The sequence below is a fragment of the Plantactinospora sp. GCM10030261 genome (assembly GCF_042666615.1).
In the GTDB taxonomy this organism is placed as follows: domain Bacteria; phylum Actinomycetota; class Actinomycetes; order Mycobacteriales; family Micromonosporaceae; genus KBS50.
On the sequence record NZ_JBHTDD010000015.1, the window covers coordinates 56,347 to 171,689 of the forward strand.

Annotated in this window: 99 protein-coding genes and 1 pseudogene (2 of these 100 only partly in view); 71 read left to right on the plus strand and 29 right to left on the minus strand. The window is 72.5% G+C overall.

Annotated elements, in window-relative coordinates; genetic code table 11:
- The 5 genes from ACFQUZ_RS18795 to ACFQUZ_RS18815 all read left to right on the plus strand — a co-directional run.
- A protein-coding gene (locus ACFQUZ_RS18795; protein ID WP_377443854.1) for an ROK family glucokinase crosses the window boundary here: on the plus strand, positions 1–134 show its 3' end. 811 nt of this gene lie to the left of the window's left edge; only the last 134 of its 945 coding nucleotides appear in the window; its start codon lies off the left edge, out of view; it ends in the stop codon at positions 132–134.
- Positions 135–457: 323 nt separating this feature from the next.
- Positions 458–3,406, plus strand: a complete 2,949-nt coding sequence (locus ACFQUZ_RS18800) for a BTAD domain-containing putative transcriptional regulator (RefSeq protein WP_377443856.1) — start codon at positions 458–460, stop codon at positions 3,404–3,406.
- Between the two features lie 133 nt (positions 3,407–3,539).
- The gene (locus ACFQUZ_RS18805) at positions 3,540–4,250 is read left to right on the plus strand and encodes an endonuclease/exonuclease/phosphatase family protein (RefSeq protein ID WP_377443857.1); all 711 of its coding nucleotides are present in this window, start codon (positions 3,540–3,542) and stop codon (positions 4,248–4,250) included.
- Positions 4,251–4,319: 69 nt separating this feature from the next.
- Positions 4,320–5,720, plus strand: a complete 1,401-nt coding sequence (locus ACFQUZ_RS18810; RefSeq protein ID WP_377443859.1) for a flavin-containing monooxygenase — start codon at positions 4,320–4,322, stop codon at positions 5,718–5,720.
- Positions 5,717–6,550: an alpha/beta hydrolase gene (locus ACFQUZ_RS18815; protein WP_377443861.1), complete on the plus strand. Its 834-nt coding sequence runs from the start codon at positions 5,717–5,719 to the stop codon at positions 6,548–6,550. The genes ACFQUZ_RS18810 and ACFQUZ_RS18815 overlap by 4 nt, the downstream gene beginning before the upstream one ends.
- A gap of 25 nt (positions 6,551–6,575) precedes the next feature.
- Here the strand turns inward: ACFQUZ_RS18815 and ACFQUZ_RS18820 are convergent, their stop codons facing one another.
- Both ACFQUZ_RS18820 and ACFQUZ_RS18825 read right to left on the minus strand, forming a co-directional pair.
- Entirely contained in the window at positions 6,576–7,988 is a 1,413-nt protein-coding gene (locus ACFQUZ_RS18820; protein ID WP_377443862.1) for a trehalose-6-phosphate synthase, read from the minus strand.
- 256 nt (positions 7,989–8,244) lie between these two features.
- Complete coding sequence (locus tag ACFQUZ_RS18825; RefSeq protein WP_377443864.1) at positions 8,245–9,168, minus strand: DUF308 domain-containing protein; 924 nt, start codon at positions 9,166–9,168, stop codon at positions 8,245–8,247.
- 238 nt (positions 9,169–9,406) lie between these two features.
- Here ACFQUZ_RS18825 and ACFQUZ_RS18830 point away from each other — a divergent pair, with 238 nt between their 5' ends.
- The gene (locus ACFQUZ_RS18830; RefSeq protein WP_377443866.1) at positions 9,407–10,132 is read left to right on the plus strand and encodes a lysophospholipid acyltransferase family protein; all 726 of its coding nucleotides are present in this window, start codon (positions 9,407–9,409) and stop codon (positions 10,130–10,132) included.
- 21 nt (positions 10,133–10,153) lie between these two features.
- Here the strand turns inward: ACFQUZ_RS18830 and ACFQUZ_RS18835 are convergent, their stop codons facing one another.
- Complete coding sequence (locus ACFQUZ_RS18835; protein ID WP_377443868.1) at positions 10,154–13,654, minus strand: adenylate/guanylate cyclase domain-containing protein; 3,501 nt, start codon at positions 13,652–13,654, stop codon at positions 10,154–10,156.
- A 179-nt stretch (positions 13,655–13,833) separates the two neighbouring features.
- Between ACFQUZ_RS18835 and ACFQUZ_RS18840 the strand changes: the two genes are divergently transcribed.
- Complete coding sequence (locus tag ACFQUZ_RS18840; protein WP_377443870.1) at positions 13,834–14,088, plus strand: hypothetical protein; 255 nt, start codon at positions 13,834–13,836, stop codon at positions 14,086–14,088.
- A 145-nt stretch (positions 14,089–14,233) separates the two neighbouring features.
- Here the strand turns inward: ACFQUZ_RS18840 and ACFQUZ_RS18845 are convergent, their stop codons facing one another.
- Positions 14,234–14,926, minus strand: coding sequence for a Crp/Fnr family transcriptional regulator (locus ACFQUZ_RS18845; RefSeq protein WP_377443872.1), 693 nt, complete (start codon positions 14,924–14,926; stop codon positions 14,234–14,236).
- Between the two features lie 542 nt (positions 14,927–15,468).
- Here ACFQUZ_RS18845 and ACFQUZ_RS18850 point away from each other — a divergent pair.
- The 4 genes from ACFQUZ_RS18850 to proC all read left to right on the plus strand — a co-directional run bounded on the left by ACFQUZ_RS18850 (position 15,469) and on the right by proC (position 19,079).
- Entirely contained in the window at positions 15,469–15,960 is a 492-nt protein-coding gene (locus ACFQUZ_RS18850) for a polyadenylate-specific 3'-exoribonuclease AS (RefSeq protein WP_377444038.1), read from the plus strand.
- Positions 15,961–16,324: 364 nt separating this feature from the next.
- Complete coding sequence (locus ACFQUZ_RS18855) at positions 16,325–16,828, plus strand: pyridoxamine 5'-phosphate oxidase family protein (RefSeq protein ID WP_377443874.1); 504 nt, start codon at positions 16,325–16,327, stop codon at positions 16,826–16,828.
- Between the two features lie 240 nt (positions 16,829–17,068).
- Positions 17,069–18,097, plus strand: a complete 1,029-nt coding sequence (locus ACFQUZ_RS18860; protein ID WP_377444040.1) for a 6-phosphofructokinase — start codon at positions 17,069–17,071, stop codon at positions 18,095–18,097.
- 163 nt (positions 18,098–18,260) lie between these two features.
- Entirely contained in the window at positions 18,261–19,079 is an 819-nt protein-coding gene (gene proC / locus ACFQUZ_RS18865; RefSeq protein ID WP_377443876.1) for a pyrroline-5-carboxylate reductase, read from the plus strand.
- Between the two features lie 92 nt (positions 19,080–19,171).
- On the opposite strand, the gene ACFQUZ_RS18870 is transcribed toward proC, so the two are convergent.
- Positions 19,172–19,855 (minus strand): class F sortase, encoded by a 684-nt coding sequence (locus ACFQUZ_RS18870; RefSeq protein WP_377443877.1) that lies wholly within the window; start codon positions 19,853–19,855, stop codon positions 19,172–19,174.
- The gene (locus ACFQUZ_RS18875) at positions 19,852–20,790 is read right to left on the minus strand and encodes a DUF4397 domain-containing protein (RefSeq protein ID WP_377443879.1); all 939 of its coding nucleotides are present in this window, start codon (positions 20,788–20,790) and stop codon (positions 19,852–19,854) included. Before ACFQUZ_RS18875 ends, ACFQUZ_RS18870 begins: the two co-directional genes overlap by 4 nt.
- Before the next feature lie 178 nt (positions 20,791–20,968).
- Here ACFQUZ_RS18875 and ACFQUZ_RS18880 point away from each other — a divergent pair, with 178 nt between their 5' ends.
- The 6 genes from ACFQUZ_RS18880 (at position 20,969) to ACFQUZ_RS18905 (ending at position 28,996) form a co-directional block, all read left to right on the plus strand.
- The gene (locus tag ACFQUZ_RS18880; RefSeq protein ID WP_377443881.1) at positions 20,969–21,523 is read left to right on the plus strand and encodes a flavoprotein; all 555 of its coding nucleotides are present in this window, start codon (positions 20,969–20,971) and stop codon (positions 21,521–21,523) included.
- 70 nt (positions 21,524–21,593) lie between these two features.
- On the plus strand, positions 21,594–23,903 hold the full coding sequence (locus ACFQUZ_RS18885) for a glycoside hydrolase family 44 protein (protein WP_377443883.1): 2,310 nt from the start codon (positions 21,594–21,596) through the stop codon (positions 23,901–23,903).
- 230 nt (positions 23,904–24,133) lie between these two features.
- Entirely contained in the window at positions 24,134–25,729 is a 1,596-nt protein-coding gene (locus ACFQUZ_RS18890; protein WP_377443885.1) for a glycosyl hydrolase family 18 protein, read from the plus strand.
- A gap of 146 nt (positions 25,730–25,875) precedes the next feature.
- Entirely contained in the window at positions 25,876–26,430 is a 555-nt protein-coding gene (locus tag ACFQUZ_RS18895) for a hypothetical protein (RefSeq protein ID WP_377443887.1), read from the plus strand.
- A 138-nt stretch (positions 26,431–26,568) separates the two neighbouring features.
- The gene (locus tag ACFQUZ_RS18900) at positions 26,569–27,975 is read left to right on the plus strand and encodes a class II 3-deoxy-7-phosphoheptulonate synthase (RefSeq protein WP_377443889.1); all 1,407 of its coding nucleotides are present in this window, start codon (positions 26,569–26,571) and stop codon (positions 27,973–27,975) included.
- Entirely contained in the window at positions 27,968–28,996 is a 1,029-nt protein-coding gene (locus ACFQUZ_RS18905) for a threonine aldolase family protein (RefSeq protein WP_377443891.1), read from the plus strand. The genes ACFQUZ_RS18900 and ACFQUZ_RS18905 overlap by 8 nt, the downstream gene beginning before the upstream one ends.
- A 132-nt stretch (positions 28,997–29,128) precedes the next feature.
- Here ACFQUZ_RS18905 and ACFQUZ_RS18910 read toward each other — a convergent pair.
- Both ACFQUZ_RS18910 and pknB read right to left on the minus strand, forming a co-directional pair.
- Positions 29,129–30,031, minus strand: a pseudogene (locus tag ACFQUZ_RS18910) (deoxyribonuclease IV); the annotation flags it as partial.
- Complete coding sequence (gene pknB, locus ACFQUZ_RS18915; protein WP_377443893.1) at positions 30,022–31,983, minus strand: Stk1 family PASTA domain-containing Ser/Thr kinase; 1,962 nt, start codon at positions 31,981–31,983, stop codon at positions 30,022–30,024. The gene pknB and the pseudogene ACFQUZ_RS18910, both read right to left, overlap by 10 nt.
- A gap of 253 nt (positions 31,984–32,236) precedes the next feature.
- Between pknB and ACFQUZ_RS18920 the strand changes: the two genes are divergently transcribed.
- Complete coding sequence (locus tag ACFQUZ_RS18920; RefSeq protein ID WP_377444041.1) at positions 32,237–32,551, plus strand: Rv2175c family DNA-binding protein; 315 nt, start codon at positions 32,237–32,239, stop codon at positions 32,549–32,551.
- Between the two features lie 163 nt (positions 32,552–32,714).
- On the opposite strand, the gene mptB is transcribed toward ACFQUZ_RS18920, so the two are convergent.
- From mptB to ACFQUZ_RS18935, 3 genes are read right to left on the minus strand one after another with little or no spacing between them, the layout of a single operon-like run.
- Positions 32,715–34,328: a polyprenol phosphomannose-dependent alpha 1,6 mannosyltransferase MptB gene (gene mptB / locus ACFQUZ_RS18925; RefSeq protein WP_377443895.1), complete on the minus strand. Its 1,614-nt coding sequence runs from the start codon at positions 34,326–34,328 to the stop codon at positions 32,715–32,717.
- Between the two features lie 2 nt (positions 34,329–34,330).
- Positions 34,331–35,413, minus strand: coding sequence for a polyprenyl synthetase family protein (locus tag ACFQUZ_RS18930; RefSeq protein WP_377443897.1), 1,083 nt, complete (start codon positions 35,411–35,413; stop codon positions 34,331–34,333).
- Positions 35,410–36,873 carry a transcriptional regulator gene (locus ACFQUZ_RS18935; RefSeq protein WP_377443899.1) on the minus strand — a complete coding sequence of 488 codons (1,464 nt, stop codon included), beginning with the start codon at positions 36,871–36,873 and terminating at the stop codon, positions 35,410–35,412. The genes ACFQUZ_RS18930 and ACFQUZ_RS18935 overlap by 4 nt, the downstream gene beginning before the upstream one ends.
- A gap of 354 nt (positions 36,874–37,227) precedes the next feature.
- Here ACFQUZ_RS18935 and metF point away from each other — a divergent pair, with 354 nt between their 5' ends.
- Both metF and ACFQUZ_RS18945 read left to right on the plus strand, forming a co-directional pair.
- A complete protein-coding gene (gene metF, locus ACFQUZ_RS18940; RefSeq protein WP_377443901.1) occupies positions 37,228–38,145 on the plus strand; it encodes a methylenetetrahydrofolate reductase [NAD(P)H] in 918 nt (305 codons plus the stop codon).
- A 134-nt stretch (positions 38,146–38,279) separates the two neighbouring features.
- Positions 38,280–38,945 (plus strand): CDP-alcohol phosphatidyltransferase family protein, encoded by a 666-nt coding sequence (locus ACFQUZ_RS18945; protein WP_377443903.1) that lies wholly within the window; start codon positions 38,280–38,282, stop codon positions 38,943–38,945.
- Between the two features lie 10 nt (positions 38,946–38,955).
- On the opposite strand, the gene ACFQUZ_RS18950 is transcribed toward ACFQUZ_RS18945, so the two are convergent.
- The 6 genes from ACFQUZ_RS18950 to ACFQUZ_RS18975 form a co-directional block, all read right to left on the minus strand.
- Complete coding sequence (locus ACFQUZ_RS18950) at positions 38,956–40,572, minus strand: phytoene desaturase family protein (RefSeq protein ID WP_377443905.1); 1,617 nt, start codon at positions 40,570–40,572, stop codon at positions 38,956–38,958.
- Positions 40,458–41,609, minus strand: a complete 1,152-nt coding sequence (locus ACFQUZ_RS18955; RefSeq protein ID WP_377443907.1) for a glycosyltransferase — start codon at positions 41,607–41,609, stop codon at positions 40,458–40,460. Before ACFQUZ_RS18955 ends, ACFQUZ_RS18950 begins: the two co-directional genes overlap by 115 nt.
- A complete protein-coding gene (locus ACFQUZ_RS18960; RefSeq protein WP_377443909.1) occupies positions 41,606–42,430 on the minus strand; it encodes a carotenoid biosynthesis protein in 825 nt (274 codons plus the stop codon). The genes ACFQUZ_RS18955 and ACFQUZ_RS18960 overlap by 4 nt, the downstream gene beginning before the upstream one ends.
- The gene (locus ACFQUZ_RS18965; protein WP_377443911.1) at positions 42,427–42,999 is read right to left on the minus strand and encodes a GNAT family N-acetyltransferase; all 573 of its coding nucleotides are present in this window, start codon (positions 42,997–42,999) and stop codon (positions 42,427–42,429) included. Before ACFQUZ_RS18965 ends, ACFQUZ_RS18960 begins: the two co-directional genes overlap by 4 nt.
- Positions 43,000–43,042: 43 nt before the next feature.
- Positions 43,043–43,774 (minus strand): monooxygenase, encoded by a 732-nt coding sequence (locus ACFQUZ_RS18970; protein WP_377443913.1) that lies wholly within the window; start codon positions 43,772–43,774, stop codon positions 43,043–43,045.
- Between the two features lie 91 nt (positions 43,775–43,865).
- The gene (locus tag ACFQUZ_RS18975) at positions 43,866–44,354 is read right to left on the minus strand and encodes a YbaK/EbsC family protein (protein WP_377443915.1); all 489 of its coding nucleotides are present in this window, start codon (positions 44,352–44,354) and stop codon (positions 43,866–43,868) included.
- Positions 44,355–44,915: 561 nt separating this feature from the next.
- Between ACFQUZ_RS18975 and ACFQUZ_RS18980 the strand changes: the two genes are divergently transcribed.
- The 4 genes from ACFQUZ_RS18980 (at position 44,916) to ACFQUZ_RS18995 (ending at position 51,576) form a co-directional block, all read left to right on the plus strand.
- Positions 44,916–45,368, plus strand: a complete 453-nt coding sequence (locus tag ACFQUZ_RS18980) for an SAV_6107 family HEPN domain-containing protein (RefSeq protein ID WP_377443916.1) — start codon at positions 44,916–44,918, stop codon at positions 45,366–45,368.
- 179 nt (positions 45,369–45,547) lie between these two features.
- The gene (locus ACFQUZ_RS18985; RefSeq protein WP_377443918.1) at positions 45,548–46,363 is read left to right on the plus strand and encodes a hypothetical protein; all 816 of its coding nucleotides are present in this window, start codon (positions 45,548–45,550) and stop codon (positions 46,361–46,363) included.
- Positions 46,360–47,928 carry a DNA polymerase Y family protein gene (locus ACFQUZ_RS18990; protein WP_377443920.1) on the plus strand — a complete coding sequence of 523 codons (1,569 nt, stop codon included), beginning with the start codon at positions 46,360–46,362 and terminating at the stop codon, positions 47,926–47,928. The genes ACFQUZ_RS18985 and ACFQUZ_RS18990 overlap by 4 nt, the downstream gene beginning before the upstream one ends.
- 291 nt (positions 47,929–48,219) lie before the next feature.
- On the plus strand, positions 48,220–51,576 hold the full coding sequence (locus tag ACFQUZ_RS18995) for an error-prone DNA polymerase (RefSeq protein WP_377444043.1): 3,357 nt from the start codon (positions 48,220–48,222) through the stop codon (positions 51,574–51,576).
- Positions 51,577–51,709: 133 nt separating this feature from the next.
- Here the strand turns inward: ACFQUZ_RS18995 and ACFQUZ_RS19000 are convergent, their stop codons facing one another.
- The 3 genes from ACFQUZ_RS19000 to ACFQUZ_RS19010 form a co-directional block, all read right to left on the minus strand.
- Positions 51,710–52,795, minus strand: coding sequence for a CU044_5270 family protein (locus ACFQUZ_RS19000; RefSeq protein ID WP_377443921.1), 1,086 nt, complete (start codon positions 52,793–52,795; stop codon positions 51,710–51,712).
- A gap of 2 nt (positions 52,796–52,797) precedes the next feature.
- Positions 52,798–53,400: an RNA polymerase sigma factor gene (locus tag ACFQUZ_RS19005; protein WP_377444045.1), complete on the minus strand. Its 603-nt coding sequence runs from the start codon at positions 53,398–53,400 to the stop codon at positions 52,798–52,800.
- 219 nt (positions 53,401–53,619) lie between these two features.
- Positions 53,620–54,342, minus strand: a complete 723-nt coding sequence (locus ACFQUZ_RS19010; protein WP_377443923.1) for a sulfite exporter TauE/SafE family protein — start codon at positions 54,340–54,342, stop codon at positions 53,620–53,622.
- 164 nt (positions 54,343–54,506) lie between these two features.
- Between ACFQUZ_RS19010 and ACFQUZ_RS19015 the strand changes: the two genes are divergently transcribed.
- The 4 genes from ACFQUZ_RS19015 (at position 54,507) to ACFQUZ_RS19030 (ending at position 58,420) form a co-directional block, all read left to right on the plus strand.
- Positions 54,507–55,253, plus strand: coding sequence for a methyltransferase domain-containing protein (locus ACFQUZ_RS19015; protein WP_377443925.1), 747 nt, complete (start codon positions 54,507–54,509; stop codon positions 55,251–55,253).
- An 8-nt stretch (positions 55,254–55,261) separates the two neighbouring features.
- On the plus strand, positions 55,262–56,515 hold the full coding sequence (locus ACFQUZ_RS19020) for an alkaline phosphatase family protein (RefSeq protein WP_377444047.1): 1,254 nt from the start codon (positions 55,262–55,264) through the stop codon (positions 56,513–56,515).
- A gap of 122 nt (positions 56,516–56,637) precedes the next feature.
- Positions 56,638–57,897, plus strand: a complete 1,260-nt coding sequence (locus ACFQUZ_RS19025) for a DNA polymerase IV (RefSeq protein ID WP_377443927.1) — start codon at positions 56,638–56,640, stop codon at positions 57,895–57,897.
- A 115-nt stretch (positions 57,898–58,012) separates the two neighbouring features.
- Positions 58,013–58,420, plus strand: coding sequence for a DUF3040 domain-containing protein (locus ACFQUZ_RS19030; RefSeq protein WP_377443929.1), 408 nt, complete (start codon positions 58,013–58,015; stop codon positions 58,418–58,420).
- Positions 58,421–58,693: 273 nt separating this feature from the next.
- On the opposite strand, the gene ACFQUZ_RS19035 is transcribed toward ACFQUZ_RS19030, so the two are convergent.
- The 3 genes from ACFQUZ_RS19035 to ACFQUZ_RS19045 are packed head-to-tail and all read right to left on the minus strand — an operon-like array spanning position 58,694 to position 63,547.
- Entirely contained in the window at positions 58,694–61,153 is a 2,460-nt protein-coding gene (locus tag ACFQUZ_RS19035) for a DUF3488 and DUF4129 domain-containing transglutaminase family protein (RefSeq protein WP_377443931.1), read from the minus strand.
- 40 nt (positions 61,154–61,193) lie between these two features.
- A complete protein-coding gene (locus ACFQUZ_RS19040) occupies positions 61,194–62,492 on the minus strand; it encodes a DUF58 domain-containing protein (RefSeq protein ID WP_377444049.1) in 1,299 nt (432 codons plus the stop codon).
- Between the two features lie 2 nt (positions 62,493–62,494).
- The gene (locus ACFQUZ_RS19045) at positions 62,495–63,547 is read right to left on the minus strand and encodes an AAA family ATPase (RefSeq protein ID WP_377443933.1); all 1,053 of its coding nucleotides are present in this window, start codon (positions 63,545–63,547) and stop codon (positions 62,495–62,497) included.
- Positions 63,548–63,959: 412 nt separating this feature from the next.
- Here ACFQUZ_RS19045 and leuS point away from each other — a divergent pair, with 412 nt between their 5' ends.
- The 4 genes from leuS to ACFQUZ_RS19065 all read left to right on the plus strand — a co-directional run bounded on the left by leuS (position 63,960) and on the right by ACFQUZ_RS19065 (position 70,152).
- The gene (leuS, locus tag ACFQUZ_RS19050) at positions 63,960–66,800 is read left to right on the plus strand and encodes a leucine--tRNA ligase (protein ID WP_377443935.1); all 2,841 of its coding nucleotides are present in this window, start codon (positions 63,960–63,962) and stop codon (positions 66,798–66,800) included.
- A gap of 194 nt (positions 66,801–66,994) precedes the next feature.
- Complete coding sequence (locus ACFQUZ_RS19055; RefSeq protein WP_377443937.1) at positions 66,995–68,173, plus strand: glycosyltransferase 87 family protein; 1,179 nt, start codon at positions 66,995–66,997, stop codon at positions 68,171–68,173.
- Between the two features lie 9 nt (positions 68,174–68,182).
- A complete protein-coding gene (locus ACFQUZ_RS19060) occupies positions 68,183–69,499 on the plus strand; it encodes a sensor histidine kinase (RefSeq protein WP_377443939.1) in 1,317 nt (438 codons plus the stop codon).
- Positions 69,496–70,152 (plus strand): response regulator, encoded by a 657-nt coding sequence (locus ACFQUZ_RS19065; protein ID WP_377443941.1) that lies wholly within the window; start codon positions 69,496–69,498, stop codon positions 70,150–70,152. The genes ACFQUZ_RS19060 and ACFQUZ_RS19065 overlap by 4 nt, the downstream gene beginning before the upstream one ends.
- Here ACFQUZ_RS19065 and ACFQUZ_RS19070 read toward each other — a convergent pair.
- From ACFQUZ_RS19070 to ACFQUZ_RS19080, 3 genes are all read right to left on the minus strand, one after another.
- Positions 70,119–70,832 (minus strand): TVP38/TMEM64 family protein, encoded by a 714-nt coding sequence (locus ACFQUZ_RS19070; RefSeq protein ID WP_377443943.1) that lies wholly within the window; start codon positions 70,830–70,832, stop codon positions 70,119–70,121. The genes ACFQUZ_RS19065 and ACFQUZ_RS19070 overlap by 34 nt on opposite strands.
- A 104-nt stretch (positions 70,833–70,936) precedes the next feature.
- Positions 70,937–71,659, minus strand: coding sequence for a type 1 glutamine amidotransferase (locus tag ACFQUZ_RS19075; RefSeq protein WP_377443945.1), 723 nt, complete (start codon positions 71,657–71,659; stop codon positions 70,937–70,939).
- Positions 71,649–72,890 (minus strand): MurT ligase domain-containing protein, encoded by a 1,242-nt coding sequence (locus ACFQUZ_RS19080; protein WP_377444051.1) that lies wholly within the window; start codon positions 72,888–72,890, stop codon positions 71,649–71,651. Before ACFQUZ_RS19080 ends, ACFQUZ_RS19075 begins: the two co-directional genes overlap by 11 nt.
- Before the next feature lie 177 nt (positions 72,891–73,067).
- Between ACFQUZ_RS19080 and ACFQUZ_RS19085 the strand changes: the two genes are divergently transcribed.
- The 25 genes from ACFQUZ_RS19085 to dnaE all read left to right on the plus strand — a co-directional run bounded on the left by ACFQUZ_RS19085 (position 73,068) and on the right by dnaE (position 104,004).
- Complete coding sequence (locus ACFQUZ_RS19085; protein WP_377443947.1) at positions 73,068–73,694, plus strand: SgcJ/EcaC family oxidoreductase; 627 nt, start codon at positions 73,068–73,070, stop codon at positions 73,692–73,694.
- A gap of 459 nt (positions 73,695–74,153) precedes the next feature.
- Complete coding sequence (gene mraZ / locus ACFQUZ_RS19090; RefSeq protein WP_377443949.1) at positions 74,154–74,585, plus strand: division/cell wall cluster transcriptional repressor MraZ; 432 nt, start codon at positions 74,154–74,156, stop codon at positions 74,583–74,585.
- Positions 74,586–74,775: 190 nt separating this feature from the next.
- Entirely contained in the window at positions 74,776–75,921 is a 1,146-nt protein-coding gene (gene rsmH / locus ACFQUZ_RS19095) for a 16S rRNA (cytosine(1402)-N(4))-methyltransferase RsmH (RefSeq protein ID WP_377443951.1), read from the plus strand.
- The gene (locus ACFQUZ_RS19100) at positions 75,921–76,667 is read left to right on the plus strand and encodes a hypothetical protein (RefSeq protein ID WP_377443953.1); all 747 of its coding nucleotides are present in this window, start codon (positions 75,921–75,923) and stop codon (positions 76,665–76,667) included. Before rsmH ends, ACFQUZ_RS19100 begins: the two co-directional genes overlap by 1 nt.
- Positions 76,668–76,671: 4 nt before the next feature.
- On the plus strand, positions 76,672–78,852 hold the full coding sequence (locus tag ACFQUZ_RS19105; protein ID WP_377443955.1) for a peptidoglycan D,D-transpeptidase FtsI family protein: 2,181 nt from the start codon (positions 76,672–76,674) through the stop codon (positions 78,850–78,852).
- 52 nt (positions 78,853–78,904) lie between these two features.
- Entirely contained in the window at positions 78,905–80,473 is a 1,569-nt protein-coding gene (locus ACFQUZ_RS19110) for a UDP-N-acetylmuramoyl-L-alanyl-D-glutamate--2,6-diaminopimelate ligase (RefSeq protein WP_377443957.1), read from the plus strand.
- Positions 80,470–81,885 carry a UDP-N-acetylmuramoyl-tripeptide--D-alanyl-D-alanine ligase gene (murF, locus tag ACFQUZ_RS19115; RefSeq protein WP_377443959.1) on the plus strand — a complete coding sequence of 472 codons (1,416 nt, stop codon included), beginning with the start codon at positions 80,470–80,472 and terminating at the stop codon, positions 81,883–81,885. Before ACFQUZ_RS19110 ends, murF begins: the two co-directional genes overlap by 4 nt.
- Positions 81,882–82,991, plus strand: coding sequence for a phospho-N-acetylmuramoyl-pentapeptide-transferase (mraY, locus tag ACFQUZ_RS19120; RefSeq protein WP_377443961.1), 1,110 nt, complete (start codon positions 81,882–81,884; stop codon positions 82,989–82,991). Before murF ends, mraY begins: the two co-directional genes overlap by 4 nt.
- A 131-nt stretch (positions 82,992–83,122) precedes the next feature.
- On the plus strand, positions 83,123–84,643 hold the full coding sequence (locus ACFQUZ_RS19125) for an FtsW/RodA/SpoVE family cell cycle protein (protein ID WP_377443963.1): 1,521 nt from the start codon (positions 83,123–83,125) through the stop codon (positions 84,641–84,643).
- The gene (gene murG, locus ACFQUZ_RS19130) at positions 84,643–85,749 is read left to right on the plus strand and encodes an undecaprenyldiphospho-muramoylpentapeptide beta-N-acetylglucosaminyltransferase (protein ID WP_377443965.1); all 1,107 of its coding nucleotides are present in this window, start codon (positions 84,643–84,645) and stop codon (positions 85,747–85,749) included. The genes ACFQUZ_RS19125 and murG overlap by 1 nt, the downstream gene beginning before the upstream one ends.
- Positions 85,746–87,227 carry a UDP-N-acetylmuramate--L-alanine ligase gene (murC, locus tag ACFQUZ_RS19135; RefSeq protein ID WP_377443967.1) on the plus strand — a complete coding sequence of 494 codons (1,482 nt, stop codon included), beginning with the start codon at positions 85,746–85,748 and terminating at the stop codon, positions 87,225–87,227. The genes murG and murC overlap by 4 nt, the downstream gene beginning before the upstream one ends.
- A gap of 227 nt (positions 87,228–87,454) precedes the next feature.
- Positions 87,455–88,222, plus strand: a complete 768-nt coding sequence (locus ACFQUZ_RS19140; protein ID WP_377444052.1) for a cell division protein FtsQ/DivIB — start codon at positions 87,455–87,457, stop codon at positions 88,220–88,222.
- A 199-nt stretch (positions 88,223–88,421) separates the two neighbouring features.
- Complete coding sequence (gene ftsZ, locus ACFQUZ_RS19145; RefSeq protein WP_377443969.1) at positions 88,422–89,537, plus strand: cell division protein FtsZ; 1,116 nt, start codon at positions 88,422–88,424, stop codon at positions 89,535–89,537.
- A complete protein-coding gene (locus ACFQUZ_RS19150) occupies positions 89,534–90,292 on the plus strand; it encodes a YggS family pyridoxal phosphate-dependent enzyme (RefSeq protein ID WP_377444054.1) in 759 nt (252 codons plus the stop codon). Before ftsZ ends, ACFQUZ_RS19150 begins: the two co-directional genes overlap by 4 nt.
- A gap of 177 nt (positions 90,293–90,469) precedes the next feature.
- Complete coding sequence (locus ACFQUZ_RS19155; protein ID WP_377443971.1) at positions 90,470–91,198, plus strand: cell division protein SepF; 729 nt, start codon at positions 90,470–90,472, stop codon at positions 91,196–91,198.
- A gap of 17 nt (positions 91,199–91,215) precedes the next feature.
- A complete protein-coding gene (locus tag ACFQUZ_RS19160; protein WP_377443972.1) occupies positions 91,216–91,521 on the plus strand; it encodes a YggT family protein in 306 nt (101 codons plus the stop codon).
- A 40-nt stretch (positions 91,522–91,561) separates the two neighbouring features.
- Entirely contained in the window at positions 91,562–92,365 is an 804-nt protein-coding gene (locus ACFQUZ_RS19165) for a DivIVA domain-containing protein (protein WP_377443974.1), read from the plus strand.
- Positions 92,366–92,408: 43 nt separating this feature from the next.
- Positions 92,409–93,050: a hypothetical protein gene (locus tag ACFQUZ_RS19170; protein ID WP_377443975.1), complete on the plus strand. Its 642-nt coding sequence runs from the start codon at positions 92,409–92,411 to the stop codon at positions 93,048–93,050.
- Positions 93,051–93,154: 104 nt separating this feature from the next.
- Positions 93,155–94,657 (plus strand): potassium/proton antiporter, encoded by a 1,503-nt coding sequence (locus ACFQUZ_RS19175; RefSeq protein ID WP_377443977.1) that lies wholly within the window; start codon positions 93,155–93,157, stop codon positions 94,655–94,657.
- A gap of 211 nt (positions 94,658–94,868) precedes the next feature.
- Positions 94,869–95,285 (plus strand): TraR/DksA family transcriptional regulator, encoded by a 417-nt coding sequence (locus ACFQUZ_RS19180; RefSeq protein ID WP_377443979.1) that lies wholly within the window; start codon positions 94,869–94,871, stop codon positions 95,283–95,285.
- Positions 95,286–95,347: 62 nt separating this feature from the next.
- A complete protein-coding gene (gene lspA / locus ACFQUZ_RS19185; protein WP_377443981.1) occupies positions 95,348–95,995 on the plus strand; it encodes a signal peptidase II in 648 nt (215 codons plus the stop codon).
- 71 nt (positions 95,996–96,066) lie between these two features.
- Positions 96,067–96,945, plus strand: coding sequence for an RluA family pseudouridine synthase (locus ACFQUZ_RS19190; RefSeq protein WP_377444056.1), 879 nt, complete (start codon positions 96,067–96,069; stop codon positions 96,943–96,945).
- Positions 96,920–98,140 (plus strand): hypothetical protein, encoded by a 1,221-nt coding sequence (locus tag ACFQUZ_RS19195; protein ID WP_377443983.1) that lies wholly within the window; start codon positions 96,920–96,922, stop codon positions 98,138–98,140. Before ACFQUZ_RS19190 ends, ACFQUZ_RS19195 begins: the two co-directional genes overlap by 26 nt.
- Before the next feature lie 680 nt (positions 98,141–98,820).
- Entirely contained in the window at positions 98,821–100,305 is a 1,485-nt protein-coding gene (locus ACFQUZ_RS19200) for an ATPase (RefSeq protein WP_377444058.1), read from the plus strand.
- Between the two features lie 162 nt (positions 100,306–100,467).
- Positions 100,468–104,004: a DNA polymerase III subunit alpha gene (gene dnaE / locus ACFQUZ_RS19205; protein ID WP_377443984.1), complete on the plus strand. Its 3,537-nt coding sequence runs from the start codon at positions 100,468–100,470 to the stop codon at positions 104,002–104,004.
- Positions 104,005–104,220: 216 nt separating this feature from the next.
- Here dnaE and ACFQUZ_RS19210 read toward each other — a convergent pair whose 3' ends face one another.
- Complete coding sequence (locus ACFQUZ_RS19210) at positions 104,221–104,757, minus strand: dihydrofolate reductase family protein (RefSeq protein ID WP_377443986.1); 537 nt, start codon at positions 104,755–104,757, stop codon at positions 104,221–104,223.
- The gene (locus ACFQUZ_RS19215; protein WP_377444060.1) at positions 104,754–105,728 is read right to left on the minus strand and encodes an RNA polymerase subunit sigma-70; all 975 of its coding nucleotides are present in this window, start codon (positions 105,726–105,728) and stop codon (positions 104,754–104,756) included. The genes ACFQUZ_RS19210 and ACFQUZ_RS19215 overlap by 4 nt, the downstream gene beginning before the upstream one ends.
- 132 nt (positions 105,729–105,860) lie before the next feature.
- Between ACFQUZ_RS19215 and ACFQUZ_RS19220 the strand changes: the two genes are divergently transcribed.
- The 3 genes from ACFQUZ_RS19220 (at position 105,861) to ACFQUZ_RS19230 (ending at position 107,220) form a co-directional block, all read left to right on the plus strand.
- Positions 105,861–106,103, plus strand: coding sequence for a hypothetical protein (locus ACFQUZ_RS19220; protein ID WP_377443988.1), 243 nt, complete (start codon positions 105,861–105,863; stop codon positions 106,101–106,103).
- Positions 106,100–106,411 carry a type II toxin-antitoxin system PemK/MazF family toxin gene (locus ACFQUZ_RS19225; RefSeq protein WP_377443989.1) on the plus strand — a complete coding sequence of 104 codons (312 nt, stop codon included), beginning with the start codon at positions 106,100–106,102 and terminating at the stop codon, positions 106,409–106,411. Before ACFQUZ_RS19220 ends, ACFQUZ_RS19225 begins: the two co-directional genes overlap by 4 nt.
- Before the next feature lie 125 nt (positions 106,412–106,536).
- The gene (locus tag ACFQUZ_RS19230) at positions 106,537–107,220 is read left to right on the plus strand and encodes a DUF2567 domain-containing protein (RefSeq protein ID WP_377443991.1); all 684 of its coding nucleotides are present in this window, start codon (positions 106,537–106,539) and stop codon (positions 107,218–107,220) included.
- A 79-nt stretch (positions 107,221–107,299) separates the two neighbouring features.
- On the opposite strand, the gene ACFQUZ_RS19235 is transcribed toward ACFQUZ_RS19230, so the two are convergent.
- Complete coding sequence (locus ACFQUZ_RS19235) at positions 107,300–108,022, minus strand: LON peptidase substrate-binding domain-containing protein (RefSeq protein WP_377443992.1); 723 nt, start codon at positions 108,020–108,022, stop codon at positions 107,300–107,302.
- An 82-nt stretch (positions 108,023–108,104) separates the two neighbouring features.
- On the opposite strand from ACFQUZ_RS19235, the gene hisD reads away from it, so the two are divergent.
- The 11 genes from hisD to hisF form a co-directional block, all read left to right on the plus strand.
- Positions 108,105–109,436: a histidinol dehydrogenase gene (hisD, locus tag ACFQUZ_RS19240; RefSeq protein ID WP_377443994.1), complete on the plus strand. Its 1,332-nt coding sequence runs from the start codon at positions 108,105–108,107 to the stop codon at positions 109,434–109,436.
- The gene (locus ACFQUZ_RS19245; RefSeq protein ID WP_377443996.1) at positions 109,433–110,509 is read left to right on the plus strand and encodes a histidinol-phosphate transaminase; all 1,077 of its coding nucleotides are present in this window, start codon (positions 109,433–109,435) and stop codon (positions 110,507–110,509) included. Before hisD ends, ACFQUZ_RS19245 begins: the two co-directional genes overlap by 4 nt.
- On the plus strand, positions 110,506–111,117 hold the full coding sequence (gene hisB / locus ACFQUZ_RS19250; protein WP_377443998.1) for an imidazoleglycerol-phosphate dehydratase HisB: 612 nt from the start codon (positions 110,506–110,508) through the stop codon (positions 111,115–111,117). The genes ACFQUZ_RS19245 and hisB overlap by 4 nt, the downstream gene beginning before the upstream one ends.
- A complete protein-coding gene (locus ACFQUZ_RS19255) occupies positions 111,114–111,284 on the plus strand; it encodes a hypothetical protein (RefSeq protein ID WP_377443999.1) in 171 nt (56 codons plus the stop codon). The genes hisB and ACFQUZ_RS19255 overlap by 4 nt, the downstream gene beginning before the upstream one ends.
- Complete coding sequence (hisH, locus tag ACFQUZ_RS19260) at positions 111,284–111,937, plus strand: imidazole glycerol phosphate synthase subunit HisH (protein ID WP_377444001.1); 654 nt, start codon at positions 111,284–111,286, stop codon at positions 111,935–111,937. The genes ACFQUZ_RS19255 and hisH overlap by 1 nt, the downstream gene beginning before the upstream one ends.
- A complete protein-coding gene (locus tag ACFQUZ_RS19265) occupies positions 111,934–112,257 on the plus strand; it encodes a hypothetical protein (RefSeq protein ID WP_377444003.1) in 324 nt (107 codons plus the stop codon). Before hisH ends, ACFQUZ_RS19265 begins: the two co-directional genes overlap by 4 nt.
- Positions 112,258–112,282: 25 nt before the next feature.
- Entirely contained in the window at positions 112,283–113,008 is a 726-nt protein-coding gene (gene priA, locus ACFQUZ_RS19270; RefSeq protein ID WP_377444005.1) for a bifunctional 1-(5-phosphoribosyl)-5-((5-phosphoribosylamino)methylideneamino)imidazole-4-carboxamide isomerase/phosphoribosylanthranilate isomerase PriA, read from the plus strand.
- A 24-nt stretch (positions 113,009–113,032) separates the two neighbouring features.
- Positions 113,033–113,167, plus strand: coding sequence for a hypothetical protein (locus tag ACFQUZ_RS19275; protein WP_377444007.1), 135 nt, complete (start codon positions 113,033–113,035; stop codon positions 113,165–113,167).
- Between the two features lie 5 nt (positions 113,168–113,172).
- Positions 113,173–113,598: an organic hydroperoxide resistance protein gene (locus ACFQUZ_RS19280; protein ID WP_377444009.1), complete on the plus strand. Its 426-nt coding sequence runs from the start codon at positions 113,173–113,175 to the stop codon at positions 113,596–113,598.
- The gene (locus ACFQUZ_RS19285; RefSeq protein ID WP_377444011.1) at positions 113,595–114,596 is read left to right on the plus strand and encodes an NADP-dependent oxidoreductase; all 1,002 of its coding nucleotides are present in this window, start codon (positions 113,595–113,597) and stop codon (positions 114,594–114,596) included. Before ACFQUZ_RS19280 ends, ACFQUZ_RS19285 begins: the two co-directional genes overlap by 4 nt.
- A gap of 91 nt (positions 114,597–114,687) precedes the next feature.
- Positions 114,688–115,343, plus strand: the 5' portion of a protein-coding gene (hisF, locus tag ACFQUZ_RS19290) for an imidazole glycerol phosphate synthase subunit HisF (RefSeq protein ID WP_377444013.1). Its footprint extends 109 nt past the window's final position; the window shows 656 of its 765 coding nt (coding positions 1–656); the start codon lies at positions 114,688–114,690; the stop codon falls past the right edge of the window.

Here is a 115,343-nt window from a genome sequence, read left to right on the forward strand (position 1 = left end):
TGCTCGGCCCCACCGACCGCTCCTACCGCGAGTCGCTGGCGCAGCGCGGTCGCCTGCCGGTCGCCGAGATCCGGCCGGCGGAACTGGGCAACGACGCGGGCGTGGTCGGGGCGGCCGACCTGGCCCGTCGGTAGCGGCCGACCTGGCCCGTCAGTAGGGGTCAGGTCGGAGCGTCCCGCCCGGTTCCGCCACCCGTCGGTGACCGCCCCGTGTCGGTCACCTCGCGGTGGCGAACCGGCGGCGTGGACCTGCCCGTGTCGATGACCGTAGCGCCGCCGGATACAACGGACATACAGCGGCGTGGGTCGATATGATCGGTTGGCCTGGTGTTCCTGGACGGTCCGGCTACCGCCGGCTCCGTCGTCCGCCGCCGGACCGTCCGCCGCCCACCGTCTAGGCTGACGATCCGGTCAGCGACGACCGTCGCCCCATCGGCCTTACCGTCGCGGAGGGTGTGGTGCTGCGGTTCGATCTGCTGGGTCCGCTCCGGGTGGTGCGCGACGATGACCTGGTCATCGTGCGTCCGTACAAACCTCGCACGATCCTGGCGTGCGTGCTGGCACGGGCGAACGAACGGGTCGACGTCGACGAACTCGTGGAGGAGGTCTGGGGCGGAGATCCGCCGCCGTCCTCCCGAGCCAACGTCCGGACCTACGTGAACACGATCAGGCGGCTGCTGGGCGCGCCCGGCAACGCCATCCTGAGCAGTGTCGACGGTGGCTACGTGATCCGCGCCGAACCGGAACAGCTCGATGTGCAGGCGTTCCGCCAACTGGTGGCGGCCGGTCGAAAGGCGCACCTCGACGGCGAGGTGGCCACCGCCCTGTCGTACCTCGATCGGGCGATGGCGTTGAGCCGGGGCCCGGCGCTCGCGGACGTTCCCACGGGGCCGCTGCTCAGCACCTACGCGGCCACCCTCGATGCCGAACTGACCGAGGCCGCCGAGGACCGGGCGATGGCTCTGCTGCAACTGGACCGTCCCGCGGACGCCCTGGCGCAGTTGCGCCGGCTCGTCACCGACCATCCCCTCCGCGAGCGCGTACACGCGCTGATGATCGCGGCGCTCTACCGCGCGGGCGACGCCGCCGCCGCGCTGGAGGCGTACCAGCGTGCCCGGGCCATCCTCCGCGAGCAGCTCGGCATCGATCCAGGTCCCGAGCTGCGCCAGGCGCAGCAGGCCGTGCTGCTGCGCGACGTCACGGTGGGCGGACCCGGTTTCCGGGAGTCCGTCGGCACACCGCGACGGCTGGTCGGCGCTGGTCCGCAGCCGCCACGGCAGCTACCGCCGGCCGCCGCGGTCCTCGTGGGGCGGGAACGTGAGATCGCGGCGCTGCACCGTGCTGCCGCCGCGTCCCGACCGCGGGCCCGGCCGACGGTGCTCGCCATCCACGGACCTGGCGGCGTGGGCAAATCGACACTCGCGGTCCAGGTGGCACACGATCTGATCGACCGGTTCCCCGACGGGCAGCTCTACCTCGACCTGCACGGCGCCACCCCGGCGGACCCCCCGCTGGCGACCGATGTGGCGCTGGCCCGGATGCTTACCGCGCTGGGGCTGCCCTCCTCGGGGATCAGCGGCGACGTCGCGGAGGCGGTCGGGCAGTTCCGCTCCCGGTTGGCCGGGCGGCGGGTGCTGATGCTGCTCGACAACGCCGCGGACTCGGCCCAGGTGGCCCCCCTGGTGCCCGCCGCGGAGGGCTGTCTCGTCCTGGTTACCAGCCGCGTCCTGCTGGCGTCCCTCGACGGGGCGGCGCACCTGCCGGTCGGGCCACTGACGGCGGAGGACTCGGTTCAGGTGCTCGTGAAGGTGCTCGGCGAACGCCGGGTCGCGGCCGAGCCGGCCGCGGCCGCGGCGATCGGCCGGCTCTGTGGGCATCTGCCCCTCTCGCTGCGGGTGGCGGCGGCCCGCCTGGTGGCACAACCGACACTGACCCTGGGCCGGTTCGCCGACCGGCTCGCCGACCAACGCGAGCGGCTGGACCTGCTGGAACTCCCCGAGCTGAGCGTGCGGGCGAGTCTGCGGACGAGCTACCTCCAGCTGCGGCAGTCGTCCTCCGCCGTCGACCTGGCGGCGGCCCGGGGGTTCCGGCTGCTGGCGGGTCTCGCCGTGCCGGAGTTCGGGATCGACGCGGTGTCGGCGCTGCTCGGCACCCCGCCGGCCCGGTCCGAGGCGGTCATCGACCGGCTCGTCGAGCTCCGCCTCGTGGATCCCCTCGGGTCGGACCGGTTCCGCATCCACGACCTGCTTCGCCTGGTCGGAGCCGAACTGGCGGCGGCCGACGAACCGGCCGCCGAACGGAGCGCGGCCACCCGCCGCACCATCGACCACTACGTGCATTCCGCGCAGCGAGCGATGTCGTTCATCCGCCCCGGTATCCCGCCCGGATCGGACGGACCAACCGTCGGCGAACCGTCCCCGGTGGCAACGATCGCCGACGCGTCCGCGGCGGCTGCCTGGTTGGAGACGGAACTTCCGGTCCTGCTGGCCATGGCCCGGCACCATCCGGCCGAGTCGGCGTTGGACCTGCGGCGGATACTGGCTCCGTACCTCTCGCCGCGGGCGCGCTGGGGGATGCTCGGTGAACTCGCCATGCTCGCCCGGGACGCCGCGGTCGAGTCGGGGGACCACGCGGCCGAGGCGCTCGCCCTGATCTCGCTCGGGCTGGTGAGCCAGCGGACAGGTGACAGTCACGCGGCCTTCGACCATCTCGGCGCGGCGTTGCGGATACAGCGACGGATCGGGGACCCGCAGGAAGGTGTCACGCTTCAGTACCTCGGCCTGTTCTGTTACGAAATGAACAACTGTGCGGAGGCGGCGGCGTACAACGTCTCGGCGTTGCGGAGGCTGCGGGACAGCGGCACCGCCATTCAACGGGCGATCGGCCTGCACAACCTCAGCGACGTGTACGCCGCCCTCGGCCGCACGCGCTCCGCCGAGCGGTTCCTGCGTCGTAGCCTGTCGCTTCGCACGGCGGAGGAGGACCGGTTCGGGCTGGCCCGGGGGTACGTCAACCTGGGGCGGATCCTGGCCGGCCACGGCGAGTTGGCCGATGCCACCCGCTGGCTGGACCTGGGCGTCGCCCAGGCGCGGGAAGTCGGATACGGCGAGGCGGAGTGGGAGGGCTACGTCGTACGGGCCGAACTCGCGGTGTGGCGGCGCGCGGGGCACGCCGCCCTCGACGAGCTGCGCCGGGCCGGACAGCTCACCGACGGGCTGGGCCGCCCCTACCTGCGCGGGATCGTGCTGTCGCAGCTCGCCCGGGCCTACCGGCTGCTGGGCGAGGAGACGATGGCGGAGAGCAGCGAATCGGCCGCCGCCGAAGTGCTGGCGAAGTGCAACACCGGCCGTGACCCCGCGCTGGAGGTGTTCCTCGCCCAGCGCGGTCCCGCGGTGCGGGATCGATGAGGTCGAGCGGCACCCTACCCTCCGCACGTCGACATCGGGCGGTCGCGCCGATCGCAAGTGGCGGCGACCGTGACCTAAGGTGGTGTCGCGAGCGACCTAAGGTGGGTGTCCGCGTGGATCGGAAGGACGCCAGATGACCGCCGGTAACCGGCTGCGGGTGATGTCGTACAACGTGCACAGCCAGCGGGACGACCTGGCGGCGCTGGCGGCGGCCGTCCGTGCTCTGGCCCCCGACGTGGTCCTGGTGCAGGAGGCTCCGCGCCGGTTCCGCTGGCGGCACGGCTGTGCCGCGCTCGCCGAACGGCTCGGCATGGTGGTGGCGGTCGGTGGCCTGCCGGCGCTCGGCAACCTGGTGTTGACCACGCTGCGGGTCCGGGTGCACCGGACGTGGACCACGCGGTTCCCGCTCACCCCCGGCCGACACCTGCGTGGGGCCGCGTTCGCGGAGTGTTCGGTCGGACCGGCGCCCGACGGTTCGACGGTGTCCCGGTTCGTCGTGGTCGGGTCGCACCTGTCGCTCGATCCGGTCGAGCGGTCGAGCCAGGCCGGCCTGCTCAGGGCGGAACTGGCGGACGTCGAACTGCCGGTGATAATCGGGGCGGACGTGAACGAGCGCCCGGACGGTGCCGCCTGGCGGACGATGGCGGACGGCCTGGTCGACACCGCGGTCGCGGCCGGCCGGGCGGACGTCCTCACGTTCCCCTGCCCGACAGCCGATCGACGGATCGACGCGATCTTCGTGGATCCACGCGTCCAGGTGGTCGACTGCCAGGTGCCGGACACCGAACAGATCCGGCGCGCCAGCGACCACTACCCGGTGTTGGCGGACCTGCTACTGGGTTGACAGGGGGCCTTGTTATACAACAAGCGGTAACAAGGGCCCTTCCTTACATCGATACGAGGGAGATCCGGGGTGTCCACCTCCACCGACCACACCGGCCCGGAGCCCGGCGCCGCCGCGCCCGCCGACGGCCGTCAGGTGTACGACCGGGGCGACACGGTGTGCGTCATCGGCGCGGGCGCCAGCGGGCTCGCCGCTGTCAAGAACCTCACCGAGTACGGGTTCGGGGTGGACTGCTACGAACGCGAGACCGGGATCGGCGGCATCTGGAACTGGCGGCACGACCGCAGCCCGGTGTACGCGAGCACCCACCTGATCTCGTCGAAGCCGTTCACCCAGTATCCGGACTTCCCGATGCCGGACACCTGGCCGGACTATCCGCACCACGCCCAGCTACTGTCCTATTTCGAGCGGTATGCCGACCACTTCGACCTGCGCCGGCACATCTGGTTCGGCACCGAGGTGATCCGGGTCGAGCCGGCGGGGGACGACCGGTGGTATGTCACCACCCGCAGCACCGGCGGGTACGGCGCCGAGCGCACCTCGCGGTACGCCGCCGTGGTGGTCGCCAACGGCCACAACTGGTCGCCCAAGATACCGGCGTACGACGGGTTGGACGGGTTCCGCGGTCAGGTACTGCACGCGTCGGCGTACAAGGATCCGGCGCAGCTGCGCGGCAAGCGGGTGCTCGTGGTGGGCGCCGGCAACACCGGTTGTGACATCGCCGTGGAGGCGGCGCAGCAGGCGGCCCGGTGCTGGCACTCCACCCGCCGCGGCTACTGGTACGCACCGAAGTACGTGTTGGGTCGCCCGGCCGACCAGGTGAACGACACGGCGCACCGGTACCGGCTGCCGCTGTGGCTGCGCCAGTGGTTGTTTCACCGACTGCTGAAGCTGACCGTCGGCGATCTCACCCGGTTCGGCCTGCCCCGGCCGGACCACAAGGTGTACGAGACGCACCCGATCGCGAACAGCCAGCTCGTCTACTACGTGGGCCACGGGGAGATCGCGCCGGTGCCGGAGGTGACCCGGTTCGACGGGGCCCAGGTGGTGCTCAGCGACGGTCGGCAGATCGAGCCGGATCTGGTCATCTTCGCGACCGGCTACCTACCCACGTTCGACTTCCTCGACCAGGGAATCCTCGGCGCCGACGAGTCCGGCCGGCCGGCGCTGTATCTGAACGCCTTCCCGCGCCGCCATCCGACCCTGGCCGTGGTGGGCCTGGTGCAGCCGGATTCCGGCATCTTCCCCCTGTCGCACTGGCAGAGCGTGTTGATCGCGCGATATCTGCGGCAGCGGGAGCGGGCCCCGGAGCGCGCCCGGGCGTTCGGCGGGCGGATCGACGCGGACGCGGACCGCCGCTGGCACGAGGCTCGGGTGAAGGACAGCACCCGGCACTGGTTCGAGGTCAGCCACGTGGAATACATGCGCGCGTTGCAGCGGGCGCTGGACGAGCTGGGGGTGCCGGCATGACGGGGAACCGACTTCAGATCATGCGGTCGCGGGACTGGGCCCGTCCGGTGCCGCCGGTGCGCCGTGAGGTGCGCAGCGCCCTACCCCGGCAGGACGAGGACCGCCCGCCAGTGCTGTTCGTGCCGGGTTTCGGGCACGGTGCCTGGGCGTTCGCCGCGCACTGGTTGGAGCACGCCGCGGGTCGCGGTTTCCCCGCGTACGCGCTGAGCCCGCGCGGGCACGGCGAGAGCGACCCGGCGCCGGACGCCACGCTGCGGGCGTATGCGCATGACGTGGTCCAGGTGGCGGCGGGCCTGCCGCGGCGCGCGGTGCTGGTGGGGCACGGCGCCGGCGCCCGGATCGTGGAGCACGCGCTGGCCCGGTATCCGGCGCGGGCGGCGGTGTTGGTGGCCCCGGTGCTCGGGGGCTGGGGCACGCTCGGCACGGCGCTGCGCCGCAATCCGGCCGGTACGGTGCCAGCGTTGTTCGGCGGCGGGCTGCGCCTGAACCGTCGCCAGCTGTTCAGCCGTGACCTGCCGGAGGCGACAGCGCGGGCCTACCTGGACCGGCTCGGTCGGGCCGGTTGGCGAGCCCAGTGGCAGTTGCTCGGCCGACCTACCGACGAACCCGCGGTCGGTGGTCCGCCGGTGCTGGTGCTCGGTAGCCCGGACGACCGGGTCGTGTCGCCCGCGGCGCTGTCCGCGGCGGCCGGCAGGCACGGCACGGCGCCGTTGCTGTTCCCCGGCATGGGACACGCAATGATGCTGGATGTCGGCTGGGCGGAGCCGATCGACGCGATCCTCGACTGGCTGGACAAGGAGGCGCCCACCACGGACCTCGTCCGGCGGTGAGGGCGCGTCGCCGGCCGGGCATCGCTCAGTCGGCGGTGAGCCGGGCGGCCAGTCCGCCGGTCTCGTCAAGTGCCGTCAGGTAAGCACGGGCCCACGCCCGGATGTCGTGGGTGCGTAGATGGCTCCGCATGGCCCGCATGCGGATGCGCAGTTCCGCCGGCGGGGTCTGGAGCGCGGTCAGCAGGGTGCGCTTCAACCCGTCCAGGTCGTGCGGGTTGACGAGGAACGCATGGGTCAACTCGACGGCGGCGCCAGCGAACTCGCTGAGCAGGAGGGCGCCGGTGTCGTCGACCCGGGCGGCGACGTACTCCTTGGCCACCAGGTTCATCCCGTCCCGAAGTGGGGTTGCCGCCAGCACGTCCGCCACCCGGTAGAGGGCCGCCAGTTCGGCCCGGTTGAACGGCTGGGTGAGGTAGTGGACGGCCGGCTCGCCGACCCGGCCGAACTCGCCGTTGATCCGGCCGACCTCCCGCTCCACCCGGTCACGGAGCACCTGGTAGTGCCCCACCCGCTCGCGGCTGGGCATGGCGACCTGGACGAGCGCCGTCTCGTGGACTTTGACGCGCCCGTCGGCGAGCAGTTCGCTGTACGCCTTGAGGCGCTGCTCGATGCCCTTGGTGTAGTCCATCCGGTCCACGCTCAGCACCACGTGCCTCGGGTGGCCGAGGTCGCCGCGCCAGCGTCGGGCCCGCTCGATCACCTCGGACTGGTTGGCCAGCGTGGCCATCTCCGCCATGTCGATGGAGACCGGGAAGGCGCCGGTGCGCACCGCCCGGTCGCCGACGGTGATCCGTTCGTCGGTCGCGGGCAGGTCGAACAGGCGGGCGGCGAGCTGGGCGAAGTTGTGGGTGGCCTGGGGGCGCTGGAAACCGATCAGGTCGGCGCCGAGCAGCCCGGTGAGCAGTGCGTCGCGGCGGGGAAGCTGCATGAACAGCTCGGGCGGCGGGAACGGCACGTGCAGGAAGAAGCCGATCCGCACGTCGGGCCGACGCTCGCGGAGCATCGCCGGGACGAGTTGCAGGTGGTAGTCCTGGACCCAGACCACAGCCTCCGGGTCGGCGACCTCCGCCGCCGCGTCGGCGAACCGTTGGTTGACCCGCCGGTAAGCCTCCCACCAGCGCCGGTGATAGGTCGGCTGCTCGACGGCGTCGTGGTAGAGCGGCCAGAGGGTGGCGTTGGCGAAGCCCTCGTAGTGGTCCCGGATGTCCTCATCGGACAGCGGGACCGTGACCATCCGGACGCCGTCGATGTCGGGCAGGCTGGGGGCGGGTCCGCTCCGACCGGCCCAGCCGACCCAGGTGGCCGGCTGCCGGCGCAGCAGCGGATGCAGGGCGCTTACCAGACCGCCCGGGCTTCGCCGCCACTCGCAGGCACCGTCCGGCACGCTGTCGTCGATCGGCAGGCGGTTGGCCACCACAACGAGCGAGCGTGGGCGCATCGATGGCACCTCGCGAGGGGTTCGGGGCGCCGGCAGGCCGGCGACGGAGGGGATGACAGCGGCTACCAACAGTATTTCTACCTACCGGACGTTACGCGATTATTACCGCACGGCGCGGAACCGGTGGTACCCCACCGGACTGAGTGCTCATTGCGCCGGTGGTCGGTGTCGCGACGTGCGTGTCACCGCACCGTCGAGGTCGATCCGCGGGCGTGGTCGTCGAGGCGGTGGTCGTCGCCATCCTGCCCGCCAACGGTCAGACGACGGCGCCGTCGTCCGGATCCGGGTCGTCGTCGCCCGGACGCAGCCGCCAGACGAGCGTGACGAAACCGGCCATGATGCCGCCGAAACCGAGCACCTGGGCGATCGTCGGGTCCACCGGCAGCGCCGTCGGAAACAGGAAGAGGGCGAAGCCGAGCACGATCGCCAGCACGCCGACCACGGTGTACCCGGACGGTCGCGGCAGCGGAGGCGGTGGCGGCGGGGTGTAACCGTCCTCCGGGCCGTCGGGCAGGTCGGCACCGAAGGTGTCGAGACCGTCAAGCAGGGACGGTCCGTCGACGGTGCGGCCGTCGTCGACCGAGATCCCCGAGACGTGGGTGGCCGAGGTGAGCCGCCGGCCACCGGGGGGCGGGGGAACGGTCGGCTTCGGCGGGTCGGTCGCCGAGGTGGCCGGTACGGGTGGTGGCTCGGTCCCGTCGCCCTGGGGACGCCGCCCGGCTGGTTCACCGGGACTCGGGGTTCCGACGGCCGCCTCGTTGGCCGGCCGCTCCTCGCCGGCCGACACGTCCTCCGCGTCCGGCCAGGGCCGCGCGGCACCGGCGTCCAGGTGATAACCCGCGATGATCTTCTCCCACTCGGCGTCCACGTCCGGATCGCCCCCGTCACCCCGGGGCGGCGGCGCGCCACCCTCGTCGGCGAGTTGGCTGAGGTAGTCGCGCGCGGTGGCCAGATGGACCCGGTCGACATAGAGCCGGTCGACCGGCCGGGCGGGCACCGTGGTGGTCCGGGTCACCGGGTTGAGATCCGCCGAGGGCTGCAGGTACGCGGCGATGCCACCCGCCGCCAGCACGTCGAGCAGGTGTTCCCCGACCCGCGGGTCCACGTCACCGGCGACCGCGTACTCGGACGCGTCGAGCCCGTTGTCGCGCCGGCCCCGCCGGGCCCCACCAGTTGACACCGACACCCCCTCCTCGCCGGCGCGTCCGCGCCCGTTCGTCCCCGCCCGCCGCGACCCGCGTCCACGCCGACCGCCGTGCCTTGAATCGTGACACGGCCACCACCGGTTCCGGGAGTGCGTTGTGGCGCGGCGTACCCGCTTCGTAGGCTCGACGGCGACGGTCCGCACCGCCATATGCGTCCCGCGTGTGGCGCCGGGCCGTCCTGCGGCGGTTGGCGGGAGCCTCGGAGGGACAACGGTGTTCTACTGGCTGATGAAGTACGTCATCCTTGGTCCCTGGCTCAGATTGATCTTCAGGCCGCGGGTCGAGGGACTGGAGTACGTGCCCGCCACCGGGCCGGCGATCCTCGCGAGCAACCACCTGTCCTTCTCCGACTCGATCTTCATGCCGCTGATGGTCAAGCGAAAAGTGACGTTCGTCGCCAAAGCCGAATATTTCCTCGGTAAAGGGCTCAAGGGCTGGCTCACGAAGATGTTCTTCGTAGGGGCCGGCACCATCCCGGTCGACCGGTCGGGTGGCCAGGCCGCCCGCGCGGCCCTGGACACCCAGTTGGCGGTGCTCCGCCGGGGCGGGCTGGCGGGCATCTACCCGGAGGGCACCCGCTCGCCGGACGGGCGGCTCTACCGGGGCAAGACCGGGGTGGCCCGGCTGGCACTGGAGAGCGGGGCCCCGGTGGTCCCGGTGGCGATGCTCAACCTGGACCAGATCCAACCGCCGGGCAAGCTGATCCCGCGCATCCAGCGGGTCCGGATCCGGTTCGGCGCGCCGCTGGACTTTTCCCGGTACGCGGGCGCGGCCGGCGACCGGTTCGTCGAGCGGGCGATCACCGACGAGATCATGTACGAGCTGATGGAGCTGTCCGGGCGCGAGTACGTCGACACGTACGCGCAGAAGGTGAAGGACCACCTCGCCCGGACAGCGACCGGCCCGGCGCGGGAGCCGACCGAGCCGATCCCCGCCTGAGCACCCGCGGGCCGACCTCCCTCAGGCCCGGGTCAGCCCGGCGAGCCGGAGCAGCCCGGGGGCGTGGTTGCGGCCGGCGAACTCGCGTACCAGGTCCGCCTTGTCCGCCGTCCCGGCCGCATCCGCCCGTACCAGGTCCGCCTTGTCCGCCGTCCTGGCCGCGTCCGCCCGGCCCCGCGCCGCCACCGAGAACGCCGTGGCCAGGAGTTCGTCCGTGCGGTCCGGCATCGCGGCATAGATCTCTGCGGCGCTGGCGTACGCGCGGCCGGCGGCTCGGTGCTCGCCCGCGGCGGTGGCCAGCGCCCCGTCCGTGGCGTACCGGGCGGCGCGCGCCCACGGGGTGGCGCGGGGAGCCCGATCCAGCATCTGCCGCAACAGCTCGGCGGCCGGGGGACCGAGGACCGCGGTGGCGTGCCCGGCCGCGGCCACCCACTCCATGAACGCGATCATCCTCGTCTGCCGCCAGTCCGCGGCCAGCTCGGCGAGCAGCTCCAGCGCGGAATCGGCGCGGCCCTGCACGGCCCGGCAAAGCGCGGCCTGGGCGAGCGTCGAGCAGACCACCCGGTGGAAGCCGCTGCGCCGGGCGGCGCTGAGCACCCGGTCGACCTCGTCGTCCACCCCGGCCGGCGGGGGGTCACCGCGCAGCACCCGCATCCAACCGGAGACCGCGACGATGTGCAGGTCCCACTCGGCGGTCGGCCGGCTGGTGAACTCCGCCACCGCCCGCATCGACGCCGCCCAGTCGCCCGCGTAGTAGGCGTGGGTGAACTGCTCGGCGAAGCCGATGGCCAGGCCATGCCCACCGCCCACGTCGATGGCGGATTGTTCCTGGATCAACCGGGTGGAACCGGCCAGGTCGCCCTCCTCCTGTAACGCCCAGGCCAGGTTGCCCAGGGCCCGGCGGCTGCTGCTCAGTTCGAGCGATCGGCAATGGTCGGTGATGTCGGTGAGTTCGTCGATCGCCTCCGCCGCACCGGCCATGTAACGCGCGGTGGCCAGGGTGATCCGAGCGTTCGCCGCCACCTCGGACAACTTCAGTTCGTTGGCGAGTTCCACGGCCGCCTGGGCGGTCGCGCAGGCCTGCTCGGTCTCGGCGTTGATCATGTGGGTCCGGGCGAGTTCGAGCATCGCCTCCGCCTTTTCCGCCGAGGCCGGCAGGTTCCGGTAGAGGGAGATCGCCCGATCCAGGCAGGCCAGCGTCTCGGTCCGGTCAGCCCGGCGCCAGGCGGCCGTGCCGAGCAGGGTCCAGGCCCGCGCCGCGCCCACCGGATCGGTGGCGGCCGCGAGCCGATCGGCCAACTCGCGGAGCCGCTTGCTGCCGTCGTCGCTGAGGAACGCGTCGCTGTCCTGGTAGAGGGCCACCTCCGCGGCGAAGAGATCGAGTCCGAGATTCGACGGCAGGTCCAGCCGTAGCGCCCGGTCCAGCAGGGTCTTGGCGGCGTCCAGGGCGTGCAGCGCGTACGCTCGCCGAGCCGCCCGCGTCAACGCGTCGCGCGCCGGTTGGGCGTACGGCGTCGGGTCGATGCCGATCGTCCGGGCGATCTCGTGCGCGGTCCACCGATGGTTGGCGAGCACCTCGGTGAGGTCGTTCTGCTGGCCTTCGGAAACCTGCTCCAGCCAGTCGGCGGCCCGGTGGTGCCGAGCCACCCGCTCGGTGCGGGGAAGCCGCTGATAGCAGATGTCCCGCACCAGCACGTGACGGAACCGGTACTCCGGTTGTGCGGCCATCGTCGAGGTCGGCTGCTCGTAAACCAGGTCACGCTGCTGGAGGCGGTCCAGGGACCGTTCCACCCACTCCGTCGAGCGACCCAGCGCGGCGGCGATCGCACCCGGCCAGAACTGGACCCCCACCACCGCGGCGGCCTGCAGCACCGTGCGATCGGCCGGCTCCAGCAGGTCCAGCCGGTTGGCGATCACCGCCTGCACGGTACGCGGCATCAACGAGCCCTCCACGTCGGCGAGGGCGCCCCCGGCATGCCGCAGCAGACCCTCGTCCACAAGCATCCGGGTGTACTCCTGGGCGTAGAGGGGGTTGCCGTCGGCGAACTCCACGAGCGGGCCGAGGGCGTCCTGCGGCAGCGTGGCCTGACCGAGCAGCAGGGCGTAGAGCCGCGCGATGTCGGAGTCGTGCATCGGTGGCACGGAGATGGAGATCGCGCCGCTGATCGCGCTGGTCCAGGCCGGCTGCTGCTCCCGCAACTCGGGGCGGGCGGTGGCGATCACCAGCAGCGGGGTCCGTCGGGCGACCGCCCCCAACTGCTCGATGAAGTGCAGCATCGGCTGGTCCGCCCAATGCATGTCCTCGAAGACCAGCACGGTCGGACCGGACGAGGCGAGGGCGAGCAGGAAGCGTCGCCAGGCGTACTCCGTCTCGCTGGGGCCCAGTCGTTCGCCCCGTACCCCGACGAGCGGGGCCAGCGCGTCGGCCAGGGATCCCAGGTGGCCCCCCGGGAGCCGGGACAGCCGGGTCCGCAGCCGGTGGGCCCGGGTCAGCTCGTCGTCGCTGTCCAGGATGCCAGCCCAGGCCTTGACGATGTCGGCCAGCGCGGAGTAGGTGACGTTCTCGCCGAACGGTGGGCAGTGCCCGACCCACCAGCCGACCGGCCGGCCGGGCAGGCTCGCGGCGTGCCGGGCCAGCTCGCGCAGCAGCCGGCTCTTGCCGACGCCGGCGGGCCCGAAAACCGTCACCAGCTGTGGTACGCCCTCGTGCACGGTCCGGTGCAGGGCGTTGACCAGGAGCCCTCGCTCGTGGTCGCGGTCCACCATCGGGGCGAGCTCGGTCGCGTACAGCTCGTCGCGCGGGCGGGCCCGGGTGGCCAGCCACACCCGGCTCACCGCGGAACGGCCACGCAACACCACCGGCTCCTGTTCGGCATACTCCATCTCGCGTTGCGTGGCGGCGTAGGTGGCCTCGTCGACGACCACCCCGCCGGTGGGGGCCAGGGCCTGCAACCGGGCTGCGCTGTTGACCACGTCGCCCGTGACGAACGCCTGCCCGCCGTCGCGTGCCGCGGCATGGTCGACAAGCGCCTCGCCCGTGGCCACGCCGACCCGGAAGCCGAGCGTGGGTTGCCCGGGAGCGGTCTGCCGGGGGAGTACGCGTTGCAGCTCCAGACCGGCCCGCACGCAGCGCAGCGCGTCGTTGTCGGTGGCGACCGGTGCTCCGAACAGGACCATCACGGCATCCCCGATGTACTTCTCGACGACTCCGCCGTACTGGCGGACGAGCCGCCGGACGGTCGAGAAGTATCCCTGTTGGAGGCTTCGGGCCTGTTCGGGATCGGTGCGTTCGGCGTAGGCGGTGAAGTCCGCGATGTCGATGAACAGCACGCTGACCTGGCGCCGGTCCTCCTGGGCCACCGGCCCGGCGTCCACCAGCGGCTGGCCGCACCGGGTGCAGAATCGGACGTCGAAGTCGTTCTGATGTCCACACTGGATGCACCGGGGAGCGAGGCTCTTGCCACAGCCGCCACAGAATCGGTCCTCCGGACCGGCGGCGCGTTCGCAGTCGGGGCATCTCACGCTGATGTCGTCGCTCCATGGCGCGTCGGGACGGTCACGTGTGTCTGGATGGTTCAGAGTATGTCGGGCTGGCTCAGCGTCGGGTAAGCGACCGGTCGCCAATCCGACCATCGCTTGGTCGGCGGGGCTCCGTCGCTAGCCTTTCCGCTTGAAGGAAGTTCACCTTGAGGAGCCCACCAATGTACGTTCGACTGGCGTCGGCCTGGACCGATCGGAGCGGTGCGGTGTACGCGGCCGGCGACATGGTCGACATTGACGCGGTCACCCTCGCGGAACTGGAGGAGCAGGGCGTGGTTGAAGAAGTGAAGAGCGGCGACGGCAAGACCGAGAAGAACGACCCGGAGCGGATCGGCCCCGGACCGACGGCGCCGCCCAAGGACGACAGCGAGATCCAGCGCATCGGTCCCGGACCGACCGCGCCGCCCAGGGACTAGGTTTCCGGATGCCGGCCGTTACCTCGCGGGGGCGGCCGGCATCGCCGTGCCGGTTGCGGCGTTGCCGGTCGGCGGGAGCGGTGTGCTCGGAGCGGTCCGGTTGCGCCGGCCGGTCGACGAGGTCCTGCCGGCTTGGCTCGGCGGGTTAGCGGTCCACCATCCCCGCCCGCCGGCGCAACGCCCCGACGTCGGTGACCACGATGCGACGCCCCTCGGTACGCAACCAGCCGCGGCTGGCGAACGATCCGATCGCCTGGTTCACGCTCTGCCGCGAGCCGCCCGCCATCTCGGCGAGCTGACTCTGGTTGAGTTCGATCGTGATCATGGGGGCCTGGCTCTCGCCGGCCAGCCGGACCAACGTCTTGGCGACCCGACCGGGCAGATCGAGGAAGACGTGGTCGGCGTTCTGCTCGGTGAGCCGCCGGATCAGGCCGCCGAGCGAGCGCATCACCGCGTCGAGAATGCGTGGGTTGGAATGCACCAGCTCCATGAAGGCGCCCCGACTCAGCGCCAGCGCGGCGGTGTCCTCGATGGCCTCGGCCGAGGTGGAGCGGGTCGAGGCGTCCAGCAGGGACACCTCACCCAGCACGTCCGGTGGACGCATCACGGTGAGGATCGCCCGCTCGCCGGTGGGTGCCGTGCGGAAGACGGCGACCGCCCCGCGCCGCAACACGATCAACGACTCGCCGGGGTCGTTCTCCACGAACAGCAACTGACCCTTGCGGTAGGTACGTGGCACCGCGGCGGCGATCACCCGCTGCCGTGCCTCCGGCTCCAAGCCGGCAAACATGTCGACACCGGCGAGCGCGTCGCCCGGCTCCGGTAGGCGTCCTTCCACGGCCCAACCCCTCCCCGGTACGGACCCGCAGCCGTTCCGGACCCCACACGTCGGTCACGGACTGCATTGATACCGGATTCCCGCCCGGCAGCGTTACCCATCAGATCATGACTGTCATGTCGCGTGCTGTACACCCCTCGAATCATTTCTGTGACAGTTAGAGAACTCCGCGAAGGGCACGATGATCTGCAGATTCGCACCGGGTCGGGGGGATCACGGGGGCCGGGGCGGATCAGGTCGCGGGGCGCCGCGGTCGGCCGGAGTGGGGGCGGGGGTGCTTCCTCCGGCCGACCGCGGCGGACCGAACTCGCGGGGGCGTCGGCGGAGCGTCGGCCACCGACGCCCCGCGTCGATCGCGCGTCGGCCTGGGGAGGCCGGGTGATCCGTCGCCGGAACGGCTCGGCGGGCCGGGGGACCCGCCGGCTGACCGGCTCGGACCGGTGGTCCGTTGCCGGGACGGGTCACCGCGCGGCCGGGCGGGTGGGCCACCGACGTGGCCCCCGCCCGGTGCCGGCCCCGAGGCGTGGTTCAGGATGGCGGTGATGGTGTACCGCTACTTCTATGACTGCGAGTTCGTCGAGGACGGCCGGATCATCGACCTCGTGTCGATCGGCGTCGTCGACGAGTTCGGGCGTGAGTTCTACGCCGTGTCCACCGAGTTCGACGATCGTCGGGCCATTCCCTGGGTACGCCGCAACGTGCTGGACAAGCTTCCCTCGCCGGCTGACCCGGCGTGGCGCTCCAGGGAGCGCATCCGGGACGACCTGTACGAGTTCCTGACCGAACCGCTGCGGGACCAGCCGGCGCAGAGGATAGAGCTGTGGGCCTGGTACGCCGCGTACGACCACGTGGCGCTCGCCCAGCTGTGGGGCGCCATGCCCGCGCTGCCCCGGGCGTTGCCCCGGTTCACGAAGGACCTGCGACAACTCTGGGACGACCGGGGCCGGCCGGCGCTGCCCGAAGCCGCCGCCGACCGGCATGATGCCCTGGTGGACGCCCGGCACAACCTGGCCCGCTGGCAGGTCATGGGCTGACGGAGGTCGCGGGCTGGCGGATGGCCTCGCGGGCTGGTGGGACCGTGCTGGTGGGAAGGCCGCGTGGGCTGGTGGCGGGATGGCCGTGCGGGATGGCCGTGCGAGCTTGCGGCGGGAAGGCCGCAGGGGCCCTGCCTGATCATGCCCGCAGCGGTCCGCAGCCCGCACCGCCGCCGCGAATGCCGTCCCCCGCGCCTGTTCCGCCCCGATCTTGGACAGGTTCCGTTCAGAAGACGGAACCTGTCCAAGATCTGCGCCCGGCCCGGCCTCGGTACCGAGGAGTCGGCCGTCCCGGATGACGGCAGACCGTTTGGCTGCCGATCCCGGGGGCATGGGTCGGGAGGACGCCATCGAGAGGGGACCCATGAGCCACGAACCGAAGACCGACGCCGAGGCCCGTGACACGGTGACCCGGCTGATCCGGGACGCGAAGATCTGCATGCTGACCACCACGACGGCCGACGGTCGACAGGTGAGCCGGCCGATGGGCCTGCAGGAGGCTGAGTTCGACGGAGAGCTGTGGTTCTTCGCCGACGCCGACTCCGCGAAGGTTCACCAGGTCGAGCGCAATCCGCAGGTCAACGTCGCGTTCGCCGACCAGAAGAACAACGCCTGGGTGTCCATCTCGGGAACCGCAGAGCAGGCGTACGACCGGGCCAAGGCCGAACAGTTGTGGAATCCGCTGCTCAAGGCCTGGTTTCCGGACGGGCTCGACACTCCGAGCCTGACCCTGCTGCGGGTGCGGGCAAGCTCGGCAGAGTACTGGAACTCACCCAACGGCAAGGTGATCACCCTGCTCGGCTACGCCAAGGCGGCAGTCACCGGTGATCGCCCGGAGGGCGGGGAGAACCGCGAGGTCAGCTTCTGACGTACGAGATCAGGAAGCCGGCCGCCCAGTGGGTGTCGGCCCGCCGGTGGGGGCTCTGGCCGGCCAGCCGGTAGAGTGCGCGGTGAGTGACGGCCCGCCGGTGGGGGCTCTGGCCGGCCAGCCGGTAGAGTGCGCGGTGAGTGACGGCCCGCCCCGGGCCGGCAACGACGCCGCGGTCTGACCTGACTACGACCCTGGGGCTCGATGGGCTACTTCGAGGCTCCAGGAGGCGAGCGGCTGATGCGTATCGGCGTGCTGACCGGCGGCGGGGACTGCCCCGGCCTGAACGCGGTGATTCGGGCGGTGGTCCGCAAGGGGGTATCCAACTACGGCCACGAGTTCGTGGGCTTCCAGGATGGCTGGCGCGGGCCCCTGGAGGGGGTGAGTCGCCCGCTCGGCATCGCCGAGGTCCGCGGCATCCTGCCCCGGGGCGGCACGATTCTCGGTTCCTCCCGGACCAATCCGTTCAAGATCGATGGCGGGGTTGAACGGATCAAGGACAACCTCGCCGGGCAGGGCGTGGACGCGCTGGTGGCGATCGGTGGCGAGGACACGCTGGGGGTGGCGACCAAGTTGCACGAGTTGGGCGTACGGGTGGTCGGCGTACCGAAGACCATCGACAACGACCTCAGCGCTACCGACTACACGTTCGGCTTCGACACCGCCGTGAACATCGCGATGGAGGCGATCGATCGGCTGCACACCACCGCCGAGAGCCACCACCGCACCCTGGTGGTGGAGGTGATGGGCCGGCACGCCGGCTGGATCGCGCTGCACGCCGGGCTGGCCGGTGGCGCCAACGTGATCCTGCTGCCCGAGCGGCAGTTCGATGTGGAGCAGGTGGCCGGCTACGTCGAGAAGCGGTTCCAGCACCAGTACGCCCCGATCGTGGTCGTCGCCGAGGGCGCCCATCCGCTCGAAGGTCAGATGGTGCTGCACAACCAGGAACTGGACGCGTTCGGTCACGTCCGGCTGGGTGGCATCGGGCAGTGGCTGGCCGGCGAGATCGAGCAGCGGACCGGCAAGGAGGCGCGGACCGTGGTGCTGGGGCACATCCAGCGCGGGGGGACCCCGACCGCCTTCGACCGGGTCCTCGCGACCCGGCTCGGTCTGCACGCGATCGACGCCGCCAATGACGGCGACTGGGGCAAGATGGTCGCCATGCAGGGCACCGACATCGTCCGGGTGCCGCTCGCCGAGGCGACCCGGGAGCTGAAGACGGTTCCGCTGGAGCGGTACACCGAGGCCGAGGTCTTCTTCGGCAGCTGACGCCGTCGCCCCTCCGGGCTATTCCGCGTTGATCTAGGGCAGATGGTTGCGATTGGAGATCAAAGAGCGGCCATCTGCCCTAGATCGCGGGGGAGGGCGTCGCGGGGGAGGGGCTGGCGGGGGAGGGGACGGCGCGGTGGGAGGGGTACTGGGAGGGGGAGCGATGGCGCCGGGGAAGCACACGGTCGCGGTGATCGGTGCTGGCAAGATCGGCGAGCTGGTCCTGTCCGGATTGCTGCGGGCGGGCTGGCCCGCGGGCAAGCTGCTGGCCACGGCCCGGCGGGCGGACCGGGCCGCCGAGCTGACCACCCGCTACGGCGTACGGATGGTCGACAACGTCACCGCGGTGCTGGACGCGGACGCGCTGGCCGTGGCGGTCAAGCCGCAGGACGCCGGCGCGTTGCTGGCCGAGATCGGCCCGAAGGTGCCGGCGGACAAGCTGGTGATCTCGCTGTGTGCCGGCCTGCCGACGAGCTTCTTCAACCGCCGGCTGCCGGAGGGGACTCCGGTGGTGCGCGTCATGACCAACACCCCGGCCCTGGTGGACCAGGCGATGACCGCGATCTCCGCCGGCCCGCACGCGACCGCGGAACACCTGGCGCTGGCCGAGGAGATGTTCACCCCGCTCGGTGCCACCATCCGGGTGCCCGAGTCGCAGCAGGACGCGGTCACCGCGCTCTCCGGTTCCGGACCGGCGTATTTCTACCTGCTGGTGGAGGCTATGACGGATGCCGGCATCCTGCTGGGACTGCCCCGGCAGGTGGCCCACGACCTGATCGTGCAGACCGCCATCGGCTCGGCGATCATGTTGCGCGATTCGGGCGAGCACCCGGTGAAGCTGCGGGAGGCGGTGACGTCGCCCGCCGGGACCACCATCTCCGCGGTGCGCGAGCTGGAGAACCACGGGGTACGGGCCGCGTTGCTGGCCGCCCTGGAGGCCGCCCGGGACCGGGCCCGGGAGTTGGCCGCCCAGAACGAGTGAGCCGGCTGGCAGAACCGGCGGCATCCCGCCCGCCGTCGACGCCCGGCGGGCGGAACCAGCCGACGAACGCGGGATCGGCGGGCGAACGCGGCTCAGCCAGCGGCGGAGGGCGGGAAGACCGGGGCCGCTGACTCGGCGACCGCGAACACCACCACGTTGTCCCGGTAGTGTCGGGTCCGCTCGTCGAAGGTGCCACCGCAGGTGACCAGACGCAGTTCGGGGCCGGGCGTCGGGCCGTACACCGCGTCGGTGCCGAAGGACTCCTTGGCGTACCGCTCGACGGCGGTGACCCGGAAGGAGATCGAGCCGGTCGCACCGTGAACCTCGATCACGTCGCCGCCGCGCAGCTCGTCGATTCGGGCGAACACGGCGGGCCCGGAAAGCGAGTCGAGGTGCCCCGCGATGATGGCCGGTCCGGTCGCGCCGGGGACCGGGCCGCCCGCGTACCAGCCGGCCTGGTCGTAGGCGGCGGGCGGGACCAGCCGGCCGGTCCCGTCCAGGCCGAGCGGCGCGAGCGGTGAGTCCACACCGAGCCGGGGGACGCGGACCCGCTGGGGCGGCCCGGCCCGGTGGCCACCGACACCGGTCGACTGGGCGATGCCCGGTTCGCACATCGCCACGCAGGCCGGCTGCCAGACCGCCGGGGGAGCGGCTTCTGGTACGCCGGCCACGCCGAGCCCGGTGCCGGTGGCCACGCAGAGGAGCAGGCCGGCCGCGCCGACCGCCAGGGAGACCGGTCGGATCCGGTCGGGCCGGGACCGGACCAACCCGCTCACCCGGACAGCCGTGCCCGGCGCCGGAGCCCGCCGCGCCGGAGTCCGACCACCGCGCCGAGCGCGAGCCCGACCACGAGCACTCCCACCGCACCCACCAGCAGCGGCGGGTACGGGTCGTCGGCCGCGGCCATGCCGCCGCCTCCGGTCTCCACCCCACCCGCCGGGACGACGCTGCCGCCTCGGGCGTCGACCCGCAGCTCGGTGGTCAGCCCGCCCTGCTTGGCGTCGAGCACGAGCAGCGAGTAGACGGTGCCGTCGGCGAGCGAGACGTCGGACATGGTGGCCTGGGCGCCGGGCGGAGCGAGGCGCAGCCGCCAGTTGCCCGGCCGCACCGCCGCGTACGAGGTGGTGGTGGCGAACTGGACACCGGTGGCGATGACGGGGCCGTCCTGGGTGGCGACGTCGAGCACCGGGGCCCGCACCGACGCCTGAACGACGCGGACCTTGGCCTGCCCGGCCGGTGGTCGGCTCAGGTCGTCGTCGAGGACCCGCAGTCCAAGATCTGCGTACCGGCCGACGCCGGCCACTGTGTACGCCTGTCCGGCGGTCACCGACACCTCGGTGGTGAGCACCGGGGGATCGCTGGCCGGGGCGCCCGCCTTGCGCATCGCGACCGCGTACCGGCCGGGCGACATCGGCTGGTAGTTCGACAGCTGGCCGTAGCCGACCGCCTCGAACTTCTGCTGTTTCGCGTCCTTGGCGGCGGCGCCCAGATAGACGTCGACGGCGGGGGTGTCCGGGGACAGGTGGGCCAGCCGGACGTACCCGACGGGAGCCGCCTGCCCGGCGGTGGCTGCCTGCCCGGCGGTGGCTGCCCGCGCGGGTCCGGGCAGGGCCAGGGTGCCACCGGCCGCGAGCAGCGCGGCGCCGAGAAGGGCCGCCAGCCGGCGCCGGTTCGTGGATCGGGAAAAGGACATGCCGCCTGCTGCCGTCATGCCGCCTCCTGCCGTCGACCTCGGCCGACGGGGCCATCGCCCCACCGGCAAATGCACAGAGTCCCGTTGATCGGACTGCCGCGCAAGCCGAGCGGAGCCGGTTGACCGATTCCCGACTCAGCCGTCACTGGATCGGGTGAGGGAGGTCGCGTTGGCGCGTGAAGTACCCTGCCGGGTCATGACGGAATCTGGCCGCCGGCCGGTCCTGCATCTCGTCGTCTGCGGGAGTCCCCGGGCCGCCCGGACCGCCGAACTGGTCGGTCTGGCCCGGGCAGCCGGATGGTCGGTGATTCCCATCGCCACTCCGTACGGGCTCCGGTTCCTCGACGTCCCGGCGGTCGAGGCGGCGACCGGGCAACCGGTCCGGCACGAGTTCCGGCGACCGGACGAGCCGAAGACGGTGCCCGACCCGGCTGGGGTGCTGGTCTGCCCGGCCACCTTCAACACGGTGAACAAACTCGCGGCCGGGATGGGTGACACGCTGGCGCTGGCGTTGGTGGCGGAGGGCATCGGCCGGGGAGTGCCGGTCGTGGTGGCGCCGGCGGTGAACACGGCCCTTGCCGCGCATCCCGCGTTCGTCCGCAGTCTCGGCGAGTTGGCCGCCGCCGGCGTGGGCGTGCTCTACGGGCCGGGCGTCTACCAACCGAACCCGCCGGGGGCCGGTGAGTCCGGCTATCCGCTGGAACTGGCGGTCCGGGCTCTCGGAGACCCGCCGGCGGTCCATGGACGTTGACGTACGACGATGTCTTGGGCATCCTGGCGGAAGCGCTCCCATGGCTCCCCGATCCCGAAGGGAAGCTGCTGTGCGCCATCGACGAACTGTCCTGACGATTCTCCTGGTCGGCGCGGCGGGCGCCGTCGTCCCGCCCGCGGCCGTGGCGGCCGGACCGGGTCCCGCCGCGGTGGTGGCCGACCCCGGTCCGGCACTGGCCGTCGACGTGACGGCCGGTCGGCACGCCATCAGCCCTGACATCTACGGCATGAACTTCGCCGGCGAGGAACTGGCTCGGGACCTGCGGCTGCCGGTGCACCGGTGGGGCGGCAACGCCACCACCCGGTTCAACTGGCGGACCGACACCAGCAACCGGGCCCACGACTGGTACTTCGAGAACATCCCCGCCGACACCCCCGACCCGTCGCAGTTGCCCGACGGTTCCGAGCCGGACCGGTTCGTCGACCAGAACGTCCGCACCGGCACGCAGACCATCCTGACCATGCCGCTGATCGGCTGGACGCCGAAGGAACGGGCCAAGGCGTGCGGCTTCAGCGTCGCCAAGTACGGCCCCCAGGAGTCCACCGACCCGTGGGCGCCCGACTGCGGCAACGGCAAGCGGCCGGACGGGACGCTGATCACCGGCAACGACCCGCACGACACCAGCGTCGAGATCGGCCCCGACTTCGTCACCGACTGGATCGCCCACCTCCAGGACCGGTACGGCACCGCGGCGAACGGCGGGGTGCGCTACTTCGCCCTGGACAACGAGCCCGACCTCTGGCACTCGACCCACCGCGACGTCCGACCGACCGGCCTGGGCTACGACGAACTGCGGGACCGGACGTACGAGTACGCCGCCGCGATCAAGCGGGCCGACCCGGAGGCCAAGACCCTCGGACCGGTCGGCTGGGGCCTGAACTCCATCATCTACTCCGGCCTCGACCAGGACGTCTGCGGCCGTACCGGATGCTGGAGCAACCCGCCCGACAAGGCCGCGCACGGCGGCGTCGACCTCGGCCCGTGGTACCTCGACCAGATGCGGGCGTACGAGCAGCAGCACGGCACCCGGATCCTGGACTACTTCGACATCCACATCTACCCGCAGCAGAGCGGGGTCCCGTTCGGCGACGCGGGGGACGCCGCCACCCAGGCGCTGCGACTGCGCTCCACCCGCCAGCTGTGGGATCCGACCTACGTCGACGAGAGCTGGATCAACTCGCCGGTCCGCATGATCCCGCGGATGCGGGACCTGGTGACACAGCACTACCCCGGTACGAAGACCGCGATCACCGAGTACAACTGGGGGGCGTACGACCACATCAACGGCGCCCTCGCGCAGGCCGACGTGCTCGGCATCTTCGGTCGTGAGGGACTGGACATGGCCGCGTTGTGGACCGCACCCGAGCCGGACCAGCCGGTGGCGCACGCGTTCCGGATCTACCGGAACTACGACGGCTCCGGCGGCGCGTTCGGTGAGACCGCCGTCCGGGCCACCAGTGCCGACCAGGAGAAACTGGCCGTGTACGCGGCCGAGCGGACGTCCGACAAGGCGCTCACCCTGGTCGTGGTGAACAAGTCCGGCACCGATCTGACCAGCCCGGTCTCGGTGGCCGGCCGGTCGACGCACCCGAGTGCCGCCCAGGTCTACCGGTACAGCCCCGCCGACCTGAGCGGGGTCGTCCGGCAGCCCGACCAGCCGGTGAGCCCCGGCGGTGGGTTCACCGCCACCTTCCCGGCCGACTCCATCACCCACCTGGTGCTGCCGGTCGGTCCCGTGAACGACGACGACACGCCACCGAGCGCCCCCGGTAGGCCGGTGGCCGGATCGGTCACCACCACCACGGTTCCGCTGTCCTGGCCGGCGGCCACCGACAACGTCGGTGTCACCGGCTATGACGTGCACCGCCGGGACGGCTCGTCAAGCGTCCGGGTGGGCACGGCGTCCGGCACGTCGTACACCGTCACCGGGTTGACCCCGAACACGCCGTACACCTTCTTCGTCACGGCCCGGGATGCCGCCGGGAACGTCTCGTCGCCGTCGGCTGACCTGGCCGTCCGCACGGCGGCGGCGCCGGGTGGTGGCTGCCGGGTGTCGTACGCGATGCCGGCGAGCTGGCCCGGCGGGTTCACCGGGTCGATCACCATCACCAATCCCGGACCGTCGGACATGCTCAGTTGGCGGCTGGAGTTCGACTTCCCGACCGTCGGCCAACGGATCGTCCAGGGCTGGTCGGCGACGTGGTCCCAGCAGGGCACCCGGGTCACCGCCGACAGTACGAGTTGGAACGGCCGACTGGCACCCGGGGAGTCCGTCACGATCGGCTTCAACGGGGTGTATACCGGGGGCGCCAACCCGGTCCCGACGATGTTCACCCTGAACGGCACCATCTGCACCTGACCTGCGGGGAAGGGGCCCTTGCCGCCGCTGATGGGCGGGGCATGGGCCCCTTGTCCACGAGTCCGGCCCGGCGCATCGCCGAGGGTCCGACCGGCGCGGCCGATCGCCGGACATCGCTCCCGGTCTGGCTGAAGCTGATCGACATATTTGCCATCTTGACGATGTGGTGAACTCGGCCGTACCGTCGCACCTACCTATTGGAAGGTTTCCTTACTATTAGGAGGTGGCCGATGCGAAGACTTCCGCATCGCGCCTGGTGGGCCGGGGCGCTGGCCGCCGTACTCGCCGTCGTCGCCGTACCGGTGACCGCCGTCGCCGCCGGCACCGTCATCGCCACCTTTGCCGCCGCCAGCGACTGGGGGACCGGACACGAGGTCCGGGTCACGGTGACAAACGGTTCGACAAGCCCGCTGGGCACCTGGCGGATCGAGTTCGACCTGCCGGCGGGCACCACGATCAGCAGTTCCTGGGACGCCGACGTGACCCGTAACGGGAACCGTTACGTCGCCGTACCGAAGAGCTGGGCCGGTCCACTCGGTCCCGGTGCCTCGGTGAGCTGGGGGTACATCGGCTCGGGAGGGTACCGGGCGCCGGTCACCTGCACGATCAACGGTGCGCCGTGCGGTACCGGAGCGCCGCCGACCGATCCACCGCCCACCGATCCACCGCCCACCGATCCGCCGCCCACTGATCCGCCCCCGACCGACCCGCCGGGCTCGCACCGGCTCGTGGGCTACTTCACCGAGTGGGGGGTCTACGGTCGCAATTACCACGTGAAGAACATCGCCACCAGCGGTTCGGCCGGGAAGCTCACCCACATCCTGTACGCCTTCGGCAACACCACCGGCGGGCGGTGCAGCGTGGGGGACAGCTATGCCGCGTACGACAAGGCGTACACCGCGGCGGACAGCGTGGACGGCGTCGCGGACACCTGGGACCAGCCGATCCGCGGCAACATCAACCAGCTCCGCAAGCTCAAGCGGATGTATCCACACATCAAGGTGCTCTGGTCGTTCGGCGGGTGGACCTGGTCCGCCGGCTTCACCCAGGCGGCGCAGAACCCGGCGGCCTTCGCCGAATCCTGCCACGCCGTGGTGGAGGACCCGCGGTGGGCGGACGTCTTCGACGGCATCGACCTCGACTGGGAATACCCGAACGCGTGCGGCCTCCAGTGCGACACGAGCGGGCCGAACGCCTTCAAGAACCTGATCGGGGCGGTACGCGCCCGGTTCGGCTCCGGGGCGTTGGTGACCGCGGCGATCACCGCCGACGGCAGCACCGGCGGCAAGATCGACGCCACCGACTACGCGGGTGCGGCGCGCGACCTGAACTGGCTGATGCCGATGACGTACGACTACTTCGGCGCGTTCAGCCCGCAGGGTCCCACGGCGCCGCACTCGCCGCTCACCTCGTATCCCGGAATTCCGCAACAGGGGTTCTGGGCGGACGCGGCGATCCAGAAGTTGAAAGCCAAGGGGGTCCCGGCGAACAAGTTGCTGCTGGGTGTGGGTTTCTACGGCCGGGGATGGACCGGCGTGACCCAGACGGCGCCCGGCGGGTCGGCCACCGGACCGGCGCCGGGCACCTACGAGGCGGGCGTCGACGACTACAAGGTGCTCAGGAACACCTGCCCGGCGACCGGCACCGTGGCCGGCACGGCGTACGCCAGGTGCGGTAGCAACTGGTGGAGCTACGACACCCCGGCGACGATCCGCGGCAAGATGTCGTACGCCGTGGGTCAGGGACTGGGCGGCGCCTTCTTCTGGGAGTTGTCCGGTGACACCGGCAACGGCGAGTTGATCAACGCGATGGCGGGCGGTCTCTGAGCCGCAATAGCGTGAGGAAGGGTCGCTTACCACCGCATAGCGGTAATAAGCGGCCCTTCCGTCGGCTTGGCGGCTGGCCGTTCAGGCGGATCGTGTGGCACACTCGCCCGCGATATCAGTCTGAACCGCCGAAGGGAGAGCCGACCGTGGCTGGTCTGTCCCGATCGGTTGCCCGCGCCGCCGCGCTCGTCCTCTCCACTGCCGTGCTGTCCGGTTGCGGCGTCGGCGGAGACGGTGGCGGCGCCGGCGGTGGCGCCCCCGGCGGAGCGGAACCGGCCGAGGACGGCGCGGCGGAGGCGCGGACCACGGTCCAGGCGTACCTCGACGCGATGCTGACCAAAGACCGGGCAGCCGGCCGAGCCCAGTTGTGCGCGCCGCTGCACGAGAGTTTCGACCAGTCGGCCCAGGGCCCCAACGGCGACTTCGCCGGGCACTTCAAGGTCGCTTCCGCGCAGATAACCGAGGTCGTCGCCGACGGCGGGCGGCAACGGGTGAGCACCGTCATCCGGGCCGACGTCGGCAGGCAGCAGTTCACCCGGGGCATCGCCTTCGTGGTGACCCCCGTCGACGGGGCCTGGTGCATCGCGGAGGAGACGGCGTCCGACGCGACCGCACCGCCGGACGCGGAGGCGTCGAGCCCCGGGCCGGCGGAGCCCGGCGGCGCAGCGAACCCGACCGGTGCGCCGTCGCCGTCGTCGTGACCCGGGCGGGCGTCCCACGCCGCGTCGCGGCCCGCGGAGCCCGGCATGTCCTCGGTGCCCCGACCTGCGGCCTCCCAACAGCCGGAACGGTCACCCTCGGTGCCAGCGGTCGGTACCCTTCGCCGTACGCTTTCTGTCATGCGCCATGAGTGGCATCAGCTGAGCTACCCGGCCGTCGGCAGCCCGGGACTGCGAACCACCCGCCCCACCGACACCTCCGCTGAGGACGAAGCCCTCGGCCTGGACCGGTGGCGGAGCCTGCCACGGGCGCAGACCCCGCCCTGGCCCGAGCAGCAGGCCGTCGACGAGGTGTGCAAGATCCTCGACAACGTGCCGTCGGTGGTCGCCCCCTACGAGGTGGACATGCTGCGCGAGCGGCTGGCCCTGGTCTGTGAGGGCAGGGCGTTCCTGTTGCAGGGCGGCGACTGCGCCGAGACGTTCACCGACAACACCGAGAGCCATCTGCTGGCCAATGCCCGCACCCTCCTCCAGATGGCGGTGGTGCTCACGTACGGAGCCTCGCTGCCGGTGGTCAAGGTGGCCCGCGTTGCCGGGCAGTACACCAAGCCGCGCTCACTGCCGACCGACGCCCGGGGTCTCCCGGCGTACCGCGGCGACATGATCAATTCCCTGGAGGCGACGCCGGAGGCCCGGGTCGCCGACCCGCAGCGCATGATCCGCGCGTACGCCAACTCGTCCTCGGCGATGAACATGCTGCGCGCCTACCTGGCCGGTGGCCTCGCCGACCTGCACGCGGTGCACGACTGGAACAAGGGCTTCGTCCGCAACTCGCCGGCCGGCGAGCGGTACGACGCGATCGCCCGGGAGATCGACCGGGCCCTGGCATTCATGCGGGCCTGCGGGATGAGCGACGACGAGGCGCTGCGCACCGTCACGCTGTACTGCTCGCACGAGGCGCTCGCCCTGGAGTACGACCGGGCGCTGACCCGGGTCTCCGGCGGCCGGGCGTACGGCCTGTCCGGGCACTTCCTCTGGGTTGGCGAACGGACCCGGCAGTTGGACGGCGCGCACATCGACTTCATCTCCCGGATCGCCAACCCGATCGGCGTCAAGTTGGGGCCGACCACCAGCCCGGACCAGGCGATCGAGTTGTGCGAGAAGCTCAACCCGGACAACGTGCCGGGTCGGCTCACGTTGATCAGCCGGATGGGCAACCACAAGGTGCGCGACGCGTTGCCACCGATCGTGGCCAAGGTGACCGCTGCCGGCGCCAAGGTCGTCTGGCAGTGCGACCCGATGCACGGCAACACCCACGAGTCCTCCAACGGCTACAAGACCCGGCATTTCGACCGGATCGTCGACGAGGTGCTCGGCTACTTCGAGGTGCACCGGAACCTGGAGACGCATCCGGGCGGCCTGCACGTGGAACTGACCGGTGAGGACGTCACCGAGTGTCTGGGTGGGGCGCAGGGCATCGAGGATCTCGATCTGCCGGACCGCTACGAGACCGCGTGTGACCCGCGGTTGAACACCCAGCAGTCGCTGGAGCTGGCTTTCCTCGTGGCGGAGATGCTCCGTGGCTGACCTCGTCGACCTCCGCTCCGACACGGTCACCCGGCCGACGCCGGCAATGCGGGCCGCCATCGCCGGGGCCGAGGTGGGCGATGACGTGTACGGCGAAGATCCCACCGTCCAGGCCCTGGAAGCCGAGGTCGCCGGGCTGTTCGGGCACGAGGCGGCGCTGTTCACGCCGAGCGGATCGATGGCGAACCAGATCGCCCTGCAACTGGTGGTGCCGCCGGCCCACGAACTGCTCAGCGACGCCGACGCGCACGTCGTGACGTACGAGGTGGGGGCCGCTGCCGCGTACGGCGGAATTTCCTCGCGGACCTGGCCGGCGACCGGTGCGGACCTGGACCCGGAACTGGTCGCCGGGATGCTCCGGCCGGACGGCTACCACGCGGTGCCGACCCGTGCGATCGCCGTCGAGCAGACCCACAACCGGGCCGGTGGAGCGGTGATTCCGCTGGCCACGCTGGTCGAGCTACGCGCGGTCGCCGACCGGGCCGGCGTGGCGCTGCACTGCGACGGCGCGCGGATCTGGCACGCCCACGTGGCCGATCGGGTCCCGCTGGCCCGTTACGGCGAACTCTTCGACACGCTGTCGGTATGCCTCTCCAAGGGGCTCGGCGCGCCGGTCGGATCACTGGTGATCGGTAGTGCCGACAAGATCGACCGGGCACGGTGGATCCGTAAGCGGCTGGGCGGGGGCATGCGCCAGGCGGGCATCCTGGCCGCCGCCGGTCGGTACGCGTTGCGCGAGCACCTGAGCCGGTTGGCCGACGACCACGCCCGCGCCGCCCGGCTGGCGGAGGCGGTGGCGCCGTTCGGTGTGGTGGCCGGCCCGGTGCGCACCAACATCGTCCCGCTGGATCTCACCAAGACGATGCTGGACGCGCCTCAACTGGCCGCCGCGGCGCGGGACGCCGGGGTGCTGATCTCGGTGCTCGGCCCGCGGACCGCGCGGCTGGTCACCCACCTCGACATCGACGACCCCGCCATCGACCGCGCGGTCGACGCCCTCACCACCATCCTCCGCCGCTGACCCCGCACCCCCTCCCCGCACCCCCTCCCCGTCGATCTAGGGCAGATGGTCGTGATTGGAGATCAACTCACGACCATCTGCCCTAGATCGACGGGGAGGGGCGGGGGGGAGGGGCGGCGGGGAGGGTTGGGGGCGGAGGCGTTTGAGGGTGGCGATATCGGCGGCATGTCCCTCGTTCCGTTCCCCGCTCGGCGTCTCCACCAGCACCGGCACGCCGGCGGTCGCCGGATGCCGCATCAGTTCGGCGAACGACGGCTCGCCGATGGTGCCCTTGCCGATGGACTCGTGCCGGTCGCGCGTCGATCCGCACAGGTCCCGGGAGTCGTTCGCGTGCACCAGACGCAGCCGGTCGGCGCCCACCGTGGCGACCAGCAGGTCGAGGGTGGCGGTCATCCCGCCCTCGGCGGCCAGGTCGTGCCCGGCCGACCAGGCATGGCAGGTGTCGAAGCAGACACCCAGCCACGGATGCCGGTCCACGGCGTCCAGGTAGGGGCCCAACTGTTCCACCCGGGCTGCCAGCGACCGCCCACCGCCCGCACTCGGCTCCACCAGCAACCGCGGGCTGCCCGCCGCCGCGGCGGCGTCCAGCAGCGGCAGCAGGACCTCGCGCACCTGGGCCAGAGCCACCGCCTCCCGTTCCACGTCGACCGCGCTGCCGGCATGGAAGACCACTCCGGTGGCGCCGATCGCCGCCCCGCGGCGCAGTCCGTGCGCCAGCGTCTCGGCCGACCGCTGGACCGTGGCCGCCGTCGGGGAACCGAGATTAACAAGCAACGAGGCGTGGATGTAGACGGGAACGTCCCGCTCGGCGCAGCCTTCGCGGAAGGCCGCGTCCTGGGCCGGATCGCCGGCCGGCATCGCCCAGCCGCGGGAGTTGCCCACGTACACCTGGACGACCTCGGAACCCACGGCGTCGACGTACGGGAGGGCCGACCGGGCCAACCCGCCCGCCGTCGGCGTGTGCGAGCCGACCCGCCGGCTCGGCGCGACCGGTGGAGCCGGCGTGCCGCCCGGCGTCGACGGCGTCACAGACATCCGAGGACGATCTGCGTACCCGGTGGCACCTGGGTGTTCTCGGCCGGCACCTGATAGCGCACCGTGCCGTTCGGGTTGATGTCCAGCCGGGCCGTGAGCTGCTGCCCCTGCAGTAGCTGTTGCGCCTGTTGGCAGGGCAGGTCGATCACGCGTGGGACGGTGATCGCCGGTGGCCCCTTGCTGACCTTGAGCTTGACCTCGGCGCCCTTCTCCACACCGGTGCCGTCCGGCGGGTTCTGCTCGATCACCTCGTCCTTGGGCTTCTCCGAGTCGACGTACTGCTCCACGGAGACCAGGCCGAGCTGGGAGAGCGAGGTCCGGGCCTCGGTGATGTTCTTACCGACCAGTCGTGGCACGGACAGCGGAGCCTTCCCCTTGCTGACCACGACCGTAATCTTGGTGCCCGGTTTGACCTCGGTGCCGACCTGCGGATTGAGACCGATCACCACGCCTGCCGGCAGGTTGTCGTTGAACTGGTCCGGCCCGCGCTCCACCACGAGCCCAGCCTTCTCGAGGTTGCCCTGCGCCAGGTCGAGGCTCTGCCCGGTCACGTCGGGCACCTGGAAGCGTTCGGGGCCGAGGCTGAGCACGAGGGTGACCGTGCCGCCCTTGACGATGCGGGCGCTGACCGGCGGATCCTGCTCGACGACGACGTCCTTGGCCGCTTGGGCGTCGTAGCGCGGGGTGCCGTACGCGATGGTCAGTCCGGCCTGGTTGGCCCGGGCCTCGGCCTGCGCGCGGGGCAGCGCGGTGAGTTCCGGCGCGACCGTGTAGCGGCCGAACCCGAACCACCAGCCGCCGAGGCTGAGTAGCAGCACCAGCACCACGCCGACGGCGACGACCGTCCGTCGGTTGGCCGGATCGGTGAACAGACCAACCATCCCACCGCGCGAGCGGTCCGGGGCACCGTCGAGGCGGCGCCGACCGCGTGCGGGCCGGTCCGGCTGCTGCTCGGGAAGTCGTGCCCAGGACGGTCGGGAGGCCGGCTGGACAGCGGAGATGGTCATCGTCGGCTGCTCGACCGGGCGGAGCACCGCGGTCTGCGCAGCGTTGACGCTGCCCAGATCCTCCCGCGCCACCTGGACCTCGGCCAGGAGGGCGCCCGCGTCGGTGGGCCGGGCGCCGGGATCCCGCCGGGTGGCACGGATGACCAGGTCGTCCAGCGCCGACGGCAGACCGGGTACGAGCGTCGACGGTGGCGGTACGTCCCGGTCGACGTGCTGCCAGGCGATGTCGACCGCCCGCTCGCCGTCGTACGGCACCCGACCGGTCAGCATCTCGAACAGCACGACGCCGGCCGAGTAGACGTCGGTACGCGGGTCGGCCCGCCCGTCGGTGACCAGCTCCGGCGCCACGTACGCGACGGTTGCCATCAACCTGCCGCCAGCGTCCTCGTCGGCGCTGGCCTCGACGGCCCTGGCCAGACCGAAGTCGGCGACCTTGACCACGCTGTCCACCAGGTTGCCGGCGCCGCCGCTCGGGGCCTCGGCCACCAGCACGTTCTCCGGCTTCACGTCCCGGTGTACCAGGCCGGCCCGGTGCGCCGCGGCGATGGCGGCGAGCATCTGCTCGAAGATGGCCAGCGCCTCGCCGGGATCCAGCCGCCGCCGGTCGGACAGGATGTCGCGCAGGGTGCGACCACGGACGTACTCCATGACCAGGTACGGCAGGCCGTGGTGGCTGCCCTGGTCGTAGACGGCGACCACGTTGGGGTGGGTCAGCCGGGCGATTGTCTTGGCCTCGTCCGTGAATCGGTCGACGAAGCCGGCGAGCCGGCCCGCCTCGCCCGGACCGGGCGTGGAATGAATGATCTTCAGGGCGACGGTTCGTTCGAGACGTTCGTCCGTGGCGGTGTAGACCGTCGCCATGCCGCCGCGGGCGACCCGGGCGCGGATCCGGTAGCGCCCGTCGACCAGCGAGCCCAGCAATGTGTCGGCGACCTGAATGTCCATCGGCAGGCAGTCTATGTCTTACGACGGGGACGGCAGAACAGGATGCCACAGTCGCCGGGCATCGATCTCATATCACCGCCGCCACCAAGTACCACGATGGCGTTGGCGCAGGCAGCCAGGGACGTGCGAGGGTGAACGGGTGAGTGAATTCGTATCCGCCGCCGACCGGGCCCGGCCGGGTCCGGCGTCCGCCGACCGGGCCAACTCGGGTTCGACCGGCGCCCAACCGACCGCGGGCCGGCCCACCGACTGGCTGACCCTGCCGGAGGTCGCCGATCGGCTGGAGGTGTCGATCAGCAAGGTCCACCAGATGATCCGGGAGGGTCAGGTGCTCGCGGTCCCGCGCGACGGCGTCCGCCGGATCCCGGCCGAACTGGTGGCCAACCGAACGGTGCTCAAGCACCTGCCCGGCATCCTCACGCTGCTCCGCGACGCCGGGTACGACGACGAGGAGGTGCTCGGTTGGCTGTACGAGTCCGACGACACGCTGCCCGGGACCCCGGCCGCGGCGCTCGGTGGTGACCGGGCCCGCGAGGTCAAGCGCCGGGCGCAGGCCCTCGGCTTCTGACCGGGTCGACCTGCGCCCGCACCGGCGCCCGCACCGGCGTGCTAATGCCGCTACTGGTTCGCCCGCGGGCTGGGAACGCCCCGGCCGGTCCCGGTGATCCGGCGGTACGCTCCGGGCGGCCAACACCTGGTGCGGCGATATACCGGAGAGGCATGGTCAATCGTCATACCTTTCCGGTATATCGCTCGCTGGCTTCTCGTCCAGCCGGCCCGGGTTCTCTCCGGCGTCGCCACGCCCACACCACCAGCCCGATCACGAGGGCGGTGTCCAGCAACGCCCCGGGCAGCTTGGTCAGGACGGCCAGACCGAGTCCGTCGGGCAGCACCAGGAAGCTGAGCCCCACCGCCGCCCCGGCCAGCCAACGGCCCGGACGGCGGTCCGCCACCCCGGCGGCGAGGACCGCGATCGCCGTCAGGGCGTACCACGGGTAGAAGACCGGAGACAGCACGGCGAGCGCGCCGAAGGTCGCACCGCAGGTCGCCACCACCCGACGCCGCGCCGCGCCGGCGCGGTAAGCGGTGTCCGGCGCCGACCCGGCCGGGCCCACAGCGGCGAGCCCGGCCCGGACCAGCAGCGCCACCGCGACGGCGACCAGGACCACCAGGCCGATCCCCCGCGCCACCGCCACCGCACCGGCCATGCCCTCCGGATGCCCGACGATCCGCAGCAGGTAGCCAGCCGTCATCCCCAGCCCGGTCGGCAGCGAGGTCCACTGCACCAGCCGGCCGGTGCCGGACAGGGCCGCCAGCCAACCCAGATCCAGCCCGGTGAGCAGGCTCAGTCCCGTGAACGCGAGGAGTCCGGCGGCCAGCACCGGCACCGCCGTCCGGGCGACCGCACCGGCGGACCGGCGGCCGACCGCACCGGCGGACCGGCGGCCGACCGCACCGAGCAGGACCACGAACGGCACCGCGACCAGTGCCGTCACCTTGACCGCCACGGCGAGGGCCAGCAGGACACCGGCCCCCGTGAGCGGGACGTCGACTCCCGTGAGCGGGCGTCCGGCTTCCGTGAGCGGGCGTCCGGCCGCCGCCGGACGGGTCACGACGCCGGCCGCGAGGGCCAGCGCGGCCAGCACCAGGCCGACCATCAGGCCGTCGTTGTGCGCACCCGCCACGAGGTGCACAGCCACCAGCGGGCTGAGCAGACCGAGCCAGGTCGCCACCGCTGGATCGACCCCGCCGACCCGGGCCAGTCGGGGAAGGCAACCGGCGACGAGCAGCCCACCACCGAGCGCCACCAGCCGGAACAGGCCGACGGCCACGACCAACTGACCGTCGACCGAGTCGGTGACGGCGCGAGCCAGGGCCACCACCAGCCCGGCGAGCGCCACCGCCAGCGGCCCGTACGGGGTTGGCGTCTCCCGCCACAACTCCGGCACCGCCGCCGCCCACGCGCAGCCGCCGGTCGCCACCCCCTGCGCGTACGGGTCGGCACCATCGAGCCACAGCGCACCCTGGCAGGCGTACGCGTACACGTCCCGGCTGGCCAGCGGCGGCGCCACGAGCAGCGGAGCCGCCCACAGCGCGCCGGTGACCAACAACCAGCGCACCGATCGCGTCACCGGCCGCAGTCGCCACCAGGCCACCGACAGCGTCACGAGGCCGACGACGCAGGCCAGCAGGCCCAGCCAGTACGCCGGACCGGCGGTTCCGTCGCGGGCGGCGCTGCCCTCCGCCCCGCCGGGTAGCGCTCCCGCGGCGTATCCGCCCGCGGCGATCAGGCAGGCTCCGACGAGCCCCGCCAACCGGACACCGAGCCCGGTCGAGGCCCGCACCCCTAGTCCGCCCGCCGGGTGGCCACAAACGCCAGGTCGACCAGCACCCGCCGAGCCTCGGCGTCCAGGTCCGCGCCGTCCAACGCGGTAAGCGCCGCGTCGGTCAACTCGCCGATCCGCCGCTCGGTCCGGGCCAACGCACCGCTGCCGTCGATGATCGCGCGAAGCCGGTCGACCATGGCGGGCTCCAGCGTCGGATCGCCGAGCCGGTCGGCCAGCAGGGTCTGGTCGGCCGGGTCAGCCATCTCCATCGCGGCGGCCACGAGATAGGTCCGCTTGCCCTCACGCAGGTCGTCTCCGGCCGGCTTGCCGGTCTGCTCCGGGTCACCGAACACCCCGAGCACGTCGTCGCGCAGCTGGAACGCCTCGCCCAGCGGCAGCCCGTACCCGGAGTAGGTCCGGCGCACCGGCTCGGGGGCGTCGGCGAGGGCGGCGCCCAGCAACAGCGGACGCTCGATCGTGTACTTGGCGGACTTGTAACAGGCCACCTTGCTCGCTCGGGTGACCGAGGTGTCGGCGCTGGCCTGCGTCAACACGTCCAGGTACTGGCCGACGGTGACCTCGGTGCGCATCTCGTCGAAGACCGGCCGGGCGCGAGCCACCGTCTCCGGGTCCAGGCCGCCACCGTGCAGCAGCTCGTCCGACCAGACCAGGCAGAGATCGCCGAGGAGGATGGCGGCCGCGGCGCCGAAGCCGTCCGGGTCACCGACCCAGCCGGCCGTCCGGTGCCGACCGGCGAATCGTCGGTGCACGGCGGGTCCACCCCGCCGGGTGTCCGACCGGTCGATCACGTCATCGTGGATCAACGCGCTGGCCTGGACGAACTCCAGCGCGGCCAGGGTCGTCACCACCTGGTCGGAGTCGAACCCACCGGCCCCCCGGTAGCCCCAGTAGGCGAACGCCGGGCGCAACCGCTTGCCGCCACCCAGCACGAACCCCTCCAACGTCTCGGCGACCGGGATCAATGCCTCGTCGACCCCCGTCATCCAGCGGCGTCGTTCGTTCAGAAACGCCGCGAGCGACTTGTCGATCCGTTGGCGAAGGCCGGCTCGGTCGACCGGCGACGTGGGGGCAGCGTGGGTCACCCCCTGACGCTATCCGCTCCGGCCGGCCCTCGCCCCCCGGCCCGCCACCGGGCTTCGCCGGCCGGCACGGGCCTACCGGTGGGCAGGAAAGCGGTCGCCGCCGTGGCCAGAAAGCGCCGCACCACGGGTTCGTTCCGGTATGCCGTCAGGCGTGCCCGCACGGCGGTCAACGCGGTGGTGGCCCGGACGGATCCAGAGCGGACGGCTTCCAGCAGCGTCTCGTCGGCCACCGCGCACGCCTGCTCGACCTCGCCCAGGTCGAGCAGCACCCCGGCCCACCAGGCGCCGTAGAGCGCCCGCGTCCGCGGCGACCCCGGCCGGCACGCCGCGGCGGCCAGCATTGGCTCGGCCCGCGACGGCCGGCCCAGGACGGCCAGACAGCGGCCGGTGAGTGCGGCCAGTACGGTGTCGTCCAGCCAGTAGAGCCAGGACGGGTTGCGATCCGGGAGGTGCGCCGCCGCGGCCCGATCGGCGGCGGCCAGAGCCGACCTGGCCAGCCGATGCCGACCGGCCAGGGCGGCCGTGACGGCCAACCGGTGCAGCTGGACCGCCCGCAGCCCGGCCGGGGCGCTTCGTAGGCCGGCGTACCCGATCCAGGCCAGTCGCATCGCCGTCGCCGGATCGCTTCCGGACAACAAATGGCTGCCGCAGCTCAGCACGTACCCGCCGAGGAGCCGGTCGCCCGCGGCGGCGGCGAGCGTCAGGGCCCGGCGGTAGTCGGCGAGGGCCCCGGATGCGTCCCCGGCGTCGGCGCTGAGCCAGCCGGTGAGCTGGGCCGCCTCGGCGGCGAGTCGCAACCGCCGACGCGTCGTCGACCCGGAACAGCGGCCGGCCCGGGGCCGCCCGCCGCCCGCTCCGGCGGTGTCAACCGGCGTAGCCCATGACCCGAGGCGGGCACCCGTCGGCCCGGACGGGCCCGACGTCGATGATCCACCCGGTGAGCCCAGTGAGGCCAGCCGGCGCCGCCCGAAGGGCGCCAGGTCGACGCCACCGACCAGGTCGTCCAGCCGGCGAAGCTCGGCCAGCTCGGCGATGGCGGCGTCCGGGTCGATGTCCACGATCGGCATCGGCACCGGGTCGAGGCACCCCGCGTCGGTCAACCACCGGTGGGCGAGGGCCACCAGGGCCCGCCGGGTCCCGGTGGCCGGCCCGCCGGCGGGCCGGTCGCCGCCGCGCGGGGTGGCCGACCGGCGGGCGACCGGTTCCCGGGCCGTCTCGGCCGCGGCGGCGACCAGGTGGTCGAGCGGTGTCTCCAGTACGAGGGCCAGCCAACCCAGCCAGAACTCACCTGGTACCCGGCGCTCGCGCTCCCACCGGCTCACCTCGTGCCGGGTGATCGTCGGCATGCCGGCCGCCGCGCAGAGCCGCTCCGCCAGGCCCAACTGGCTCCAGCCGCGGGCCGTCCGGAGCGCGGCCAGGAGGGGCCCGAGCGTCGCGGGCGCGCCACGCTCGTGATCCACGCGGCGACCACCGGGCGGCGGGCCGGCCGGGTCGGGTGGGCGCCCGGTCCCCGGGTCGGGACCGGCGGACGGAAAGGGAGCGGACGGGGTCATGGACGTCCTTGGTCGCAGGAATCGGTCGGACCCCCACCCGCACGACGCCTTGGGGAGAAGACACCGCGCGGACCCGCGACCACGCCGCAGCGCGGTCCGGCGGACGCCCCGGACCGGTCGGTCCGGGCCATCCACCGCGTCCGTTCCTACCGGGCCGGTACGACGTTTTGCCGGCGCCGCCGGCCGCCCGGCCGGACCCGGGAAACGACACACTGTGGGACTGAACTCCATCGGGCCGGCCGGAAACGGTACGGTCGTAGGGTGGCGCTCGGTCTACCTTCCGTCCTTCCCCCGTCGCAGCCGTCGATCGGGGAGCTGATCCGTGCCGCCGGCCCGACGTTCTCGTTCGAGTTCTTCCCACCGAAGACCGCGGACGGGGAGCGGCAGCTGTGGCGGGCGATCCGGGAGCTGGAGCCGCTGCTCCCGTCGTTCGTCTCGATCACCTATGGGGCGGGCGGGACCACCCGGGACACCACCGTGGCGGTGACCGAACGGGTCGCCACCGAGACCACCCTGCTGCCCATGGCGCACCTGACCGCCGTCAACCATTCGGTCGCCGAGCTGCGCAACGTCATCGGCCGGCTGGCCGCCGCCGGGGTCCGCAACGTGCTGGCGGTGCGCGGCGACCCGCCGGGTGACCCGAACGGGGAATGGGTCCGGCATCCGGACGGTGTGCTGTACGCCGAGGACCTGGTTCGGTTGGTCCGCGACTCCGGTGACTTCTCGGTCGGGGTGGCCTCTTTCCCGTACAAACACCCCCGGTCCCCGGACATCGAAACGGACACCCGGTATTTCGTCCAGAAGTGCCGCGCCGGTGCCGAGTTCGCGATCACCCAGATGTTCTTCGAGGCCGACGACTACCTGCGGCTTCGGGACCGGGTGGCGGCGGCCGGCTGCGACACCCCGATCCTGCCGGGTGTCATGCCGGTCACCCAGATGCGCACCATCGAGCGGTCCGAGCAGCTTTCCGGGGCGCCGTTCCCGCGCCGGCTCGCCGACCGGTTCGCCCGGGTGGCCGACGACCCCGAGGCCGTTCGCAAGCTGGGTATCGAGCAGGCCAGCGAGATGTGCCGCCGGCTGCTCGACGAGGGGGTGCCGGGGATCCACTTCATCACCCTCAATCGGTCCACCGCCACCCGCGAGGTCTGGCAGTTGCTGCGGGTGGGTGCCGCGGTGTGAGCCAGCCGGGGCTCCCCGTCCCGCCCGCGTCGGAACATCGGCGCGACCCCGCGTCCGGCTCTCCGTCGGTGGAGTCGGAGCAGCGGCGCGACTTGGCGTCCGATTCCCCGGTTGAATCCGGGGTGGGGAAACGGATGATCTGGGACGACTACGCCGTCCGGTGGTCACGGCTGCACGGCGGCTTCGATCCGCGCGCCGCCAGCACGGTGGTGCGCGGCTGGCTGCGCATGTCCTACCTGGTCGGGTACGCCCTGAGCCGGCTCCGGGTGTCGCCGACCGGGGTGACGCTGGCCGGCGCGGTTCTCTGCGTCGCCGTACCGGTGGCCGCCGCCGGCTCCGCCGTCGGGGTGATCGTCGCCGCCTGCCTGGTCCTGCTGGCGGCGGTGGCGGACAGCGTGGACGGTGCGGTCGCGGTGGTGACCGAACGCACCAGCCGGCTGGGGTACGTTTACGACTCGCTGGCCGACCGGTTCGGTGAGGCGTGCTGGCTGGCCGCCTTCTGGCTGGTCGGTGCGCCGGGGTGGCTGGTGGTGGCGGCCGGCTCGATCTCCTGGCTGCACGAGTATGTCCGGGCGCGGTCAGTGGCGGCCGGGATGAAGGAGATCGGCACGGTCACCGTCGGGGAACGGCCGAGCCGGGTCTCGATCGCGCTGGTCGGGCTACTGCTGGCCGGGACCGCCGGGTTGATCGACCCGGATCTGGCGCCCGGCACGATGACCGTGGTGACCGCCGGCTGGGTCCTGCTGGCCGGGTTCGGGCTCACCCAGTTGCTGGCCGCCGTCCGCCGCTCGCTGCGCTAGGGGGAGGACGTCAGCCCGGTCCGATCAGGTCGGCGACGATCTGCGCCGACAGGGTGACCATCGGCAGCCCCCCACCGGGATGCGTGGAGCCACCCACCAGGAACAATCCGTGTGCGGGTCCGCGGTTCGCCGGCCGGAGCAGCCCGCCGGCGGTGCCGTAGATGGTCCCGCCCGGTGCCCCGGTCGCACCCGCCAGGTCGGCCGGCGTACGGATCTCGGTGAACAGCAACCGGTCCCGCACCTCGGTCCCGCGCTCCGCGAGCACGTCCAGGACCCGGTCCGCGTACGCCTCGGCGAGCCCTGGCCGGCGCCAGTCCACCGCGCCCGTACCGAGCCCGTGCCGGGCGGCGTTGACAAGCACGAACCACGCCTCGTGGTGATCCGGGCGGACCACCGGGTCGGCGGCCACCGTGACGAACACCGTCGGGTCGGCGGCCGGGCGGGCCGGCACCCCCCGACCCGGGTCGCCGAACACCGCGTCGAACTCGGCGTCGTAGTCGGCGGGGAAGAACACGTTGTGGTGGGCCAGACCCGTCGTCTCGCCGCGGACGCCGAGCAGCAGCACGAACCCGGCCAGGCTCCGGTCGGCCAGCCCGGCCAACCGGGCGGGCGTGGGTAGCAGGTCCCGATAGACGGTGAGCGCGTCGACGTTCGCCACCACGACGTCGGCCGGCACCGGCCGGGCGGCACCGGCGAGGCGTACCCCGTGGACCCGACCGCCCGCGGCGTCGATCGCGGTCACCGCGGTGCCGGTCTGCACGACCACGCCGAGGTCCAGGCATCGCGACAGCAGCTCGTCGGCGAGCGTGCCCAACCCACCGCGCAGGTACCAGCCGCCGAAGGTCAGTTCGGCGTACGGAACGGCGGCGAGCGCCGCCGGCGCGCGCCGCGGATCGGCGCCCGTGTAGGTGGCGTACCGGTCCAGCAGCATCCGCAGCCGCGGATCGCGCAGGTGACCGCGACCCAGTCCGCGCAGGGTCCGGCCCGGCCCGATCGCCGCCAGGTCACCCAGCCGCCAGGCGAGCCGGGCCAGCGACAGCGGCGAGTCGACGCTGCCGCGCAGGATGTCCCGCCAGGAGGCGTCCCAGACCCGACCCGCGCGCCGCCACAGCCGCCGCCAGTCCGCGGCGGCGGTGTCGCCGAACGCGGCGGCGATCCGCTCCGCGAAGACCACCGGGTCGGCGCACGAGTCCAGCACGCTGCCGTCGGCGAAGGTGTGCCGGACGATCGGATCCACCGGCACCAGGTCGAGGTACTCGTCGAGCTTCGCCCCGGTCGCCTCGAACAACTCGGCGAAGACCTGCGGCAACGTGAGCAGGCTCGGCCCGGTGTCGAAGCGGAACTCGCCGGCCGGGGTTTCCCGGGTGTATCGGCCCAGCTTGCCGCCGACGACATCGGCCCGCTCGAAGACGGTCACCTCGTGCCCGGCCGCGGCCAACCGGGCCGCCGTGGCGAGCCCACCCACCCCGGCACCGATCACGACAACCCGGCTCATGTGCCGCCTCTCCCTCGCTACACAGGGCGTCCGCGCCAGGTCAGCCGCCGCGTCCTCCGCAGATGGTACGACCGCGCGGTGAGCCAGCCGAGCAACGCCACGGACACGGGATGCGCGAGGGCGTCCGGCCACCAGCGGCCGCCGGTGGCCCGGGCGGTGACCATCCGGCCGACGACGCCGAGCAGGTAGCCGGCCAGCGCCACCAGCGCCGTGCCGGACGCCCCGGCCAGCGCGGCTCCCAGCGCGACGAGCGGCGGCGCGGTGTAGAGCAGGAGCAACAGCGTCACCACCGTGGCCGCGGCGACCGGGGAGCCGAAGCTCGCCCACAGTGACTTGGTGTAGCCGTCCCGCAGTTCCGCCCAGGAGCCGTACATCCGGCAGGCCGCCAACGCCGAGCCGTCGGCCAGGGCGATCCGGCCGCCGGACCGCTTCACCGCCCGGGCCAGCTCCACGTCCTCCAGGATCCTGTCCCGTACCGCGCCGTGCCCACCGGCCCGCAGGTATCCGGGCCGGTCGACCACGAGCAGCTGACCACCGGCGGCGGCCAGCGACGGCCGCGCCGAGCGTTCCATCGCGCGCAGCGGCAAAAAGGTGAGCCACAACCATTGCAGCAGCGGCTGGACGAGGCGCTCACCCACCGACCCGACGACGATCCGGGGGTACGGCGACAGCAGGGTCACGCCCGACGTCCGTAGCTCGGCGACCGCTGCCGCCACCGCGTGCGGGGCGAGTATCACGTCCGCGTCCACGAAGACCAGCACCGTCGCCGTCGGGTCGGCGTGCCCGGCGAGCTGCTGGCAGGCGTACGGCTTGCCGAGCCAGCCGGCCGGCGGCGGCGCGCCGGTGACCAGGCGGACCCGCGGATCGGCCCCGACCACGGCGTGTACCACGTCGGCGGTGCCGTCGGTGGAGCCGTCGTCCAGCACCACGATCTCCAGGTCGGGCACGCCACGCTGGGCGAGCATGGCGCGCAGACAGGGGGTGACCCGGTCAGCCTCGTCGCGTAGCGGTAACAACACCGCCACCCGCTCCCCGGACGGGATCGGGGCGGGTGCCGGTCGGCGCAGCCAGCGGGTGGCGTTGACAAGCGTGTGCCCGGTGAGCGCGGCGAGGACCAGGGTGCCGGCGAGCACCAGGGCACCGAGCACCGGCGGGGCGGCGACCGTCATCGGGAGGCTCGGGGCCGGCGGCGGTCACGGAGCAGGGTGACGGCCAGCGGCACGGCGACCGTGGCCATCGCGAGCGCGCCCCAGGCGGCCGACGCCGGCAGGTCCAGGAAGACCGCGTGGGCCAGCACGCTCGAGGCGTACGTCCAGAGATAGAGCGCGTACATCGGGGCGTCGGTGCGGCGGGCGGCGCCCACCGCGGGTCCGGCGGCGGGGCGCAACAGGGCGGCCAGCAGTACGGCGAAGAGCAACCAACCGAGGTAGTTGCGCAGCGGGATGCCCGGTACCCCGGGCAGTGCCGGTGTCTGGTCCAGCCAGGTCCAGTAGCCCTCGGCCACCATCTGCGGGTCGAGGAAGACATCCCAGGTGGCGAGGCCGACCCCGGCGATCAGCACCCGGACCACGGGGTGCCGGCTGAGCCGCACGGCGGCCAACCAGGCGGGCCAGGCCATCCAGGTCCAGGCCAGCGGAATCACCAGCGGCACCCCGGCCAGCTCCGGCCCCAGCGCGCCCGGATAGTCGTACCGGCCGAACGGCACGCCGGTGGCCACCCCGAGCGCCTCCACGGCCAGCCCACCGCCGGTGGTGACCAGCACCAACGCCAGCGCGGCCCGAGTCCCCCGGGTGAGCAGGGCATGCCCCACCGACAACAGGTAGCCGAGCAGCACGGTGCCGACGGTGAGCCGGGCCCGGGTGGTGCCGTCCGTCAGCGGATAGCAGATCTGGGCGAGGATCAGCACACCCAGCAGCAGCCACGGCAACCGGCTCCGGAGCCCGGTGGTGTCGGTGGTGCCCGTCGTGCCGGTGGCGGTGTGGACCGTCATCGGCGGTCGGCGGCGTCGGCCCGGCGCAACGGCTCCAGCGGCAGCTCCCGACCCAGCACGGCGAACGCGCGCTCGTCGCCCGGGAAGTAGAAGTCCCGCAGCACGTCGACGAAGCCGAACCGCCGGTACAACCGCCAGGCCCGCGACGTCCGCTCGTCGGCCTCTGGGGTGGAGAGCAGGGTGGCGCCACCGTCGGCCATCCGCAGGAGCGCGGACAGCTGCCGGGCGCCCAGCCCGTGGCCTTGGGCGGCCGGCCGCACGTGCAGTTCCACCACCTCGAAGCAGTCGGTGAACCAGGACTTGCGCTGCTCGTCGGCGAGCGCCGCGTACACCTGGTCGTGCCACCACTGGCCGGGCGCCGAGAGGTACCCGTAGCCGAAGCCGGCCAACCGCCCGTCGGTGCCCAGGGTGGCCACCGCCCGGAAGCCCGGCCGGCGTAGGTGGGTGGCGATGTAACCCTTGCGGGCCTCCAGCAACTCGGCGCGGTAACCCATCGCCTCGCCGTACACGGCAACCACGTCGTCGAGCCGCCGGGACAGGTCGTCCGGCCGCCACGGCACCAGCCTCATCCTCGACCGCTCCTCGCTCCGGGCCGCACCGTGCCCACCACCCTCATACCCCCGGCGCCCAGCCGAGCACCCCCCGGTCGCCGGTGACGTCCAGCACGGCGAACCGGGCGAACAGTTCTTCCGCGTACCACCGTTCGACGGGGGTCCGGTCGATCGCGGCGCGGTGCTCGGGACGACGGTACGCGAAGTTGACCAGGTCGGCCGGCGTACGCCACACGCTGACCGTGCCCTGCCAGCCCAGCGGGGCCTCGCCGACGCCGAACCGGGCGAGCAGCCCCGGCGCGGTGGCCAGGTGGGCGGCCACCGGCGGGATGGCCCGCCAGAACGTCGCCGCCCGCGCGGGACGGAGCCGGGCCCGGGTGAGCGCCAGCACCGGCCCGTCGGTCCGCCCACCCGGTGGATCGCCGAACGGCTCGACGCCGGACCAGCGTCCGCGGCTGGTCAACGGCCGCAGGTCGACCCGGGCGGCGGCGCTGCCCAGCCGGGCCCAGGCGCGACCGACCGGGGTGGCGTCGAATGCGGCGGCGGCGGTCGGGTCGTCCCACACCACAAGCGCTGCCCACCGGGTCGGGTCGGCGTCGGTCGGCCCGAAGGTGGTCCCGGTCCCGGTGCCGAGCAACTTGCCGAACCGTACGCCCGGAGTGGCCCGCAACCGGCGCGGGTCCAGGGCCATCCGTAACAGCGCGCGCGGCAGCGCCGCCCGCGGCGTCCGCCAGACGTGCAGGGTCACCAGTTCGGGTACGGGTCGGCCGGTCCGGCGCTCGGCGGGGGTCACGCCGGTCGCCTTCGGCGTGGCCCCCGGGGCTTGCCCGCTCGCTGCTCGCTAACGGGCCACCGTCGGCGCGGACCGCGAGGGCCCAGCTCGCTCATGCCACCTCGGCGGGTTCGCCGCCGGTGATCCGGACCAGCTCGGCGTAGGTGGTGGGAAAGACCGCGCGGGGCACGCCGCCGGCCGCCCAGATCTCGTCGTACGCCTCGAGCGCGGTGTCCACAAGCGTGCGCACCGGGCTGGGATGGCCGAGCGGGGCGACCCCGCCGATCGGCTGGCCGGTGTGCTCCCGGACGAATTCGGGGGTGGCCCGCTGGAGGGTGGTGACGCCGATGCGGGCCGCCAGCCCGGCGGTGTCCACCCGGTGGGCGCCGCTGGTGAGGACCAGCAGCGGCGCGCCGTCGGCGTTGAAGACGAGCGAGTTGGCGATCTGGCCCACGGTGACGCCCAGCGCGTCCGCGGCGGCCTGCGCGGTGTGCACCGCGTCGGACAGCAGTCGAACCTGGCTCGGCGTCGCGGAACCGTCGCGGGCGTCCGCCTTGTCCAGCGCGTCCTGCACCGCCCGTACGTTCGGGTGTGGCTGCATCCTCCTATCTTCGCCGGTCACGGGCTGTGGTGGCCGGCGGGTGCCCGGACCCCGGCGGGGCGGCGAAAGGTCGGCTCGACATACGGCATGCGGGGGTGCCGAGGAGGCGGTGACCGCCCGGAATCCCGCATCTCGTGTCGATCACCCGTTGGCAGACCGATCCGGTGACCCGATCGGCGCGACGTTGCTTTTTTGTCGGAGGCAGGGTGTACTGTGAGCCGTAGTTAGAACGAGTGTTCGATTAGGTCGCACACTCGTTCTGACGGGGAGCGGTGTTCGCGGCACGGCTCTCCGGTGCGGTTTTCGCGGACCGCACGGGTCCGGGCAGTCGCGAGCCCGGCCCAACAAGGCAGGTCGTCGCCCGCCGCCCTCCGACCCCCGGGCGGCGGGTGACGAACCCGCCGGGCTCGACCGGTCGGGTGTGGTGTGGGGAAGCGTCCACATCCGACCGGTCAGCACCAACCGGTGCGTCTTCCTCCGCAGCGGCTGATTCGAACCCCGAGGGCGCGTCGCCGGGCCGACCCGGCGACGCGGGAGATGGTGACGCGGAGGAGACAGGCCATGCCGACCAGCCCGGCTCAGGCGCCGACCGTGCCGGCACACATGTTGCCGCATCGCACCCCGGCCCAGTTGCTGTTGCTCGCCCGTCGGGGACTGGCCGAGGCCGCCCAGACCAAGCCCGATGGCCTGCGCTACGCCGCGGCCCACCTCTCGGCGCTACGCGCCGCTGCCGCCGTGCTCGCCGCCCGGGCCCGACCCGCCCCCGCCCGCCGGCAGCGGGTCACCAGCGTCTGGGCGCTGCTCGTGGTGGTCGCCCCCGAGATGGGGGAGTGGGCCAGCTACTTCGCCACCGGTGCCACCAAGCGGGCCGCGGCCGAGGCCGGCATTCCCCGGGTGGTGAGCGCCCGTGAGGCCGACGACCTGTTCCGGGCGGCCGAGCAGTTCGTCACGGAGGTCGAGGAGACGCTCGGTGTGGCGCATCAGCCCGCGCTCGACGGACTGGCCGCCGCCTGAGGAACCCACCGACGCGGATGGACGCGCGGACGACGGTCGCCGCGGTCCGTGGCCCATCCGTCCGTGCGCCGGGTCGTCGCCCGGGGGGTCGACGACCCGGCGCACGGAGTTCCACGGGGGCGGGAGCACGGCCGCCTCACACGGGAGCACCATACGAACGACAGAACGGGGGCACGGCGATGGCGGGCCGGATGGTGGTCGGTTCCGCCGCGTTGGCGGGGCTGGTCAGGCCGGCCACCGAGGCGGCGCCGGACGGGTCCCGGGTGCTTCCGGTGCTGCCCGAGTTGACCAGCCTGCTGCCCGGTCGGGGACTGCGCCGGGGCAGCACCGTCGCGGTCGCCACCGGTCGCGGTGGCCCGGATCCGCGTACCCTCGCCGCCGGCCACCCGACGCCCGGCGGCGGCACCTCGCTGGTGTTGGCGCTGCTGGCCGAGGCGTCCCGCGCCGGGTCCTGGTGCGCGGTGGTCGGGGTGCCGACCCTCGGCGCCGTCGCCGCCGCTGACGTGGGCATCGCGCTGGACCGGTTGGCCCTCGTCCCGCACCCCGGCCCGGAGTGGGCCACCGTCGTGGCCGCCCTGATCGACGGGGTGGACGTGGTGGTCGTGGCGGCGCCGGGGGTGGTCAGCGCTTCGGTGGCCAGCCGGCTGGCCGCCCGAGCGCGGCAACGCGGCAGCGTGCTCGTTCCGTACGGGCGGTGGGACGGCGCCGACGTCACCCTGCAGGTGCTGCGCGGCGTCTGGGAAGGGCTCGGCCAGGGCCGGGGCCGGTTGCGCCGGCGGGAGGTCACGGTGCGGGCCCGGGGCAGAGGGGCCGCGGCCCGACCCAAGGAGGTCACCGTCTGGATGCCCGGTGACGGCTCGTCCCGACTCGCACCCGTCCGTCCCGTCACCGTCCGGCGCCCGGAGGCGGTGCGCCGGCGGACCTCGCTCACCATGGTCGAGGGGGAGGGCGGCGCGGTGGCGGGGGTCGGGTCCGCGCGATCGGGTGTCCGATGAGTGCCCGGACGCTGCTCGTATGGTGCCCCGACTGGCCGGTGATCGCGCTGGAGATCACCGAGGGGGTGCCAGCCTCGACACCGGTCGCGGTGCTGCACGCCAACCGGGTGATCGCCTGCTCCGAGTCGGCCCGGGCCGAGGGGATCCGCCGTGGGCTTCGCAAACGCGAGGCGCAGAGCCGGTGCGCGACGCTGACCGTGGCCGATCACGACCCGGGCCGGGACGCCCGGGCCTTCGAACCGGTGGTCGCCGCCGTCGAGGAGGTGGTGGCCGGGGTGGAGGTCGTCCGGCCGGGGGCCTGTGCGGTGGCCGCCCGCGGTCCGGCCCGCTACTTCGGCGGTGAGGAGCAGGCCGCCGAGCGGATCGTGGAGCAGGTGGCCCAGGTATGCGCCGTGGAGAGCCAGGTGGGGATCGCCGACGGGGTGTTCGCCGCCGGCCTGGCCGCCCGGGCCGGCCGGATCGTCCCGCCCGACAGGACCACCCAGTTCCTGGCCGGGTTGCCGATCGGCACGCTCAGCCGGCCGGCTCTGACCGACCTGCTGCGCCGGCTCGGTGTGCGTACCCTCGCTGACTTCGCGGCCCTGCCGGCCGGCGACGTGCTGGCCCGGTTCGGTTTCGACGCGGCGCTGGCACACCGGCTGGCCGCCGGGCGCGACCACCGTCCGCTCGCCGTCCGCCAACCGCCGGTCGACCTGGCGGTCACCGAGACGTACTCCGACGATCCGCTGGACCGGGTCGACGCCGCCGCTTTCGCCGCCCGGTCGCTGGCCGAACGCCTGCATGAGCGGCTCGCCGGGCACGGCCTGGCCTGCACCCGGCTGGGCATCGAGGCGATCACCGCACACGGTCAGGAACTGCACCGGGTATGGCGGCACGACGGGCTGCTGACCGCGGCGGCGATCGCCGACCGGGTGCGCTGGCAACTCGACGGCTGGCTCTCCGGCACCAACCGGCGCCCCGGCGTCGGCGGTGCCGCCCCGATGGCCCCGCCCACGGCCGGCATCGTCCGGCTGCGGCTGGTTCCCGAGGGAGTGTTGGCACACGTCGGCCTGCAGCCTGGGCTGTGGGGCGAGACGGGCGAGGAACGCGAACGGGCGCACCGGGCGCTCAACCGGGTGCAGGGCATCCTCGGGCCCGAGGCGGTGGTCACCGCGGTGCCCAGCGGCGGGCGATCGCCGGCCGACCAGATCCGGTTGGTGCCGTGGGGTGACGAACGGGTGCCCGCCCGGTCGACCGCCCCGCCGTGGCCGGGCCGGTTGCCGGCGCCGGCGCCGGCGGTGGTGCTGCCCGCGCCGCTGACCGCCGAGGTGCGGGACGGCACCGGCGCACCGGTCGGGGTCAGCGCCCGGCTCCAGGTGAGCGCCGCCCCGGCCCGGCTGGCGATCGGCGGCGGAACACCTGTGGAGATCGTCGGGTGGGCCGGCCCGTGGCCGATCGACGAGCGGTGGTGGGCGCCGGGGGAGGCCCGCCGCCGGGTCCGGTTCCAGGTCTGCCTGGCCGACGGTGCCGCGCTGCTGCTCTCGCTGGCCGGTGGCCAGTGGGCGGTGGAGGCGATCTATGACTAGCGAGCCCGGACTTGCGCCACGACTGGCAGCAGGCCCACCCGGCGAACTCGGCGAGCGCCACGGCGGTCGACGGTGAGCTACCACAATCCCGACATTCCCTGGTCGGAGCTGGAACGCCTGCTCTCCGGCCGGGCGGCCAGCGACGCGACCCGGGGCACGGGTGGTTCCGGTCGGGCGGCCAGCGACGCGACCCGCACCGGTGGCCCACGGACCGACGCGGCGGATGGACCCGACGGCGCACCGGGCGCGACGGCCGGCGGGCCGGCCGACGGCGACTCCGCCGACGAGCCGGTGAGCAACGCCTGGTTCGGCGGCCGTCGCCGGCACCTGCGGGTGGTCGATCCGCTGGCCGGCTCCGGCGACGACGGGACCGGATCCGGCGGTGACGGGACCGGCGGCGTTGGCGACGGCGGGGACTCGCCGGCGTGGTCGCGCCGGCGCGGCGGCTACGCGCCGCCGCCCGGGCTGGTGCCGGCGGACACCGCGGTGCCGTACGCCGAGCTGCACGCACACACCAACTTCAGCTTCCTGGACGGCGCCAGCCACCCCGAGGAACTGGCCGAGGAGGCGGCCGCCCTGGGGCTCACCGCGCTCGCGGTCACCGACCACGACGGGTTCTACGGCGTGGTCCGGTTCGCCGAGGCGGCCCGGGCCCTGCGGATGCCCACCATCTTCGGCGCCGAACTGTCGCTGGGCCTGCCCGGCCCGCAGAACGGTGAACCCGATCCACTCGGCCGGCACCTGCTGGTGCTGGCCCACGGCCCGGACGGGTACGCCCGGCTGGCCCGCACCATCGCCCGCGCTCAACTGCGCGGCGGGGAGAAGGGCCGGCCGGTCTACGGGGAGTTGGAGGAGGTGGCCGCCGAGCTGCGCGACCACGTACTGGTGCTCACCGGATGCCGCAAGGGCCACGTGCCCGCCGCGCTGCTCACCGACGGGGTGACCGCCGCGGCGCGGGAACTGGACCGGCTGACCGCCCTGTTCGGCGCGGAGACCGTGGCGGTGGAGTTGACCGATCACGGCGACCCGACCGACGGCGACCGCAACGACGCGCTGGCCGGGCTCGCGGCGTCGGCCGGCCTGCCCACGGTGGCCACCGCCAACGCGCACTACGCCAACCCGGCGCGCCGGCGGCTGGCCACCGCGCTGGCCGCCGTGCGGGCCCGGCGCAGCCTTGACGAGATCGACGGCTGGCTGCCCGCGGCGGCCACCGCCCACCTGCGCGGGGGTGCCGAGATGGCGGCCCGGTTCGCCGGCTACCCGGGGGCGGTGGCGCGAGCCGCCGAATTCGGTGCCGAACTCGCCTTCGACCTGCACCTGGTGGCCCCGGAACTGCCCGCCTACCCGGTGCCGGCCGGGCACACCGAGATGAGCTGGCTGCGCGAGCTGACCATGCGCGGGGCGCTGGAGCGGTACGGACCGCGGGCGGCCCATCTGCGGGCATACGAGCAGCTCGACCACGAGCTGACGATGATCGAGAACCTGGGCTTTCCCGGCTATTTCCTGGTGGTCTACGACATCGTCGCGTTCTGCCGGGAGCGGGACATCTACTGCCAGGGCCGGGGTTCGGCGGCCAACTCGGCGGTCTGCTACGCGCTGCGGATCACCAACGTGGACGCCGTCCGGCACAACCTGTTGTTCGAACGCTTCCTCGCTCCCGAGCGGGACGGCCCGCCGGACATCGACGTGGACATCGAGTCGGACCGCCGCGAGGAGGTCATCCAGTACCTCTACACGAAGTACGGCCGGGAGCACACCGCCCAGGTCGCCAACGTCATCACGTACCGGCCCCGCTCGGCGGTGCGGGACATCGCCAAGGCGTTCGGCTTCTCACCCGGTCAGCAGGACGCCTGGAGCAAACAGATCGACCGCTGGGGTTCGGTCGCCGCCGTCGATGTCGAGGAGATCCCCGAGCAGGTCGTCGCGTACGCCAACGAGTTGCAGAGTTTCCCCCGGCACCTGGGCATCCACTCCGGCGGCATGGTGATCTGCGACCGGCCGGTGATCGAGGTGTGTCCGGTGGAGTGGGGTCGGATGCCCGGCCGCACCGTGCTCCAGTGGGACAAGGACGACTGCGCCAGCGCCGGGCTGGTCAAGTTCGACCTGCTGGGGCTCGGCATGCTGTCCGCGCTGCACTACGCGTACGACATGATCCAGTCGACCCTGGATCTCGGCTCGATGTCGCTGGACGATCCCGAGGTCTACGACATGCTGTGCCGGGCCGACTCGGTCGGGGTGTTCCAGGTGGAGAGCCGGGCCCAGATGGCCACCCTGCCGCGGCTCAAACCCCGGGAGTTCTACGACCTGGTGGTGGAGGTGGCGCTGATCCGGCCCGGCCCGATCCAGGGCGGCTCGGTGCACCCGTACATCCGGCGCCGCAACGGCCTGGAACCGGTGACGTATCCGCACCCACTGATGCGCAACGCGCTGGAGAAGACGCTCGGCGTTCCACTGTTCCAGGAGCAGTTGATGCAGTTGGCGATCGACCTGGCCGGGTTCGACGCGGCCGGCGCCGACCAGTTGCGCCGGGCGATGGGCGCGAAGCGGTCCACCGAGCGGATGGCGCAGATCAGGGACCGGTTGTACGAGGGGATGGCGGCCCGGGGCATCACCGGAGAGTTGGCCGACGACGTGTACGTGAAGCTGTCCGCCTTCGCCAACTACGGCTTCCCGGAAAGCCACGCCATGAGCTTCGCCTACCTGGTGTACGCGAGCGCCTGGCTCAAGCGCTACCACCCGGCGGCCTTCCTCGCCGCGCTGCTCAACGCCCAGCCGATGGGTTTCTACTCGCCGCAGAGCCTGGTCGACGACGCCCGCCGGCACGGGGTGGAGGTCCGCCGGCCGGACATCAACGCCAGCGACGCGAAGGCGGTGCTGGAGGCCACCCCGGACACCCGGTGGGGGAGCGCCCCCGGCGAACCGCCGCACGAGTGGGGACTGGGCGGTCCGGTGGTCCGGCTCGGGCTGTCCGGCGTGCGTACGCTCGGCGACGGGGTGGCCGAGCGGATCGAGGCGGAGCGGGCGGCGCGCGGGCCGTACCGCGACATGCCGGACCTGGCTCGGCGGGTGGGGTTGACCGCGGCGCAGCTGGAGGCGCTGGCCACCGCGGACGCGTTCACCTGTTTCGGGCTGACCCGCCGGGAGGCGCTGTGGGCGGCCGGCGCGGCGGCCCAGGACCGACCGGGCCGGCTGCCCGGCACCATCGCCGGGGCGCGGGCGCCGGCGCTGCCCGGGATGGACGACGTGGACCGGCTGGTGGCCGACGTGTGGGCCACCGGGTTGTCGCCGGAGAGCCATCCCGCCCAGTTCGTCCGGCCGCGCCTCGACGCGCTCGGCGCGGTGCCGATCGCCCGGTTGGGTCGGGTCGAGCCGGGCCGGCGGGTGCGGGTGGGTGGCATCGTGACCCACCGGCAGCGGCCGGCGACCGCCGGCGGGGTCACCTTCCTCAACCTGGAGGACGAGACCGGGATGCTCAACGTCACCTGTTCGCCGGGGCTGTGGCAGCGCTACCGCAAGGTGGCCCGGACCAGTGCCGCTCTGGTGGTCCGGGGGCGGCTGGAGCGGTCCGAAGGGGTCGTCTCGCTGACCGCCGACCGGCTCGACGAGATCACGGCGCCGGTCAGCCCGGCCTCCCGCGACTTCCGCTGACCGGGTCCGCCGCCGGCTGACCGGGTCCGCCGCCGGCCCCCAGCCGGCACTGCGGCGCAGGGCCGCCATGGGCCTGCCGGCCGGGTGGTCCGCCGGGGCGCGCCGCCCCGGCGGACCACCCACCAGCCGCCGATCAGGGGAGCTGGCCAATCCGGTCGACGACCGCGACCCGTAGTTGCGCCGCCTCGCCGTCGACCGTTCCCTTCCGCATGGTGGCCGTGTCCGCCACGGCGACGGTCCGCGAGCCGAGGTAGTCGTGCGCGCCCACCGTGAAGATCAACTCGTTGCGAATCCCTCGATACTCCGCCCCGACCGAGACACCGTGCCGACCGGCGGCGTCGACCACGTCGTGCCGCACCGTGATATCCGGGATCGTCGCCACCGCCTGGAACAGCGCGGCCAGCGATGCGGGTGGCACGTACCTCTCCTGGATCAGCTCACCGGCCCGCTGGATCACCCGCCTGGCGCGCAGGACCTCCTCCTGGCCCGGGTCCGCCGCCGGGGTGGCGTCTTCCGGTTCTCGCTGGAGGTAGGTCAGCATGCCGTCCGCGTCCGTCGGCAGGTCGTCCCGGTAGGCGGGCTGCGGATGGCAGGCGGGTGAGGCTGCTGTGCCGTCCAACCCGACAGCCGGGCTGGACGGGCGGCACGTCTCAAGCGGCACCTCTTCGGTCCGGCCCGGCCCGGACCGTGGCCCTTCCCGCAGCAAGCCGTCCCGGGTGCCGTCCACCGCCAGCCAGATCTGGCGCAGGGTCCGCCGCTTGGGCCCACTGGTCGCGGTGCAGTCGGACTGGTCGGGTTTCCCATCGCAGTCGAACGTCTCCCCGGTGTGGTACTCGGCGACCGACTCGACGAACACGTACTGGTCCGGCCGGGCGGCCAGAAGCGGCTTGTGCCCGGCGGTCAAGGCGGCGTTCCGCAGGATGCGTTCGGCTTCCGAACCGTCCGTCGACGCGACGGCGTTCCCACCCCGGTCCGGATTGGTCCCACCCGGCCCGTCGACGGTCACCGCGACGACCAGGCCGGCGGCCAGGGCCAGCGTCAGCCCGGCCGGCACGGCGAACCGCCAACCGACAAACCTGGGCCGTCGAGCGGACCGGGCCGGCCGGGCCGGGGTGCCCCGCATCTCCCGTACCAGTTCGGACCGGGCACGGGACAGGTCCACCCGATCCGTCGACGCGAGGTTGCCCCGGAAGTCGCGCAGCAGGTCAATATCGTCCATGATCATTCCGTTTCCGAGCGGGCGATGGGATCGAGGTCTGGCATCGCGGCACGAAGCCGCTTGCGGGCGCTGTGCAACCGGGAACGGACCGTGCCGATCGGGATGTCGAGGGCCCGGGCGACTTCGGCGTAGCCCAGCTCTCCCCAGGCGACGAGCAGCAGCACATCTCGTTCACCCGTCGACAACCTGGCCAGGACCGCGGCCATCCGGCGGGTGTCCGACCGGGCGGCGACGCGGGCCACGACCTCGTCCTCGCCGGCATCGTCGACCGGGTCGATGCCGGTTCGGACCAGTGCCCGGTACTGGCGGATCTCGGTCCGGCGCTGGCGGTGCAGCAGGTTCGTGGCGATGCCGTAGAGCCAGGGCCGAGCATTCGCCTGGCTCACGTCGTAGCGTTCCCGTTGCCGGAAGGCCACCAGGAACGTCTCGGCGGTCAGGTCCTCCGCGACGGAGCGACCGACCCGCCGGGAAAGGTATTGGTGCACGGCCGCGGAGTGGCGGTCGAAGACGCCCGCGAACTCCTCGGGGTCGGTCCGGGAACGCTCGATCAGCGTGTTGTCGCCGACCGCCCGCTCGGTCCTGCCCTCGATCTCGGCCGAGACCATCACCGGCCGCACCCGGCCGAGCGGATGCGTCTGACGTCCGTCATGTGTGGTAGGTAGCCGGGTTCTCGCATCGGTCACCCCTCTTCGAGAGACAAACACTGTCGTCTGTCTTTGCCCGCAGGCCCCGAATGGGTTCGCCCCCGCACCTCCCCCGTTGATCTAGGGCAGATGGTCGTGAGTTGATCTCCAATCACGACCATCTGCCCTAGATCAACGGGGTTAGCCGGTAAGCGTCCGGGTGAGCGCCGTGGCGGCGCTCAGCACCAGCCCGAGCAGCACGATCCGGCGGAACCCGACCGGGTCCACCCGGGTGAAGATGCGGTTGCCCAGCCACCAGCCGAGCCCCACCGCGGGCAGGCCGGCCGCCGCGAGCGCGAGGGTGGTAGGCGTCACCTGCCCCGCCAGCATGAACCCGGCCAGCCCCAGCACCCCGCTGCCGGCGAAGGTGGCGGCCAGAGTGGCCCGGAAGGTGCGCGGGTCGTACCCCAGCGCCTGGAACGCCGCCACCAGCGGCGGACCGTTCGTCCCGGTGGAGGTCGCCAGCACGCCGGAAAACACGCCCACGGCGCCGACGACCGCCGGTCCGGTGCGGATCCGGACGTCGCGCCAGACCAGCACGGCGCAGCCCACCACCACGACCGCGATCAGGACGGTCAGCAACCGGTCCGGCGCCAGGGTCAGGACCAGCAGGCCGACCGGCATGCCGGCGACCGCGGCGGCGGTGAGCCATCCGGCGGTACGCCAGCGGGCGTGCGCGCGTTCCCGGGTGGCGACGGTCAGCGTCAAGCCGATGCCGGTAAGCGACGTCACCACCACCGCGGTGCGCGGATCGGTCGTGGCGGTGAGCAGCGGGACGGCGACCAGGGCGAAGCCGAAGCCGCTCACCGCCTGCGCGACGGCGGCGAGCAACACGATGACGAACGCGGTAAGCAGGGTGATCATCGATTGTCGAGCCTGCCAGCCCTACCGCGGTCGCGGCAATCGCCCGCCCGGAGACCCCGGCCACAGGCGGCGCCGCCGGTGGCCCCGCCGGCGTGTGTCGGCCGTTCAGGCGCCGGTCAGCGACCGGCTGGTGGCGTGCCCGGCCACCCCCTAGGCTCGGCCGGGTGGAGCGTTCACGGATCCGGCCGGGGCCGGCGACAAGCATCCGGACCGCGGTGGTCTGGGAGGTGCTGCGTCAGGAACTCGACAGGCATGCCGGACGGTCGCTGTCCGTACTCGACATCGGCGGCGGCACCGGCGGGTTCGCGGTGCCGTTGGCCGAGGCGGGCCACCGGGTCGCGGTGGTGGACGCCAGCCCGGACGCCCTCGCCGCGCTGACTCGCCGGGCCGCCGAGGCCGGGGTGGCCGACCGGGTACGTGCCGCCCAGGGTGACGCCGACGCGCTCGGCGACCTCGTCGAGCCGGCCAGTGTGGACCTGGTGCTCTGCCACTCCGTACTCGAGGTGGTCGACGACCCGGTCCCGGTGGCGGCCGCGCTGGCCGCCGCGTTGCGTTCCGGTGGCGCGGCGAGCGTGCTGGTCGCCGGCCGGGCCGCCGCCGTGCTGGCTCGGGCGACGAGCGGTCACCTGGCCGCCGCCGCGGCGGTGCTCACCGACCCCGACGGCCGCGCCGGTCCGCGGGATACGCTGCGCCGTCGCTTCGACGCCGACGGCGCGACCGCGTTGTTGCGCGCCGCCGGGCTGGCGGTCGAGCAGACCCACGGGGTACGTGTGTTGGCCGACCTGCTGCCGGCGGCGGCTGCCGACGGCGACCCGGGAACGCTTCTCGACCTGGAGTTGGCCGCCGCGGCTCGCCCGCCGTACCGGGACATCGCCGCCCAGCTGCACCTGCTCGCCCGCCGGACGCCGTGACCGACCGGGTGGGATCCGGGCCGGACAGACCCGGGCGGACAGCCGCCACAGGACCGGCAAGCGCGACCGGGCCGGGTACCGACAGCGGCCCGGGTGGCGGGACCGGGTCGGAGGCCGCCACCGGGCCGCTCGACGCGGTCCGGCCGCGTTATGGGATCGCCAGCCTCGCCGAGGTGCTGCCGGCGGCGTCGGCCGTCCTCGGGTTGCCCGGCGCGGACGACCCGATGGGCCTGGCGGCGGAGCTGGCCGGGGTACGCCGGATCGCCGTGCTGTTGGTGGACGGACTGGGCTGGCACCAGTTGCCGCTCGCCGCGCCGTACGCTCCGACCCTGCGCGACCTGGCCCGCGGCGGGCGGGAACTGACCTGCGGGTTCCCGTCGACGACTCCGACCAGCCTGGTCAGCCTCGGCACCGGGGCGCCGCCGGGTCGGCATGGCGTGCTGGGCTTCCGGGTCCGGGTACCGGGTACCGACGACGTGCTGACCCACGTCCAGTGGCGGGACGAGCCCGATCCGGACCGCTGGCAGCCGTTGCCCACGGCGCTGGAGCGGGCGGCGGCCGCCGGGGTGGCGGTCACCGTGGTCAGCCGGCCGGAGTTCGCCGGCTCCGGACTGACCCGGGCGGCCAATGCCGGCGGCCGGTTCGTGGGTGCCGCCGACCTCGGCTCGTTGACCGACGGGATGCTCGCCGCGCTGCGGGACGGTGCGGGCCCGGCTCTGGTCTACGGTTATCACCCGGATCTGGATCGACACGGCCACGTCACCGGGGTCGCCAGCACCCCGTGGCGGTTGGCGGTGGCCGAGCTGGACGTCGCGTTGGCCCGGCTGGTCGACGGGCTGCCGCCGGACGCCGCGCTGCTGATCACCGCCGATCACGGGCAGCTCAACGTGCCCGCCGGGAACCGGTTCGATCTGGACACCGAAACCGAGCTGCGGGCCGGGGTGGCACTGGTGGCCGGCGAGCCCCGGGTGCGTTACCTGCACGTCCGGCCGGGCGCCGCCGCGGACGTGCTGGCCACCTGGTCGGCGGTGCTGGGGGAGGCGGCCCTGGTGGCGAGCCGGGACGAGCTGGTCGCCGCCGGCTGGTTCGGACCGGTGCCCGGGGAACACCTGGCTCGCATCGGTGACGTCGTGGTGGCCTGCCGTGGAACGCACGCGGTGGTGGCCTCTCGGGAGCATCCGGTGGAGGCTCGCCTGGTGGGCTACCACGGCTCCTTCACCGCCGCCGAGATGGCAATCCCGCTGCTGGTCGCCCGCGCCTGACCACCTCACCCTGCACTTTGGGTCGTCGGAAGTTGGCTTCTCGCCACCTCTAATCCCGGCCGAGAATGCAAGATCGCGAGGAGCGGGGCGGGGTCGTCGTACCCGGGGGATAGCCTCCTGCCATGGGTCGTAGTCAGGCTGTCCCGCGCGGGGACGATCCGCGCTTCGGGCCGGACGCCGACGACTCCGGCTGCTCGATCCTGCACGTCGACATGGACGCGTTCTTCGCCTCGGTCGAGGTTCGCCGGCGGCCCGAGCTGCGGGGGCGGCCCGTCGTGGTGGGCGGTCTCGGGCCGCGCGGCGTGGTCAGCTCGGCCAGCTACGAGGCCCGGGTGTACGGCGTACGTAGCGCGATGCCGATGTCGCGGGCCAGGGCGCTCTGCCCCGGTGCGGTATTCCTGGCGCCCGACTTTCCGCAATACAGCGCGGCCTCGCGGGCTGTCATGCAGATCTTCCGCGACGTCACGCCCCTGGTGGAGCCCCTGTCCGCGGACGAGGCGTTCCTGGACGTGGCGGGGGCCCGTCGGTTGCTGGGTCGGCCGGCGGAGATCGCTCGGTTGATCCGGGCCCGGGTCGTCGAGCAGGAGCGGCTGACCTGTTCGGTGGGGGTGGCGCCGACCAAGTTCGTGGCCAAGCTCGGGTCCACCCGGGCCAAGCCCGACGGCCTGGTCGTGGTGCCGGTCGGCCAGGTGCTGGACTTCCTGCATCCGTTGCCGGTGTCCGCCCTGTGGGGGGTGGGGGAGCGGGCCGAGGAGGCGCTGCGCCGGCTCGGCCTGTCCAGCGTCGGTGACCTTGCTCAGGCGCCGGTCGGTATGCTGCGGGCCGCGCTCGGTGAGGCAGCCGCCCGGCACCTGCACGAGCTGTCCTGGGGGCGGGACCCCCGGCGGGTCACGCCTGAGCAGGTGGAGAAGTCGATCGGGGCGGAGACGACCTTCGACATCGACGTCGCCGACCCGGCGGAGATCCGCCGCGCGCTGCTGTCCCTCGCCGACAAGGTCGGGGTACGCCTGCGGCGGGCGGGACAGGCGGGACGGACCGTGTCGATCAAGGTGCGGTTCGCCGACTTCCGCACCATCGGCCGGTCCCGCACGCTCGCCTTTCCGACCGATGTGGCTCGGGAGGTGTTCGAGACGGCGTGGGCGTTGTTCGACGCACTCCGCCCCGGTGACCGGATCCGGCTGGTCGGTGTCCGGGTGGAGGGACTTGTGCCGGCCGGTTCCGCCACGCGGCAGCCGGTGTTGGGGGCTCCAGAGCACGGTTGGCGCGAGGCCGAGGCGGCGGCGGACGCGGTAGCTGCCCGATTCGGGCGTTCCGTGGTGGGTCCCGCCAGCCTTCTCAGCAGGGCCGACCCGCCGCCGGTGGAAAATCAACACGGACCATAGGTCGTCCCGCTTTCCGACCCGCGAGCCCCCTCGTAGACTGGCGGGTAAGCAGCTGGTTGGCTGCCACGGTCTGTCGGTCCGTGCGGACCGGCCAACGTGACCGGGGAGGAGTGCCGTGCCGCTCTCGGAGCACGAGCAGCGGCTGTTCGAGCAGATCGAGCGGTCGCTTGCCGAGGACCCCAAATTCGCCTCGGCTGTGCGCGCCAACGACCCACGCTTCCGCGTGCGGCGTCGGCTGCTCGTCGCCGCCGGCGTGATAATCGCCGGTCTCGCATTGGTCGTCTACGGCACGGTGAGCAAGTTGACGCCGCTCGGAGTCGCGGGCTTCGTCGTCATGCTCGGTGCCGCCGCGTTCGCCATGCAGTCGCACCGTCGCAGTCAGCAGCCTGACCTGCATGTGGTGGGCGGCACGACGGCCCGGCAGCCCCGTGGCCGGGGCCGAAGCCGGGGCCGAGGCCGTAAGTCGTCGATGCTTGACCGGCTCGAGGAGAGGTGGCGTCAGCGGCCCGAGGGCCATCGCTGACGAGACCATTCCGGGCGACGTTTCATCGGTTCGGGAGGCCCGGACCCGGTGAGTTGGCTGCTCGGCAGCCGGCCGGGCATCCGGCCAGGACGCGGCCGGCGGAGCCACCTCGTGACTCCGGCCGGCCTTCCGTGGTCGCGCGGACCGACCCTCACCCCGTGACTCCGGCCGGCCTTCGGTGGTCGCGGACCGACCCCGACCACCGCGCAGCCGGTCGTCCTTCGTGGTCGACCCGTGACCCCGGACGGATAGCGGGCCGTGGCCCCGGGCGGATCAGCGGGCCGCGGCCCTGCGGGTGATCAGCCGCCGGGGGCTGAACCGCAACAGTCCGGTCCGCACCCGACCAGCCCTGGCCACCCCGCCCGCATAGCCCTCCACCACCGCCGTCCGCCAGCGGAGCAGCACCGACGGTGGAAACACCGCGGCCACCAGGCGGACGCGCCGGCTCACGCCGGCAGCCAACCCCCGACGTACGGTGCGCAGAGCCGGCCCGAGCGCTCCCTCGTGCATCGGATCGCGGGCGTACCTGGCCCGTTCCTCAGCGCGGCCGAGCAGCCGGGCGGCGTCGGCGGCAGCCCCCTCGACACCGGCGGCCGTCAGCCGGCCGGCCGTCGTCCGGGGCGTCTCCGCCGGATCGACAGGTACCCGGAAATCGATCATCGTGTCCAGCAACTCGTCCCAGGCGGCGTGCGCGTCCGACCGCACCCGGTCGGCGGTGCCGGTGGTGACCTGCACGGATGGCGCCTCCGGTGTTCCTTCGCCGGCCGACGCCAGCACCGGCGGCACGGTCGCCACCCGGCGGGACCGTCGCCGACGCAGCAGGACCCGGCCCAACGCGGGCACCGCGAGCAGGAGCAGCACGGCCAGCACCCCGGCCACCATCCACCACGGCCGGGTCGAAGCCTGGGCCTGCGGGACCGCCTCGGCCACCGGCAGCCCGGACTCCGGGTCGATCTCCTCCCGCTCGCTGCCCGGGGCTGCCGGTCCCGCATCGGTGAGCGGGTCCTCCTCGGGGTTGGTCGTGGGACTGACGTCGTCCGGAGCATCGGTGTCCGGCGCCCAGTCGGACCGGATCGAGCCGGGGACGCTGGCCGCCGGCGTGGCGTCGAACGGCACCCACCCGACGCCGGAGAAGTACACCTCGGTCCAGGCGTGCAGGTTCTGGTTGGTCAGGATGATCGTGTCGCCGTCCCGCTCGTTGCCGGTGGTGAAACCGACCGCGACCCGGGCCGGGATCCCGGCGGCCCGGACCAGCCAGGCCAGCGCGGCGGCGTACTGCTGGCAGTAGCCCTGCTTGTTCTCCAGGAAGTCGACGATCTCGCTGCCGCTGGTGCCGCCTTCGGTGGAGAGGCTGTAGCGGAAGCCGTTCTCCTGGGAGAAGTGCCCGTACAGGGCGCGGACCTTGGCGTACGAGCTGCGCTTGCCCTTGGTCAGCCGGTTCACCAGGTCGGTCACCTGCTTGACCTCCGGTACCCGCGCGTACTGGGCGTTGGGGTCGCCCTCCCGCAGCGCCGGCGCTGCCGCAAGCGCCGCCTGGGAGTACTTCGACCGGACGTAGTCGAAGGTGTACGTCCGCCCACCCGCCCGGCTGCGGCCGGAGTGCAGGACCTCCAGGTCCGGGTCGAACGCCCACGACCGGTCCAGACCCTCCAGCTTGACCGGGTCCGGATAGATCGGCAGCAGCTGCATGTTGAGCGACCGGGTGGTCTCCACCCTGGCCCGGTGGGTCTCCCGGTTGATCCCGCTGCCGTCCTGCCGGTCCACCGGCGGCAGCCCCTTGTCGATCGTGTCACCGCCCGGCCGATGATCCCGGAAGCCGTCCCCGCGCACCTCGTCGAGGACACCGATGCGCAGGTAGTACGGATCCGGCTCGTCGGTGGTGAGCTTGACCAGTTCCCGGGTCTCGGCCTGGTTCAGCTCGCCGCTGAGCGCGGCGAACAGGCTGATCCGGCCGGGCGCGCCGGTCCCACCCGGGCCGGTGCCCTCGCCGGTGGTGCCGGCGAGGTTGCTGAGGACACCGCTGGTCATGCCGGGTACGGCCAACGGCAGTAGCACCGCCAACACGACGCCCACAGCGGCGAGCCGGCGACCGGCGGCGGACAGCGGCGAGGGCTCCCAGACGTCGACGTCGCGACCGTCGCCGGTGAACCGGCGGCCGAACCGCCGTACCCGGTCCACGTTGTCGGAGACGAGCAGCCAGAGGAAGCCGATCGCGCCGACGACGAACGGCAGCGGCGGCACGCTGTCGGCGTGCACGGCGACCGGGACCGAATAGATGGCCAACATCGGCAGGCCGGCCAGGGCGGGCCGGCGCAGCCCGACGGCGAGCAGGTCGACCACCGCGGCCACCCCACCCACGCCGAGCACGGTGACGAAGAGCAGCGGATCGGTGTCGGCCACCGGGATGGCCTGGGTGCGCATGTCCTCGGCGGAGGCGACAAGCAGGGCCTGGAAGTGGCGCAGCGTGTCCGGCGTGGGGATCAGCGCCAACCACTCCTCGCCGCTGGGGAACATCCAGGTCAGCGCGATCAGCAGGGCGAAGGCCGTGGCGGCGAACTGCCCCCAGAGAGGGAACCGCAGGACGCGGCCGAGCGTCGCGGCGCCGTAGATCGCCCCGACCGTGATCAGGGCCTGGATGAGCCAGGTCCACTGGTCGAAGATGGTCGACAGGGGAGCCGCGGCGAGCAGGGTGGCCGCCGCCGCCACGAACCCGAGGTAGCGGTTGCCGCGCATCAACGGACTCCCGTCCGGTGGCCGCTCGAAGGGGGCATAGTCATCGCATTCCTCCCGCTACCGTCTCGGCCATCGCCGCACGGCGCGCATAGCCCTGGGAACCTCGGGCGACCTGCGGCCACAGCGGCGGCAACGTGTTGCCGTGCTCCACCCCGACCACCTTCCAGCCGCCCTGCAACAGCGTCAGCGCCGCGGCGTCGTGTGCCTGGTCGGCCTCGGCTCTGGCCGGCGGGGGCAGATTGATCCAGGTCGTGCTGTCCACGAGGAATCCGACGCACGCCGAGCCGCTTTCCCGCAGCCCGCGCAGCAGCTCCGCCTCGGCGACCGTGCAGCCGCCGAGCAGGGTGATCACCAGCCCTCCGGTCGAGCGCTGACGGACCAGGTCCACCAGAGAACCGAGATCGTCCCGGGGGCTCATCCGAACATCGGCGAGCTGGTCGAGCAGCAGGCCGTCGCCGGTGGTCTCGGTCGCGTCGACATCGGCGCCGGCGCCGGTGACCAGCCGCAACTTGTACCCTGCCCGCCGCAGGTGCATCGCGACACTGGCGGCGGCCGCCACCGACCACTCGAAGCTCGACGTCGGCCCCTCACCCCGGTGCGCCGCGGCCCGGGTGTCCAGCACCACGGTGGCCCGGCTCTCCCAGGGCTGCTCCTCCCGCCGGACCATCATCTCTCCGGTCCGTGCCGTGGACTTCCAGTGCACCCGGCGCAGGTCGTCGCCGTGCCGGTACTCCCGGGTCGCCGCGTCGTCCTCGCCGTGCACCGCCACCGACCGGGCCCGGCTGTCGCCAGCGCCCGCGTACTCGCCGGCCAACCGGACCGTGGGCAGGGGGGTGACCTGCGGGATCACGGTGAGCCGGTCGGTGCTGGGAAAGGCGCGGGTCAGCTCGCAGAGACCGAACGGGTCGGTCAGCCGGACCACCAGGGGTCCGACCTCGTACCGGCCGCGGACGTCGGCCCGCACCGTGTACGCCACCGAGCTGGCCTGGTATGCGCCGAGGCGTTCCAGCACCACCCGGGGTCGGCTGCCGAGGGCGTACGGCAACCGGTCCTCCAACAGCAGCGTCCCGGTGGGCAGCCGGGAGAGGTTCTGGAGCTGCAACACGACCCGGGAGCTGGAACCGACGGGCACCCGGTGTGGATCCAGCGACCGGTGGCAGGCCAGCTTGTACCGGCTGCGGCCGACGTACGCGGCGGCCAGCAGCGGCAGGACGGCGAGGAGGACCGCGACCCGGAGCAGGTCCTTCTCACCCAGGATGGCGGCCGAGAGGGCGGCCGCGACGGCCGCGGCCAGGAAGGACCGGCCGCGGGTGGTGAGGCCGCGAAGCGCCTCGCGCACGGTCACCGCCCCCGGCGCTCGTACTGCGATCGGCCGTCCCCGGTCATCGGGCGGGTGTCGTACGGTGACCGGCGCCGATCGCTTGGCACCGGAAGCCGACGGACCAGGTCGGCGAGGACCGCGTCGGTGGTACGCCGGGCGAGTTGGGCTTCCGCGTTCGGGATGACGCGGTGGGCCAGCACCGGAACGGCGAGCGCCTGAAGATCATCCGGCAGCACGTACTCGCGCCCGTCCAGCGCGGCGACCGCGCGTGCGGTGCGCAGCAGTTGCAGGGTCGCCCGCGGGGACGCGCCGAGCCGCAGGTCGGGCGCCTCGCGGGTGGCGGTGACCAGGTCGACGGCGTACTGCTTGACGGCGTCGGCGACGTGGACGTGCTGGACCGTGGCGATGAGCCGGCGCACCGTGGCGGCGTCGGAGACCGGCCGCAGCCCGGCCAGCGGGTCGGCGCCGCCGTGCACCTCCAGCATGGCCAGCTCGGCGCCGGCGTCCGGATAGCCCATGGCGATGCGGGCGGTGAACCGGTCCCGCTGGGCCTCCGGCAGCGGGTAGGTGCCCTCCATCTCGATCGGGTTCTGGGTGGCGATCACCATGAACGGTGTCTGCAACTCGTAGGTCACCCCGTCGACGGTGACCTGCCGTTCCTCCATGCACTCCAGCAGCGCGGACTGGGTCTTCGGCGAGGCCCGGTTGATCTCGTCGCCGACCACCAGGTTGGCGAACACCGCACCCGGCTTGAACTCGAAGTCGTGCGTCTCCTGGTTGTAGACGCTGACCCCGGTGACGTCGCTGGGCAGCAGGTCGGGGGTGAACTGGATGCGGCGGACTGAGCAGTCGATCGACCGGGCCAACGCCTTGGCCAGCTTGGTCTTGCCGACCCCGGGGACGTCCTCGATGAGCAGGTGACCCTCGGCGAGCAGGACCGCCAGCGCGAGCCGGACGGTCGCCGTCTTGCCCTCGATGACCTGCTCGATGTTGGCCACGATGGCCTCGCTGGCGGCGCGGAACTCGTCGTTGGGCAGCGCCCCGCCCAGCTCGTCCCAGGTCTGTTGTCTCACGGGCCTCCTCCTCGTCGCTGTGCCGCGGTCGTTACCTAAACCCCCGAGACCCGCGGCAAGGTTGGCGGGAGAAACAGGCAATCGGCCTGTCGGTTGCCCGCATGCCTCAGGCTAGCGCCAACTTCGCGCCGCGCCGACCCGACGGGGGACGGGACCCACAACAGGATGGAACGGTTCGGGACGAAGCGGAACGGCAACGACAGCCCCGGGCGGTACGCGCTACACTGCGCACATGCCCGGGGCCTACCTGCTCCTTAGCGAGCCGTGCTGACGCGACGCACAGCGACAGCACGGCGACCCCTCCTGAGCGAGGGGCTTTTTTGTGCCCCCGCCCCCGCACCGACGTGCGATGCGCCCGAGACCCGCTGTTCCGCCAGCAAGCGCGGCCCTGGACAGACCCCGAGGTGAAGCAATGACTGAGGCAGCCGAACTGACCACCGACACGCCGCCGTTCCGGTACACCGCCCGGCTGGCCGACGAGATCGAGCGGCACTGGCAGGATCATTGGCGCCGCTCCGGCACCTTCCGCACGCCGAACCCGGTCGGTGCGCTGGCCGACCCCGAGCACCCGCGGGCCGGCGCGGAGAAGCTGTTCGTGCTGGACATGTTCCCGTATCCGTCCGGGGCAGGACTGCATGTCGGGCACCCGCTGGGCTACATCGGCACCGACGTGTTCGCCCGGTTCCAGCGGATGGCCGGCCGCAACGTGCTGCACGCGATGGGCTTCGACGCGTTCGGCCTGCCGGCCGAGCAGTACGCGGTGCAGACCGGCACCCATCCGCGGACCACCACCGAGGCGAATATCGAGCGCTACCGGGCCCAGCTGGCCCGGCTGGGCCTGGGGTACGACGAGCGCCGGTCGGTGGCCACCACGGACACCGGCTTCTACCGCTGGACCCAGTGGATCTTCCTGCAGATCTTCAATTCCTGGTACGACCCGGACGTCCGCCGGGCCCGGCCGATCGACGAGCTGATCGCCGAGTTCGCCGCGGGGGACCGGCCTACGCCCGGCGGCCGGCCGTGGGCGGAGCTGGACGCGACCGAACGCCGCCGGATCGTCGACGACCACCGACTGGCGTACGTCTCCGAGGCGCCGGTGAACTGGTGTCCCGGGCTGGGCACGGTGCTGGCCAACGAGGAGGTCACCGCCGACGGCCGGTCCGAGCGGGGCAACTTCCCGGTATTCAAGCGCAACCTGAAGCAGTGGATGATGCGGATCACCGCGTACGGCGACCGGCTGCTGGAGGACCTGGACAGGCTGGACTGGCCGGAGCCGATCAAGCTGATGCAGCGCAACTGGATCGGTCGGTCGGTCGGCGCGCACATCGACTTCCCGACCGACGCCGACCCGGTGCGGGTCTTCACCACCCGGCCGGACACCATCTTCGGTGCCACCTACCTGGTGCTGGCCCCCGAGCACGAGCTGGTCGACAGGCTGGTCCCGGGATCCTGGCCGGAGGGCACCAGGCCGGCGTGGACCGGGGGCGCCGGCAGCCCGGCGGAGGCGGTCGCCGACTACCGCGCGGCGGCGGCCACCAAGACGGACGCGGAACGGCAGGCCGAGGCCAAGGAGAAGACCGGCGTCTTCACCGGCGGGTACGCCGTCCACCCGGTCACCGGCGCGCGCGTCCCGATCTTCATCGCGGACTACGTGCTGGCGGGCTACGGCACCGGTGCCATCATGGCGGTGCCCGCCGAGGACCCGCGGGACTGGGAGTTCGCCGAGATCTTCGAGTTGCCGGTGGTGCGCACCGTGCAGCCGCCGGATGGCTTCGCGGGCACCGCGTACACCGGGGAAGGCCCGATGATCAACAGCGCCGCGCCCGACCGCGGCGTGGACCTGAACGGCCTGGGGATGGCCGAGGCCAAGGCCCGGATCATCGAGTGGCTGGAGGCCACCGGGCAAGGTCGTGGCGCGGTCACCTACCGGCTGCGGGACTGGCTGTTCAGCCGGCAGCGGTACTGGGGCGAGCCGTTCCCGATCGTGTACGACGAGACGGGTCTGCCGATCGCGCTGCCCGACTCGATGCTGCCGGTGGAACTGCCGGACGTGGACGACTTCTCGCCCCGCACCTACGACCCGCACGACGCCGACTCGCAGCCGGAGACGCCGCTGTCCCGCCGCAAGGACTGGGTGGAGGTGGAACTGGACCTGGGTGACGGGCCAAGGACCTACACCCGGGAAACCAACACCATGCCGCAGTGGGCCGGCTCCTGCTGGTACGAGATGCGCTACCTGGATCCCGACAACGCCGAGAGGTTCGTCGACCCGGAGGTCGAGCGGTACTGGATGGGTCCGCGTGGCGCCAGCGACTGCGGAGGCACCGACCTGTACATCGGCGGTGTCGAGCACGCCGTGCTGCACCTGCTGTATTCGCGCTTCTGGCACAAGGTGCTGCACGACCTGGGCCATGTGTCGTCGTCGGAACCGTACCGCCGGCTGTTCAACCAGGGCTACATCCAGGCGTACGCGTACACCGACGCGCGTGGCGCCTACGTGCCGGCCGAGGAGGTCGAGGAGCGCGACGGCGGCTGGTTCCACCGTGACCAGCCGGTGCGCCGCGAGTACGGCAAGATGGGCAAGTCGCTGAAGAACGTGGTGACCCCCGACGAGATGTGCGAGCGGTACGGGGCGGACACGTTCCGGGTGTACGAGATGTCGATGGGGCCCCTGGAGGTGTCCCGACCCTGGGAGACCCGGGCGGTCGTGGGCTCGTACCGGTTCCTGCAGCGGGCCTGGCGGGCGGTGGTCGACGAACGGACCGGCGAGACCCGGGTGGTGGACACCCCGGCCGACGAGCCGACCCGGCGGCTGCTGGCCAGGACGATCGACGGCGTCCGGACCGACATGGCCGCGATGCGGTTCAACACCGCTATCGCGAAAATGATCGAGCTGACCAACGGGCTGACCCGGCTGCCGGCCACCCCGCGAGAGGTGGCCGAGCCGCTGGTGCTGATGCTGGCGCCGGTCGCCCCGCACATCGCCGAGGAACTGTGGCGGCGGCTGGGTCACCCGGAGTCGCTGGCCTACGCCGACTTCCCGGTGGCCGACACCAGCCTGCTGGTGGCCGAGACGGCGACGTATCCGGTGCAGGTGAACGGCAAGGTTCGCGGCCGGATCGAGGTCCCCGCCGACGCCAGCGAGGACGACGTCCGCGCGGCGGCCCTGGCCGCGGTGGGCGGGCACCTGGCCGGCCGGGAGCCGCGCAAGGTGATCGTGGTGCCGGGTCGGATGGTCGCGGTCGTCGCCTGACGCCGCACGGCTCGCGAGGTGTCCGGGAGGCGTACGCCCGCCGACCGACGGGCGGACGGTGGCTGGTCCGGGTGAGGCACTACCGCAGGGGTAGCGGTGGCGCCGGGGGCGTACGCCGGGGTGCCACCGTGCCTGGGCGTAGATAGATCCACAGTCCGATGGCGAGCGCCGCCCGCGCCGGGAGCGTGGCCGGCATGACGAAACGGTGGATCTGGGCTGTCCTCGGCGCCGAGGTGGCGGTGGTCGTGATATTCGCGGCGGTGTTCCCCCAACTGGACTTCGGCGTGTATGTCTGGGGCGGCCGGGCGGTGCTCGACGACGACCGGCTCTATCTCGAACGGGCGCTCGGCATGTGGTTCACCTACCCGCCGTTCGCGGCGGTCCTCTTCGCGGCGCTCGCCGCGCTGCCGGTGGCGCTGGCCCGGGTGCTCTGGGCGGTGGGCTCGGTCGGCGCGCTGGCCGTCGCCTGCTGGGTGACATCGCGGCTGGCCGGGCGCCGTCCGTCTCGAACGACGCTGGCGGGCGTGGTGGCGGCGGCGCTGCTGCTCGCTCCCGTCTACCACACCTTCGTCCAGGGCCAGGTGAACCTGCTCCTGCTCGCCCTGATCCTCGGCGACGTGGCGCTGCTGGCCCGGGGCGGTCGCGCGGCGCGGTTCGCCGGGGTGGGCGTCGGGCTGGCCACCGCGATTAAGCTGACGCCCGGTATCTTCGTGCTGCTCTTCCTGGTGGCGGGCCGGACGCGGGCCGCCCTGACCGCCGCGCTGGCATTCCTGGGGGGGACCGGGGTCGGCCTCCTCGTTGCCCCCGAGGCGTCGCTGCTGTACTGGACCGGGCTGTTCCGGGACACCGGACGGGTCGGCGCGCCGTACATCAGCAACCAGTCGCCGTACGCGGCGGCGCTGCGCGTCCTCGGTCCGGAGAACGTGGGTGGCTGGTACGTTGTCGTCCCGCTCGCGCTCGGCCTGGTCGGGCTGGCGATCGCCGGTCGGTACGCGCGCCGCGGCGACTGGCTGGCGGCGGCCACCGCGACCGGTGTCACCGGGCTGCTGGTCTCGCCGATCTCCTGGTCGCACCACTGGGTGTGGATCGTGCCGGCGCTCGCGCTGCTGGTCCGGGACGGGGCACGGGTCGCCGCCGCGGCCGGATACGCCGTGTTCGCCGTCGCGCCGCACTGGCTGACCCCGCACGACGGCGGCCCGGACCAGTACGGATGGCACGGCCTGGTCACCGTGGTCGCCAACTGTTACCTGATCGCGGGGTTGGTGTTGCTGGCCTACCTGCGCCGCCACGCGGCCGGGCGGGACCCGGGACCCGACCCCCACCCCAGGACGTACGCCCGGCGGCCGATGCGCGCCGGTCTCCCGGCTGGATAGCGTGTCCCGGTGAAGACCCGCCTGTTCCGGTCGCCCGCGGTCGCGTCGCGGCTGCGTACGGCTGTGGTGTGGGCCGGTGTCGCGGCGCTGCCGGTCGTCGTGTTGCTCGCGCCGTCGCTGGTGGGCAGCCGCGCGGGGGTGGGCATCCTCGGCGTGAGTCTGCCACTGCGGTACGTGGTGCCAGCGCTGGTGGTGGCGCTGCCCGCGGGGTTGCTGCGGCGCCGGCCGCTGCTCGCCCTGGGCCTCATGCTCGCAGGCGCGACGCTTGTCACCGCCACTGTGCACTCCTGGGAGAACGGTTACCTCGCCGGCATCTGGCACCTGCAGTTCCTCGGAATCGACGCGGTGGTGGGGCTGATCGCCGCGCGCCGGGCCCGCCGGGTGTCGGTGCCGGCCGCCGTCGCGGTGGTCGTGGTGCAGGTCGGGGCCAGCTTCCTCAACAGTGCCGCCGATCCTCTGGACCGGGCCCTGCTCTCGGTACTCGCCGTGGCCACCGCCTGGATGATCGGCGATTCGGCCCGCGCCACTCGCAGGCACATCGAGGAGTTGCGGTACCGGGCCACGGCGGATGCGGTCGCCGCCGAGCGGCTGCGCGTCGCTCGGGAGGTGCACGACATGGTCGCGCACAGCGTGGGGGTGATCGCGATCCAGGCCGGTGTGGGTGCCCGGGTCATCGACACCCAGCCGGATCAGGCCCGGGCGGCGCTGACCACCATCGAGGAGACCAGCCGGGAGACGCTTGCCGAGTTGCGGCGCACCCTCCGGGCACTGCGCCGACCGGAAGAAGCGGCGGCGTCGCTGGATCCGCCGCCGGGGCTCGCCGACCTCGATCGATTGGTCACGGCTGGTGCGGACGCCGGCATCCGGGTGGAGGTGCGACGCCGGGGCGAGCCGTCGCCGCTGTCCGCCGACGTCGACCTGGCGGCGTTCCGCATCGTCCAGGAGGCGGTGACCAACGTCGTACGACACGCGGCGACCGACGAATGCCAGGTGCTCGTGGACCGTCGACCCGACGAGGTCTGCCTGGAGATCGTGGACGGGGGACGCGGCGGCCTGGTGGGTGAGGCCGGGCACGGTCTCGTCGGCATGCGGGAGCGGGCGGAACTGCTGGGCGGCCGGTTCACCGCCGGGCCGCGACCCGAGGGCGGGTTCCGGGTGACGGCCCGGCTGCCGGCGGTGCCGGCCGGTCCGTCGACCGCGACGCCTGCCGATCCGCCACATGACGATCGCGCCCCGGCGCTCCCAGGCGGCTCCGACGCCGCGCCGGCTGAGCGACCGGCGGGGCCGGCTACGGCCACCGACCCGGCCTCGGCGGGGGCCCGATGACGGTCCGGGTGGTCCTCGCCGACGACCAGCCGCTGGTCCGGGCGGGGCTGCGGGTGCTGATGGCCGACGACCCGGACATCGACGTGGTGGGGGAGGCGGGCACCGGTGCCGAGGCGGTGCGGCTGTCCCGGGAGATCGCGCCGGACGTGGTGCTGATGGACCTGCGGATGCCCGGCACCGACGGCATCGCCGCGACCAGGGCGATCGTCGCGGCGGGTGGGCCGACCCGGGTGCTCGTGCTCACCACCTTCGACAATGACGAACACGTGCACGCCGCGCTGCGGGCCGGCGCGAGCGGGTTCCTGGTCAAGGACATGGCGGTGGACGAGATCCTGGCCGCCATCCGGGTGGTCGCCGCCGGGGACGCCCTGATCGCGCCCGGGGTGACCCGTCGGCTCATCGCCGAGTTTGCCCGCCGGCCGGATCCGGCGCCCCGCCACCGCGACCTGCCCGGCGTGACCGACCGGGAACGCGAGGTGCTGACCCTGGTCGGCCGCGGGCTGTCCAACGCCGAGATCGCCGCCGAACTCGTGATAAGCGTGGCGACCGCCAAGGCGCACGTGGCCCGGCTGTTCACCAAGCTCGGCGCCCGCGACCGGGTGCAGCTGGCCATCGCGGCCTACGACGCCGGGTTGGTCTCCCCGGCTGGCTGACCGCTCGCCGCCCGGCGTCGCCGTTCGGCGCGCCACCAGCGGCTGATCAGGATCGCGCTGGCCACCAGACCGAAGCTCGCCGGGGCGACGGCCAGCCAGTTGATGTCACCGGGCGAGGTGACCGCGGCGCCGATGGCCGCGTACCCGAAGGCGGACGGCGCGGACGCCAGCACGCTGCCGAGCAGGTACGGCGCCAGCCGCGCGCCGGTGGTGCCGTAGCCGTAGCTGACCAGCCCGAAGCCGCCGACCGGAAGCAGTCGTACGGTGATCACACCGAGGACGCTCTGCCGCGCGAACCAGCCGTCCAGCCGGGCCAGCCGGCCGCGGACTCGTTCGGCGACGAACTCGCGGCCGAGCGTACGCCCGATCCCGAAGCCGACGAGAGCGGCCAGCAACGCCGCGGCCAGCGTGTAGCCGGCGCCCTGGAGCGGACCGAACAGCGCTCCCCAGGCAACGGTGATCAGGGTTCGCGGCACCAGCACCACCAGCAGGGCGGCGCCGAGCAGGACCGCCGTGATCGGGGCGGCCGGGCCGAGCGAGTCGGCCAGGCCGGGCACCGTCGCGAGGTCGGGCGGTGGCAGCAGGAGCAGCCCCAGCCCGCAGCCGGCGACGACCAGCAGCAGTCCGACGAACCGGCGCCCGGCCCGCTGGGTCAGCAGGTCCCGCGTCACCACCAACAACCGCGCGCGATCGACCGCCGTGTACCGCCGGAACCCCGCCGGTCGGCGCGACTGTGTCGGCTCACCGGAGGTTGCCGGCCGGCGCGGCTCCCTCGGGCCGTGGGTCACTGCCGGGCGGCGGCGGTCACCGCCGCGGCCCGCTCGTCGCGCAGCCGCTCCGACCAGGAGTCGTCAAGCGCCGGCAGGTGGGCCGCCCCGATCGCCCACCGCAGCAGCAGATCGGCCAGCGCCGGGTTGCGGGCCAGGGCCGGCCCGTGTGAGTACGTCCCGAGCACCTTCCCGTACCAGGCGCCTTCGGTGGCCCCGTCGTTGCCGACGCCGGTGGTGACCCTGGCCAGCGGCGCCACTCCGGGCCCGAGTTGGGTCCGACCGCCGTGGTTCTCGAAGCCGCTCAGCGGGGGCAGTCCGAGGCGCGGGTCGATCACGCCGGCCAGTTCGCCGACCGCCCGGGTGGGCGCCCGGTCCGAGGTCAGGTCCACGAGTTCCAGCCCGGAGCACCTCGTGCCCTTGGCGTAGAAGGACCTGCCGAGCAACTGGTAACCGGCGCAGACGGCGAAGACCACGGCTCCGTTGGTGACCGCTCGGTGCAGCCCGCCGTCGGCGAGCAACCGCTGGGCGCCGAGCGCCTGCGGTCCGTCCTCGCCGCCACCGATCAGGTAGATGTCGGCGGAGGTCGGCAGCCGCTCGTCGGACCGCACCTCAAGGGTTTCCACACTCAGACCGCGCTGCTGCGCTCGGTGGGCCAGGATCAGCATGTTGCCCCGGTCGCCGTAGGTGGACAGCAGGTCGGGGTAGACCCAGACGATGCGCAGGCTCTCAGTTGACACGGTCCAACTCCGCTCGGATGTCCTGGAACGCCGTGTAGTTGGCGATCACCTCGAGCCGGCCCGGCGGCACCGCGGCGATCGCGTCCGTGAAGGTGCGGACGTGCCGGAACGGCACCTGGTTGACCTGTAGCCGGACCGCGAGGTCGTACGCCCGATCGCCGGTGATGAGCACCTGACGACCGCGCAGCGGCGCGAAGTCGACGTCGAACAACCACGAGGTGTCCAGCCCGTCGGGATCACGCGCGTTGATGGAGAGCAAGGTGGGGGCCTCGTCGGCCATGTCGAACGCCTCCAGCCAACTGGCCGGGTTCTTCGCGAGCAGCAGCCGGATGTTGCGGCCGTCCCGGTCGACCTGGGCGTACCGGCCGGCGACCGAGGCCACGGTGCCCAGCCGGGACACCGCGTCGGTGGGGCGTACCCCGAATTCGGCGGCGACGGCCAGCGCGGTCGCGGCGTTGCCCACATTGACCCGCCCGGGGAGCTGGAGGAGCACCTTGTGCCAGGCGCCGGTCGGGTCGACCACGCCGTCGTCCTCCACCACCCAGTTCGGTTGGGGACGTCGCAATGGGCAGCCGGCGCACCACCAGTCGTCCCCGGATCGATGGATCGTCGCGCCACACTCGGGGCACACCCACGAGTCGTCGTGCCAGCGCTGCCCGGCGCTGAACCAGGTGACGGTGCGTTCCGACCGCAGCGGACCGTCCGGCGGGGTGGCCGCCCACACCACCATGGGGTCGTCGGCGTTGGCCACCACCCGCACCGCGGGGTGGCTCAGCAGGGCCGCCCGCCAGAGCTGCGCCATCATCGCCACCTCCTTGGCCCGGTCGAGCTGGTCCCGCGAGAGGTTCAGCAGCGCGACGACGCGGGGCTCGGTCGCGGCCATCACCTGGGCCAGGTAGTGCTCGTCGACCTCCAACACCGCGTACGGCGTGCTTCCCGCCTTGGCCAGCGCGGACGTGTGGCCGGTCGGCATGTTGGCGCCGAACGAGTTGGTGGCCACCGGGCCGAGTACGCCCACCGCGGCGGCGGTGAGCCGGGTCGTCGTGGTCTTGCCGTTGGTGCCGGAGACGAGGGCGACGGCCCGGCCGGCCGCCAGGTGGTTGAGCAGCTCAGGGTCGATCTTGAGGCCGATCCAGCCGCCGATCACCGAGCCGTCGCCGCGACCGGCGGCCCGCGACAACGCCGCCGCGGTACGCGACACCGAACTCGCCACCTTCGCCCGGATGGGCATCTTCGCGTCCGTCACCCGAGCGAGATTACCGGACCTGCGCGGCCCCGCCGGGTGGGACGGCGGTCGCGCGTACCACCACGGGGGGACCGCGGGATCGCCCCGGGAAGCGACGCTCGGGGGCGGTCGGTGTTCCTAGCGTGGGTCCGGTACCCCGATGTGCCGAGGCGAGGAGGTCGAATGAGAGCGACGCGAAGGTTCCGGCGGTTGATCCCGGTGGGTGGCCTGGCGGTCCTGCTGATCGGTGGCCTGACCGGTCCGCCCGTCCCGGCGGTGGCAGCGGTCCCGCAGGTGGCGGCGGCGCCGGCGGTGGCAGCGGCGCCGGCGGTGGCGGCGGCGGCGCCGGGGGACGCCGCGACGGACCGGCACGGGAAGGGGGATCTTGCCGCGCTCCGGCAGTTGCGGCAGCGGCAGGAGGATGCCTGGGCCCGGGGCGATGGGAGCGACTACGCCGCACTGCACACCGCCGACGCGGATGTCGTCACGTTCTCCGGCGACCACCTGCGGACCCGGGCGGGAATCGCCGCCGGCATGCAGTACTACTTCGACACCTACCTCGGCGGCACCAGGATTGTCACACTCACCGAGCGGGTCCGGTTTCCCGAGCCGGACCTCGCCGTGATCGTGCGAACCGGATGCGTGCTGTGGCCGGGCGAGTCCACCTGCACCGAGGAGGGCTTGTCCATCAACACCAACATCGCCGTCAAACGACATGGGACCTGGTTGTACACGTCCTTCCAGAACACCAGGATCCGTCCGCTGGGCGCGCCGGCGGGGGACACCGGCGCGCTCCCGCGAACCGGCTGACTCCTCCCTCCGACCGGGGCGGCAGCGCCGACCCCCGCTGGCGCCCGGTCGGCGCCGGTTCGCGGTCACGGCCCGGGTAATCGCTGATCAAGGGCGGTCACCCGGGCCGTTGGCGTGCCCTTCCAGGCCAGTTCAAGATTTTCCTCCACTTCGCTCCACAGACAGCGGCAGAGAGCGCTCTCAGCCGAGCGCAAAAGCCGCATTCGACGTCTAACGCCTCCACAAATCGACTGTCGGAAAGCGGACGCGGCGCCCGGAGGGCTTTTGCCCTCCACCTCGTTCCACCCACTCTGACGTGCTCTTTTGCGACCCAACGGGGGTCATTGACAGGGCGATTCCGGTTGCGGGTGGAGGGAAGTGGAGTACAGTGGGGCGGAATGGTGAGCCTGGGAGGGTCACCGGCCCGGGGGGTCAGCGGCGCCGCGAACGCCGCTTCGCAGGGCGAAGGGGGTTGGGCCGGTGTTTCTCGGCACCCACACTCCACGCCTGGACGACAAGGGTCGGCTGATCCTCCCGGCGAAGTTCCGGGACGAGCTGGCGGGGGGTGTCGTGATCACCAAAGGGCAGGAGCGCTGCCTCTACGTCTTCCCGATGCTCGAGTTCCAGCGGATCGCCGGCCAGTTGCGCGAGCAACCGATGACGCACAAGGCGGCCCGGGCCTACAGCCGGGTCTTCTTCGCCAGCGCGCACGACGAGGTGCCTGACAAGCAGGGCCGGGTCACCATCCCGGTGCACCTGCGGGAGTACGCGGCACTCGATCGTGACCTGGTGGTCATCGGGGCCAGCAGCCGGGTCGAGATCTGGGACCGGGGCGCCTGGGAGAGCTACCTCGCCGACAGCGAGGACGCCTTCGCCGACATCGGGGAAGGGGTGTTGCCCGGCGGACTGTAGGGGTGGCAACGCCCGACGTACTGCGAGATCTCCACCCGCTCGTGCTCCTGGCATCCCTTCCCCGGTGCCAGGCGTGCGATGCGGTACTACCGGCCACCCGCCGGCCGCGGACACGAGCGGATGGGGATCTGGCGGTATGGCGGCGGCGCCGACCACAGACGCGGAAGACGGAACGGCATTGGGGGTCGATGTGGAGGAGCTACGGGGCACGCATGTGCCCGTGCTGCTTGAGCGGTGTCTCGAGCTGCTGGCCCCCGCGCTCGACCGTCGGGACCGGACCGTGTACGTCGACACGACGCTCGGGCTGGGTGGGCACGCCGAGGCGGTGCTGACGGCCCACCCGAACGCCGAACTGATCGGCCTCGACCGGGACCCGGAGGCACTCGCGCACGCTCGGGCCCGACTGGCCAGGTACGCCGATCGGATCCACCTCGTCCACGCCGTGTACGACGAACTGCCGGCGGTGCTGGCGGATCTGGGCCGATCGAACGTGGACGGGATGCTGTTCGACCTGGGCGTTTCCTCGCTCCAGCTCGACGCGCCCGACCGGGGGTTCGCCTACGCCCAGGACGCGCCGCTGGACATGCGGATGAACCAGACCGTCGGCGCCACCGCCGAGGACGTGGTGAACGGCTACCCGCACGGCGAATTGGCCCGGGTGCTGCGGGTGTACGGCGAGGAGAAGTTCGCCGGACGGATCGCCTCGGCGATCGTCCGGGAGCGGGAGCGGGGCCGGATCACCTCCTCGGCTCGACTCGCGGAGCTGATCCGGGAGGCCATTCCGGCACCAGCCCGGCGAACCGGGGGACATCCGGCAAAAAGATCGTTTCAGGCGTTGCGGATCGAGGTAAATGGGGAACTGGCGGCGCTCGAAAGGGCGCTGCCGGCCGCCCTGGACGCGCTCGCCTTGGGTGGTCGCCTGGTGGTGCTGTCCTACCACTCGCTGGAGGACCGGATCACCAAGCAGGCGTTCGCCGGCCGGGCCCGGAGCACCGGACCGGTCGACCTTCCCGTCGAGTTGCCCGGTACCGGGCCGACGCTGCGGCTGCTCAGTCGCGGCGCCGAACTGCCGGGCGAGGGCGAGGTCGCCACCAACCCGCGGGCCGCGTCGGTGCGGCTGCGGGCGGCGGAGCGGATCGACCCGGACGACGAGCGCACCGCGTGGGGCCGCCGCGAACGGCCCTACCGCGGAAGCAGGGCACTACGCACGCCCGGAGCCGTCCGGCCGGCGGATGACGCCGGCGGGCCGGGTTCGGACGTGTCCACACGGGACAGGGTCGACGGACCGGTTGGTCCGCGACTGGACACCGGGACGGCAGTACAGGGGGAGGGATGATGAACGTCAACAAGCGCGACCGTCGGGGCGACCTCGACGGCCAGCGCGGCGCCGGACAGGGCGCGCCGCGCGTGGGGCGCGGCGCCGGACAGGGCGCACCGTGGTCGGGGGGCCGGACCACGGCGCAGCCGGACCGGCGGGCGCAGACGACTCGGGCGCAGGCGACCCGGGCGAAGGCGACCGGGGACACGTCGACGCCCCGGACCGGTCGGGGGGCCGGAGCGGGGACGTCTCGCGCGCGGGGGACGCGCGCGTTCCCCACCCAGGGCAGCGCGGCGCTCGCGCCGTCGACCGAGTCCGCGCGGTCGACGCGCATCGACCGGTCCGGGACGCCGCGACTGGAGGTGGCGCCGCCGCCGCCGGTGCGGGTGCCGCGGGCGCCGTTCGTGGCGCTGATCATCGCGGTGGTGGTCGGCGGCGTGCTCGGTATCCTGCTGGTCAACACCAAGATCAACGAGAACGCCATCCGGCTGGACAAGATGCAACAGCAGCAGGCCACGTTGGACCTGCAGGAACAGAAGTTGAAGCAGCAGATCGCCGAGGCCGAGGCGCCCGGGAATCTCGCCGAGCGGGCGAAGGAGCTGGGGCTTGTGAAGTCGGGACCGCCCGCGTTCATCCAACTGCCGGACGGCCGGCGGGTGGGCGTGCCACAACCGGCGGGAGCGTCCGACCAGGGCGGCGCGGCCGGCAACGCGGGCCAGGCCGGCCAGCAGGCGGATTCCGGTCAGCAGGGCGCGGGAGGCTGAACCGGTGCCACCCCCATCGGACGACCCGCGCCGGGACGATCCGTCGTCCCGGCGCGCGTCGGCGCGTACCGGCGGGCCGGCCCGGGATCGGCGGCCCGGAAGCGACGACGGGCAGCTCGGCGGCATGTCCAGCGCCCGTGCCTACACGCCCCGGGGGCGGACCGTCCGGGAGACGGCGGAACAGCGACGAACGCCCCGGACCAGCAGGTCCGGTGATCCGTTCCGGCCGGCGTTGCAGGTGCTCGACGGCGGTCGCGGCGGCGCGCGAGCCGCCGCCGCCCGCACCGCCTCGGCCAGGTCCGCCCCGGCCGCCGCCACCCGCGACGCCGCGCGCACGGTGCCGCCCCGGACCGGCCGGGGCGGCGACGTGGCCAAGCCGGTCCCGGCGCCCCGAAGGCGCCCGAACGCCCCGCCCCGCCGTGGTCCGGCCCGGCGCCCCCGGCCACCCCGGCTGGCCGATCCGCGCCGCCGGCTCCGCCTCGGCACGCTGCTGGTGCTCACCCTGTTCGCCGTTATCGGCATCCGGCTGGTCGCCATCCAGGTGATGGAAACCCCGGCGTACGCCGGCAACGGGCTGGCCAATCGGCTGCGCACGGTCGACCTGCCGGCCCCGCGCGGTGCGATCTACGACCGATCGGGTGTCCCGCTGGCACACAGCGTCGAGGCCCGCTTCATCTCGGCCGACCCGACGCTTGTCTCCGACCCGAAGGACACGGCGGAGAAACTCCGGCCGCTGCTCGGCATCCCGGCCACCGATCTGATCCCGCGGCTGACCCGGCAGAAGACGGCGAGCGGCCGGGACGTCCAGTTCCAGTACCTGGCCCGCGGCGTGCCGGTGGAGACCGCGGAAAAGATCATGGATCTCAACCTGGCGGGCGTCTACGCCGGCCGCGACGAGCGGCGCGAGGTCCCCGGCGGGGACCTCGCCGCCAACCTGCTGGGCTTCGTCGGGTGGGACATGAACGGGCTGGAGGGCCTGGAGGCGCGCTACGACGAGGTGCTGCGCGGGCAGCCGGGGCAGCGGATCTACGAGGTCGGCAACGGCCGGCTGGACGCCGAGATCCCCGGTGGGCACCACCGGGAGACGCCGGCCAAGCCGGGCGGCTCGCTGACCCTCACCATCGACCGGGACCTGCAGTACATCACCCAGGGCATCCTCAGTGAGCGGGCGGCGGAGACCGACAGCAGCGTCGCCGCCGCGGTGGTGATGGACGTCAAGACCGGCGAGGTGCTCGCCCAGGCCAGCCACCCGACGTACGACGCCGCGAAGCCGACGGACAGCGAGCCGGGCGACCGGGAGGACGCGGCCACCGGATGGGTGGTGGACCCAGGTTCGGTGCACAAGCCGATCACCGTGGGTGCCGCCCTGCAGGAAGGCACGATCCGGCCGGACGACACGGTCACCATCCCCCCGGTCATCGTCAAGGGTGACCAACCCTACCGCGACACCCATCCGGTCCCGGCCGGCGTCCCGATGACGCTGCCCGGGATCATGGCGTACTCGTCGAACGTCGGCATCATCAAGATCGCCGATGAGCTGGGCAAGGAGAAGCTGTACGAGTACCAGCGGAAGTTCGGTCTGGGCGAGGCGACCGGGGTGGGGGTGGCCGGCGAGGCGGGCGGTCAGCTGCTGCCGCCGGACCAGTGGAGCGGCTCGGCGTACGGCTCGGTCCCGATCGGGATGAGCGTATCGGCGACCCCGCTGCAGATGGCCGCCGCGTTCGCCGCGATCGCCAACGACGGCACCTGGGTGCAGCCCCGACTGATCAAGGAGACGATCAGACCGGACGGCACCCGCGAGCCCGCCGCCGCGCCGACGACCCGCCCCGTGCTCAGCCCGGAGAACGCGGCGGCGCTGCGCACCATGATGGAGGCGGTCACCGAGGTGGAGGACGCGACCGGCACGCTGGCCGCCATTCCCGGCTACCGGGTCGCCGGCAAGACCGGCACCGGAAAGCGGGTGGAGAACGGGCACTACGCCCCGGGCGAGGTCGCCTCGTTCATCGGGATGGCGCCGGCCGACAATCCGCGCTTCGTGGTGGCCGTGTTCGCGTACGCCCCGCAGGGCGGGGGCGGTGACATCTCGGCGCCGGCGTTCAAGGAGATCATGCAGTACACCCTCGGTCACTACCGGGTGCCGCCCACCGGGACGAAGCCGCCGAACTTCGTGGTCTATCCCCGGTGACCAGGCATTCCGGGCCATCATCGGTGGGTGCGGGAGAAGCAGCGGGGCGGCGGTGCGGCTGGGCCCGCCACACGGGGTAGGGTCTAGCGCCGTGCCCGGCAATCCCCGTCCCCGCACCCCCACCCCGGTGCCGCTCGGCGATCTTGCCGCGCGGATCGGCGCGACGCCGCCGGCGTCCGGAGCCGACCCGGTGATCTCCGGGATCACCCACGCGAGCACCGAGGTCCGGCCGGGTGACCTGTACGCCGCCTTGCCCGGCGCCCGCCGGCACGGTGCCGACTTCGTCCCCGACGTCGCCACGGCCGGCGCGGTCGCGGTGCTCACCGACCCGGCCGGCGCATCGGCCGCCGAGGCCGCCGGCCTGCCCGCGCTCGTCGTCCCCGACCCGCGCCGGGTGCTCGGCGTCCTCGCCTCGGCCGTGTACGGCGACCCGACCGCCGGACTGACCGTGATCGGTCTCACCGGTACCGCCGGCAAGACCTCCACCGCGTATCTCGTCGAGTCGGGGCTGCGGGCCGCCGGAGAGGTGACCGGGCTGATCGGCACGGTGGAGACCCGCCTCGGCGACCTGCGGCTGGACAGCGTCCGCACCACACCGGAGGCGACCGACCTGCACGCCATGCTGGCCGCCGCGCGGGAGCGTGGGGTCACCGCGGTGGTGATGGAGGTGTCCAGCCACGCCCTCGCCATGGGTCGGGTGGGTGGCGTCCGGTTCACCGTCGGCGGTTACACCAACTTCGGCTCCGACCATCTCGACTTCCACGCCGACGAGGCGGACTACTTCGCGGCCAAGGCGATGCTGTTCGACGGCCGGTGCGCCGTGGAGGTGCTCAACCACGACGACCCGGCGCTGCGACCACTGCGCCGGCCGGCCACCGTCACCTACTCTGCCGCCGGCGACGCCGAGGCGACGTGGTGGGCCACCGACGTCACCGGCTCCGGCTTCGCCCAGCGGTTCGTCGCCCACGGTCCCGGCGGGGTCGAACTACCCGCCGGGGTGACCCTGCCGGGCCGGCACAACGTGGCGAACGCCCTGCTGGCCATCGCCGCCCTGGTCGGTGCCGGCATCGATCCGGGCACGGCGGTACGCGGCGTGGCGGCCTGTCCCGGCGTGCCGGGCCGGCTGGAACTCGTGGACACCGGTGGTCCGGTGCGCGGGGTGGTCGACTACGCGCACAAGCCGGACGCGATCGTGGCGGTGCTCGCCGCCCTGCGCGGGGTCGTCGACGACGGTCGCCGGGTGATCTGTGTGGTCGGTGCCGGGGGCGACCGGGACCGGGGGAAGCGGCCGGTCATGGGCTCCGCCGCGGCCGAGGGCGCCGACCTGGTGGTGATCACGGATGACAATCCACGCACCGAGGACGCGGCCGTGATCCGGGCGGAGGTGCGCGCCGGTGCCGAGCGAGCCGGCGGCGCGGACCGGTTGGTCGAGGTGGCCGGCCGGCGGGCGGCCATCGAGGAGGCGGTCCGCCGCGCCGCCCCCGGCGACATCGTCGCGGTGCTCGGCAAGGGGCATGAACGCGGTCAGGAGGTGGCCGGCCGGGTGGAGCCCTTCGACGACCGGGTGGAGCTGGCGACGGCACTGACGGAGCGGTTCGGTCGGCTGGTGGGGCAGCGATGATTCCGCTGACCCTCACCGAGATCGCCGCGGCGGTCCACGGCCGGCTGACCGAGGCGGATCCGGTGGCCCGGGTGACCGCCGGTGTGGAGTACGACTCGCGCAAGCTCGCCCCCGGCGGTCTGTTCGTGGCGTTCCCCGGCGAGCAGGTCGACGGCCACGACTTCGCCGCCGCGGCGATCGACGCCGGGGCGGTCGCGGTGCTCGGCACCCGCCCCGTGTCCGGCGTACCGATGATCCTGGTCGACGACGCGCTGGCGGCCATGGCGGCGCTGGCCCGAGCGGTGGTCGACCGGCTCCCGGGGCTGACCGTCATCGGGCTGACCGGCTCGTCCGGCAAGACCTCGACCAAGGACCTGGTGGGGCAGTTGCTCAGCCGGCTCGGCCCGACGGTGGCGCCACCCGGGACCTTCAACACCGAACTGGGCCACCCGTGGACCGCTTTGCAGGTCGACGAGCGGACCCGGTATCTCGTGCTGGAGAAGGGCGCGCGGGGAGTCGGCCACATCCGCTATCTGTGCGACATCGTGCCGCCGAAGATCGCTGTGGTGATCAACGTGGGGGTCGCGCACATCGGTGAGTTCGGCTCCCGGGAGGCCATCGCGACGGCCAAGGGCGAGCTGGTCGAGGCGCTGCCGCCGGACGGCCTCGCGGTGCTCAACGCCGACGATCCGCTGGTGCGCGCGATGGCGGCCCGGACCGGCGCGCGGGTGGTGCTGGCGGGCGAGGCCGACGACGCCGAGGTGCGGGCCGAGGACGTCCACCCCGACGAGCGCGGTCGGCACGCCTACACGCTTGTGACGCCGGAGGGCCGGGCGGCGGTCCGGTTGCGACTCAGCGGCCGGCACCAGGTCGGGAACTCGTTGCTCGCCGCGGCGGTGGCGCGGGAGTTGGGCATGCCGCTCGCCGAACTCGCCACCGCGCTCGGCGAGCTGACCCTGGTCTCCACCCGGCGGATGGATGTCTTCGACCGGGCCGACGGGGTGACGGTCATCGACGATTCGTACAACGCGAACCCCGCCTCGATGGCGGCGGCGCTGCGCGCGTTGGCCGGCATGGGGGACGGCCGCCGGACGATCGCCGTCCTCGGTTACATGGCGGAGCTGGGTCCCCATGAGCGGGACGGGCACGCGGAAGTCGGTCGCCTCGCGGCCGAGTTGGACGTCGACCGGGTACTCGTCGTGGGAGAGTCGGCCGCGCCGATCCACGACGGCGCCACCTCGGTCGCGAACTGGGGAGGAACATCGGTGCTGGTGACCGATCAGGCAGCCGCGGTGACCGAGCTGCGGCGGGATACGCGGCCCGGGGACGTCATCCTGGTGAAGGGCTCGCGCTACCGCACCTGGGAGGTGGCCGACGCGCTGCGCGTCGACGCACCACGGCCCGGCGGCACGACCGGGGGCGAGCTGGCGTGAGGGCGGTCATCGTCGCGGCGGCGGTGGCGTTCCTCGTCTCGTTGTTCTGCACCCCCATCGGCATCAAGATCTTCCGGGCGCTCAAGGCGGGGCAACCCATCCGTGCCCTGGGCCCCGCGTCCCACCAGGGTAAGAAGGGCACCCCCACGATGGGCGGGGTGGTGTTCATCATCGCCACGGTGATCGCGTATGTGGCCGGGCACGCCGCGTTGACCACGCTGCCCGACGAACAGATCGCCCAGGTCAAGCCGACGGCGACCGCGCTGGTGCTGCTCGGTCTGTTCGTCTTCTGCGGCGCGGTCGGCTTCCTGGACGACTACCTCAAGGTCCGCAAGCGCAACAGTGGCGGGCTGAGCGCCCGGGGTAAGTTGATCGGCCAGATGCTGGTCGGCACCGTGTTCGGCGTCATCGCTCTCTACTACTTCCCGAGCACGTACAAGAACATCTCCGTCGGCAGCACCAAGCTCTCCTTCATCCGAGAGATCGACGCGCTTGAGGTGGGCAAGGTCGCGTCGGTGATCATCTTCATCATGGTGGTGATGGCCGCCAGCAACGGCGTCAACCTCACCGACGGCCTCGACGGCCTGGCCACCGGCGCCTCGGTGATGGTGCTCGGCGCGTACGCGTTGATCGCCTTCTGGCAGTACCGGCACTGGTGCGGGGACGAGGCATACGTCGCCACCGGCAAGTACTGCTACGTCGTCCGCGACCCGCTGGAGATCGCGCTGATCGCCGGCGCTGCCGCTGGGGCCTGCGTCGGCTTCCTGTGGTGGAACACCTCGCCGGCCCGGATCTTCATGGGCGACACCGGGGCGCTGGGCCTCGGCGGCCTCATCGGTGGCCTGGCCATGGCCACCCGGACCATCTTCCTTCTGCTCATCCTCGGTGGCTTGTTCGTGATCATCACGATGTCGGTGGTCATCCAGATCATCTCCTTCAAGACCACTGGGAGACGGGTGTTCCGGATGTCCCCGCTGCAACACCACTTCGAGCTGGCCGGATGGAGCGAGGTCAACATCGTGGTCCGGTTCTGGATCGTGGCCGGGATCGGGGTGGCGATCGCGCTCGGCCTGTTCTACAGCGAGTTCCTCGCCGCGACCAGCTGACCCGCCCCGGTGATCGGCCGGTGGAACTGGCGACCCGCCGGACGCCGCCGCGACACGCCGGTCCGGCCGCTGCGCCGGCACGGCGCGTCGAGCCTCGATGATGGTCCGATGCGGGACGAGGGGACGCGGGGATGACGGGGGAACAGCCGAAGCCGGCGGCGGAGACCGGCCGGCCGTCGGCGTCGCAACCGCCGCCGTCCGGCGCGCGGACGGCGTTCGGCCAGTTCGACCCGGCGAGCGGACTGGCCGCGCTGCGCGGTCTGCTGGCCCGCCCGCTCGCCTCGTACTACCTGCTGATCTCCTGCTCGGCCCTGCTGCTGGTGATCGGTTTGACAATGGTCTTCTCGGCGACGAGCGTGGTGGACGCCGCCGAGGACGGCAACATCTTCGCCTCGCTGTCACACCAGGCACTGTTCGCCGTGATCGGGCTGGCGGCCTTCTGGGCCTGCCAGCGGCTGCCGGTCCGGACGTTCCGGGCACTCGGCCGGCCGCTGCTCGCCGGATCGCTGGTGTTGCTGGCCGTGCTGGCGGCGCTGCTGGCCGCGGAGAAGGTGGAGCTGCTGGCCAAGCCCCGGATCGGCCCGCTGGAGGCGGACCTGAACTGGCTCTACCTGGGGCCGGTCGGCCTGCAACCCGCCGAGCTGGCCAAGTTCGCCATGGTGCTGTGGGGTGCCGAGGTGGTGGCCCGCAAGGGTGCGGCGCTGGGACTGTGGCGGGAACTCGCGACCCCGCTGGGACCGGTGGTGGGCCTGCTGTTCCTGCTGGTCGGCTACAACGACCTGGGCACCATGCTGTGCGTGCTGGCCATCGTGGTGGGGCTGCTCTGGGCGGCCGGGGTGCGGATGCGCATCTTCGCCACCCTCGGCATCGTCGGTCTGGTCGGCATCGGGCTGCTCATCGCCGCCGCGTCGATAGGTGCCGGCTCCGGCGCCGTGGGCGCCGACAACTACCGGATGCAGCGGCTCACCTCGTTCCTGCATCCGGCCGACGAGGCCTGCGCGCAGGAGGCGTGCTACCAACTGATCAAGGCGCGGGAGGCGATCGACCACGGCGGTTGGTTCGGGGTGGGTCTCGGTCGGAGCAGCCTCAAGTGGGAATGGCTCCCCGCGGCGCACAACGACTTCATCTTCGCGATCGTCGCGGAGGAACTGGGGGTGGTGGGCTGCGCCGTCGTCCTCGCCCTGCTCGCCGTGCTCGCGTACACGGGACTGCGGATCGCCCGTCGGGTGGACGACCCGTTCCGTCGGTTGGCGGCCGCCGCGGCCACCACCTGGCTGGTCGGTCAGGCGGTCATCAACATCGGCGGCGTGGTCGGCCTGCTGCCGATCACCGGCCTGCCGCTGCCGTTCATCTCCGACGGCGGCAGCGCGCTCGTCGTCACCCTCGCCGCGATCGGAATGCTCGCCTCGTTCGCCCGTGCCGAACCCGATGCGGCCAGAGCGCTGAACGCCCGTCCGCCGGCCCCCTGGGTCCGACTAGTCTGGGCCCCGTTACCGCCGCTGCCCGATCGGCGCCGCCGAACCTCCGGTTCGGCGGCCGGAAGCCGGGAATCCAGGTCTGGTTCCGGGACGCGGGGGGACGCGAAGGCCCGACCGGCAGGCGGTCGGGCGAGTCAAGTGCCCGCCGACACGGCGAGCGAGAGGAGACGCTGATGGGTCCGCTGCGGTCGGTGGTGCTCGCGGGAGGCGGCACCGGGGGGCACATCTACCCCCTGCTCGCCTTCGCCGATTGCCTTCGCCGGCACGACCCGGGCGTCCGGATCACCGCCCTCGGTACGCCGAAGGGACTGGAGAACGAGCTCATCCCGCCACACGGGTACGATCTTCGCCTCATTCCGGCGTACCAGTTGCCCCGCTCGGTCAACATGAACCTGCTGCGGACCCCGGACCGGATGTGGCGGGCCGCCCGGGAGGCCGGCAAGGTCATCGACGACGTACGGGCCGATGTGGTGATCGGTTTCGGCGGGTACGTCTCGGTTCCCGCGTACCTGGCCGCCTGGCGGCGCGAGATGCCGATCGTCATCCACGAGGTGAATGTGCCCCCGGGGGTGGCCAACCGGCTCGGGATGAAGTTCACCAGGAACATCGCGGCCGGGTTCCCGCACCAGCCGGCGCAGGCCGAGGCGTTGCGCGACGCGCGGGTGGTCGGCGTGCCGCTGCGCCGGGCGATCAGCGGGCTGGACCGGGCGACCCACCGAGCCTCCGCTCGGGCGCATTTCGGCCTGCGTCCGGACCTGCCGACGCTGTTCGTCTTCGGTGGCTCGCAGGGTGCCCGGTCGATCAACCTCGCGGTCGTCGGCGCGGCCAAGGAGTTGGCCCAGGCCGGCGTCCAGGTGCTGCACGTGACCGGTGCCCGCAACGAAGCGATATCCGTGCCCAGTGACCTGCCGGTCCCGTACGTGACCCTGCCCTACCTGGCCGAGGTCGAGCTGGGGTACGCGGCGGCCGATCTGATCCTCTGCCGCGGTGGCGCGATGACCTGCGCCGAGGTGGCCGCGGTGGGCCTGCCCGCGGTCTATGTGCCGTATCCGCACAGCAACCAGGAACAGCGTCGCAACGCGTTGCCGATGGTGGAGGCCGGGGGCGGGCTGCTCGTGGACGACGGCGAGTTGAGCCCCGGCTGGATCGAGCACCAGATCATTCCGCTGATCCGGGATCCACAGCGGCTCGCCGCGATGGGCTCGGCGGCCGGAGCGTACGGCCGACGCGACGGCGACGAGGCGTTGCTGGACTTCGTCTACGAGGCGGTGGCCAAATGACGGCGCTGAACACGGCGGAGCTGACCCCGGCCGGCACGGTCGCGGCGGAGGATCTGGGCACCGTGCATCTCATCGGGATCGGCGGCGTCGGGATGAGCGGCCTGGCCCGGCTGCTGCTCACCCGCGGCATCCCGGTCACCGGCAGCGAATTGCGGGAGTGGCCGTCACTTGTCGGTCTCCGGGCTCTCGGCGGCACCATCCACATGACGCACCAGGTCAGCAACCTGGATGGCGTGGACACGGTGGTCTACTCGTCGGCCATCCCGGAGAACCATGTCGAGCTGGCTACGGCCCGGGAGCGTGGTCTGCGGATCATGCACCGGTCCGAGGCGTTGGGTGCCGTGATGACCGGCCGGCGTACCGTCGCCGTCGCCGGGACGCACGGCAAGACCACCACCACGTCGATGCTCACGATGATTCTGCAGCGCGCCGGCCTGGACCCGTCGTTCGTGATCGGCGGCGAGATCTCCGAGGTGGGGTCCAACGGCCACCACGGCAGTGGTGAGTACCTCGTCGCCGAGGCGGACGAGAGTGACCGGTCCTTCCTGCTCTACCGCCCGTACGCGTCGATCATCACGAACATCGAGCCGGACCACCTGAACACCTACGGCGACTTCGCCGGTCTGGAGGCGGGGTTCGCCGACTTCGCCGCGCTCACCGATGCTGACGGGTTCGTGGTGACCTGCGCGGACGATCCGGGCGCCCGGCGGCTGACCGACGCGCTGCGCGTGGCGGGCCGCCGGGTCCTGACCTACGGCACCGGGGCGGACGCCGATCTGGTGATGACCGATGTGGCGTCGTCGGCGCAGGGGGTGCGCTACCTGGCCACCTTGCGTGGCGAGTCGCTGGGCGAGATCCGGCTGCCCAGCCCGGGACGGCATCTCGGACTGAACAGCGCCGCCGCCGTGCTCACGGCGCTGACCCTCGACGTGCCGCTGGCCGCCGCGGTGGAGGCACTCGCCTCGTTCCCGGGGGTGCGCCGCAGGTTCGAGCGTAAGGGGAGCGTCGCCGGGGTCCAGGTCTGGGACGAGTACGCGTACCACCCCACCTCCATGACGCTGGCTCTGCAGACGTTGCGGGAGGTCGCGGCGGGCGGCCGGCTCATCGTGGTGTTCCAGCCGTACCGGGTGTACCGGACCCGGGACCTGCAGGCCGACCTGGCGGCGGCGTTGGGCATCGCCGACGAGGTGGTGATGCTGGAGGTGTTCGGTCCCGGGGAGGTACGCCAGCCGGGGGAAGGTGGCGCCGCGTTGACCGAGGCGATCGACCTGCCGGCGGAGCGGAAAGTGTTCCTGGAGTCGTGGGACGACGTCCCCGCGGAGGTGGCGCGGCGGACCCGACCCGGTGACGTGGTGGTGACCATGGGCGCGCCGCCGATCTCGATGATGGGTGACGAGCTGCTCGCGGCGCTCGCCGGCCGGACCGGTCCGGATGTGCCCTCGGGGCCGCCCGACGGCGCGGCGGCGCATTCCGGATGAACCGGGACGCTGGTCGGAGCCGGTCGGGCTCGTCGGGCGGTGCCCGGAGCACCGGGCGGCCCGGGTCGAGCCGATCCGCCCGCGGTGCCGGCCGGCGTCGGGGTGCCGGCCACGGCGGTGAACCCGACCGGCGGCCGGGGACCGACCAGGGGCGCGGAGCCGACCGTCGGGGCGAGCCGCGCCGGGCCCGCTCCGACCCCGGTGCCGCCCGACCGGTCGCGCGTACCCTGACCGAGGCCGGCTCCCGGCGGTGGCGGTTGGTCCGGGCGAGCAACGCCGCGGTGTCACCGACCGCGCGCCGGTTCATGCGTCGAGCCCGGCGGCGCCGGCTGCGGGCCGCGTTGCCCTGGTTGGCCAGCGCCGGGGTGGTGGCGGTGCTGGCCGTGGCGGGTTGGATCGTGGTGGGCACCGGCGCGTTCGGGGTCCGCGAGGTGCGGGTGGCCGGCGCGGACCTGCTGTCCGATGTAGAGGTGCGGACCGCGGCCGCGGTGCCGGCGGGTGTCCCGCTGGCCCGGGTGGACCTCGCGGCGGTACGCGAACGCGTGGCCGCGTTACCGCAGGTCGATCGGGTAACGGTGGGTCGGGAGTGGCCGCACACGCTGCGGGTGGAGATTGTCGAGCGGACGCCGCTGTTGGCGGTGCCGCGGGAGGACGGCTTCGCGGTGCTGGACGCCGAGGGCGTGGTATTCCAAACGGTGCGGAGCCGGCCGCCGGACGTGCCGGTGGCCCGGATCGCCCAACCCGGCCCGACCGACCCGGCCACGCACGCCGCGGTGACCGTCTTCGGTTCGCTCACCACCGAACTCCGGCAGCGCACCGCGGAGCTGACCGCCGCGAGCCCTGCCCGGATAACCCTGCTGCTCACCGACGGGCGAACGGTGGTCTGGGGGGACGCCTCACAGGGGGAGGCGAAGGCGAAGGTGGCGGTCGCGTTGCTGGCCGGTAAGGGGGACGTCATCGATGTGAGCGCCCCGGACGTGGTCACCATCCGCTGACCGGCGCGGCGACACGCCGGGCGGGTGTTTGGTTGGCGCGGGACAGGCGCCTACGTTGCCCGGAGAGGATCAGTGGTTGACATAACTCTAAGCCTCTAGTAGAGGGTGAGGGTTACCCTTCGTGCTACGCCGTCAACCCGATCCGGCCCAACCGCACGGCGGTCGGCAGCCGCGCCGACCTCGAAGGGAAAGGACCCCGATGACACCTCCGCACAACTACCTGGCGGTCATCAAGGTCGTCGGCATCGGTGGGGGCGGTGTCAACGCCGTCAACCGGATGATCGAGGTTGGGCTCAAGGGCGTCGAGTTCATCGCGATCAACACCGATGCGCAGGCGCTGCTGATGAGCGACGCCGACGTCAAGCTGGACGTGGGTCGGGAGCTGACCCGTGGGCTCGGCGCCGGGGCGAATCCGGACGTCGGCAAGAACGCGGCCGAGGACCACCGGGACGAGATCGAGGAAGTGCTCAAGGGCGCCGACATGGTCTTTGTCACCTGCGGCGAGGGTGGCGGTACGGGAACCGGCGGCGCGCCGGTGGTGGCCAACATCGCCCGCAAGCTGGGTGCCCTGACCATCGGCGTGGTGACCCGTCCGTTCTCCTTCGAGGGCAAGCGCCGTCAGGTGCAGGCCGAGGCGGGCATCGAGGAACTGCGCAACCAGTGCGACACGCTGATCGTGATCCCGAACGACCGCCTGCTCGCTCTCGGCGACCGTGGGATCAGCATGATGGACGCGTTCCGCCAGGCCGACCAGGTGCTGCTCTCCGGTGTCCAGGGGATCACCGACCTGATCACCACCCCGGGTTTGATCAACCTGGACTTCGCGGACGTGAAGAGCGTGATGAGCGGAGCGGGTAGCGCGCTCATGGGCATCGGCAGCGCGCGCGGTGACAACCGGGCGGTCGAGGCGGCCGAGGCCGCGATCTCCAGCCCGCTGCTGGAGCAGAGCATGGACGGCGCGCGCGGGGTGCTGCTGTCCATCGCCGGCGGTTCGGACCTCGGGCTGTTCGAGATCAACGACGCGGCGCAACTGGTCACCGACGCCGCCCACCCGGACGCGAACATCATCTTCGGCGCGGTGATCGACGACGCGCTCGGTGACGAGGTGCGGGTCACGGTGATCGCGGCCGGATTCGACGGCGGTACGCCGGCGTACAAGTCGGCCGAGACACCACGCAAGTCGAGCGTCGGTACCGCCACCCCGGCGCCGTCCGCGCCGGTCTCCCCGGCCCCGGCGACGCCGCCCACCCAGCAGCCACGGCGGGTGCTGTTCGACGACGTCGACGTGCCCGACTTCCTGAAGAACGGATCCTGAGAGCCGCCGTCGTGAGTAACCCCTCTACCGCGGCGGCGGACCGTCGCGCGGAACTCGCCGCTGGTCTGGAACGGGTACGGGCTCGGATCGCGGCTGCTCGCGCGGCTGCCTCCCGGGTCGATGACGTGACGATGATCGCGGTGACCAAGACCTACCCGGCCAGCGACGTCCTGCTGTTGACCGAGCTGGGGGTCACCGACGTGGGCGAGAACCGCGACCAGGAGGCGGCGCCGAAGGCGGCGGCCGTGGCCGACGCCGGCGCCCGACCACGGTGGCACTTCGTGGGCCGGCTGCAACGGAACAAGTGCCGGTCGGTGGTGCGGTACGCGGACGCGGTGCACTCGGTGGACAGCGTGCGGCTGGCCAACGCGCTGTCCAGTGCCGCGGAGTCGGTCCGGGACAGGGTCCCGCTGGAGGCGTTCGTGCAGGTCAGCATTGACGGTGACCGGGCCCGTGGCGGAGCCGTTCCGGACAGCGTCGATCCGGACGTCGGCGTGCCGGCGGTGGCGGCGGCGCTCGCGGCGGCGCCGACGGTCCGGCTGGCGGGACTGATGGCGGTCGCCCCGTTGGGCTGGACGCCGGAGCGGGCCTTCGATCGGCTGGCCGCGGTGGCGGCGGTGGTCCGCGCCGAGCACCCGGGGGCGACCGCGTTGTCGGCGGGAATGAGCGGCGACCTGGAAACGGCGATCGCGTACGGCGCGACACATGTGCGGGTTGGAAGTGCGTTGCTCGGAATGCGTGCCACGCTGCGGTAGCCTGGCGCGGACACCGAACTACATGAGTGTTGTTTAGGGGTTCCTCCGCCGGGCATGGGGGGTAATCAGTTCGGCCGGTGGGGGACGGACGTCGGTGAGTTGGCGCGGGAGTGACACCTGCGTGACAGCCACACGGCACGGGGGCGTGTGCCGCACGGCGGCAGGAGGGGCGCGGCGATGGGTGCACTGCGCAAGGCGGGCGTCTGGCTCGGCCTCGTCGAGGAGGACGACGAGCGGGCGTACGACGACGACGGCTACGACACCAAGAGCGGCTACCGCGACTCGCGTTACCGGCAGAGCCGGTACGCCGAGGACTACGACGACGACCCCGAGCCGGACGAGCCCACCCGGCCGCGGCCCCGGCCGGGGGAGCGGGGTCGGCTGTCGGAGCGCTCGCTCAGCCGTTCCGGTGAGCTGGGTCGATCCTCGGACCTGGGTCGGTCCTCCGATCTGGATCGGGCCGACGACGATCGTCCGGATCGGACGGAGCGGGCAAGCGTGCGTTCCATCACGCGGAACACGTCGACCGATTCGGTGACCGGTTCGGGTTACCACAGCCGGGACAACCTGGCGTTGGCCCCGCAGTCGTCCACGCGGGAGCGTCCCGCACCGGTCGAGGAGGAGCAGCGGTATCAGATCACCACGCTGCATCCGACCACGTACCGTGAGGCACGAACCATCGGCGAGCACTTCCGTGACGGCGTCCCGGTCATCATCAACCTCACCGAGATGGAGGAGGCGGATGCCCGCCGTCTGGTGGATTTCGCGGCCGGATTGGCGTTCGGACTTCGGGGTACGATCGAGCGCGTGACCAACCGGGTGTTCCTGCTCTCACCGGCCAACGTCCAGGTCACCGCGGAGGACAAGGCCAAGATCGCTGAGGGCGGGTTCTTCAGCCTGAGTTAGTCCGACCGAGGGGTTCCGTGATCTCGATCCTGTTGCAGGCCCTGTACCTACTCCTCTACGTGTTTCTGCTGGTGCTTTTGGCCCGATTTGTTCTAGGCGCCGTCCTGCAGTACGGCCGGCGCTGGCAACCCGGCCGCGGCGCATCCGCCGGACTCGAAGTGGTGTGGAGCGTCACTGATCCCCCTCTCAAGGCGTTGAGGCGTGTGATCCCACCATTGCGAATTGGTACCGTGAGCATCGACCTGGCCTCCCTTGTGCTCTTGGTTATCCTGTTCGTGCTGATGAGGTTCGTGGTGGAGCGCCTGATCATGTCGACGATCTGACCAGCGCGCTGCGCGGCCGCAACTGACCCGAGGAGTTTCGATGCCGCTGACCCCGGCCGACGTCCACAACGTCGCCTTCAAGAAGCCACCTATCGGCAAACGGGGGTACGACGAGGAAGAAGTCGACGCCTTCCTGGACGAGGTCGAGCGCGAGCTTGCCCGTCTGATCGAGGAGAACAACGAGCTGCGCGCCCAGGTGGAGCGCGGCGGTCGGGGCGGCGGACCGGCCGGCCCGGGAGCGGACCCCCGACTGGCCGCGGAGCTGAACGACGTCAAGGCCCAACTCGACCGGGTGCAGCGCGACAAGGCGGCGGCCGAGCAGGCGGCCCGCGCGATGCAGGCCGAGTTGGAGCAGGTCCGTGCCACGGGCGGCGCGGTCGCCACCGGTGACGGCGAGCAGCAGGCACTGCGGGTGCTCATGATGGCTCAGCGCACGGCCGACGACCACGTGTCGGACGCCCGGCGCGAGGCCGACCAGTTGCTCTCCGAGGCCCGGTCCAAGGCGGAAGAGGTCACCCGCGAGGCGCGGGCGAAGGCCGACGCCCTCGAGCGGGACGCGCGCCAGCGGCACCAGGAGGCCATGGGCGGCCTGGACGCCAAGCGCACCGCGCTGCAGAAGCACATCGAGGAACTCAAGCAGTTCGAGCGCGAGTACCGCACGCGGCTCAAGGCCTACCTGGAGAGCCAGCTGCGCGACCTTGACGGGCGGGGCCAGGGCCTGGAGGCGGAGATGACCCGGGGCGACGGCAATCGTTCCGTGGGCAACTCCGCGGGTCTGGCCACCGCGGGCCTCGCCGGTTCCTACGGGGGCGGCCGGTCCGGCGCGCTTGAGTCGGGTCGCTGATCCGGCGACAACCGCCATCGGGACGACGCGGCGGGGGTGAGCAATGATAGTGGGAAGCCTGCTGCTCATCCTCGTCGCCATTGCCCTGCTCGTGCTCGGCCTCGCGGACGGTTCGAGCACCTTGTTGATCAGTTCCATCGCGGCCAGCCTGTTGGCCGCCCTGGCGCTGGTGGTCGGCGCCCGGCAGGCCGCCCGCGCCGGTCGCTCGGCGGCAGCCACTCCCCGTGGGGGAGGCACCGGCGTCGGGGGCCGCTTCGGTTGGCGCCGTTCCGGTGACGGCCGGCCGGGTCGAGGCGCCACCGCGCAACCCGCCTCGGCGGCCCGGGCCGCCTCGGCCGGGGCCACCACCGCCGGCCACCCGATCCCGGTCCAGCAGTCCCGCCCATCGGACGGCACCGAATGGGCGCCGGCGGATCCGCCATCCGACGCGGTGCCGGACGCCGACCCGGTCGACGAACCCGCGGCCCAGTTCGTGCCCGCGACTGACGCGGACCGGGTGGCCCGCCTGACCGACGACGTCCTGGTGGTGGACGGTCGACCGCGATACCACGTCGCCGGCTGCCCGCATCTGGTCGGGCGGACCAGCGAGCCGGTGCCGGTGAACGAGGCGCTGGATCTCGGCTTCACCCCATGCTCCATGTGCGAGCCCGACACCGCGCTGCTCGCCGGCCCGCGCCGCGGCTAGGCCTGTGTCAGAGCCCCTGGCCGGCCGGTGGCGCACCGCGAACGGCTCGACCGAGGACGTTGACACAGGTCTTCCCCCCGGGGCGGCAGGATGACCGGGCGGTCATGACGGGCTCGTTGGATGTCGCGCTGCTGATCGGCGCGCTCGTGCTGCTGGTCGCCGTCGGCGCGGTCCGGCTGTCCACCCGGTTCGGCGTTCCCAGCCTGCTGGTCTACCTCGCGTTGGGGGTGGCGATCGGTGAGGCCGGGCTCGGGATCCAGTTCGACGACGCGGAGCTGACCCGGGTCCTCGGGTTCTGCGCGCTCATCGTGATCATCGCCGAGGGTGGGCTCACCGCCAGGTGGAGCACCCTGCGACCCGTGTTGGGCGTGTCCGCCACGTTGGCCACCGTCGGCGTCCTGGTCAGCGTCGTCGTGGTGGGAGTGACCGCCCATTTCCTGCTCGACCTGTCCTGGCGGCTGGCCCTGCTGTACGGCGCGGTGCTCTCGTCAACCGACGCGGCCGCCGTGTTCGCCACGCTGCGCCGGTTGCGGCTGCCGCCGCGGCTGGTGGCGACCCTGGAGGCCGAGTCGGGGATGAACGACGCCCCGGTGGTCCTGCTGGTGCTGCTGCTGTCCGTCGAGCCCACGGGGGCGCACAGCTGGTGGGTGGAAGGTTTGGTGATCGGCTACGAGCTGGTGGCCGGTGGGGCAGTCGGCTTCGTGGTGGCCGTGGTGGGCAGGCGGGCGCTGCGCCAGGCGGCGCTTCCCGCCGCGGGTCTGTACCCGATCGCCGCGGTCGGCTTCACCGTGCTGGCATACGGGGTCGGCACCGTACTGCACGCCTCCGGATTCCTCGCCGTGTACGTCGCCGGCGTGGTGCTGGGCAACGCTCGGCTGCCGCACCGACAGGCGATTCTGGGGTTCGCGGACGGCCTGGCCTGGCTCGCCCAGATCGGTCTGTTCGTGTTGCTGGGTCTGCTCGTCTCACCGGACCGGTTGGGCTCCGCGGTGTTCCCGGCCGTGGTGGCCGGGCTCGCCCTGGTCCTGCTGGCCAGGCCCTTGTCGGTGCTGGTTTCCGCCACACCGTTCCGGGTCGGCCCGCGAGAGCAGGCGTTCCTGTCCTGGGGCGGATTGCGGGGCGCGGTGCCGATCGTGTTCGCGACCATTCCGCTGTCGTACGGGGTGCCGGGGGCGGAGCGGCTGTTCGACGTGGTCTTCGTGCTCGTCGTGATCTTCACGATGCTCCAGGCGGGCACCCTGGCCCCGGCCGCTCGGCGGCTGCGGGTGACCGCTCCCGCGGAGGCGGCGGAGGTTCGGGTGGAGACGGCGCCGCTCGACCGGATGCGGGCCGACCTGCTGCAACTGGAGATCCCGCCCGGTTCGCGGTTGGCCGGAGTGCACGTGGACGAACTGCGTCTGCCGGTCGGCGCCTCGGTCACGCTGGTGTTGCGCGATGGCAACGGGTTCGTGCCCGGTCCGGACACCCGGCTGCGTACTGGCGACAGTCTGCTCATCGTGGCGACCGCCGAGAGCCGGGACGTGGCCGAGCGGCGGCTGCGGGCGGTCAGCCGGCGGGGCCGGCTGGCCCGCTGGTTTGGCGAGTACGGCAATGAAGCGGATCGGTGATCTGCTAGCGTCGCTTTGCCCGGATTTGCGAAGTGCTTCGGGTTGAGATGCGACACATCGGTGCGGCACGTTGTCGGACGTCTGTACGTTCCGTATTCTTGCCAACCTCCGGAGTGCGCGACGTCCGTCGCGCGCCCCGTTGTGCATCTGGGGGGACGCGGTTGCCAGGCGCACCGCCGATCGCCGCGGGACCGCGGCCAAGGGAGCGACGATGGCGAAGCCAGCCGACACCAGGACCGCGAACCGTAAGCCGGCGCGGGGCACCCGCACCGCCGCGGAGACCGAGAAGATCCGGGCCGCACTGGCGGCCCGCCGGGACGAGTTGCGTGGCGAGTACGATCAGACGCTGAGCGAGATCACCGAGCTGCAGCGCGAGCGACTGACCGACTCGGCCGGCGACGACCAGGCCGATACCGGCACCAAGACCCTCGAGCGGGAGCAGGAGATCTCCCTCGCCAACGGCATCCTTGAGCGGATCACGCAGGTGGAGCGGGCGTTGGAGCGGCTCGACCAGGGCAACTACGGCTGGTGCGAGCGGTGTGGCGACCCGATCCCGGTCGAGCGCCTCGCGGCCTTCCCGTCGGCCACCCTGTGCGTGAAGTGCAAGCAGTTGGAGGAACGGCGCTAGGGCCCGCCAGCAGCCCCGTCGCCGGCACGTTTACCGCGTCCGCGTACGTCGATGGGGAGCAGATGACCGAGGCACGGCCCGTTCCACCCGCGACCGCCGATCGCCCGCCGGCCCGGCGCCGGCGGGCGATCGGCGTCCTGCTGTCCATCGCGGCGCTCGCCCTGCTCCTCGACTTCGGCACCAAACAGTGGGCGATCAGCGGACTCACCCCGGGGGAACCCGTCCGGATCCTCGGCGGTCTGGTCCATCTCAGCCTGACCCGTAACAGCGGCGCGGCGTGGAGCATCGGTGCCGACTACACCTGGGTCTTCCCGATCATCGCCATCGGGGTGGTGGGTTGGATCGTCTGGATGGCGGCCAAGGTGCGGTCGCTGCCCTGGGCGGTCTCGCTCGGGCTGGTGCTCGGCGGTGCGCTGGGAAACCTCAACGACCGGATCTTCCGGGAGCCGGGGCCGTTCGTCGGACACGTGGTCGACATGATCAGCGTGTTCGGCCCCTATGGGCAGTACTTCCCGATCTTCAACATCGCCGACAGCGCACTGTTCTGTGGTGTGGTGCTCGCGGTCCTGCTCGAGCTGACCGGCCGCCAGCGGGACGGCAGCCGGCTCCCGTCCCGGCGGCACGCCGCCTCGCCGCCGGCCGCCTCGCCGCCCGCCGGTGAGCCGTCGGCCGGTGAGCCGCCCGTGAGTGACCGGGAGGAGCGCGCGTGACCTCGACGTACGACGCGCCGGGTCCGGCTGGCGACCACCGCAGCCTGCCGGTGCCGGACGGGCTCGACGGGATGCGTCTGGACCAGGCGGTCTCCCGGTTGTTCGGGTTGTCCCGGACCGTCGCCGCGGCGCTTGTCGAAGCCGGGGATGCCCGGGTGGACGGCGTGCCGCGTCCGAAATCCGACAAGGTGAGCGCCGGCTCCTGGCTGGAGGTCACCCTGCCGGCGCCGCCCGCACCGCCGAGGGTGGTGCCGCAGGCGGTTCCCGGCCTGCGGGTGGTGTACGCCGACGACGACATCGTGGCGGTGGACAAGCCCGTCGGGGTCGCGGCACACCCCAGCCCCGGCTGGACCGGGCCGACCGTCGTGGGTGGCCTCGCCGCCATCGGCCACACGATCGCCACCGGCGGCGCCGCGGAGCGGCAGGGAGTGGTGCACCGGCTCGACGTGGGTACCACCGGAATAATGGTCGTGGCCAAGAGCGAGCTGGCGTACAGCGTGCTCAAGCGGGCCTTCAAGGAGCGCGAGGTGGACAAGCGCTACCACGCCGTCGTGCAGGGCCATCTCGACCCGTTACGCGGGACCGTCGACGCGCCGATCGACCGGCACCCGCATCACGACTACCGGTGGGCGGTCGTCTCCGGCGGCAAGCCCAGCGTCACCCATTACGACACCATCGAGGCGTTCCCGGCCGCGAGCCTGGTCGACGTACGGCTGGAGACCGGGCGGACGCACCAGATCCGGGTGCACCTCTCCACCCTGCGCCACCCATGCGTGGGTGACCTGACGTACGGTGCGGATCCGACGTTGGCCGCCAGGTTGGGACTGACCAGACAGTGGTTGCATGCCCGTGCGCTCGGTTTCCTACACCCCCGTACGGCGGAGCCGGTTCGCTTCGTCAGCGACTACCCTGACGATCTGGAGCATGCGCTCGCCGTCCTGCGTGACTGAGCGCGGCTTCGCCATCGAACCGCCCACCGACAGGGAGTGGCTTTCCGTGCGCGCTGGCGACCTGTTGCGGCAGCTTGACGGGCAGGTGCTGCCCCGGCTGTCCAGGGTCCTCGCCGAGGTCGGCCAGGGCCCGCTGCGGCTACGCGTCCTGTCCTGGACGGCTGTGCTGTCCGTGGCGGCCGTGCTGGCCACCGCCGTGTGGGCGGTCGATCGGCGGCCCGCGGGCGATCCCACCGTCGGTGAGGTGGCCCGGGTCGGGGTGGCCCAGGGCGATTCCATCCCGCGATACGTCGAGTCGGCCGAGGGCCAGCTCGCGGCGCTCGCCGGGCCGGGCGAGCCGGCTATCGAGACGTACGCCCTGGTGACCCTCGATCGCTACGTCCCGCCGGACCGACTCGCGCCGACCCTCGCCGGGGCGCCGGTCGCCGAGGTCTTCGGCCGGGTGCCGCTCGCCGGCGTACAGACGCAGATTGTCCGGATCCCGGTGCTGCGCCTGCCGGACGACGCGCTGGCCGGGATGGCCGAGATGGCCGGCCGCAAGGACCGCGAGGCCCGGGACTACGCCGAGCGCGGTGCGGCCGTCCGCGGGGCCGGTCGCGAGCAGCAGGAGCTGCGGATCTTCTACGAGGCCAGCGCCCGGGTCGCCGCGGCCGAGGCCACCGGCTACCGGGCCGGCTGCTCCTGCCTGTACGCGGCGGTGGTCCGGGCCACCCCGCGGGCGCTGCGTCGGGTCGCCGACCGGCCGGGCGTGCGGGCCGTGGACCCGGCGCCGGAGGTGACCCGGCTGGACCGGGCGGTCTTCACGCCGCCCCTGCCGGAGCAGACCGACGTCGCTCGCCCGCCGCTCGACTCGGCCATGCCCGGGTCGAGCGCCGCCGACCCGGCAGCTCCACCACCGATCGGAACCCCGGACGACACCTCCACACCGCCGCTGCCGCCCGCGCCGTCGTACCCGACCGGCCCGGGGGGAACCGTCTCCCCGCCGACCGGGGATCCCTCGTCGACCCCGCCGGCCGGGGGATCTTCGCCGCCGCCGGCCGGGGGATCCTTGTCGCCGCCGGCCGGCGGATCCTCGTCGCCGACGGAGCGCGGCTCGTCGTCTCCCGTGGAGGAGACCGCCAGCGAGGCCGTGCCACCGTCCGCGTCAACCGGCCTGACCTGGGCGGATACGACACCGACCGGCAGCGCTACGTGACGGTGGCGGCATCCGGCACTTCCGTATCCGTGGGGCGAAACGGTAGTCTGCGGGCCCCTGGTGTGGCCCGGATAGGGTTTCGTTCGTAGCCTGTCAGGCGGGATCGATCGCGCTGGGGAGGGCGAGCCGTGGACGGCACCGACAACGGCTGGGGCCGCCCGGCGGAGCCTGCGCCGCGTTGGCGGGCGCTGCTCGACCGGGCCAGAGGCGGTCGCTCCGCCGCGTCGGCCGAGCCGGAGGGCCGCCGGGGCGACGACGCCAGGGACCGTGCGACGGGTCCGGAGGGCCGGCGTTCCGCGCCGAATGGTGGTCGGGAGACGGGCGGATACGGCAACGAGCCGCCGGTGACGCCGGGTGAGCGGCCGTGGCCCGGCGGCCGGCCGGCCCGGGCCCACTATCCGGAGAGCGATTTCGAGGGTGGGGGCTTCTTCGGGGACGAGCCGTCCGGTGGGCCGGAGGTAACCGACCTGGCCGCTGCCCGACAGCTGAGCGAGTCGCGCTACGCCGCGCTCCGCGATCTCACCGCCGAGGAGGAGCGCCGGGGCTTCCCGGGCGAGACCGACGACCGCGGCCGGTCCCGGTACGCCGCGCTGGAGGCGGACTACGACACCGGGAAACCGGACTGGTCGTCGGGCGAGTCGCGGTACCCGCCGATCGACAACGGCTATCCGGCGCCATCCGTGGAGCCGTCGCCGGCGGCCGAACCCGGCAGAGCGTGGGCCGAGCCGGTCGAGCCGGTTCGTCCGTGGACGGAGTCGGCGGAGCGGGGGCGGCTCCGTTCCGAGTCACCTGAGCCGGGTCGGGCGCGGCCCGAGCCGGCCGGGCCGGTTCGTCCGTGGGCAGAACCCGCGGAGCGGGGTCGGGTCCGGGCGGAGCCGGCCGAGCAGAGCCGCCCGTGGACGGAACCGGCCGAGCAGAGCCGCCCCTGGACGGAACCGGCCGAGCAGGGTCGCCCGTGGACGGAACCGGCCGAGCAGGGTCGCCCGTGGACGGAACCGGCCGAGCAGGGTCGCCCGTGGACGGAGCCGGCGGAACGGGGCCGGGTGCGGCCCGAGCCGGCTCCGCCGCCGCTGGGCGCCGCGGGACGGGCGACGCCGCCACCGGGTGCCGCGGGACGGGCGTCGCCGGGCGGCTTCGCGTCGGCACCGGTCGTGGGCAGCGGCCCGGCCGGCACCGCCCGGGTTCCCGCCGCCCGAGCCACTGTCGCGCCGGTGACCGGCGCCGCGCCGGTCGTCCCGCCCGGTCCGGTCCAGACGGGTCCGGCCGGTACGGCCGCGGTCCGTCCCGCGTCGGGTCGGGCTACGCCGGGCGCCGGCTACCAACGGCCGGCCGTGCCCCGGCCGGGCCGTACCGACGACGAGACCGAGCGTTCGATAAACGTACTGGGACGGGAGATCGACCGGCCGCGGGTGTTGGCGTTCGCCAACCCGAAGGGCGGGGTGCACAAGACCACGGCCACCGTCCTGGCGGCGGCCTCGATCGGCAGCGTACGTGGACGCGGCGTGCTGGCCTGGGACGACAACGAGCTGCGCGGCACGCTGGGCCTGCGGGCGGGCAGTGCCCGGCACGCGCGCACCATCAGGCACCTGATCGCAGACCTGATGTTGATCGAGGCGAGCCAGGGGCCAGAGCTGACCGAGCGGCTGGACGACTACCTGCGGCACGCCGCCGACGGCTCGTACGACGTGCTGGCCGGCGAGGAGAACTCCCGCTTCGCGCACCGTCTCGATCAGCACACCGTGCGCCGGGTCCTCGACCTGCTGCGGCGGACGCACAACGTCATCTGCGTGGACACCGGTAACAACGTGGAGAGCCCGAACTGGCAGACCGTGTTGCGGGCGGCGGATCAACTGGTGGTCACCACGGTGCCGCGGGAAGACGCGGCGTTCACCGCCGACTGGATGCTCGACCACCTGCACGAGGTGGGTATGGGGGAACTCGCCGACAACGCGGTGACCCTGCTATCCTGCCCGACGCCGGGCCGGTCCCCGCTCCTGGACGACCTGCGGCGGCATTTCCTCACCCGGACCAGGGCGGTGGCTGTGGTGCCGTACGACCCGGCACTGGAGACCGGTTCCTCGATCGAGTACGCGCAGCTCCAGGCCGACACCCGGGACGCCTGGCTGCAGGCGGCCGCGGTGATGGTCGAGCCCTTCGTCCGCTGAGCACACGCCGTTTGCGTGGCGCGGACGCCGGCCCCCGGCGGTGGAAGATGGATCACCCGATCCGGCGCCGTGTCAACCCTGCATCTGCGGCCGTCCGAGGGCTAGGCTCGGGGACCGGCGGCGGCTGGAGGGGGCGCGCCGGCGAGGAGAGGGGGGCTCCGGGTGGCTGACTCGTTCGTGCACCTGCACGTGCACACCGAGTACTCGATGCTCGACGGGGCCGCCCGGCTCAAGGAACTCTTCGCCGAGACCAACCGGCTCGGCATGCCCGCGTTGGCGATGACCGACCACGGCAACCTGTTCGGCGCGTACGACTTCCACAAGCAGGCCACCGGTGCCGGCGTCAAGCCGATCATCGGGCTGGAGGCGTACGTGACGCCAGGCACCCACCGGGGTGACCGGACCCGGGTCCGGTGGGCCGACGGCGGCGAGAACGACGTCTCCGGCGGTGGCGCGTACACCCACATGACAATGCTGGCCGCGGACGCCGACGGGCTGCGCAACCTGTTCCGGCTCAGCTCCCGGTCCAGCCTCGAGGGCTTCTTCTACAAGCCGCGGGCCGACCGTGAGCTGCTACACGAGTACGGCAAGGGGATCATCGCGACGACCGGCTGCCCGTCCGGCGAGGTGCAGACCTGGCTGCGGATCGGCAACTTCGACAAGGCGTGCGAGTCGGCCGGGGAGTTTCGGGACATCTTCGGGCCGGACAACTACTACCTGGAGCTGATGGATCACGGTCTGGGCATCGAGACCCGGGTCCGGGACGACCTGCTGCGGCTCGGCCAGAAGCTGAACCTCAAGCCGCTGGCCACGAACGACCTGCACTACACGTTCGAGAAGGACGCCGACGCGCACGAGGTGCTGCTCTGCGTGCAGTCCGGCTCGACGATGGCCGACCCCAAGCGGTTCAAGCTCGAGGGCCGCAGCTACTACGTGAAGTCGCCGGCCGAGATGCGCCAGTTGTGGGACAACCAGGTCCCGGGGGCGTGTGACAACACCCTGGAGATCGCCGAGCGGATCGGCGACTACGCCGAGGTGTTCGCCTCCCGCAAGCTGATGCCGCAGTTCCCGGTGCCGGCCGGCGAGACCGAGGAGTCCTGGCTGCGCAAGGAGGTCCTGCGCGGGTTGGAGCGACGGTTCCCGGCCGGGGTGCCGGAGGATCGGCGCCAGCAGGCCGAGTACGAACTCGACGTGATCCTCAAGATGGGCTTCCCGGGCTACTTCCTGGTCACCGCCGACCTCGTCGCGTATGCCAAGCGGGAGGGCATCCGGGTCGGGCCGGGCCGGGGTTCGGCGGCCGGTGCGCTTATCGCGTACGCCCTGGGCATCACCGAACTGGATCCCATGTCGCACGGCCTGCTGTTCGAGCGGTTCCTCAACCCCGACCGGGTGTCCATGCCGGACATCGACATGGACTTCGACGAGCGCCGGCGCGGCGACATGATCCGGTACGCGACGGAGAAGTACGGCGACGACCGGGTCTCGCAGATCATCACGTACGGCACCATCAAGGCGAAGGCGGCGATCAAGGACGCGGCCCGGGTGCTCGGTCAACCGTTCGCGATGGGCGACCGGATCACCAAGGCGATGCCGCCGGCGGTGATGGGCAAGGACATCCCGCTGTCGGGCATCTTCGACCCGAAGCACCCGCGCTATCCCGAGGCGGCGGAGTTCCGGCAGCTGTACGAATCGGACGCCGAGGTGCAGAAGATCGTCGACACGGCCAAGGGGCTGGAGGGCCTCAAGCGGCAGTGGGGCGTGCACGCGGCCGGTGTGATCCTGTCCCGTGACCCGTTGATCGACGTGCTGCCGATCCACAAGCGGGAGCAGGACGGCGCGATCATCACCCAGTGGGACATGGGTGCCTGCGAGACCATCGGCCTGCTGAAGATGGACTTCCTCGGGCTGCGCAACCTTACGATCATGGACGACTGCCTGGACTCCATCAAGGAGAACCGGGGCGTCGACCTGGTGCTCGAAGAACTGGCGCTGGACGACAAGCCCGCCTACCAGTTGCTGGCCCGGGGCGACACGCTCGGTGTGTTCCAGCTCGACGGCGGGCCGATGCGGGCGCTGCTGCGGTCGATGGTGCCGGACAACTTCGAGGACATCTCCGCGGTCCTGGCGCTCTACCGGCCCGGTCCGATGGGCGCCAACGCGCACAACGAGTACGCCGACCGCAAGAACGGTCGCAAACCGGTGGTGCCGATCCACCCCGAGCTGGCCGAGCCGCTGGAAGAGATCCTGGGCGACACCTACGGGTTGATCGTCTATCAGGAGCAGGTCATGGCGATCGCCCAGCAACTGGCCGGCTACTCGCTGGGACAGGCGGACCTGCTGCGTCGGGCGATGGGTAAGAAGAAGAAGGAGATCCTGGACAAGGAGTTCGTGCCGTTCTCGAACGGCATGAAGGCCAACGGCTACTCCGACGCTGCGATCAAGACGCTGTGGGACATTCTCGTCCCGTTCTCCGACTACGCCTTCAACAAGGCGCACACCGCCGGGTACGGCCTGGTCTCCTACTGGACGGCGTACCTCAAGGCCAACTATCCGGCCGAGTACATGGCCGCGTTGCTCACCTCGGTCGGCGACGACAAGGACAAGATGGCGGTCTACCTGGCGGAGTGCCGGCGGATGGGGATCAAGGTGCTGCCGCCGGACGTGAACGAGTCCAACGCGCGGTTCGCCGCCGTCGGCGACGACATCCGATTCGGCCTCGCGGCGGTCCGCAACGTCGGTACCAACGTCGTCGAGTCGATCCGGCGCAGCCGGCAGGACAAGGGCGCCTTCACCGACTTCTACGACTATCTGCGCAAGGTCGACGCGGTGGCGTGCAACAAGAAGACAATCGAATCGTTGATCAAGGCTGGCGCCTTCGACTCCATGGGCCACACCCGTCGTGGTCTGCTCGCCATCCACGCCGATGCCATCGACTCGTTCCTGCACCTCAAGCGCAACGAGGCGGTCGGTCAGTACGATCTGTTCGGCGACGCCTTCGGCGGTGGCGACGGCGAGACCGGCGGCGGCATGGTGGTGACCCCGCCGATCTCGGGCGACGAGTGGGACAAGTCCGACCTGCTGACCTTCGAGCGGGAGATGCTCGGCCTGTACGTCTCCGACCACCCGCTGTTCGGTGTCGAGCACGTCCTCGCCAAGGCGGCCGACATGCCGATCTCCGCCCTCAACGAGGAGGGCCGGGTCAACGACGGCCAGGTGGTCACCCTCGCCGGAATCCTGTCCGGGGTGCAGCGGCGGATCACCAAGCAGGGCCGAGCCTGGGCCTCGGCCACCCTGGAGGACCTCGGTGGCGCGGTCGAGGTGCTGTTCTTCCCGAACACGTACGAGCTGGTCGGGCAGTACATCGCCGAGGACGCCATCGTGGTGGTCAAGGGCCGGGTGGACCGGCGCGACGACCAGCCCCGGCTGATGGCGATGGACCTGTCGATTCCCGACATCACGGCCGCCGACGAGGTGAAGCCGGTGGTGCTGGCGCTGCCCCCGTCGCGGTGCACGCCGCCGCTCGTGGAACGGCTGCGCGAGGTGCTGAGCAGCCACCCCGGATCGGCCGAGGTGCACGTCAAGCTGGTCAACGGCTCGCGGGCCACGCTGCTGCGGCTCGGTCCGACCCGGGTGGCGCCGACCACCGCGCTGATGGCCGATCTGAAGGCGCTGCTGGGGCCGAGCGCGGTCGCCGGCTGATCGGCTGACGAAACGAGGAGCGTGTGCGGCCCGCGCGCGATTCGCTGTCCTGCTGATGAGCGCGCATGTAATCACGGTGCGGCGTCATATGCGGTCACCTTTGTCCGCGGTACGTGGTTTTCTGGAGAATGAGCCTCCTGTGAAAATATGGCCGTGCCCCGACCGTAGCTGAACCGGCTGCCGGCGATCGGTCCGGCAGCCGGATCGGGCGCTACGTCAGGACGAGTAGGTCAGGCGCATCGCGCCGCTGGAATAGATACGGTGGTCGCGCAGGTGCAGGGACACGGGCGCGTCGAACAGGGGGAGGCCTTCGCCCAGGGTGACCGGATGGACGATGAGCTGGTACTCGTCCACGAGCCGGACACCGATGGCGGCTCGGGCGAGGACCGAGCCGCCGACCAAGGCGATATCGCCACCCGCGGTTCGCCGCAACCTCTGGATCACGGTGGCGAGATCAGCGGTGGCCAGACGCGCACCCGACCAGCTGAGCGGTTCGGACAATGTCTGGGAGAACACGATCTTTTCTGCGTCGTTGACCAGGGGGGCTATCTCGTCGGTGGAATCGGGCCAGTGCGCGGACTGGGCTTCGTAGGTGACGCGGCCCATGAGCTGGGTGGAGGTGCGCCTGATCGCCTCGACGATGTCGGCCTTCATCTCGGGTGTGAAAGTCGGCCACATCCAGTCGAGCTGGCTTGCGGGGCCGGCCACGTAACCGTCGAGCGACATCTGCATCGCGAGAACAACTTTTCTCATGCCAGTTCTGACGGGACCGCCGGGGAAAAGGAATCGAGCACGTGCACGTCGTGGAAGTCGACGATCCCGGCGATGCGGCCTCCGATCACGTTCAGTACCTGCACCGACCGCAGGCGGAAACGCTGCGCACCGGGAGCGCGCAGGTAAACGGCGACGGCAGGCTGGTGGTTGGCTGCTGTCTCCACCCATTGGTAGACGCCGGGATCGGCGTGTCGGCGGATCCCGTCGAGGTAGGGCTCGCGGCCCTCGATCCACAGCGGCAGCGGCGGGAACTGTGCGCGTAGCTCCTCGGCGAGCAGGTCAGCGAGGGACTGGCGGTCACCGTGTCGGTGCGCCTCGACGTATCGGCGCAGCACGGCTCGCTCGTCGTGGCTGACCGCGCCCCCGTTCGTCCACTGCTCGCGTTGGCGAGGCAGCCGATCGCGCAGCGTCGCCCGCGCGCGCTGCAATGAGCTTTTCACCGCCGTGACGCTCACCTCAAGCGCGTCGGCGGTCTCCGCCGCCGTCCATCCGAGCACGTCGCGCAGCAGGAACGCGGCCCGCTGCCGGGGAGACAGATGCTGGATGGTGGCGAGGAAGGTCAGCTCCAGCGTCTCCCGAGCGACCGCGTCATCGGCCGGGTCGAGGAGATGCTCGGGGCATGGTTCCAGCCACGCGGCACGCACCTGCACCGGACTCTGCAAGCCGTCGGCCGCGGAGACGACATCGCAGGGCAGGACCCGCCGGTGACGTCCGGCGAGCGCATCAAGACAGGCGTTCGTGGCGATCCGGAAAAGCCAGGCCCGCGCCGTGGACCGTCCCTCGAAGCCGCTGCGGGACCGCCAGGCCCGCAGGAACGTCTCCTGAACCAGGTCCTCGGCCTCGCCGAGCGCTCCGGCCATGCGATAGCAGTGCGCGCGCAACTCACGCCGATGCGCCTCGAACAGGTCGGCGAACCCCGGCCCGTCGAGGGCAGGCTTGTCAGCTTCCATCACCAGTTAGGACTCTGCCCGAGGGGGAGAGGAATCGCCACCCTGCCGAAAAGCCGTAGTGCGCACGAGTCGCGCCGGCCGCTGCCCAGCGGCGTGCGACACTACCACGGCCCGGTGGTAGTGTTCGGTGGTATGACGCAGGCCATCAAACGCACCCTGTCCATGCGCCCCGAGGTCGACCGGATGCTCACCGCCCATGTGCAGCGCACGCCCGGGGCCACGATGTCCGCTACCGTCAATGCCGCGCTGGCCGAGTACCTGGAGGCTGCGGCGCTGGAGTCGTACCGGCACTGGGACGCCGAAGCCGGGGCGGATGAGCGAGCAGCCCTGGACGAGTTCGACGCCCACCATGACGAGTCCTGGGTGGCCGGGTGAGGCGGGGAAGCATTCTGCAATACCTGGTGGGTAGCCACCGGCTTCGGGTCGTCGTCGTCACGGCAGATCGATACAACCCGGCCCACGGCCTGGTAGCCCCGCTTCGCGAACGAGCCGCACCCGACCTCGCTCCCGCGTTCCTCGTACCGCTCAGCCGGCAGGACTGGCCAACCGCGGCCGTCATCGATCTCTCCCGGGTGCGGTCCCTCGACCCAGCGTCAGTGACCGGACCGGCCGGACAGCTCACCCAGTCAACCCTCACAACCCTGACGACCGCCATCCGCAGCTACCTTGGCGCGGTCGACTGAATTCGGTGACAGCCCAGATTCGAGGCGGCCGGCTGTCGTCGTTCACTGTCGTCGCCCGGCGCGCCGTCGCCCGGCGTTGTCGAACCCGCACCCATAGCTGGTCGACCGCCTGAGAGGATCTCCGGGTGAGTTTTCCCGCCGAGCACCCGCACCCAACCGAACCGGGGAACTGGCCCCCAGAGGCGACGCCCGGTCCGCCGTACCCCATGGGTCTGATCCCGCCGGCCGGCGTGCCGGAGTCGCGGCGGTACCCGCTGCTGGCGGGGCTCGCGGTGCTGGTCGGCCTGGTCCTGCTCGGCCTGCCGTTCGGGCTGTTGTGGCGGGCGGTGGCGCCGGGAGTGCCGCTGGTCAAGACGGCGGACGGCGCGGTGGCCGCCGAGCCCGAGCCGGAGGAGTTCATCGCGGCGGACGGCTGGTTCATCCTACTCGGGCTCGGCCTCGGGATCCTGGCGGCGATCGCCGTATGGGTGGCGCTGCGGCGGCTGCGCGGGCCGGTGGCCATGCTGGCGCTCACGTTCGGCGGGGTCGGCGCGGCCCTCGTCGCGTGGCGGGTGGGTCGCCTGATCGGGCTGTCGGACTACCGGCGGCTGCTGGACAGCGCGCCCGAGGGACAGCGGTTCACCAAGCCGCCGGACCTGCGTACCGCCGGTGTCGACTGGGCGCTGGGGGTGCTGCCCGTGCCGCACGGCAGCCTGCTGCTGCCGGCCTTCGGGGCTGTCATCACGTACACCCTGCTGGCCGGTTGGAGCCGGTGGCCCGGCCTACGCCCGGAGCCCGAGCCACCGTTCGGCCCGGAGCCACCTCGCTGATCATGAAGTTGACATGCGTTATCGAGATCGAAATGTCTGCCAACCTCATGATCGGCCGTGGGCGGCCGGGGCGGAGCGGCTAGTTGGGGCTGGACGGTTGGGCCAGTTCGGTCAAGGGGACGGGCACCGCGCGGACCTGCCGGAGCAGCGCCGACTCCCGGTTGAGCAACCGCAACTCCGCCCGCAGCCGTTCGGCCGTGTCCGGAATGGCCAGCAGGCGTTGCCGGTCGGCCAGGGTCAGGGCGGCGGTCGCCGCCACCAGATGGGACAGCACGGTGGGGTTCTCTGGAAGCTGCTCGACCGCCTCTCCGGGATCCTGCCGGATAAGCGCGAGATACTGCCGGAACACCGCCAGGACCCGGGGTGCGAGCAGGTCGGCCCCCTCGGCCGGGTCGGCCGAGTCGGGCAGCCACTCGACCTCCGCCATGAGGTACGGCGCGGAGTGCTCGTCCACCGACCGGATGCGGAACCGCCGTCGGCCCACGGTGACGAGGTCGAACCGGCCGTCCGGTAACTCGGTGACCTGGCGCAGTTCGGCGGTGCAGCCGACGTCGTACAGGCTGACGGCGCCGGTCGGGGTCGTCGGGTTGGTCGCGTTGCCGTCACCGTCGCGGCCGGCGTCGGGGCTCACCTCCCACCCGCTGCGGATGGCGATAACGCCGAACTCGCGCGGCGTCTCCTCGGGTTGGGCGACCAGCCGGCGTACCAGGTCGCGGTAGCGTTCCTCGAAGATGTGCAGCGGCAGGACCAGACCGGGAAAGAGCACGGTCCCCAGCGGAAACAATGGCAACCGGGTACTCACAGTTCGAGCCTAGCCCGCCGGGCACCGCTGGCGGGAAACCCGGCGTTCTGGAGATCCACAAGACACCCCCTAGACTCGAAGGGTGCTGAACCGGATCGACCTGCGCGGCAGCTCCCGTGATCCCCGGGACCTGCTGCCCCGTGCCCAGCTGGACGTGTCGGCGGCCGTGGAGCGGATCCGCCCGCTGGTCGAGGCCGTCCGGGAGCATGGGTTCCCGGCGATCCAGGAGGCGGGCGAACGCTTCGACGCTATCCGGCTGGACCGGCTGCGGGTGCCGGCCGAGGCGATTTCCGCCGCCGAGAGCACGCTGGACCCCGACGTCCGCGCCGCGCTCACCGAGTCGATCGACCGGGCCCGGCGGGTACACGCCGACCAGCGGCGCACCGACCACACCACACGGGTGGTGCCGGGGGGCACGGTTACCGAGCGGTGGGTGCCGGTCGAGCGAGTCGGCCTGTACGTCCCCGGTGGGCTGGCCATGTACCCGTCGACAGTGGTGATGAACGTGGTGCCGGCCCAGGAGGCCGGGGTTCGGTCGCTGGTTGTCACCAGCCCGCCGCAGGCGGAAAACGACGGGCTGCCGGACGCCCGGGTGCTCGCCACCTGCGCGCTGCTCGGGGTCGAGGAGGTGTACGCCGTCGGTGGTGCCCAGGCCATCGCGATGCTCGGCTACGGCGCGGCCGTCGACGCCACCGGGCGGGCGCACTGCGCACCTGTCGATATGATCACCGGGCCGGGCAACATCTGGGTGACCGCCGCCAAGCGCCTGCTACGCGGGGTGGTCGGCATCGACGCGGAGGCCGGCCCCACCGAGATCGCCGTGCTGGCCGACGACACGGCCGACCCGGTGCACGTCGCGGCCGACCTGATCAGCCAGGCTGAGCACGACCCGATGGCCGCCAGTGTGTTGATCACACCGTCGGCAGACCTGGTGGGCGCGGTCGAGTCCGAACTGGCCCGGCAGGTCCCGGCCACCAAGCACACCGAACGGATCACCACGGCGTTGACCGGCCAGCAGAGCGGAGCGGTCCTGGTCGACGACCTCGCCCATGGGCTGCGGGTGGTCGACGCGTACGCCGCCGAGCACCTGGAGATCCACACCCGGGACGCCCGAGACTGGGCGCTCCGGGTCCGCAACGCCGGAGCGATCTTCGTTGGCCCGTACGCCCCGGTGTCGCTTGGCGACTACTGCGCCGGGTCCAACCACGTGTTGCCCACCGCCGGCTGCGCCCGGCACTCCTCGGGGCTGTCCGTGCAGTCGTTCCTGCGCGGCATCCACGTCATCGAGTACGACGAGGCGGCGCTGCGCGCGGTCGCGCCGCACGTGGTGACCCTGGCCACCGTGGAGGACCTGCCGGCGCACGGCCAGGCGGTGACGGCCCGCTTCCCGGACCCCCCGTCGAGGCCGGCATGACGAGCCTCGACGACCTGCCGATCCGGGACGACCTGCGCGGTCGCACCCCGTACGGGGCGCCACAGCTCGCCGTCCCGGTGCGGCTGAACACCAACGAGAACTCCTACCCGGTACCCGAACCGGTGGTGGAGGCGATCGCCAAGGCGGTCACCGCCGAGTTGCGCGACCTCAACCGCTATCCGGACCGGGACGCATTGGCGCTGCGCGCCGATCTGGCCGGGTACCTCGGCCATGGGCTCGACGCCGCCCACGTCTGGGCGGCCAACGGCTCCAACGAGGTGCAGCAGCAACTGCTCCAGGTGTTCGGCGGCCCGGGTCGAACGGCGCTCGGCTTCACTCCGGCGTACTCGATGCACCCGCTGCTGGCGCTCGGCACCGGCACCGGCTGGTGGGACGGCCGGCGCACCGCGGACTTCGACCTGACCGCCGCGGACGCCGCGGCGCAGGTCCGGGAACACCGACCGGACGTGGTGATCCTCTGCTCGCCGAACAATCCCACCGGTACCGCGCTGCATCCGGAGGTGATCAGCGCGGTGCTGGCCGAGGCGCCCGGCATGGTGCTTGTCGACGAGGCGTACGCCGAGTTCGCCCGGCCGGGCACACCGAGCGCGCTGACGCTGCTACCCGGGCACCCGAGACTGGTGGTGACCCGGACGATGAGCAAGGCGTTCGGCTTCGCCGGTGGACGGCTGGGCTACCTGGCCGCCGACCCGGCGGTGGTCGACGCGGTGCAACTCGTCCGGCTGCCGTACCATCTCTCCGCGCTCACCCAGGCCGCCGCCCGCGCGGCGCTGGCGCACCGGGACGCCCTGCTGGCCACGGTGCAGGCGATCAAGGCACAGCGCGACCGGATCGTCGACGAGCTGCGCCGGCGTGGCCACACCGTCGCCGACAGCGACGCCAACTTCGTGCTGTTCCGCACCGGCGGCGACCAGCGAGCGGCCTGGCAGGCGCTGCTCGACCGGGGGGTGCTGGTGCGGGACGTCGGCCTGGCTGGCTGGCTGCGGGTGACCGCCGGCACCGAGCAGGAGACTGACGCCTTTCTCGCCGCGATGGAAGTGGTTGACCCATGAGCAGAACCGCCCGGATCGAACGCACCACAAACGAGACCAAGGTGCTCGTCGACCTCGACCTGGACGGCACCGGCCGGGCCGAGATCAGCACCGGGGTCGGCTTCTACGACCACATGTTGAACCAGATCGCCCGGCACGGCGGGTTCGACCTCACCGTGCGGACCGTCGGCGACCTGGAGATCGACGCGCACCACACGATCGAGGACACCTCGATAGCCCTGGGCACCGCGCTGGCCGAGGCGCTGGGTGACAAGGCCGGCATCCGGCGGTACGGCTCGGCCACGATCCCGATGGACGAGGTGCTGACCCGGGCGTCGGTGGACCTGTCCGGCCGGGCGTACGTGGTGCACGACGAGCCGCTGCTCGCGCCGTACATCGGGTCGGTCTATCCGACAAGCATGACCCGGCACATCTGGGAGTCGTTCGGCCAGGCGGCCCGGATCACCCTGCACGTCGAGGTGCTGCGGGCGGCTCGTCCGGGTGGCCACCCGGACGCCCACCATGTGGTGGAGGCGCAGTTCAAGGCGGTGTCCCGGGCATTGCGCGAGGCGGTCTCGATCGATCCGCGCTCGTCCGGCGCGGTCCCGAGCACCAAGGGCGTCCTGTGAGTACCGTCCTGCCGATCCTCCTGTTCGGGTTGGCCGGTGCGCTGCTCGGCGGGGTCATCTCGCTGCGCCGGCAGGGTGCCGGCACGGGAGCGGTCGTGTTGACGGCCGGGCTCGCCCTGCTGGCCACCGTCGGCGGTCTGCTCTGGTTGCTTGGTGGTGACCGCTGATGGCCCGCGTGGTGGTGCTCGACTACGGCTCGGGCAACCTGCGGTCCGCGGAACGGGCGGTGCGTCGGGCCGGGGCCGACGTTGTGGTGACCGACGATCTGGCTGCCGCGGCCGCCGCCGACGGGCTGGTGGTGCCCGGCGTCGGCGCGTACGCCGCCTGCATGGCCGGGATCAACGAGCTGGGCGCAGGTCCGGTGATCGCGGAACGGGTCGCCGCCGGTCGGCCGGTGCTCGGCATCTGCGTGGGGATGCAGGTGCTCTTCGAGTACGGCGACGAACATGGCGTGGTGACCAAGGGGCTGGGCCTGCTGCCCGGTGGGGTGACCAGGTTGGCCGCGACCCGCGTGCCGCACATGGGGTGGAACACCGTCGAGGTGCCGGTTGGGTCGAGGTTGTTCGCCGAGCTGCCGGCCGGTGGCCGGTTCTACTTCGTCCATTCGTACGCGGTGCCCGATGTCGACCGGTTGACCGGGGCGGGAGCTGTGGTCACCACCGCGACGCACGAGCAGCGGTTCGTGGCGGCGGTGGAGCGGGGGCCGCTGTCCGCCGCCCAGTTCCATCCGGAGAAGTCCGGCGACACCGGGGCCCTGTTGCTGCGTAACTGGCTCGCCGGTTGGCTCGGTGTCGACCGGTCCGGCGGCGGTGACCGGTGAGCAAGGAGCGGGCTCGGCGGCGGGCCGCTCGGGAGGCGGAGCAGGCTCGGCAGCGGAGCGTACGGGCCCGTCGGGCGGCGCGGCGCCGACGGATCCGGGGGATACTGCGGGCGGTGACGCCCCGGCTGCCCCGGCGCCGGACCGCGCGGCTGGGTGGCCGTTCCCGGGTCGAGCGGGCCGGCATCGTGGTGGGCGGGGCCTTCGGGGCCGTGCTCATCTGGTTGCTCGTCGACGACCTGGCGCTCCGGGTCGCCCTGTTCCTCGTCCTGCTGCTGGCCCTCCCGGCGATCGTGGTGATCGCGTTGGGCCGTCGTACCTGATCCCAGATCCGACAGGAGACCGACGTTGAGCCTGATCCTGCTTCCCGCCGTCGACGTGGCCGACGGTCAGGCGGTCCGCCTGGTCCAGGGGGCGGCCGGCAGCGAGACCGCGTACGGCGACCCGCTGGCCGCGGCGCTGGCCTGGCAGCGGGCCGGCGCGAGCTGGATTCATCTCGTGGACCTCGACGCGGCGTTCGGGCGGGGTTCGAACGCCGCCCTGCTGGCCGACGTCGTCGCTCGGTTGGATGTGCACGTCGAGCTGTCCGGCGGCATCCGGGACGACGAGTCGCTGCGAGCGGCCCTGGCCACCGGTGCGGCCCGGGTGAATATCGGCACGGCCGCGCTGGAGGATCCCGAGTGGTGTGACCGGATCGTCGCCGAGTACGGGGATCGGGTGGCGATCGGCCTGGACGTGCGTGGCCGTACCCTCGCCGCTCGGGGCTGGACCAGGGACGGCGGAGACCTCTTCGACGTTCTCGCCCGGTTGGACAAGGCGGGCGCCGCCCGGTATGTGGTGACCGACATCACCAAGGACGGCACGATGCGCGGCCCCAACCTGGATCTGCTGCGCGAGGTGTGCGCCCGCACGGACGCCCCGGTCATCGCCTCCGGTGGCGTCTCCACACTGGACGACCTGCGGGCGCTGGCCACCCTGGAGCCGATCGGGGTGGAAGGGGTGATCGCCGGCAAGGCGCTGTACGCCGGTGCGTTCAGCGTGGAGGAGGCGCTCGCCGCGCTCGCCGAGGGCTGACGTCCACCGCAGGCCGGCGACGAGGTGCCCAGGCGGGTCGCCGCGGCGACCGGACTGACCGAGGACGAGCTGGTGGCGCTCCGGCACACGCTGACCAGGATCACCGCCGCCGTCCATCGACAGCGGGCGGCCGTCCAACCACAGCAGAAGGAGAACTGACAGACATGCAGGTCTTGTACACGGCACAGGCGCTCGCCACCGGTGACGGGCGGGACGGCCACGTCACCACCTCGGACGGCACGATCGACCTGGACCTCGCCGTCCCGAAGGAGATGGGCGGGGCCGGCGGGGCCGCCAACCCCGAGCAGCTCTTCGCGGCCGGGTACGCGGCCTGCTTCCACTCGGCGCTGCGGGCGGTGGCCCGTAAGGCCGGGACCGACGTCACCGGCTCCACCGTCGAGGCGCGGGTCGGCATCGGCGCGACCGGGACGGGCGGTTACGGCCTCACCGTCACGCTCGCCGTGGACCTGCCCGATGTCGACCGGGCCAGCGCGGTGCGCCTCGTCGAGCAGGCTCACCAGGTCTGCCCGTACTCGAACGCGACCCGGGGCAACGTCGACGTCACGCTCACCGTGGGGGAGGCCCGATGACCGACGGACGGGAGATCCAGCTGGCCAGCCGCCCGACCGGGTGGCCCACACCGGAGACCTTCTCGCTTGTCGAGGTGCGGGTGCCGGACCCCGGTCCCGGACAGGTGCTGGTCCGCAACGTGCTCATGTCGGTCGACCCGTACATGCGCGGCCGGATGAACGACGTCAAGTCATACGTCCCGCCGTTCCAGGTCGGCGCGCCGTTGGACGGCGGGGCGATCGGTGAGGTGGTCACCTCCCGGGCCGACGGACTGCGCCCCGGTGACATGGTGCTGCACGGGCTCGGCTGGCGGGACTACGCCGTGCTCGACGCCGCCTCGGCCCGCCGGGTCGACCCCGATCTGGCGCCGCTGTCGACGTACCTCGGCGTGCTCGGGATGACCGGACTCACCGCGTACGCGGGTCTGCTGGACGTGGCGGCGTTCCGTCCCGGCGAGACGGTGTTCGTCTCGGCGGCGGCCGGCGCCGTCGGCAACCTGGTCGGCCAGATCGCCAAGCTCAAGGGCGCCGCCCGGGTGGTGGGTAGCGCCGGCTCGGCGGCCAAGGTGCGGCGGCTCGAAGAGGTCGGCTTCGACGCGGCCTTCGACTACCACGACGGAGCGGTGGCCGGATCGCTGAGGGCGGCCGCGCCGGACGGCATCGATGTCTACTTCGACAACGTGGGCGGCGACCATCTGGAGGCGGCGCTCGGCGTGCTGCGCACCCACGGCCGGGTCGCGGTCTGCGGGATGATCTCCCAGTACAACAGCACCGAGCCGCCGGCCGCCCCGCGGAACCTGGCGCTGCTGATCGGCAAGCGGCTGACCGTCCGCGGGTTCCTGGTGAGCGACCATGGTCACCTGCGGGACCAGTTCGTCGGGGAGATGGCCGGGTGGCTACGGGAGGGCCGGATCCGGTACGACGAGACGGTGGTCGACGGGCTCGAGAACGCCCCGGAGGCCTTCCTCGGCCTGCTGCGCGGCGAGAACCTCGGCAAGATGCTGGTCCGGCTCGGATAACCCCTTGCCGGGCGGCGGACGACCTCCGCGGCTCAGATCAACGATGTGCGGCGCGGGGCCGGCCCGTCCGCCCGCCGGATAGGCTCGGCCCATGACGGTGGCGGTGCGGGTGATCCCGTGTCTGGACGTGAACGCCGGCCGGGTGGTCAAGGGCGTCAACTTCGTCAACCTGCGGGACGCCGGGGATCCGGTGGCGCTTGCGGCGGCGTACGACGCGGCCGGCGCGGACGAACTGACCTTCCTCGACGTCACGGCGTCGTCCGACGACCGGCAGACCACCCTGGACGTGGTACGCCGTACCGCCGAATCGGTGTTCATCCCGCTCACCGTGGGCGGCGGGGTGCGCCGGGTGGCCGACGTCGACATCCTGTTGCGGGCGGGTGCCGACAAGGTGGGGGTGAACACCGCGGCGATCGCCCGTCCCGAACTGGTCGCCGAGATCGCCGACCGGTTCGGCCGGCAGGTGCTGGTGCTCTCGCTGGACGTCCGGCGGTCACCGGGGAACACCGCCAGCGGGTTCGAGGTGACCACGCACGGCGGGCGGCAGGGCACCGGACTGGACGCGGTCGAGTGGGCCCGTCGGGGAGCCGAGCTGGGGGCCGGGGAGATCCTGCTGAACTCGATGGACGCGGACGGCACCAAGACCGGTTTCGATCTCGAACTGATCCGTGCCGTCCGGGCGGTGGTGGACGTGCCCGTGGTGGCCAGCGGCGGGGCCGGCGCGGCCGAGGACTTCCCGCCGGCTGT

What these genes read in the sequence shown, in the direction of transcription:
- ACFQUZ_RS18805 (WP_377443857.1), top strand. Translation starts at nt 3,540, where the DNA reads ATGACCGCCGGTAACCGGCTGCGGGTGATGTCGTACAACGTGCACAGC.
- ACFQUZ_RS18815 (WP_377443861.1), top strand. Translation starts at nt 5,717, where the DNA reads ATGACGGGGAACCGACTTCAGATCATGCGGTCGCGGGACTGGGCCCGT.
- ACFQUZ_RS18820 (WP_377443862.1), bottom strand. Translation starts at nt 7,988, where the DNA reads ATGCGCCCACGCTCGCTCGTTGTGGTGGCCAACCGCCTGCCGATCGAC.
- ACFQUZ_RS18840 (WP_377443870.1), top strand. Translation starts at nt 13,834, where the DNA reads ATGTACGTTCGACTGGCGTCGGCCTGGACCGATCGGAGCGGTGCGGTG.
- ACFQUZ_RS18850 (WP_377444038.1), top strand. Translation starts at nt 15,469, where the DNA reads ATGGTGTACCGCTACTTCTATGACTGCGAGTTCGTCGAGGACGGCCGG.
- ACFQUZ_RS18855 (WP_377443874.1), top strand. Translation starts at nt 16,325, where the DNA reads ATGAGCCACGAACCGAAGACCGACGCCGAGGCCCGTGACACGGTGACC.
- ACFQUZ_RS18860 (WP_377444040.1), top strand. Translation starts at nt 17,069, where the DNA reads ATGCGTATCGGCGTGCTGACCGGCGGCGGGGACTGCCCCGGCCTGAAC.
- proC (WP_377443876.1), top strand. Translation starts at nt 18,261, where the DNA reads ATGGCGCCGGGGAAGCACACGGTCGCGGTGATCGGTGCTGGCAAGATC.
- ACFQUZ_RS18875 (WP_377443879.1), bottom strand. Translation starts at nt 20,790, where the DNA reads ATGACGGCAGCAGGCGGCATGTCCTTTTCCCGATCCACGAACCGGCGC.
- ACFQUZ_RS18880 (WP_377443881.1), top strand. Translation starts at nt 20,969, where the DNA reads ATGACGGAATCTGGCCGCCGGCCGGTCCTGCATCTCGTCGTCTGCGGG.
- ACFQUZ_RS18890 (WP_377443885.1), top strand. Translation starts at nt 24,134, where the DNA reads ATGCGAAGACTTCCGCATCGCGCCTGGTGGGCCGGGGCGCTGGCCGCC.
- ACFQUZ_RS18900 (WP_377443889.1), top strand. Translation starts at nt 26,569, where the DNA reads ATGCGCCATGAGTGGCATCAGCTGAGCTACCCGGCCGTCGGCAGCCCG.
- pknB (WP_377443893.1), bottom strand. Translation starts at nt 31,983, where the DNA reads ATGGACATTCAGGTCGCCGACACATTGCTGGGCTCGCTGGTCGACGGG.
- ACFQUZ_RS18945 (WP_377443903.1), top strand. Translation starts at nt 38,280, where the DNA reads ATGATCTGGGACGACTACGCCGTCCGGTGGTCACGGCTGCACGGCGGC.
- ACFQUZ_RS18955 (WP_377443907.1), bottom strand. Translation starts at nt 41,609, where the DNA reads ATGACGGTCGCCGCCCCGCCGGTGCTCGGTGCCCTGGTGCTCGCCGGC.
- ACFQUZ_RS18960 (WP_377443909.1), bottom strand. Translation starts at nt 42,430, where the DNA reads ATGACGGTCCACACCGCCACCGGCACGACGGGCACCACCGACACCACC.
- ACFQUZ_RS18965 (WP_377443911.1), bottom strand. Translation starts at nt 42,999, where the DNA reads ATGAGGCTGGTGCCGTGGCGGCCGGACGACCTGTCCCGGCGGCTCGAC.
- ACFQUZ_RS18975 (WP_377443915.1), bottom strand. Translation starts at nt 44,354, where the DNA reads ATGCAGCCACACCCGAACGTACGGGCGGTGCAGGACGCGCTGGACAAG.
- ACFQUZ_RS18980 (WP_377443916.1), top strand. Translation starts at nt 44,916, where the DNA reads ATGCCGACCAGCCCGGCTCAGGCGCCGACCGTGCCGGCACACATGTTG.
- ACFQUZ_RS18985 (WP_377443918.1), top strand. Translation starts at nt 45,548, where the DNA reads ATGGCGGGCCGGATGGTGGTCGGTTCCGCCGCGTTGGCGGGGCTGGTC.
- ACFQUZ_RS18990 (WP_377443920.1), top strand. Translation starts at nt 46,360, where the DNA reads ATGAGTGCCCGGACGCTGCTCGTATGGTGCCCCGACTGGCCGGTGATC.
- ACFQUZ_RS19000 (WP_377443921.1), bottom strand. Translation starts at nt 52,795, where the DNA reads ATGGACGATATTGACCTGCTGCGCGACTTCCGGGGCAACCTCGCGTCG.
- ACFQUZ_RS19005 (WP_377444045.1), bottom strand. Translation starts at nt 53,400, where the DNA reads ATGGTCTCGGCCGAGATCGAGGGCAGGACCGAGCGGGCGGTCGGCGAC.
- ACFQUZ_RS19010 (WP_377443923.1), bottom strand. Translation starts at nt 54,342, where the DNA reads ATGATCACCCTGCTTACCGCGTTCGTCATCGTGTTGCTCGCCGCCGTC.
- ACFQUZ_RS19025 (WP_377443927.1), top strand. Translation starts at nt 56,638, where the DNA reads ATGGGTCGTAGTCAGGCTGTCCCGCGCGGGGACGATCCGCGCTTCGGG.
- ACFQUZ_RS19035 (WP_377443931.1), bottom strand. Translation starts at nt 61,153, where the DNA reads ATGCGCGGCAACCGCTACCTCGGGTTCGTGGCGGCGGCGGCCACCCTG.
- leuS (WP_377443935.1), top strand. Translation starts at nt 63,960, where the DNA reads ATGACTGAGGCAGCCGAACTGACCACCGACACGCCGCCGTTCCGGTAC.
- ACFQUZ_RS19055 (WP_377443937.1), top strand. Translation starts at nt 66,995, where the DNA reads ATGACGAAACGGTGGATCTGGGCTGTCCTCGGCGCCGAGGTGGCGGTG.
- ACFQUZ_RS19065 (WP_377443941.1), top strand. Translation starts at nt 69,496, where the DNA reads ATGACGGTCCGGGTGGTCCTCGCCGACGACCAGCCGCTGGTCCGGGCG.
- ACFQUZ_RS19080 (WP_377444051.1), bottom strand. Translation starts at nt 72,890, where the DNA reads ATGCCCATCCGGGCGAAGGTGGCGAGTTCGGTGTCGCGTACCGCGGCG.
- ACFQUZ_RS19085 (WP_377443947.1), top strand. Translation starts at nt 73,068, where the DNA reads ATGAGAGCGACGCGAAGGTTCCGGCGGTTGATCCCGGTGGGTGGCCTG.
- ACFQUZ_RS19100 (WP_377443953.1), top strand. Translation starts at nt 75,921, where the DNA reads ATGAACGTCAACAAGCGCGACCGTCGGGGCGACCTCGACGGCCAGCGC.
- murF (WP_377443959.1), top strand. Translation starts at nt 80,470, where the DNA reads ATGATTCCGCTGACCCTCACCGAGATCGCCGCGGCGGTCCACGGCCGG.
- ACFQUZ_RS19125 (WP_377443963.1), top strand. Translation starts at nt 83,123, where the DNA reads ATGACGGGGGAACAGCCGAAGCCGGCGGCGGAGACCGGCCGGCCGTCG.
- murG (WP_377443965.1), top strand. Translation starts at nt 84,643, where the DNA reads ATGGGTCCGCTGCGGTCGGTGGTGCTCGCGGGAGGCGGCACCGGGGGG.
- murC (WP_377443967.1), top strand. Translation starts at nt 85,746, where the DNA reads ATGACGGCGCTGAACACGGCGGAGCTGACCCCGGCCGGCACGGTCGCG.
- ftsZ (WP_377443969.1), top strand. Translation starts at nt 88,422, where the DNA reads ATGACACCTCCGCACAACTACCTGGCGGTCATCAAGGTCGTCGGCATC.
- ACFQUZ_RS19155 (WP_377443971.1), top strand. Translation starts at nt 90,470, where the DNA reads ATGGGTGCACTGCGCAAGGCGGGCGTCTGGCTCGGCCTCGTCGAGGAG.
- ACFQUZ_RS19165 (WP_377443974.1), top strand. Translation starts at nt 91,562, where the DNA reads ATGCCGCTGACCCCGGCCGACGTCCACAACGTCGCCTTCAAGAAGCCA.
- ACFQUZ_RS19170 (WP_377443975.1), top strand. Translation starts at nt 92,409, where the DNA reads ATGATAGTGGGAAGCCTGCTGCTCATCCTCGTCGCCATTGCCCTGCTC.
- ACFQUZ_RS19175 (WP_377443977.1), top strand. Translation starts at nt 93,155, where the DNA reads ATGACGGGCTCGTTGGATGTCGCGCTGCTGATCGGCGCGCTCGTGCTG.
- ACFQUZ_RS19180 (WP_377443979.1), top strand. Translation starts at nt 94,869, where the DNA reads ATGGCGAAGCCAGCCGACACCAGGACCGCGAACCGTAAGCCGGCGCGG.
- lspA (WP_377443981.1), top strand. Translation starts at nt 95,348, where the DNA reads ATGACCGAGGCACGGCCCGTTCCACCCGCGACCGCCGATCGCCCGCCG.
- ACFQUZ_RS19190 (WP_377444056.1), top strand. Translation starts at nt 96,067, where the DNA reads ATGCGTCTGGACCAGGCGGTCTCCCGGTTGTTCGGGTTGTCCCGGACC.
- ACFQUZ_RS19195 (WP_377443983.1), top strand. Translation starts at nt 96,920, where the DNA reads ATGCGCTCGCCGTCCTGCGTGACTGAGCGCGGCTTCGCCATCGAACCG.
- ACFQUZ_RS19210 (WP_377443986.1), bottom strand. Translation starts at nt 104,757, where the DNA reads ATGAGAAAAGTTGTTCTCGCGATGCAGATGTCGCTCGACGGTTACGTG.
- ACFQUZ_RS19215 (WP_377444060.1), bottom strand. Translation starts at nt 105,728, where the DNA reads ATGGAAGCTGACAAGCCTGCCCTCGACGGGCCGGGGTTCGCCGACCTG.
- ACFQUZ_RS19220 (WP_377443988.1), top strand. Translation starts at nt 105,861, where the DNA reads ATGACGCAGGCCATCAAACGCACCCTGTCCATGCGCCCCGAGGTCGAC.
- ACFQUZ_RS19245 (WP_377443996.1), top strand. Translation starts at nt 109,433, where the DNA reads ATGACGAGCCTCGACGACCTGCCGATCCGGGACGACCTGCGCGGTCGC.
- hisB (WP_377443998.1), top strand. Translation starts at nt 110,506, where the DNA reads ATGAGCAGAACCGCCCGGATCGAACGCACCACAAACGAGACCAAGGTG.
- hisH (WP_377444001.1), top strand. Translation starts at nt 111,284, where the DNA reads ATGGCCCGCGTGGTGGTGCTCGACTACGGCTCGGGCAACCTGCGGTCC.
- ACFQUZ_RS19280 (WP_377444009.1), top strand. Translation starts at nt 113,173, where the DNA reads ATGCAGGTCTTGTACACGGCACAGGCGCTCGCCACCGGTGACGGGCGG.
- ACFQUZ_RS19285 (WP_377444011.1), top strand. Translation starts at nt 113,595, where the DNA reads ATGACCGACGGACGGGAGATCCAGCTGGCCAGCCGCCCGACCGGGTGG.